Origin of the sequence: Psychrobacter sp. AOP7-B1-25 (assembly GCF_052376195.1) — a bacterium.
GTDB lineage: Bacteria > Pseudomonadota > Gammaproteobacteria > Pseudomonadales > Moraxellaceae > Psychrobacter.
In genome coordinates this window covers 115,343-230,685 of sequence record NZ_JBQSVK010000001.1, presented here as the reverse complement: position 1 = coordinate 230,685, position 115,343 = coordinate 115,343, and the positions used below count along the sequence as shown (strand labels likewise).

Genomic DNA, 115,343 nt, shown 5'->3' with positions numbered 1-115,343 from the left:
TTATTGAATGTATTAAGATGGTTGCATCGTAAATTGCCTACTTAATACCTTACTTTTCCATTAACTTTTCACACCATTTAACTCGTGGCAGCAAGAGCAACTTGCTCTTTTGTGCTACGATAATTTACTAAAATTATAAAACGATGTAGAGACTATGACCCATATTTTACTGGTAGAAGATGATCCTGCGATCGCAATGTCGCTCAAGGTCACTTGCAAGCGCGAAGGGTGGCAGATAACTTGGTTGGATAATGCCAGTAGTGTGCTACCCATGTTGCATAGTCCTGAGGCACAAGATTTATCGGCGATCATTATGGATGTCGGTCTACCAGATGGTGATGGTTTGAGCCTATGCCAACAAATACGCCACACACATGATATAGACGCCTTAAAAGATTTACCTATTGTGTTTTTGACCGCGCGTAGCGATGAGGTTGATCGTATCTTAGGGTTAGAAATGGGCGGTGACGATTATTGTGCAAAACCCTTTAGTCCACGCGAACTTGTCGCCCGTCTAAAAGCCATTTGGCGACGTGAACAGCTTATCCAACAGTCAGGAACTCATACTAACCACTCAGATGACGTTGAAAGTATTTCCTCGAATAATATGTCAGAGCAAGCATCAACGTTCGAGAACCAATCTGGCATTTGGCATTATCAGCCGCTGAACTATTCGTTAACGTGGCAAGCGCAAAAGCTTGAGCTGAGCAATACAGAACGCAAAATTTTGTTGGCATTATTGCAAGCACCTTATCAAGTCTTTAGCCGTGAGCAACTGCTTAGCGCAGTCAGTGACTATCCCGATCATCGTCTGGCTCGAACGATAGACAGTCATATCAAGTCCATTCGTAAACAACTCGCTACCGTAGATTCAACTATCGATGTTATCCATACGCATCGTGGACTGGGTTATGCATTATGTCCCGCTTGATAACGGCTGCTAGTTTATGAACAATAACGCCAACAATTCCGATCATGCTGCTCATAATACCCAAAATAATTGGTATGCCAAACTGCACCCCATTGGTACTGCTCAGCAAGCCCCTAAACGCAAACGACTACTCAATTTAAGTATATTTTTTAGGATTTGGCTGGCAGTGGCATTAGTGCTCGTCATATGTGGCGTGGTGGTATTTACTCAGTTGTTTGGCTACGTCAAACCAACAGCCCAGCAAGTCATCGAAGATACGCTTCTAGATACCAGTAAATTACTCGCGGCCAGTCTACAGGTACCTTTATCTACAGGACAGCTATATGATGAGAGTTATCAAGCGCAACTCGATGCTGCATTTATCGGCATGCCAGCGACGGATGAAACGCTCAGTCCTGTCGATCAAACCAAAAGCTACAGTAGCTTTCGCATATACGTGACAGATAGTAGCGGTATAGTCATTTACGATTCCTTACCCCCACCTGACAATAACGAAGGGCAAAACTACGGTCGCTGGAACGACGTCTATCTCACCCTAAAGGGACAGTATGGCGCAAGAAGTACACTGCGAGATTATCAGCAGCGGGATGGTTCGGTCATGTATGTGGCTCAGCCTATACAAGACACATCTGGAGATATCATCGGCGTAGTCAGTGTCGGTAAGCCTGTCGCTAGCGTATTGCCTTATTTAGATGACACACGTAACCGTATGCTCATAACCGCACTACTTATCAGCATCGCCGCCCTTATACTGGCAGGTCTAGTAGCATGGTGGCTCAAACAGAGCATTACTTTGGTCACTCAATACACCAGCGCACTGGCAGAAGACACTAAGAAGCCTTATTTTTATCTGGGTCACGAATTAAATAGTTTGACAGATACCATCGAGACCATGAAGCATCGTCTCGAAAATCGTGCTTACGTCACTGATTATGTCCATACGCTCACTCACGAGCTAAAAAGCCCTTTGACTGCCATACGTGCCAGTAGCGAGCTGTTAGAGGACGATGGAGTGGATGCTAATAAACTGGATGATGAAGATCGGCAAATGCTAATCGAGACGGTAGGTGAACAAAGCGTAAAAATGCAACAGCTCATCGACCGACTACTACTGCTTGCCAAAGTAGAACAACCTACTTTCAAGCTGAATCGACAATTGACGCCCCTATTGCCGCTTTTGCAAAGTCTGACGAAAGATAATACAGCTAAGCAGCAACAACAAAGCCTAAACCCTATCGATATATATATCGATGATAAACACGTGACCAATACTGCAAATTTACCAGTAGAAGTACTGGCATCGACTAGTGTGTATGCTGACCAGTTTTGGTTAATACAGGTACTACAGAACGTGCTGGACAATGCAATCCATTTTGCAAAGCGTACTGTTGATATTTCACTGCATAGCACTGCCCGAACCGTCACTATCGATATATTTAATGATGGTAAGCTACTGCCCGAATACGCTGTCGCGAAAGCATTTGAGCGTTACTTCAGCTTGTCTCATCAAAGCCAACCATCTTCTCAAGCAACCAATCAAGCAGACATCAATGAGCCAAATCAGACTGACCATAGTAGTAATATGCTTAAAAAAGGTACGGGTCTTGGCCTCACTTTAGTAAAGCAAGTGATTGAGCATCATGGTGGTCAGGTAGCCATCAATAATGTCCATGTCAGTGATAGTAAAGCTGACACTGGTGAAGCTAGAACTGATATTAATAAAAACCAGCGTTCTGGTGTGATGGTTAGTATCACTTTACCGCTAGCTTGATACTAAGATTTATAGCAGTTCATCAATTTTCCATCATCACTACACAGGGCTTCTACTTCTTTGTTTTACGATGACGTTATTCAGATTCGTAAAGCAAACTAGGAGTAAAAATTCCATGCCACATCAATTAACTGAAAACCCTATCATCAAGAGTCTCATCGGTCTTAGTCGTCATCACTGTGCACAAACCTTATCAAGCGAAGGCGTCGATAGTATTGAATTTGGTCATTGGCTAGCGATTCCTAGTCAGCGATTGTTATTGGTATTTCGACATCAGCAGTGTGGGGCTATTGATGAGTACCAACTGGCAGCCTAATACTTTGCTAGCTCAACGCGTTTATTGTATTTAATTAATACCTGTATTTTATTTAGATATAAAAAAGCCCTTTATCATTTCTAGTGTTAAATCACTGAAAACAATAAAGGGCTGATTACGTTAAAACAAAAATACTAAGTAATTGATTGTACTGGCGGCTGTACATCAGCGTTTTGGCCACGGTGACGTAGATAGTGATCGAGCACGACAATCGCTAGCATCGCTTCGGCAATGGGCGTGGCACGCACACCAACACAAGGATCATGACGACCCTTGGTTAGCATATCAACTGCTTCGCCTTGAGTGTTAATACTCTTGCCAGCAGTCGTGATGCTAGACGTTGGTTTTAGAGCAATACTCACACGGATATCTTGGCCTGATGAAATACCGCCCAAGACACCACCAGCGTGGTTGGCTGCAAATCCATCTGGCGTCAGCTCATCACGAGCGCTATGCCCGAATTGACCTGCCACTGCCATCCCATCGCCAATCTCGACACCTTTGACTGCATTGATACTCATCATCGCATGAGCGATATCGGCATCTAAGCGATCAAACACTGGCTCGCCCAAGCCTACTGGTACACCGCTCGCAATGATATCAAGGCGCGCGCCGCAACTAGTGCCTTCACGGCGCAAGTTATCAACTAAGGTTTCAAAACGGCCGATCGCTTCTTTGTCTGCACAAAAGAATGGATTGCTATTTACAAACTCCCAGTCAATTTTGCTAGGATCTAGAACGTTACTATGCTCGTTACCGATTTGGGTAACGTGACCACGGATTTGTACGCCCAAACGTTCTTGCAAATACTTCTTGGCGATAGCACCAGCCGCCACTCGCATAGCAGTCTCACGCGCTGACGAGCGACCGCCACCACGATAGTCACGGAAGCCGTATTTCATACTATAAGTATAGTCAGCGTGTCCAGGACGGAAGGTATCTTTGATATCGCTATAGTCTTTTGATTTTTGATTGGTATTACGAATCAGTAGACCGATAGACGTACCTGTAGTTTGGCCTTCGAATACGCCAGAGATAATCTCAACTTCGTCAGACTCACGGCGCTGGGTTGAATACTTAGACGTACCCGGTTTGCGACGATCTAAATCTACTTGTAAGTCTTCTGCAGACAACTCTAAACCTGGTGGTACGCCATCAACGATGGCCATAAGGCCTGCACCATGCGACTCACCGCATGTGGTAACCGTAAAAACCTGCCCAATACTATTGCCTGCCATAACTATCCTTAAACAAGTAAACGCTACTGATGACTATTTGACCAACCACTCATGCCACTTATGATGATTGCTTAGGTTGCTTGTGATGAGTGATTATAGTTGTTGCTTATAGTTTCGGCTCATGCAGCCGACTTCTATTTAACCTAGTATCTGTCTATTGAAGGCTATCTAATAGCTGAACATAAGAGGCAAACAATTGACGATTTGAGACTAGCTCATCATAGGTAATCGCAAAGACTCCATGCCCGCCAAGTGCAAACTTCAACCAATCAAACTGAATTTCAGGATAGGCTTGTTTTAGGGCCCACTCGCTGTCACCCACTTCACAGATCAGCAAACCATCTGGGCTAAGATAGTCTGGCGCTTCAAACAAAATACGATGTACTAAATCTAGACCATCTTGACCAGCTGCAAGTGCATGCTCAGGCTCATATAAGAACTCAGGCGGCAAATCTGCCATGATGGCAGCATCCACGTACGGCGGATTGGTGACGATAAGCTCATACTGGTTCTCAGCAGGTATCTTGGCAAACAAGTCAGACTCAATTACGTTCACTTGATGGCTAAGGTCATGATGGTCAACGTTGACCATTGCCACTTCCAATGCGCCTTTATCGATATCAACGGCATCGACCAACGCATCAACGAAACGAGTAGCAAGCGCGATGGCGATACAACCAGAGCCCGTACACAAGTCCAAGATACGCTCAGGCTGCGACAATTGCTTAACATCTAAGCCATGGTCATAAAATACCGCTGACTTTTCGTTCGGACTGACGCCCAGTGGTTTGGCCAACTCAGTAACTTCAAAGTACGGATGGAACTGCTGACGAATTAGCTCTGCGATTGGCGAACGAGGAATAAGAACACGCTCATCGATATAAAAAGGCAAATCACAGAAGTACGACAAGTTAATCAAATAACTGAGTGGTTTACGCTCGGCAATACGCTCTTCTAACAGCCCTAATACCAATTGCTTCTCAGACGTGGTCAGACGACAATCTAAAATCTGCTCATTAGCAGACCAGTCTAGAGACAAAGAGTGCAAGACAATGGCTGACGCTTCTGCAAACTCATCGGTCGTCCCTTGTGCGACAACTACATCATAGTTACGCAGCTGCGTGACTGAAAAACGAATAAAGTCGCGAATACTGACGAGCTGCTCACGTGCTTCGTTTAGCTCTGCATGTAAGTTAGCAAATTCATCGTGCTCACCAAGAAGCCCAGTTTCTAAATCATACTCCATTTCACTGCCCAAGCCCTCAGACTCATTGTTGAAGTATTGGTTTTGAAACTCTTCTGCACTCATTGTTTGGTCTTCTGACATATCGCACCTTATGGATTAACTGCTGGCGGGTTAAATTGTTTTTTACTAAAAATCGTTATATTAAATAAAATTCAGTCATACATTATAGACGTAAACCTCTAATAGCGCCAATAACTGTCATTTTTACTTGCATAAAAAATAGTGCGTATAATTAATAGTTTGCGTAGGAATCAAGCACGATGTCATACATACCTTGGTTAAATTATTACCCAACTGTAGTGAATACGTCAGCAGTTGACGTTTGGCAAGTCTTAAATGCAAAAAGATGTGTCAAAAGTTTGCGATACAATGAAATTATGCGCATAATAGCCGCATTAGTAGCAACTACAAGTGACTCAATATGATGAAAATAAAGCCTATTATTACTGCTATATCTATCGCCGCTGTAAGTGCCAGTGTGGCCGCACTTGCTGCACCTGCCGATAGTACTCGCACATTGCCAGTACGCACGGCTGACGCTATGCCAGATATTGCAAAAAAGGTCAGCCTTAATGTGCAAGAAAACCGTAGTCGCTCAGATGGCGCTGCTACTGTACAGTTAAATACAGAGAAAGCACAATCAGTCGACAGCATGAACCAGCTTATTAATAACAAGCAAGAAGCCAACCAAAACGCGCCAGCCCCAGCTGCTGACAATATGAGCGCAGTAGAGTTGACACGTAAGGATGAGCAAGCTGACCGTAATGACGACATTACTGAAGGGCAAGCCGTTGCTGCTCCTAGCGATATATCGTCTATCGACTCATCTGATCCACTCTCTTTTGAGTTGCCAGAGAACGAAAAACGTCAAGACTTTAGTGACGATCCAACCATTAAGAATATCGAAGATAAAAATGGTAAGAGACACACAACGCTGAACTTGTCGAACTATGCTAAGCAAGTAAATGGTGCCACCTGGTCACCTAACATGAAAGTCAACTCAGCAATGACGATCAAAATCCAAGCATTGCTCGACTGGAACCACGCTTCTCCTGGTCCTATCGATGGCGGTTGGGGTATGAATAGTAAAAAAGCCCTTATTAACTTCCAAAAGATGAAAGGCTTGCCAGCCACAGGTAGAATGGATCAAAAAACTTGGGATGCATTGGTTAAAAATATTCCTGCAAACAAACCTGTACTGGTCACTTATACGTTAACCAAAGACGATATCGATACCAAGTTTGCGACCACACCTTCTGGTTCAGAAGCGAAGTCAAAAATGAAAGGGCTGTATTATCAAGATATCAAAGAAATGCTGGGTGAACGTTTCCATATGGATGTACGTTACTTAGATAAGCTAAACAAAAATAAAACGTATACCGCTGGTGAAACTATCACAGTACTAAATACTCGCGAAAAGCTTAATCAACGTATCAACCGCGTCGTTGCCAATAAAGCAGATAAAACATTGTATGCGTATAATGATGATAAATTGGTAGCTACCTATCCGACGACTGTGGGCAGTGATGCCACGCCGTCTCCAAAAGGTACTTTCAAAATCATCAATAAAGTAAAAATGCCTTGGTATAGATCAACAGTCGGTAAAGGCGCTGAAAAGAAAGTTCATATGATAGCACCAGGACCAAACAACCCAGTCGGTGTCGTTTGGATGGGACTGTCTAAGCCTTCTTACGGTTTACATGGCTCACCAGTACCTGAAGGTATCAGTCGTCAAGGCTCAGCAGGTTGTGTTCGTTTGACCAACTGGGATGTACTAGAAGTATATGCCAATATCGAAAATGGCGCGGTTGTCGAACTTCAATAAACCGAACCTCAGTAAACCTATCTTCAATGCTAATTAGTAAATACTTCTAATAGTGACAAAAAAGACCTCAATATTGAGGTCTTTTTTATTTGATGATAGACAACTCCACTTTATATCGATAACACTATTCGACTTTATGTTTTATAGCCTTCCTCATTGCCAGTAATGCTACCAATTTTTTTGGTAAAGAACAGCCCTATAGGTATTGACGCTAAAATACCAAATCCAACTGCTACCTGTATATGAAATATCTCATCAAACCCTGTAATGAGAGCGCTAATCATAAAAAGCCCGATAGTGACAGTTGCTGCCATTGAGTAAACGACAGAAAATAATGGCCAATTCATAAGTTATTCCTTATCTTTACTGTGGATATAATGTATTTAACCTTAATCCCACAAAAAAAGTAAGTATTTACCGTGACCTCCTATATCAGTTATATCTAATGACTTTATATTTAAAACCATGCTAATATTAAGGTTTTATATTTAATTATAAGAAACTAAGAAACGTTGGCTTCTACTCCTATCCAATCTCAACTCTTTTCTGTCATTTTCACGAATTTCCTATATCTTTTTTTATTTATCATTACAATAATGACTTTCTTTATCTATTAAGAATGCCATCTGATATGTCCTCATCTGAAAACAACGCTGCGCATAATTCAGTGGATCAACAAGATTCATCGGTCACAACTGACGTCTCTCACAATCAAGACGCGACAATTAAACCAATAGTTGATGATGCAGCTGTAGACAATGATGAAAGCGAAGACACTCAACGCAAGCAATCGACTGATACAGATACAGATACAGATACAGATACAGATACAGATACTGATACTGATACTGATACTGATACTGATACTGATACTGATACTGATACTAAAACAGATACTGGAACAGAATCCGAAGTAGACACTGAATGTGCGCAGCCACCTGACGCTGAAATAACCATGGAAACCATCAGTGATGATGTGGTCGTTGCATCATTGGAGTCAACAGAACCTGAGTCACAATCAAACACTGAAGCGTCTGAAATTGTAGAATCAGGACCTATAGACACAGGAAAGAAGTCGGATTTTTTTCAGTCAGATACAGCAGAAAAAAGTGTTGAAGACGAGGACGCTGACGTAGCGGTAGAAGCGAAAAGTGACTCCTCTGCTAATGACCAAGATACTGCAACACATTCATCAGAAGATAAAGCAGCGAATCATACAAAAACAAAAAATGAATCTAATGGTGATGAAAACGATAACGCAGAAGATAACAATCAAAGTAAAAATACCGATATAGAAGATAGCGATGTTCAAAAAGCTCAAAATGAAAGTGAGGAAGATGAGGTACAAGAAGAAAAGGAAGCCAAACTTGAATCTTATAAACAATTTGTTGCGGAGCAGTTTAGTAATCAGAAAGTAGACTATCCAGAGGTACGGGTTAGGATTGAAGCAAACGCGTTGCCTAGCAAGATGTACTTCATCATGAACATACTCTCTGCCATTATTGCCAGTTATGGTCTGGTAACCAATTCAGCAGCCGTAGTCATCGGTGCGATGTTGGTTGCGATGATGTTGGGCCCCATCACTGGTATAGCGCTAGCAATTATCGATAACCGGATACCATTGCTACGTAAGTCACTTTTCACCGTTGTTGTCGGTGTCTCACTGGTAGTATTGGTCGGCTTTATCGTTGGTTGGCTACATAAAGACCAACCGCTAACGGCAGAAATCTTATCACGCACCCAGCCAACTTCCATGGATTTGATGATTGCCTTAGCTGGTGGTACAGCTGGTGCTTATGCAATGGTATCACCGCACCTCTCAGTTGCAGTTGTCGGCGTTGCAGTTGCCACAGCTTTAGTGCCACCGCTTGCTGCTAGTGGTATCTTGCTCGCTAATAGTGAAATGCAGCTTGGACTTGGTGCGCTTTTATTGGCGGCGACCAACATCCTTGCTATCCAGTTTACCAATGCGCTTGTATTATGGATTTTAGGATTCCGTCGTTTGGTCGATGATGATTATAAATCCAATACCTACCTGACTTTTTTGCAGCGTAACGCCGTGACCTTATTGCTACTCGGTGGCTTGGGTGCCTACTTGACCATCAACCTACAAACCAACGCCAAGCAGCAAATATTTGAGAGTAGCGTCAAAGAAACCATCAACAACTACTTTATTGATCAAGGCAATGTATTGACCAATACGCAGTTTGATACGTCGAAGACAAACCAAGTTGTGCGTGCGATCGTGCGTGGAGAGACGTTACCGAGCTCATACGATGTACGCCAGATTGAGACGCTCATTACTCAAGATATGACAGAGAACTTTCCAGAATACCTACCAATAAAACTGCAACTACGCTATTTGCCAGTACAAGTGATTGAGTCCAATCCAACGACGCAAGATAAACTGGATGAAACCGATGCGGCAATTTTGACCAATTAACGCTTAGGTGGTGTCATCAATATCTTGCCCCTAACCTTCAAAGACGTATCTAAAGTCGCCAGCCTCTAATATTCTTATGAGACCATTGGTATTCTCATTAAAAAGCCAGCTCACCACCAAGTCCTTACCCTTACTATCCATGTGATTACTTACAAATTAAATATACAAAAACAGCAAGCTTTTTAAATAAGTATATAGGCTGTACTTGATGACTGACTTCTATTGAATACCGTGTTAGTATCTAGGGTTTTTTTAAGCCTTACTGCCATGATTTTGTTATCTGACGCTCAATCGTCTATTAATAAAACATCGGAGCCTATATTTCGCGCTACAACAACAATCAAAGCAAGTTAGCCTAACAAACCGAAACTTCAGGGATAGGAGTACATAATAGTGAACAAACAATCTTGGCAAATAGCCGCAGCCTATATGTCAGTAGTCGTTGGTGGCGGTTTTGCCTCTGGTCAGGAAGTTCTTCAGTTTTTTACTGGCTATGGTGTGGCAAGTGTTATTGGCACGCTGGTTAGCGCCGCGCTTTTTGCTTTTTTAGGAATGCAAATTGCGCGAATGAGTTCGAATATGCAGGCCAATTCACATAAAAAAGTACTGTATACCTTATTTGGTACACGTGCTGGATTGGTTATGGATATGGTGTTATCGTTCTTTTTATTTGGTGTTGGCGTGGTCATGCTGGCTGGTAGTGGTTCCATTTTTACTCAGCAATACGGCTGGCCACCGCTAGTGGGCAGTATTTTCATGACGGTACTGGTAATCGCTACACTCTGTTTAAAAGTAAAAGGCATTATAAGGCTAATCAGTATCATCATGCCTGTACTGCTGCTATTGATATTGGCTATTACCACGTACTCAATTTTTAACAGTAGTGCCTCAAGTGATACGCTAAATAAGGTAGCGCAAGAAATACCCACTATCAGCTCAAACTGGCCAGTCTCAAATTGGTTTTTTGGTGCGGTGCTTTATGCCTCATTTAACATTGCGGTTGGCTTTCCTATGTTGGCAGTCATTGGCGGTATGACTCGCTCAGAAAAAACAGCAGCCAGCGGTGGCGCGATGGGTGGGCTTGGGTTAGGCTTATTAGTATTCTTACTCAATATTGGCCTTTTTTCTAACATCGATAAACTCATAGGCATTGAAATGCCTACTTTAGGATTAGCCTCAAATATTTCACCCGTGTTATCCATAATTATGTCAGCAACGCTCATTTGTATGATATACAGTACCGCAGTGGGTATGTTTTTTGCCTTTAGTACACGCTTTGCGACGCCAGGAACAAATCGCTTCAAATCGCTTAGCGCATTTTTCGCTATCGTTGGTCTAGGCTTAAGCCAGCTTGGTTTCAGCAAACTCATTGGCACCGTGTATCCAATGCTGGGCATTATTGGTCTAATAATGATGGTGGCTATTATTTTGGCGTGGGTTCGCAGCCGTAAACAGCCAGCACAAATACAAATACAAAGTTAACATTGAGCATACTGAAATTGATACCATTAGTGACTTTTTGGCAGCTCATGCCGTCATTCGCAGTGAAATCAATTAAGGATGATTACTTGCAAATTAAAGTACCACTCGCCTTCGTATAATAACCTAGTAATTATAACTCTTATACCAAGAGCTTAGGCGTTTGTGCTAAAATCGCTTGCAAAATTATTTTATCTCAGTTACTTAATTCTATCCGTCAGTAAGGAGCCGCTGTGAGCCAGCCATTTCGCTCAGCCGATATTCGCCAAGCATTTTTCGATTTTTTCATGAGCAAGCAGCATACCCAAGTTTCATCGTCTAGCTTGATTCCATACAATGATCCGACATTGCTATTTACCAATGCCGGTATGAATCAGTTTAAAGAAACTTTTTTGGGTATGGAACCACGTGACTATACACGTGCGGTAACCTCGCAAAAGTGCGTGCGTGCTGGCGGTAAACATAACGACTTGGATAATGTTGGCTATACTGCACGTCACCATACTTTCTTTGAAATGCTTGGTAACTTCTCGTTTGGTGATTACTTCAAGCAAGCTGGTATCGAGTATATCTGGGAATTTTTGACCTCAGATAAATGGTTAGCGATTGATAAAGACCGTCTCTATGTCACCATTTATGAGACTGATGATGAAGCTTTTGAGATTTGGAATAAAGACATTGGTATTCCGAGCGACCGTATCATTCGTATTGGTGATAATAAGGGCGCCCCATATGCGTCAGACAACTTCTGGACGATGGGTGACACTGGTCCTTGTGGTCCCTGTACTGAAGTCTTTTATGACCATGGTGCCGACGTTGAAGGCGGCTTGCCAGGCACACCTGAAGAAGATGGCGACCGCTATATCGAGATTTGGAACTGTGTATTTATGCAGTTCAATCGTCAAAAAGACGGCACTCTATTACCTCTCCCTGCACCAAGTGTCGACACAGGGATGGGGCTTGAGCGTATTAGTGCCATAATGCAAGGCGTTCATGGTAACTACGAGATCGACTTATTTGTTCATTTGATGGATGCAGCTGCTGATATCCTAGAAATCAATAATGAGCAACAATCTTCACTAAAAGTCATCGCCGACCATATTCGCGCCGTGGCATTTTTGATTGCTGATGGTGTCACGCCTAGCAATGAAGGTCGCGGTTACGTATTGCGCCGTGTCATTCGTCGTGCAGTACGCCATGGCAACAAACTTGGTGCTGATAGCGAGTTCTTCTACAAAATGGTCGCGCCGCTAGTCGCTGAAATGGGCAGTGCCTATCCTGAGCTAAAAGATAAGCAAAGTGTTATCGAAAACGCCATTCAAAAAGAAGAAGCACAGTTTGCCAAAACATTGGCACAAGGCTTACGTTTGCTTGCTAGCGAACTTGAAGGCCTACAAGATGGTGATACGCTATCTGGTGAAGCCGCATTCAAGCTCTATGATACCTATGGCTTCCCACTTGATTTGACTGCCGATATCACTCGCGAGCTTGGTATTGCTATCGATGAAGCAGAGTTTGATGAGCATATGCAGGCACAACGTGAGCGTGCTCGTGATGCTGGTAAGTTTGATGTTGATTACAGCAGCGTGATTCAAGTAGAAACGCCCACGACATTTATCGGCTATGAACAGCTTGAAGAGGACGGCGTAACTATTGACGCGCTTTACCAAGACGGTACTCCAGCAGACAGCTTAACGGAAGGTATGGAAGGCGTTGTGGTATTGGATCGCACCCCATTTTATGCTGAAGGCGGTGGTCAAGTTGGTGAGCTTGGCGAGATTCGTACTGAGTCAGGCGTCTTTGAAGTACAAGATACCAAAAAATCTGGTCAGGCGATTATCCATTATGGTGTCGTGACCATGGGCGATATCAGTACTAAGCAAACCGCTGAAGCGCAAGTACTGTCGAGCATCCGTGCCGCTAGTGCCAAAAACCACTCAGCCACTCATCTATTGCACGCAGCGCTAAGAGAAGTGCTGGGTGATGAAGTTACGCAAAAAGGCTCACTGGTCTCAAGCGAAGTACTACGTTTTGACTTTGCTTATGACAAGCCTGTCAGTGCTGCTGAAATCTCGCGTGTCGAACGTCTCGTCAATGAGCAGATTCAAGCCAACACTCCTGCCCGCATCGAGCACATGTCGATTGATGAAGCGATGAACCAAGGTGCGATGGCACTGTTTGGCGAAAAGTACGGCAGTGACGTTCGAGTATTAACCATGGGTACTGACCGTATCGTCGATGGTCAGCGTAAACCTTTTTCTATCGAGCTATGTGGTGGCTTGCATGTACAGCATACTGGCGATATTGGTGTGCTCAAAATCACTAGTGAATCTGGTATCGCTGCTGGTATCCGCCGAGTTGAAGCCGTTACTGGTATGAATGCAGTCAAAAACATTCAGCAAAGCGAGCAACAACTAAGCGAGTTGGCAAGTCAGCTGAAAGTAAAACGCTCTGAAGTAGCACAGCGTGTCCGTACTATGGCTGATAAGCAACGTGACCTAGAAAAACAACTAGAGCGCTTGCAACAAAAAATAGCCAGCGCACAAGCTGCTAACTTACTCGATGTCGTGCAAACAATTGCAGGTACCCCAGTTCTTGTCAGTACCTTAAGCGGTATCGATGGTAAATCCATCCGCACACTAATGGACGACATCAAATCGAAACTGCCTGATAGCGTGATTGTATTAATCGGTGATAAAGACGACCAATTAGCACTCGCAGCGAGCGTCGCAAAATCTGTCACTGCCAAAATCAAAGCTGGTGATATTATTCGTCATTTAGCAGGTGAGCTTGGTGGTAAAGGTGGCGGTAAGCCTGACTACGCACAAGGCGGCGCACCGAAGTCTGGCAATAGTACAGCGGTTATCAGCGCTCTACCTGCTTGGATTGAAGATCAACTTAGCTAAACTGGTGGATATATTAGTATAGCGCGTCACAATGTGCCTTTTCTTTATTGCATAGCTTTGCTCTACTACGCACAGAATATGTGATTGGTTATAGTAGCTATAACCAATCGCCATATATCTAAGCGGTCCTTAGGCTTAAAGTTATGCAGTAGATATGGTATAAAGGTCAACGTTTGGGCATATTGTTCATTCTATAAGGTTGAAACAGACCGTTAGAAGAATGAAAGACCTAGGGCATAACTCTTATAATCTGGCTTTATCTATACAAGCATTGACGAGTATCACATTGACTCTCATCAATGACAATAAAAAGTCATTATTGAATAAATAGGTAGATTTTTATGGCGTTAATAGTACAGAAATACGGCGGCACCTCGATGGGCAGTATCGACCGCATCAAAAACGTCGCCAAACGAGTCAAACGCTGGCATGACAATGGTCATCAAGTAGTCGTCGTGGTTTCAGCCATGAGCGGTGAAACCAACCGTTTGATTGATTTAGCACGCCAAATTAGCACGCAGCCTGATCCTCGCGAATATGATCAAATGGTCTCAACAGGTGAGCAGGTTTCTATCTCACTACTCGCCATGGCTATTAAAGAGCTTGGTATTGGTGCTCGCTCATTCACTGGTCGCCAAGTAGCGATTAAAACCGACAACGCCCACAATAAAGCTCGTATCGAAAGTATCGATGACCAAAACATACGTGAGCAACTAGATGCTGGCAATATCGTTATTGTGGCAGGTTTCCAAGGTATCGATGAAGCAGGCAACGCGACCACATTGGGACGCGGCGGTTCTGATACCACAGGTGTGGCGATTGCTGCTGCCTTGGGCGCTGATGAATGTCAAATCTATACTGATGTCGATGGCGTATATACCACCGACCCTCGTGTGACCTCAAAAGCCAAAAAGCTTGAAAAAATTACGTTTGAAGAAATGCTTGAAATGGCCAGTCTTGGCTCTAAAATTCTACAGATTCGCTCAGTAGAATTCGCTGGTAAATATGGCGTGCCGCTGCGTGTACTTTCTAGCTTTGATGAAAACACAGACGGTAGCTTTGACCAAGAATTTCAAGACAACGTTGGTACCCTAATTACGATAGACGAAGGAGACAATATGGAACAGGCAATCATCTCAGGTATCGCGTTCAACAGAGACGAAGCAAAAATCTTAGTACGCGGTGTGCCTGATCATCCTGGTATCGCCTCTGCTATTTTAAGCCCAATTGGTCGTGCCAATATCGAAATCGATATGATTGTACAAAACCTTTCGGATAACGGTACCACTGACTTTACTTTCACGGTTAACCGCACGGATTTGGATAAAACGCTAAAAGTACTTAATGAAGAAGTAAAAGATGAGATTGGCGCGAAAGAAATATTGGGCAACAGTGAAGTTGTTAAAGTCTCATTGGTTGGTGTTGGCATGCGTTCACACGCTGGTGTTGCGAGCCTCATGTTCCAAACGCTAGCTGAACACAACATCAATATCCAAATGATTTCAACCAGTGAAATTAAAGTGTCTGTCTTAATTCAAGATCAACATTTAGAAAAAGCCGTCAAGTCACTGCACACGGCATTTGGTCTAGATCGTGAAGACGGTGAAAGCAAAATCGCTGGGCTATAAGACATAAAAACTGTTAAAATATAGCACTAGTATTAACGATTATCTATTGACTGCTATTAATGATTTTATATAGTGCGTAAATAAACATCATGTAAATTAATAGTGTCTAAATAAAAACAGTACTTAAATAAAATAGGATCTTTTTAGATCCTATTTTTATTTTTTATCGTAGCTAAAATGAGCATTTATCTAATAGTTTTGTGAAAAACCGTGACAGTATCTGTTATGCCACCTATAATGGGGCTTTCATTTGGGCTAAATGAATCTACCTATCATTACCGCTATTGGCACGATATCGAGCATTATAATAATGGTTATATTGCGTGTTTAGTGCTTCGGTGATGTTCTGCAATTGAGAAGTAATCTGATGAGTAATAATTTGTTGATGCGACATAAGGAGTGTGACGCATGTTAATTTTGACACGCCGCGTGGGCGAAACGCTAATGATTGGCGACGAAGTAAGTGTGACGGTTCTAGGCGTCAAAGGCAATCAAGTACGTATCGGTGTAAATGCACCCAAAGATATTGCAGTACACCGCGAAGAGATTTATCAACGTATTCAGCATGAGCGTTCTGTACAGTCGCAAATGCAGCATCTTGAGCAAGGCAATTTTTCGCCTTCATTCGATGATGAAGACTACTTTAATCGCTAAGCTAGCTAAATTATAATGCTGAACGCTCAACGGCTATTATCATCATTGAGCACACATAAATATTATATTGTTTTTTAATCTGCTCTGAGGTCATTTATTTATGAGTATCCGCCAATCAGATGTATCGGCATTACTTAATGGTTTGAACAAAAAGGCCATTGGGTTCAATGATGTCATCAGCTTTATCGATGATTTTTATCGCTATGCACCTGCCCCTTTCGTAAATGGAATGGTACACAACGCAGCTGGTGAGAACGAAGGTAGCGCAAAGATTTTTGGTTTCGCTAAGCACCATGGCCTAAATCAATTGGACACGCTTAAGCTATTTGGCGAACATTATGCCAAGGTTCAAGCAACGCCCAATGGTACCGATCATGCCAATATCCGTAATTTTTTACATTGGGGCTGGCAAGGGTTTTTGATGCAGAAGAATCCGCTAACGGTTCGTCCTAGTGTCGATACGACTGCTATTTAATTATTTACAATGGTTCAGTTATTTCTGATAATTTAATCATTGGTAAAGTAAAAAAAGCCACGCCATATAGCGTGGCTTTTTTATGATGAGTATTTCGATAACAACTATTATAGACCTAATTACTTATGGATCTATTTACCACGAAACTTATTTGTCACGAAATTTAACAGGCTGCACAGCGCCTTTAGGATTCGGCATATTAGGATAGTGATGCTCGTGCTCAACATCACATTCAGCGCCAACGACAGAACCATCATCTTTTACGGGTTTATGAATATAACCCGTGCGCTCAGCTGGTGGTAGGTGCTCGTGCTCCCATACCATCACTGCTTGCATACAGGTTTCGCGCTGTTCAGCGGTGATTTTTTGACCGTCAGGCCATTTACCTAACTCAATCGCCATACGAAACTTATCAACCACTTCGGGCGTTAGACTTGCTAGTATTGTTTGTTTATCCATCTTACCTACTCTCCACTACCATTTTTTGCATTATATTTGTGTCTAATAGATACGCTTATTCATCGTCTATAATATCATCATCGACATCAAGACTGAATTCTTCGGCATGTACGTTCCAGTGCAGCTTTGTACGGCAGGCTTCATAGAAATCAAACCCAGGCGGGTGCAACAAGGTCAGCTTATCAGGATGCTTACGAATATATAGGCGTTGCTCTTGCTCAAGCGGTACACTCGGCTTACCATCCGCACTCACCATCGGCTGAGTACGATTGTCTTCGTGGATACGAATACAGACCTCACTATTACCGCTGACCACAATGGGTCTGCTAGATAATGTATGCGGGTGCATAGGCACTAGACAAATAGCATCCATGCTGGGATGAATGATTGGACCACCGCCTGATAAGGCATAAGCAGTAGATCCGGTCGGTGTAGCCGCTATCAAGCCATCACTATGCTGTCTATAAACGTCATGTCCATCAATTTTCATCTGAAAATCGATCATATGTACGGATTTACCAGCGTGTAGTACGATATCATTCAGCGCCATATCTTCATGGATAATCTTACGCCCCTCTCGTATCTCCATCGTTAATAAAAACCGATGATCTAGTTGATAGTCTCCCATCAATACTTGGCGTAACTTAAACGCAGCTTCATCAGGCTTTACATCTGCTAAGAATCCTAGACGCCCACGGTTCACCCCGAGTACGGGTACACGGTAGCGTGCTAATGCTTCGGCTGCATGTAGTATCGAACCATCACCGCCAACAACAATAACTAAGTCACAAATTTCACCAATCAAACCACGTTTGACGATTTTGACTCTTTCTATGTCTGTAAGGTTCAGCGTTGGCAAATTGGCAGTTTGTACATCCATTATCAACGTCAAATTCATGTCATTGACGGTTTGGGCAATCTGTACCAAGCTTTGAGTGACACTACGTTTACCAGCACGACCCATTAGCCCAATACGCCTAAAGGCAGGGTTTTTGATAGCGTGGAATAGTTCTGATTCATGTAAGTGTGGCAATCTTGCTGACTGCGCTGAGTTTTCCATAAAACGACTCGGTATAACGGTGAAGTACAGGGTAATAATAGCGATAAATGCGCGCTTAGACTAGCATGTTTATGAATTATCGTTGTTAACTGTCGTAACTGACCCCATATAAAGACTATCAAATGTTTTACTTAGTCTGATCTGTCTGTTCAGTTTCAAATTGATGTATTGAGCGATACAGTAGCTCGATGCACTAGCCAACGAGCAGCCTAAGTTCAAGCCGCAGCGGTTGTCACGCAAACACAGTTGACAATAATGGCGGTTTTGCTAAAGTAGCTAACATTACTATTTTTATATTTTATTATTAAGGACTTATGTATGGCCAATCCTATTGTCAGTCGCGCAGAACTTGCGATCGGCGGTAATCCAATGACGGTCAAAGGCGTAATTCAAAAGACCAGCTTGTTACTTGGTTTATCAGCTATTACTGGTGTGGGCTTTTTCTTTTATGCGCTTATGGCAGGTTTATCGCAAGGTTTTATTACGATGGCAGCCTTTGGTAGCATGATTGCTGCGTTTGTTCTCGCTCTTTTTATTACCTTTAAACCGCAAAAAGCCAAAACGTTGGCTGTGCCTTATGCCTTGTTAGAAGGTATCTTTTTAGGTGGTATCTCATTGTTCTTCATGAGAATGTACCCAACAGTACCAGTCACGGCAATGTGTGCAACTTTCGTCACAGCTGCGGTTATGCTTGGTCTATATCGGTCAGGTCTAGTTAAGGTTACTGAAAAATTCCGTTCTATTGTGACTTCAGCCGTTATTGCAATTATGCTTGTCTATGTAGCACAGTGGGTACTTTCCTTAGCATTTGGCTCATCATTGCCATTCCTATTTGAAGGCGGCGCTATCGCTATTGGCTTTAGCTTATTTGTCATCGTTATCGCTTCTTTCACCTTACTATTAGATTTTGATAATATCGATCGTGGCGTGGCGATGGGTGTTTCTGAAGATTACGAGTGGTTGTTCAGTATTGGTATTCTTGCAACCCTAGTTTGGATGTATATCGAATTTATGCGTCTATTAAGCTATCTACAAGACTAATTGTAAGAACTATCTAACAGTATCTCTGTATAGAAAAAACCGCCTTTCATTTGATGTAAGGCGGTTTTTTCATGAGTAAAATTTATTGGCCTGGGTAAATTAAGTGCTTTTTAAAAAGACTAAGCACGTTTTAGACGTAAGGCATTTAATACGACGAACAATGAACTGAGCGACATGCCAATCGCAGCAAGCCATGGCGGTACATAACCTAAAGCAGCTGGTATCAGAACGATACTATTATAAGCAAGTGCCCAGCGGAAGTTTTGTTTGATAATGCTTTCAGTTTTATCAGAGATACGTTTAGCCGCAGTGATGGCCTCGATTTGTCCGTTTAAGATAATACTGTCACTGGATACTTGTGCTAAGTCTGCCGCACCTGCAATCGAGGTCGACACATCGGCCGCTGCTAGCACTGGTGCATCATTAATGCCATCACCTACCATCAGTACAATGGCTCCGTTGGCTTGCAGCTTCTGAATATGATTAACCTTATCAGTCGGTGATAGGCCATTATACGCAGCTTGCATTCCTAAGTTCTCAGCCATCACTAGCGCTTGCGGACTTGGGTCACCTGTCAACATAACAGACTCGATACCTAGTCCTTTGAGCGTATTGAGCATCGACTGAGCACTATCACGTACCTTATCGTTGAAATAAAAGCATGCTAGCGCCTGCCATTTGTTGCTATCAATATTCTGACAAGACAGTACCACTGCTGAGCTGGCTCGCTGCGCCACCAAATCAATGGTTATATCGTCACTTGCAGAGACATTATTAGTACTATCGCTTGCTTTATCTAACGCAAAGTCCTTGTGACCGATTCGATATACAGTGCCATCAATCATCGCTTCCACGCCGCCCGCTGGATAATGCTGTACGGCTTGCGTCGATGGTAGATGTAACTGATAGGCCGATGTCAGTAGCGCGTGGGCAATGGGGTGACGACTGCCTACTTCTAGTGCAGCTGCCATTGCCAACAGCGTATCTTTTTTCACCGTTGATGATAAACCATCAGATTCGGTCTGGTTTTTTGGTTTTATTAACTCGATATTTAATAAATTTGGCTTACCATAAGTCAGCGTGCCTGTCTTATCAAAAGCGACATGCGTAATTTCAGCTAACGTCTGTAGTGTATGCCCGCGTGTGGTTAAAAAACCATAGCTGGCCAGACGATTGGTTGAGACGGTCAAAGCAATCGGCGTCGCCAATGATAGTGCACAAGGACAAGTAGCTACCAAGACTGCTACTGTCGCCCAAATGGCTTGGCTTGGATCAACAATATACCAGCCGACAAATACTAGGACGGACAACACCAAAATACGCGCGACAAACCAACGTGCCAGCTTATCCGCTTGCTGCGCTAGTTTGGGTTTTTCGCTCATGGCACGGTTCATTAGTCTATCAATCAAACCTATTTGGCTGTCTTTTGGTAATGCTGTGACTAGCATTTCAAACGGCTGGCTGTCGTTTTGTGAACCACCAACAATGTAATCCCCTTGAGACTTGATGATTAAATCACCCTCGCCCGTCAGTAGACTTTGTGACACTGTTGCAGTGGAACTTAGCAAGATGCCATCACTGATAATCTCTGAACCCGCTTCAACCAAAATGATGTCACCCACTTGTAGACTATGAGCAGTGACCATTTGCTTCGACTCTGTATCGCCTTCCGGTTGTGATAGCGCATTTTGTTGGTTGCGTGACTGCTGCCAATCTTGAGCGATACGCGATGTAAGCGTATGAACATTGATGTCCATACGCTGCATAAAATCAGGCATGATTTCAGCCGTCGTACCTGAGCTCTTTTGAGCCTCATCTTCAGTAGTGTCATCTTGCAGAGGTTCATTTTCTTTCAGCTGCTGCAAAATACGCTCTGCTGCTGCTTTTTCTTCAGCGTTTTTTTGTACTAATACCGGCTCAACCACCACCAAATCATTAGCCATAGTTGCAGCTTTTAGACGCGCGTTATGCTCGATATAACGCCCTGCCAGCAAAAAGAAAATAAACATACTGACTGAATCATAGTACGTTTCCCCTTGGCCCGTGATAGTAGCGTAGAGACTGGCAAAAAAAGTGATAATCAATGCAAGACTGACGGGCACATCCATATTGACTTGGCGCGCACGAACCGCTGACCATGCGGAAGTGAAGAAAGGAATGCCAGCATAGAAGAATACAGGCGTGCTCACAAACAAAGACACCCAACGCAAAAAGTCACGCTGAAATATCAACATGTCGCTATACTCGCCAAAATAAAGCGCAACGGCATACATCATTGCTTGCATCGAACCCAGTGCAGCGATACCGAGGCGCAATAGCATCTGATTGTTATGACGCGCCAGCATGGCTTCATGAGTATCTTGGCGGTAGGGCTTGGCTTCGTAGCCGATTTCGTTGATAACTGCCAAAATACGACTAATGGGTAATTTGTCTTCATTCCAAATAACCCGCATACGCTGGTTGGTCAAATTCACCTGACATTTACCAATACCTTCTAGCTCATCAAGACGCGACTCAATAAGCCAAGTACAGGCAGCGCAGCGTAGGTTATTGACCGATAGCTCTGCTACTGACATTCCATCTTGCACGTAAACAAATTGCGATTTTATCTCGTCATGATCATAGACTTCGAGGCGCGTCAGCTGAGTTGGTAAACTTGCCGTGCGATTAATTTCTGAACGGTCAAGATAATATTGCTCAAGACCAGCTTCTACAATGCTTTGGGCAGCCAATTGACAGCCCATGCAACACATTTCTCGTGACTGACCTAATATATCAGCATGAAATGGTGGCTGAGGGACTGGGTCACCGCAGTGAAAGCAGTGGTCAGCCAGCGGGAGTACCAAGCCTTCGATGATAGAAGCGTCTTCATAAGAATGGTTAGTGGAAGATGATACTGATGATGGGATACTAGACATAGTCGCGCTTGCTTCCTTTGACAGGCTTGTTCAAAATGCTTTCTTTTAAAGCAAACTTGCTCTTATTGACTGTGCTGTATGTAGCGTAGTCGCTTATGATCGTTTGAACATCGTTGCCACTGGTAGCACAATATTAATCAAAAGTGGCTATTAGCAAACAATTAGCAACAGCGAATTCATACAAAATACATCGTGAGGACAATCGTAAATTGCTATCTTATATGACGCTTATCTACCAGATTGAAAGTGGCTGATGCTTTACTATAAGTATCGGTTATTTCCAATGGAGATTATACTATAAGCTATCATTATGAGTAATCACATCACTCATGACCTATGACCAATAAATGCCTGCGTTGACGATGATAGATTGAAAAATTTGTCAATTTGCGTCATTATGAGGCAGTTTTTTATCCAAAAATGGTGCGACATCTGTGCAAAAACCTAATTACAAGTTACCAAATACCAAGTTCTCACCGTCATCTAAGTCTACCATGCATACGCTACCCTCGCAGCAGCGCGGCTTGGTCTTTAGTAGTCTGCTATTGATTGTCATCATTGCAGGCATGGTGCTGTTGGCGCTGTATTTGATCAAACTTGATCGCACTATTACTCATAAGTTTGAGGGTAAGCGCTGGGATATTCCAGCCAAAGTGTACTCGCAACCACTTGAGCTGTATCAAGGTGCTAATGTCGATAGAGATACGATGAAGACATGGCTAGAATTGCTCAACTATCAGAGCAACAAGGCTTATGACCGCACGGGTACTTATCATCGGGCAGGCAATACCTACTTTATTCACACGCGTGGCTTTACATATAGTGCCAATGATAAAGATGCCGAGCAAGTCATCAAAATGACGATTTCTGGTAACAAAGTAGAGTCCATTCAAAGTACTCTGCCTGCCAAAAGCGGGATTATTCGTTTAGAGCCTGTCAATATTGGTGGTATTTATCCAGACAGTAACGAAGATCGCATGGTCGTGTCTTTGGACGAAGTGCCTCAGCCATTGATCGATGCACTCATCGCTACCGAAGATCGCGCGTTTTATGAGCATAAAGGGGTATCGATACGCGGTATCGCCCGTGCCGTCATCAACAACTTTACAGGTGGTGCCAGACAAGGTGGCTCGACCATCACGCAGCAGCTGATTAAAAACTTTTATCTCAATTCGGATCGCACACTAAAGCGCAAAGCCAACGAAGCATTGATGGCTGTGTTACTTGAGCTGCATTACAGCAAAGATGAGATTTTACAAACCTATTTGAATGAAATTTATCTGGGTCAGAATGGCAATCGCTCTATCAATGGCTTTGGTTTGGCCTCGCAGTTTTATTTTGACAAGCCGCTCAATGAACTGCGCTTAGATCAGCAAGCCATGCTAGTCGGGATGGCAAAAGGTCCAAGTATCTATAACCCACGTCGCAATCCAAATGACTCAAAAGCACGCCGTGATGTGGTACTTAATAATATGCTGACAATGGGTACACTGAGCCAAGAAGACTACGATAAAGCTTTAGAGCAATCACTTGGCATCGTGGATAAGCCTACCGAAGGTAAAAGCCAGTTTCCCGACTTCTTAGATATTGTTAAACGTGAACTAAATACTGTTTATTATTCTGATGACCTTAAGAACGAAGGTCTAACCATTATTAGTACCTTAGACCCTATCGCTCAATTGGCAGCAGATAAAGCTGTTGATAACAAACTTGGTGAGCTTCGCCGTAATAGTAGCAAAACTAAGGATTTACAAGGTGCGTTAGTTAGTGCTAACCCTGAGACTGGCGAGCTAGTATCTGTAGTAGGTAGTGGTAGTGAGTTTACAGGGTTTAACCGTGCTGTCGATGCCAAACGCCAAGTTGGCTCACTGCTGAAGCCTATTATTTATATGACTGCGCTTGAGAGCGGTCGTTATAACTTAGCCAGTTCAGTAGATGATTCACCTATTACCGTCAATCTAAACGATGGTGCTGACTGGAACCCTAGGAACTATGACAATCGTGATCATGGTTACGTACCGTTTACCTCGGCTCTATCTCAATCCTATAACCAAGCAGCGGTACGCTTAGGTATGGAATTTGGTGTTAATACCTTTGCCAAGCAGTTACAGCGTATGGGTGTTAAAGAAGAAATTCCACCTTACCCATCAGCATTATTAGGCTCAGTTAATTTGAGTCCGATGGATATGCTTGGTATCTACCAAGTCTTTGCCACTGGTGGCTTTCGTACGCCTATTCACAGCATTCGTACCGTCATTGATGATCGTGGCCTTATTTTACAGCGTACGGGGCTTAACACTCAGCGCAGCATCCCACCTGAAACCAACTTTTTGACCAACTATGCATTACAACAAGTGGTCTCAAATGGTACAGCTAGACGCGCGCAATCGCTGGGTAGTAATTTGAACCTAGCAGGAAAAACAGGTACGACAAATGACTACCGCGATGCTTGGTTTGCAGGCTATAGTGGCAACTATGTGAGTGTTGTTTGGGTTGGTCGTGATGATAACAAGCCAATTGGTTTAAGTGGTGGTACTGGCGCCTTACCGGTTTGGGTTGACTATATGAAACGCCTAAAACTAACTCCGGTTGCTCTGCCAGAGCCAGAAGGTATTGAATGGTTATGGCTAGAGAACAACTCAGGCAAACTGTCTAATGAACGCTGCGCCAACGCTCGTTATCTACCTGTCTTATCAGCGCATTTGCCAGAAGAAGCTAGCAGTTGCGCGCTGAGCCTATATCAGCAAGAGCGAGCGCGTGAACAAACGCAGTTTCAAAACCAGCAAGGTGACACCAATCAGAATGAAGGCTTAGAGATTCCAAATGGCGAAGCTGTTGAATCTGATGGTTCTGAGGGTAGCAGCGATGAAGACAGTGCTGATACCTGGTATGACCGCGCTGTTGAATGGTTCTAACATTGTTTTTGGTTTCTAGCTTTTAATATTTAAAAAAGGTTTTAACATGATAGTGTCATCTTTGAGGACAACTACTTCAGTAAAACACACAATGATGCTATGGCGTAAAAAAATCACGTCAAGCAATATCCTGCTTTTAGGTAGCGCGATCATTGGTGTGCTCGGTCTAAGTGCTTGTCAGACGGCGCCTAGTACATCAGCTACGATGCAAACAACGCCTGTTCAAACAGTACCAACATCTCAACCGACAGGACAATCAATAACCCAAGCGCCTACCACTGAAGCAGATAGTGAAAACAACTATACAGCCGAGCCTTATGATACGGTTGAACAGTCTGAAGTACCAAATCCACTAACACAAGAAACGCCTGTATTTACGCCTACTATTCCAGAAACGACGCAGCCTGATCCTGTTATCATTACGCCCTCTCCTAATGACTATATAATCTCCGAGCCGTCCGTACCGTCACATAACGAGCTACTAGAGCACGCTAGAAGAAACTCACAACAACGTACCCAACAATCTGCCAACAACAATAGTAATCTGCCCGCATTTCGCAATTTGATGCAAGTAGGTATCAATCAGCTGAAAGCGGGCAACCTCACCAATGCAGAGAGCAGCTTTACACGTGCACAGCGTCTAGCACCAAAGTCATCGGCGGTATATTTCTATTTGGCACAAGTAGCATTGAAAAAGAACCAACCTCGTAAAGCAGAAGCGATGGCACGTCGTGGTCTTAGTGTTTCTCAAAGTGCTAGTCGTAGACGAGCATTATGGCAGGTTATATTGCAATCAGGACAAGCTCAAGGTAACTCACGCGTGGTCAATGAGGCAAGACAGGCGTTACGCTAATAACTGCATATTTATACATTTCAGACTCATTAAAACACCTATATACATTATGTATTTGACTGTATATAGATTTATCTAGGGCATCCCCCTAACATCTACATTTATTTTTTATTTCCGCTTAAGGTTAATTTTATGGCATGGCAACAACTGCATTTACAATGTGAAAAATCAAACGTCGACTTGGCTGAAGCGCTTTTACTAGAGGCAGGTGCATTGTCAATAGCTTTAGACGATGCTGGCGATCAACCTCTATTTGAGCCACTTCCAGGTGAATCACCACTTTGGGATGAGGTGATACTAACAGGATTATTTGATGCAACTACAGATGCTGGTAGTCGTCAAGCAGTTGAGCAATTAAGTCATGAAATCGCTGCACAAGTACAGGCTACTCGTATCTGGCTAACGGCTGTTGATGACAAGGACTGGGAGCGCGAATGGATGAGTAATTACCATCCTATCGAATGTGCTAATGACTTATGGATCATACCTAACTGGATAACGCCACCCAATTCTGAAGCCACTAATATCATTATGGATCCGGGCTTAGCATTTGGTACTGGTTATCATGCTACGACTCGACTATGCCTAGACTGGCTAACAGAGCAAGACCTAACGGACAAAGTGGTCATCGATTATGGTTGTGGTTCAGGCATTTTAGGTATTGCTGCTTTGCTATTAGGTGCGCGTCAGGTGTATGCGGTCGATATTGACCCACAAGCAGTACTTGCTACCAATCAAAATGCGATACGCAACAATGTAGGTGATCGTCTGCAGGCATTCTTACCAGAAGAATTCACAGATTATTGCTCGAAAAATGATGTTTTGCCTGTCGAGATCATCGTTGCTAATATTTTGGCAAAGCCACTTATTGGTTTAGCACCTTACTTTGCCACACTAATTGCGCCTAAGGGCCGTATCGTATTGGCAGGCTTGATTGAATCGCAAACTGAGCAAGTAACTGAGGCTTATCAGCCTTATTTTTCACTTGATCCAAAACATGCTTTTACTGCACAAGAAGACCAACACTGGCAGCGTTTATCAGGTACGTTTACTAGCTAGCAACATTTAATTACATCTGTTACGATAGCAGGTAGTCAAATATTATGCATTTGACACCACTCTGTCATTGCCCATAATTCATTTAAATTGAAAATTATAAAGAGTATTGTGGGCAACAATTGGTGAGTGGCTAAACGGTATTGATAGCCATACTTTTTTGGATTTACCTTTATGACCACGCCAATAAAAACCCAATGCCCCCATTGCCAAAACTGCTATAGCGTCAAACAAACTCAACTGAACCAAGTCAATGCTACCATTAGCTGCGATCGTTGCCAGCAAAGCTTTTTGGTCAATAAACATCTTGTGGTAAATTCTGATGTCATACACAAGCCTGCACTCAAGACGAGCGTCCCCAACAAAAAAGCAGCTCAAAACCAACCAATACCGAACGAACAAAAAGCGAATACTAGTAGCAATCAGTATAAACCTCAAAATGTGACGAATACCTCCACATCTTCACTTCATAAGAAAAAATCATCTGATACTTTGATTCGTGACGACTTAATCTATGATGATATGGATATAGATGAACCAGAAGAAAATATTCAAGAGTATGACTCACTAGATAGTATGAGCGCATGGTTATCCCAGCCAAATGATGCCGGTTCTAGCATAGCAATAAAAGAAAAAACCAAAGACCCTTCCTCTAAGAAAATAGATAAAAACAGTCATCTGTCAGCAAAAAGAACATCTACAAATACAACAGCAGCATCCCCAGCAACGCAGGACATACTCAGCTCGGCAGCAGCCAACGATATTCATGCAAACGTTGACACTACTGATGATAATTCATGGCTACAAAAACTGTTAGAGGAACAAAATCAGCCCGAAGAATCACCATCAGATGACACAGATTTATCACAACTTCTATCTGATATGGGAGTACCCATTAAAGAGGAAGATTCTGCTACTGAAGAACGTTTAAGAAAAACACCGCTGCCGTTTGCTCCAACTCCAACAACACGTTCAATTGCGTCATTATTGTGGATACTAGGTTGTTTGGTTTTAGCACTCCTACTCGCGGCACAGTATGTTATTTTTAACTTAGAAAACTTAGTCAAAAACCCAGCCCATGCTAAGCGTCTCCAATCAATATGCTCTGTTGCTGCTTGCAGTTTACCCAGTGCGGACTTATCAACGCTTACCATCAGCAATATCCGTCACAAAAGCAGTCAGATTAAAACTGCTGATACGTTTAGCGATATAAGCGCTACTTTAAGCAATGAAAGCATGCAATCACAACTGTATCCAAGTATAAAAATAAGCGTTTACGGTAGAGACCATATCATTGGAGAATTCGTTACAGATCCAAACGATTATTTATTAGGAAAGCAAAGTCAGTTAGCTGCCAATACAGATAGGCAGTTATTATTCACTGTCCCTGTGTCTAGTGCTCAGATTCAAGAAGTCACGATGACTGCTCTTTATTGATTTAGGGCGTCGTACATAGACGGGTGTAAGTAGGAAATATACTGTAAATACATTTTCAATTAGATCGTGATAGCCAAGATAACGATGAATCTGTCAGCGCTAAGCAATATTAATTTGATATACTATGGTTCTAATCTCTTATAATCAGACTTCTTCTTCATTTCAAGGATTTTATTTTATGGCACCTCACGCACAGCATAATGCCAATCATTTTGCTAAAAGCTCTGAGCATCTTGCCGATTATAATAAAGACGAATACCAATCTTCTACGCACGACTTTGATTTTGCTGCACAGAATCATACAAGTAGTGCACAGCAACCATTGCGAGTTCATGTAGAACGTGTGGTGCGTCAATACTTTGCGATGCTAGGAGATGAGATGCCTACTGATTTATACGAGCTGGTTTTAAAGCAAATCGAAGAACCTCTCTTATCTGTCGTGTTAGAAAAAACAAGAGGCAATCAAACCAAATGTGCTCAAATATTAGGTTTAAACCGAGGCACTTTGCGCAAAAAAATGAAAACCTATGATTTAATGTAGCATTACTATATGAGCTTACCCATCATTGACTGTCATTATTTATGGCAATCAAACGTTCGTCGCTTTATCTATCATGATACGGCATACAGTTGTCATCATCACCTTGCCAGACGTTTACGTCAGGCTTTTTTTATGGAAGATTTCTTATGAGTACAACCCCACTTGCCCTACTATCGGTTTCCGATAAGTCTAATATCGTCGAGTTTGCTCAAGGCCTTCTCAAAGCAGGTTTTGGTTTATTATCTACGGGCGGTACTTATCGCTTGCTCACAGAAAACAACGTCGACGTGACTGAAGTATCAGATTACACAGGCTTTCCTGAAATGATGGATGGCCGTGTTAAAACGCTGCATCCTAAGATCCACGGTGGTATTTTAGGACGCCGCGGTACAGATGATGCAGTAATGAGTGATCATGCGATTGAACGTATCGACTTGGTCGTCGTGAACTTATATCCGTTTGCTGAAACTATCGCGCGTGCTGACGTGACTATGAACGACGCTATCGAAAACATCGATATTGGTGGTCCTACCATGGTTCGTTCAGCAGCGAAAAACCACGCACATGTAGGTATCGTGACTGATCCAGCTGATTATGACCGTGTACTTAACGCCTTAGATGGTGGTACTGAACTGACAACTGCTTTGCGTTATGACTTGGCAGTAAAAGCTTTTGAGCATACTGCACAGTACGATGGTATGATTGCAAATTTCTTAGGTAGCCGTGTTAACGAAACTCAAGAACCAGAAAACTTCCCACGTACATTCAATGTACAGCTTGAAAAAGCACAAGACCTACGCTACGGCGAAAACCCGCATCAAAACGCAGCTTTCTATACTGAAAACCAGCCTTTGAAAAGCAAACAAGCTTCAATCGCGACAGCTAAACAATTGCAAGGCAAAGCACTGTCTTATAACAATATCGCTGATACTGATGCCGCGCTTGAATGTGTCAAAGCGTTCAGTACCCCTGCTTGTGTAATCGTTAAGCACGCCAACCCTTGCGGCGTCGCAGTTGACAATGATCAAGTAGCTGCTTATAACACTGCTTTTAGCACCGATCCTGAATCATCTTTTGGTGGTATCATCGCATTCAACCGTTCATTGACGCTTGCTGCTGCAAAAGCCATTATTGATAACCAGTTCGTAGAAGTAATCATTGCGCCTAGTATCGAAGACGGTGTACTTGAAGCGACAGCTACTAAGAAAAATGTACGCGTATTGGTATGCGGTGAGCTACCAGCCCCAGATCAGCGTGATAATCAGCTTGACTATAAGCGTGTCAACGGTGGCCTGCTGGTACAAGAGCAAGATCTTGGCTTAATCACTGCCAATGACCTAAAGATCGTCACTGACGTACAACCTACTGAAGCACAAATTGCCGACCTGCTATTTAGCTGGAACGTAGCAAAATACGTCAAATCTAATGCCATTGTCTATGCAAAAGGCCAACGCACTATCGGTGTTGGTGCAGGCCAAATGAGCCGTGTTAACTCAGCACGTATTGCGGCTATTAAGGCAGAACATGCTGGATTAGCGACTGAAGGCGCTGTTATGGCATCAGATGCGTTCTTCCCTTTCCGTGATGGCATTGATAACGCTGCTGAAGTAGGCATCTCTGCTATCATTCAGCCAGGTGGCTCTATGCGCGATGACGAAACTATTGCTGCTGCTAATGAACACGGTATCGCAATGGTATTCACTGGCATGCGTCATTTCCGCCACTAAATAATTACATGTTAATTTAAGGCTGGTATTAGTAGCAGTAACAAACATAAGTACTGCTACTGATTTTCAGTCTATATGAAGTTCGTGATAATTATTGTTAAAAAATCCCCACAAAAAAGCCACCGTATCCATTGATACAGTGGCTTTTTAAACATCTAAAATAATTTAGCAAACACTTATCGACCTTGTGCATTTGCCATGTTGCTTTCATTAATCTCAACCGTATACACCAAACGTAGATAGTCCAAATAATCTTGCAACTGATCTTGACCTAAGTTGTCACGAATGATACTGGCCGTTTGTGCTCTTTGTGCGTCAGACAACGACGATTGCTGCTCGGTCTTAATACGATTTCCAACCAATAGCGTTGCACCCGTCTCAGTTTCGCTAGCAATTGCGACGACACTATCAGCAGCAGCCTGCTGGCTAAATGCCAATCCACGCTCTTTGTCTGTTAGCTGTGTCGTTTGACGGTTGATCTCACCCAGTGCTTGGAAGCTTACCGACTGCTTACTAATATCAGCTGGCGTTTTGATACCAGCGGCTATTGCTTTGGCGTCGTTTAGTGCTAATGCCGTCGCTTTCTGCTGGCGTAGTATTTGGGTGATTCTTGGTGTTGCATTTGCTAAAGTAAGCGTCTTAGTAGGACGATAGTTACTTGGTTGCACCCATACAGTTCCATTACCCACTTCGATACCAGCAGTCACTGCTTGATCCTGAATGGTGAATTCATCAAAGGCTTGCTTGATCACTGCTGGTTGTGACAGTGCCGATTGATTATTCTCTTTGCGATAATCTTTCAAACGTTTCAATGTCACATTCTCTTGTTGAGCAATGTCTTCAATACTAAAACCATCTGCCGCCATGTCATTAATGGCCGTCACTTTATCGGCATACATCTCTTGACGCTTATAATCTGTTGCTTTTGCTGTCAGTTCATCACGCATACTATCTAGCGTCGGTGCTTTGTTGCCATTGTCTTCTGTTACAGTAAATATCTGATAGCCAAAGCTGGTCTTGATAGGCGCGGTTACATCACCAACACTCAACCCTTCTAGTGCGGCTTGTACCGTATCTGCATCACTGCCAAAAACTGATGGATTGAAGCGACCGATACCACCACCTGTCTCACCTGATGGATCATCTGACTCTGCTTTAGCTACGGCTGTAAAAGACTCTCCTTTATCTAGGCGAGCTTTAACATTTTCTGCTCTTGCTTTAGCATTATCACCTGTTAATAAGATTTGACTAATTTGACGCTCATCAACGATGGCTTGTTCTTGCTTATAAGCTTCATATTGCTGCTGCAGCTCTTCTGTTGTAACGTCAGTTACTTGAATGGTTTGAGGGCTCAGTTGTAAATAAGCCAAATCAACCATTGCCGCACTTTTTAGTGTGTCTTTGTTGGCATCGTAATAAGATTGAATGTCTGCTTTACTGAGCTTAACCTTGTCAGCATAATCCTGCCAATTAAAGCGATGCACCCAAACGTTGCGTGACTCAAGCTGTAAATCAATTAATTGACTAACCGCTTGCATAGGATAGACAGCCGTACCAACGATACTGGCATTTAATTGATCCAAGCTCAACTGGTTGCGAAATTCTGCAAACAATTGGTTTTTGGTCATGCCGCGCTGACGCAAAAAGTTCGAAAACTGATCGTTTGAGAAGTTACCGTCTGCGTCTTGGAATATTTCCTCTTGGCGCAACAAACGATTGATCGTGTCATCAGAAACTGTCATGCCAAGCTTGCCTGCTTGCTGCTCCAACAACGTACGATCGATGAGACCCTTTAATACTTGCTCATGAAGCACATCTTCATTCAATAAGCTGGCATCTTCGACCTGCTCTAACACTTCAGAACGACGGCTATTGACAGCAGTTTGATACTCGGACAGTCCTACACTTGAGTCACCTACCTGTGCAATCTGGTTAGGATCGACGTGACTGCCAAAATAGCTTTCGACACCCAAGAGAGCGAGCGGCGATAGGCATAAAATCAATAAAATGCGACCTGGCCAGCTTTTTAAGAAATCGCGCAATTTATCCATAGTTATCTCTGCTTTATTAACCTATATTGATGAAAAACCATTGTAATACTGCTAGGAGCTGTTAAGTGCAACCTGCCAATATCAGTGCTATCTAAGCTGGCAATGGTAAGAGTAAGAGCGTATGCATTTTATAGTAAAAAACAAATTTTATTAAAGAAATACGACTTAAATGACATACCTATCGCGCGCCCTATGATACGTGATTTTTCATCTATACTCAAAATATTCACGGCGCATGATACAAACTATAGCGATAAAAAAAGCACCTAAATATTAGGTGCTCTCTTCGATGGCTGTCTGCTTAACTCAGCTATAGTCCACCGACTATCATTCTACGCTAAAAAAAGCGGCTTAGTTTAAGCGCTCTTTTAAGTTTTTACCAGCTTTGAAGCTTGGTACTTTGCTTGCTGGAATGCTTAGTTCTTCGCCAGTCTTGGGGTTACGACCAGTGCGTGCTTTGCGATCTTTCACACTGAAAGTACCAAAGCCAACTAATGAGATGCTGTCGCCAGCTTCTAGCGCTTCGCCAACACTTTCCATAACAGCGTTTAATGCATCACCAGCTTGGGTTTTATTTAGACCACTTTTGTCTGCGATGCTATCAATTAATTCTGACTTATTCATAAAATTTCCTTCAAGTTTAAGGGGATAATAAATGCTCACACCAAGTATTGTAACGCTCTCATGGTGCTTACGCAATAAAAACTACCTAACTGGCGCACTAGCAGGTTCTTCTTTGTTATCGTCTTTATATCAAGGCAGCATAAGGAGCGCAAGCGATTTTACATATTTTTGTGCTCTATACTACGTATTTGACACCTAATGTTACGCAAAGCGTTAAGAATTTCTCATATAAGCTAATTTACATCACTGAGGCGATGGGGTTTACTATCGTCTATGCCATTGAGCATTTGATAGTTGGCGCCTATGCATTGTTATTCGTTATGTTTGTATACTACTGGTCATAAATAAGAGTGTCTTTATTGACTGCTAAATTGTAATGTAATAGTTTAGCCACTACAGAAACTAGCGTTACTTTTTATTATAAAGACGTTACTATAAGCGAAATATCACTGCAAATCCTAGGCGAATACAGACTTCTGTTTGCTAAAAATATAAAATTTGCTAAATAAAAAACGGATTATTTACATGAAGCGTTCTACGTTGTCTCACTCTTTTCTTAATATCATTCTAGTATTTATCGAGTCGGCGCTGACATTGCTGTTACGTTTGGATCCTGAATTGCGTAAAGCCGCTTATCCACTTGCCAAGCAAGGTACTGTGGTGGCGCTTCGCTTGTATTTACCACATGTAGAAGTGTTCGCTACTTTTAATACCAAGGGCGTACTACTGGATGCTCAACTGCCAATTGGCCGTAGTGAGCCTGACGTGGTTATTAATGCCTATAGCATACAAGTTATTAACGCTATCACTACTCATGATAGCGAAACGACTGAAAAGTTACAGATGCGCGGTGAATCGATTCAAGTACAATTGGTTAAACAGTTTATTATGCAACTTGGGCTTGCCAGCCTAATCCAAGGTCTAATCAAAAAAATAAAAGGTGATAAAACTAAAACCAAACCTACAGAAGCTGATTTGGAAGAAAAAAAGAACAACTATAAACTTCGTATCAAAGAGCAGCAGACGCAGATTAATACCCTGACCATCAAGAATCGTAAACTTGAAACAACCGTAAAAGAGCTTCAGAGCAAGCAAAAAACGTTAATGATTGTCACTATCATTGCACTCGTTGTTATGATCGGTTCAGTCGTCGCCCTATTGATGAATTAGTCTTGGCTCGTTGTATTACCTACAAATAAGCGTTCAATGTCTTCAATAGATATTGAACGCTTATTTTTTACTTTGTTAAGTGTGTCTGTAGCACAAAAATCAAGCTGCCCATGTATCCCTCACATATCTTTTCTAAACATCATTGTTTTTATCAATTATAGCAATAAGCTTGATTAACCATTGAACCACACTTTAATCTTGACTAAATTACTCGGGATTAAGTATAATTACCTTAATCGTTGCACACATCGGGTTAATCATCTGTTGTTCAATAGCGATAAAACAAAACTTAGCTGATGTATTATTGATTACTCTTTTTATTTTATGAGTGCTCATGCAAACTCTTGGCTAAAATCGTTGTTAAACATAAATGACATCAAGTTTGGAGATAACACATGCGTTTGACTACTCGGGGCAGATACGCTGTTACCGCATTATTAGATTTGGCATTGCAGACTAGCCAACAAGACAGTGCTGTATCGCTATCCGATATCGCCAAGCGGCAATCTATTTCTATCTCATATCTTGAGCAGTTATTTTCTAAACTTCGTAAACGTGGTCTTGTCACGAGTATTCGCGGTGCTGCAGGTGGTTATCATCTGGCTAAACCATTGAATGAGATAGATGTAATGAGCATCATATCTGCGGTTGATGAGTCGGTAAACGCGATGCAATGTGAAGGGCGCGGTGATTGTCAAGGTGGTACAATGTGCCTAACTCACGATCTGTGGTGTGCACTATCAAACCATATCGAACAGTACTTGAAAAATATAACATTAGCGCAATTATTAGATATGGAAAACGTGCAGTCAGTATCAGATCGTCAGCACACCTCTACACAAGATATTTCCATAAAAGACATTAATACTATTACTCTATCGAACAGCGAGGCAAACCCAGCATGAGCCAACATAACAACCTTATATACTTAGATTATGCCGCCACTACCCCAGTTGCTAAATCAGTAGCTACTAAGATGAGCGAGTATTTGACTGTAGATGGTGTCTTTGGTAACCCAGCTTCACGCTCACATGGTTACGGCTGGCAAGCAGAAGAAGCAGTAGAAACTGCTCGCGGTCAAGTTGCTGAAGTCATTAACGCTGATCCACGCGAAATCGTCTTTACTTCTGGTGCAACTGAGTCTGACAACCTAGCTATTAAAGGTGCAGCACATTTTTATCAGTCTCGTGGTAAGCATATCATTACCAGTAAAATTGAGCACAAAGCGGTACTAGATACCTGCCGCGAGCTTGAACAAGAAGGTTTTGAAATTACTTATCTTGAGCCGCAGCCAAGCACAGGTCTTATCTTGCCAGAGCAAGTAAAAGAAGCACTGCGTGATGATACGATTTTAGTATCACTTATGATGGTGAATAATGAGCTTGGTACTATTACTGATGTTGCCGCAATTGGCGAAATCACTCGCGAAGCTGGCGTGGTTTTCCATGTTGATGGCGCGCAGGCTGTTGGTAAAGTAAAAATCAATCTTGAAGAAATGAAAATTGATTTGATGAGTTTCTCGGGCCATAAAGCATACGGTCCTAAAGGTATTGGCGCATTGTTTGTTCGTCGTAAGCCGCGCATTCGCTTAAAAGCTGAGCAACATGGCGGTGGTCATGAGCGCGGTATGCGTTCAGGTACTTTGCCAACGCATCAGATCGTTGGTCTAGGAGCAGCATTTGCTTTAGCTAATGAGCGTTATGAAGAAGACCATGCACATGCAGCCAAACTACGTCAAAGACTTTGGGATGGCCTGCAAGACATCGAAGAGATTTATCTAAACGGCGATCTTGAGAATAGCGTGCCAAACATTGTAAATATCAGCTTTAACTTTGTTGAAGGCGAGTCATTGATGATGTCGCTTAAAGACTTAGCGGTATCATCAGGTTCAGCCTGTACATCAGCGACGCTTGAGCCATCATATGTACTACGTGCAATTGGTCGCCCAGACGAATTGGCACATAGCTCAATCCGCTTTAGCTTTGGCCGTTATACCACTGACGAAGATATTGACACTGTTATCAAACAGATGCATGAAGCCGTTGATAAACTACGTGCCTTATCACCACTTTGGGATATGTATCAAGAAGGTGTTGATTTAAACTCAGTTGAATGGGCTGAGCATTAATTTCTAGTATAATTTTTTAGTATAGCTAGCAACATATATTTATTACACAATTGATCAGACAGTTAAATTAAGCGTTTGACCCCAATTATCGATGAGTAGTTAAACATTTAAAGTTGATAAACGACTACTCATCATCTAACTAGGAGAAAACCCCATGGCCTATAGTGACCAAGTTATTGATCATTACGAAAACCCACGCAACGTTGGTAATCTTGACAAAAGCGCCAAAAACGTTGGTACCGGTATGGTCGGCGCCCCAGCATGTGGCGATGTAATGCGTCTACAAATCCAAGTCGATGACAACGGTATTATCGAAGATGCGCGTTTCAAGACTTATGGCTGCGGTTCAGCAATTGCTTCAAGCTCGCTTGTTACTGAGTGGCTAAAAGGCAAGAGCTTGGATCAAGCTGGCGAAATCAAGAACAATGATATTGCTCAAGAACTGGCTTTACCACCAGTAAAAGTACATTGCTCTGTACTTGCAGAAGACGCCATTAAAGCCGCTATTAGCGACTATAAAGGTAAGCATGGCGCAGCAACTCCAGCAGAAGAAGCTGCGATCTAAGTTAAGCTAAGCTAAGCCTACTAGCATATGCGCTACGTTGTATTAGCAACGCTAAAGTAGCGATATATAATCGCTACTGACGCTAAAGAGGTGACAATGACACTTATGTAATTGTCACCTTTTGTTTTCTGATAGTTGCAAGCCTATCGTTTTGGCAATCTTATAATTATGACTGCCATTTTATCTATATTTTTTTATTGATGTTTATGATTAATAGTCAATGGGAGTTGGCATGATTGAAATGACAGAACGCGCCGCTCAGCATGTTCGAGACTTTTTGGACAATCGCGGCAAAGGCGAAGGCATTCGAGTTGGTATCCGTACAGCGGGTTGCTCAGGCTTGGCTTATGTTTTAGAGTTTGTAGATACCCCTGATGAAAATGACACGCGTTATGAGAGTCGCGGCGTTAGCATCTTTATTGATCCCAAAAGCCTAGTGTATTTAGATGGCTTGTTGATGGATTACGAAAAAGAAGGTCTAAACGAAGGCTTCAAATTCACCAACCCTAACCAAAAAGGTGAATGTGGTTGCGGTGAGTCTTTTACAGTTTAATTGTTTGATAATTGAAAGCTGATCGTTTATGTTCAAATAATTTTTCATACGAACAGTGTATTATCTCTACTACAACTATGAAGAATGGTTAATTTAGTTACTTCATCAAGCGACTCAGATATTCTTAGCTAGGCAATGACTTTAAAAACAAATAAAAAAGAAAGGCATTAGATTATGACAGACATCACTTCAGAACCACAGTTTGATAACTTCTTTGCCCTATTTGAGCAGCCTGTACAATTTGAGATCAATCAAAACAGCCTAGATCAACGTTTGCGCCTACTACAGAAACGCTATCATCCTGATAATGTTGCTAAGAAACAGACTGACATGGTTCAAGCACAGTTACAGTCTGAAAAAGCATCAGCTCTAATCAATCAAGCGTATCAAACTCTAAGCGCCCCTGATAGCCGTGCCGGTTATTTGTTAGACATGGCGGATCAAGCACAAAATATAGAGCATTCAATCGCAGATTTGGACTTCTTGGAAGATGCGATGCAGATGCGTATGGACCTAGATGATGCTATCGAAGACAAAGACCTTCCGGCCTTGCAGCAACTACATCCTCAAATTACAGATCGTCTAGTAAATCAATCAGAACGCTTTAATAACGCTTATCAAAATCAAGATTGGCAAACAGCGATTGATGCGACACAGAAACTAAAATTTTTAGTTAAGCTAAATGCTGATGTGACGACTGGGCTTGATGACGTTGCAAATTCATCGCATTCAGATGACGATGACCTGTATGTCTAAACATCTGTAATTATATCTCTCACTACCAAGCCAAATTCTATATATTTGGTTAAAATAGTGACCGTGATACCATATAGTCTTTGAGTTTAAGCGCATCAGACTGTCAGAATCTTTATTCTATGGAGTGAGATTACAGACGCTAAGCTCTCGCACTGCATATGCTCCAATTTACTTATTCATTTTATCTCTGAGTTATCCTTATGTCTTTAATGCAAATTGCTGAACCCAATCAAAGCGCTCAACCTCACCAACATAAATTTGGCTTGGGCATCGACCTTGGTACTACACGCTCGTTGGTTGCGGTAGTGCGTTCAGGTAAGGCACAAGTCTTAGAGGCAGACGCAGCGACAGATACGTTATTGCCGTCTGTTGTCTATTATCCAGCTACTGGCACGCCATTAGTTGGCTATGATGCCCTAGCGCATTTAGCGGATGATCCAAAAAATACGATCGTCTCGGCTAAGCGTTTTATGGGTCGTAGCCAAGCTGATATTAAGTTCTCTCATCCTTATGAGTTGTCTGGCAGCAAAGATGATATGCCTGCCTTTGTTACGGCACAAGGCGAGGTTTCTCCTGTTGCAGTATCAGCGCATATCTTAGCCGCTCTTGAACAACGTGCAGCGAGTGCCTTACCTGCAGATAGTATTGAAGGTGCTGTGATTACAGTTCCAGCTTATTTTGATGAGGCACAGCGCCAAGCAACCAAAGATGCTGCTCAGGCAGCGGGTATCAATGTACTTCGCTTGTTGAATGAACCAACTGCTGCTGCAGTTGCTTATGGGCTCGACCAATCATCAGAAGACAGTAAAAAAGAGAGCTATTACTTAATTTATGATTTGGGCGGTGGTACGTTTGATGTCTCTATTTTAAAGCTTACTGATGGTGTCTTTGAAGTATTGGCAACGGGTGGTAATAGCGCACTAGGCGGTGATGATATTGATCGTCTTATTACCAATTGGATCATTAAACAATTAAGTATCGATCCAAAAGACGTAAGTCTGCATGACAAGTCAATATTAGCTCAGCAAGCCAAAGCCTATAAGCAAGCATTGACTGATACTGAACAAGTGGATATTAGTGTTACTATCAATGGACAGTCTTACCAAGGTGTATTAAGCCGTACAGATGTATTAGCTATCGTAGAGCCTGTTAGTCGCCGTACGCTAAGTGTATGTGAACAAGTCCTACGTGATGCCAAGCTATCTACTACAGATTTAGATGAAGTTATATTAGTGGGCGGTTCGACTCGTATGCCTGCAGTACAGGAAGTCGTGACTGAATTTTTCGCTAAACAGCCACTTTGTCGTTTGAATCCAGATGAGGTTGTTGCTCTAGGTGCTGCCCAGACTGCTCATCAATTGGTTAATGGTGATAGTGACAACAATTTACTGTTATTAGACGTGACACCGTTATCGCTAGGTCTTGAGACGATGGGTGGTTTGGTCGAAGTACTGATTCCGCGCAACACGCCTATCCCTGTGAAAAAACGTCAAGTGTTTACCACTTATCAAGATGGTCAAACAGGTATGGTGATTCACGTGGTGCAAGGTGAGCGTGAAACGGTAGAAAACTGTCGCTCTCTTGGACGTTTTGAGCTGTATGGCATCCCGCCAATGAAAGCTGGGTTTGCTCGTATCGAAGTCACCTTTAGTATTGACGCTAACGGCCAGCTTACTGTTAGTGCACAAGAAACCACGACCAAAACAGAAAGTAAAATCGAGATCGTGCCTTCTTATGGGCTATCAGATGAGCAAAAAGAACAGCTACTTATTTCAGGGTTCAAACACGCAGAAGAAGATAAAGATGCACGCTCTTTGATCGAGACGAAAGTAGAAGCGGAACGCGAAGTACTAGCACTAGAGTCGGCACTAAACGAATTTTCAGCGCTGCTCTCTTCTGATGAGCAGCAATCACTAGCAGAGCATATACAGTCGCTACGTGCATCTCTCAGTACTAATGATTTATCGTTTATTGAAGCAAAGCAGGCACAGCTCAAGCCACATAGTGATGCCTTTGCTGCACGTATCATGAATCAAAGCGTCAAGACCAGCATGGCAGGTACTAGTGCCCAAGACTGGTAACAAATACATCGATATATATAGCTTAGCTAACATATTAAGTTAACTTCTAATATTTTTTAAATTGATTAGCATCGGACAGATAATTTATGCCAAAAGTTACCGTATTACCCCACCACGAAATTTGCCCTGAAGGCGCAGAAGTTGAGCTACAGGCTGGTGAAAACTTATGTAAAGCACTTTTAGAAAAAGGTATTAAAATCGAGCATGCATGCGAGATGTCAAAAGCTTGTACTACATGTCATGTTGTAGTACGTAAAGGTTTCAACAGTTTAGATGAAATGGATGATGTCGAAGCGGATTTACTTGATCGTGCTTGGGGCTTAGAACCTGATTCACGTTTGTCTTGTCAGGTTATGCTTGATGATAAAGATTTAACCATCGAAGTACCTAAATATACGCTTAATCATGCCAAAGAAAACCATTAGATATTGGTAACACTTCCAGTTATGACTAAAAAGGCCAGCTATCTGATAGCGGGTCTTTTTTATATAAGATTTTAAGATATCGCCCCTAAGATGTTCACCTAGAGTTTGTTTAATTCAAAACAGATATAAATCGGCTGAGTACAAAGTTCAGACTCGATACTTTAACTAAAGTTTACGCAGACTCTTTTCCATAAAATTTGGCTGCACAGAGCAAAGTGCTTATTTGCGATTAGAGTCTTCACGTTTACTTTCTACAGCTGTACTCGTTACTATTTTTTCTTCTTCTTGCTCTATGCGCTCCAGCGCAAAATTTAAGCGAGCTCTAATGTCTTGATAATCATTGTCTTTCATATCTTTAAAATTCAAATGCAAATTGAAACCGGGTAATGTGTGGTCGACCCATTTAGACAGATGACCAGATGTATCGGTGCTAGGATCAAATACTTGCCACGCGTTAACTTTCTCGTCCAGACCTTTTAAGCAAAGCGCTGCAACGTGTGCGCATTCATAGTTGTGGCATATATAGTCGTAAGTGCTTTCGCTGACCAATATCTGATCTTTACCAGCACAAGCCTCAAGTCTAGAAGCTAAATTAGCTTCTTTACCAATAATTGTATAACTAAGCCGACTATTGCTACCAAAATTACCGACGTGACAATATCCAGTTGTAATTCCGATACGTATATATAAACCTTCAAAACCCATTAATCGCCATTTCTGGCGCAGAGTACGCATCTCACGACGCATATCAATTGCCATCGCAACACAATCTAGCGCATCTTGACGCGAGCCGCGGCTATTCGGTTCACCGAAGAAACATACCATGCCATCACCAATGAACTTATCCAGCACTGCGCCATGTTTATCAGCAATCGACGTCATGCAATGCATATAAGTATTGAGAATATCTGCCAAATTATCAGAACTTAGACTATCAGAAAGTTCGGTAAAGCCAACGATATCTGAAAACATGATAGTTATTTTTGCACGTTTATTAGAAACCTTAACTGGGCTATCTGATTTGACAATAGGCTCCCAGATTTGTGGTGGCACAAATCGAGTCAGTTTATTGATCACTGAGACCATTGTTCTTACACGGCCTTTAGCTTTATATGCAGAGGCTTTATAACCAGTATATTCTTGGTACATGCGTCGAAACTGGCAAAGGATAACGGTCATACTACTTAACATTACCATAGGTGGTAACCAACCATTTGCACAGTCCAGCTCATTGCTACTTAGGATAGTACTGACATAATAGAAAATAATGGCAGTCACTAGAGCTACTGCAATCAACCTCAATTGATTGTCAGGGCGACTAAAAATAATACGAATGCCAATTAGAGACACCAAGCTGAGCGATATAACAGTACAGAACTGTAACGTTCCAATGACAACCGACAATAGAATGATGACAATACTAGATGTCCAAAAACTGGTTTGGCGTCGATAGTTATAAATTAAAATCATCAAACTTGGCAGGGTAACAATGACTAGAAGCGCCATGGCTGGTGGGCGAAACTCAAAATGCAGTGCAAGCAGTATAACGGTGAGTATTAGAACAAACACTTCAGGATAATCGAATCGACAAGTTTGACCTGCCTTTAACGGCGTCAACGATTTGAACGTCTCTGAGAGAGGCATATGAAGTTCACTTAAATGATTCGAATGATACGAGAGAGACGGATAAAGTACACTAACACATGTGTATTATTTGCCTTTATGATGAGTTACCATAAGATATATTTAATAATATATTATACTTTCGAAATAAGTTAAAGCATAGGCCATTGGTTACTAAAAAGCGACCTTTTGTCCAGTTTACCTTCTCCCTTACAATTTTTTTCAAATTTAATTAAAAAAGGCCAGATACTTCTAAGTATCTGGCCTTCTCTTTTATATATACGATTAGCAATCAATCTATTTCTATTAAAGATAGAATAGATTGATTATACCATTTGCCAATCAAACGGCATTTGATGATGACCACGTAGCGCCATCATTAATGTTTGCTGCATCTGCGCCAATACTTCCTTCGTATATGGAACAGCTGGCACACCCCATACTGGGTTTGGCCATTGCATGTCATTTTGATAACGGACAATATGATGAAAATGAAGCTGTGGCACCTGGTTACCAAGAGCGGCCACATTCATTTTATCAGCCTGAAAAGTCTTAGCTAACTGACTCGATAACCAGCTCGACTCTCGTAAGAACTGCGTTTGATCAGCTTCAGATAATTCATACAGCTCTTTGATACCTGATACACGTGGCACTAATATAAGCCAAGGAAATTGGCAGTCATTGATTAAACGACAAGTGGATAATGGAAAATCCCCCACTAAAAAACTATCAGCAGCAAGTTTATGATGAAGTTGGAACATAATGACGGTTCTCTTGTTGTTTAATGCAAATAAGAATACAGAAAGTTAAAAACTTAGTTTGGCTATTTTATCAGTTATCTGGTTGATAAAATAGCGCCATGATTTATTGGCTTATAGCAACTACCTAGCCTGCTTTATATCGAGCTATGTATTAAGTAGACTCTGTCACCATATGCTCACTAAAATAGCGCAACAGTTCTTGTATGACCGTCACGCGCTGCTGCGGTGTGGCCAGTTTATCCGCATTCTGATAACGAATACCAGCTGCGCCATTCATACGATAATGCTGACCATTTGATTGGATCAACTTAATAATAGCTAACGCATCAACTGGGGTATCTGGCGCAAACTCTAACGTCATACTACTACTATTGGCATCAATTTTATTGATTTTCAGTGGCTCTGCTTGTAAACGTAATCCATGAATGGCAAATAACTGCTTGGTTTGATCTGGTAGTGTCCCGAAGCGGTCAATCATCTCCGTACGAATATCCGTTAAGGCTTCTTTATCATCGGTATTACTAATACGCTTATAGAACAATAAACGCTGATGCACATCGTGTAGATACTCCTCTGGGATGAGGGCGGAACTGTGTAGATTGATTTCACTGGTGAGCGATAACGGTGTATTTAGATCAGGCTCTTTACCAGCTTTAATGGCCTTAGTCGCACGCTCCAGCATATCCATATACAAGCTGAAGCCAATCGCTTGCATATTACCACTTTGTTGCTTACCCAATATTTCCCCTGCACCGCGAATCTCCAAATCTTCACTTGCCAGCATAAACCCTGCACCCAGAGTATTGGCCCGTTCAATCGCATGTAAACGTCGCTTGGCATCACCTTTAAGGCCTTTTAGAGAAGGCACTAATAAATAACAATATGCTTGGTGATGACTACGTCCAACTCGACCACGCAGCTGATGTAATTGCGCAAGACCAAACTTATCAGCGCGCTCAATAATGATCGTATTGGCATTGGGTACATCAATACCCGTCTCGATAATGGTAGAGCAAACCAACACATTGAATTTTTTATGATAGAACTGCTGCATGATCTGCTCAAGCTGACGCTCTTGCATTTGTCCATGAGCAACGCCTACGCGAGCTTCTGGCACTAGGTCACGAATAGTCTCTGCCATGCGCTCAATACTGGCAACATCATTATGTAGTAGATACACTTGACCACCACGTAAAAGCTCACGCAATATGGCTTCTTTCATCAATGCTTCTGTCTTTTGCATCACAAAAGTCTTGATAGCGAGGCGACGTGCAGGTGGTGTGGCGATAATCGACATATCACGCATGCCTGATAGCGCCATATTGAGCGTTCTAGGAATTGGCGTCGCTGTCATAGACATGCTATCGACATCTGTCTGGATGGCCTTGATACGCTCTTTATGGCGCACGCCAAAGCGATGTTCTTCATCGACAATCATCAGACCCAAATTAGAAAATTTCACATCTGGTTGTAGCAGTTTATGAGTACCAATGACAATGTCCACTTTACCAGCAGTCAAATCCGCCAATACTGTTTCTTGATGTTTTTTACCACCAAAGCGCGACAAGCTCTCGATACGAACTGGCCAATCGGCAAAACGGTCGCGGAAGTTGTCTTCATGCTGACCGGCAAGCAATGTTGTAGGTACTAATACAGCAACCTGATAACCAGCACTAACAGCAATAAAGGCAGCACGCATCGCTACTTCTGTTTTGCCAAAACCAACATCGCCGCAAATAAGACGATCCATCGGTTGGTTTTGTCTCATATCTTCTATCACGGCATGAATGGCATTGGCTTGGTCAGCGGTTTCTTCAAAGGCAAACTGACTGGCAAATAGCTCATACTGCGATGGATCTATTTTGAAATGAATACCAACTTTGGCCTCACGTCTTGCCTGCATATTAAGCAGTTCTGCAGCAACGTCATGAATTTGCTCTAACGCCTTTTGCTTAGCTTTATCCCATTTGCCACTACCAATCTTATGCAGTGGCGCTAAGGCTGGATCGCCGCCACTATAGCGGCTAATCATTTGCAAATTGGCGACTGGCACATAGATACTAGCATCATCGGAATACTTTAAATGAATAAACTCTTGCTCGCCATCGCCGACATCCAAAGTAATCAAGCCATTGTAACGACCAATACCATGCTCGATATGCACTACTGGACTACCATCTGTTATTTCAGTGACGCTCTTGACCAAGAACTCTTCTGACACACCGCTCTGACGACGACGGCGCGTCTGCAAGACTTGACGACCAAACAGCTGTGTTTCGCTAATCAATACTAAGCGTTCAGATACATAGACACCACGTTCGATTGGTGCCACGGTCAAACCAACATGCGGTAGATGACTGTTATTGATAACCCTAGCTTTATCTGCGGCTAAAAATGCCTCAAAGCTATCATACGCCTTGATATCAATCTTGCTCTTAAACAGTTCAATGAGAATCTCACGACGGCCTGCGGTCTCTGCAACAATCAGTACGGGTGTTGAAGTTTTTGACTGCGTATCCAAAAAGTCGAGCAATTCGGATAATGGTTCAGACTTTTGATGATTGACTGCTAATTGCGGCGGCTCTTGTGCCTTGATTGTAACTAACCCTTGTTGCTTATTCTGAGCCACCTCATCACGAGCACTTAATATTACTCGTGGATACTGGTTTAGCTGCTCGTTAAGCGCGTTAGATAATAGATACAGCAGTGTTGGATCTACAATAGGCTTGTCAATGTCATGCCGCCGCTCTTCGTAGCGACGCTGAATTTGTGACCAGTAGTCAGCTTGTCTTTCATTAATTAATTCATCGGTGATAAACAATGCATCACTTGGTAAATAAGAGAATAAACTACTCTCCGCCTCCCAATCTTTTAAATTGAAAAATAGCGGTTGATAATATTCAAGCCCACTACTGGCAATTCCTGCCATCACGTCTTTGTGTAGCTCAGATTTGCGGCTACTGGCATTAGGGAACATAGCAGCAAAGTTCGTGCGGAAGGTCTCACGCCCTTCGTCAAGCGGAAACTCTTTTGCAGGCAAGATTTGAAATTGTTCGATAGGCTTAGAGATATCTGGCATCTTATGCAGTAATGACAGCGATTCTTTCGCCATACTGGTATCATTGCCCGTTAACATCGCCTTCAAATCATCGGCAGTCAAGGTGCGCTGTGTTTGAGGATGAAAAAAGCGAATGGTTTCAATTTCATCATCAAACAAATCTAAACGTAGAGGGAACGGCTGACCCATCGCAAAGATATCAATAATACTGCCACGTACTGCAAACTCACCTGGTTCAAAGACATTTTCAACCGCGCGGTAGCCTGCCTTTGCCAATAGCCCACGTTGGGTATTGATATCAAACCGATCGCCAACACTCAAATCAAAATGCTGACCAATTAACCAGCTTGGCGGTGCAACGCGGTGCATAAGGGCTTGTATCGAAATAAGCAACACGCCCGTTTTGGGCATATCCGTCAATAGATTGATACGTTCACTGACGATGTCTTGATGTGGTGACAGCTCATCATAAGTCAGCGTCTCCCAATCAGGAAAAACATAAGCATCGACGCCACAAAATGCCAACTCAGTTTCTATCTGATTAAGTTGGTTTTGGTCGCGTGCAACCACGACCTTTAATCGCTCGGCAACATTCCATAATGGCGTTTGAACCAAGCTTGCCAGCCACAAACTACTGACCGCACCATGGACAGGGGCTAGCCAACGCCGCTCGGCATTTTGGATAGGAAACAACTGCTGGTTAATAGGATCAAACGCGTCAGTCAAAGCAGTGATAGGCATAACAGATAGGATCAGAATTAAGGAATTAGAAAGCTATTATACGAATATTTGAACAATTACCAATACGATTTGACAAAACCAAACAGTTTGTTAGTATGGCACGCTTTTGACCACTATCGTTTTAAGCTCACTTTTTATAGTTAGCATGTGATTATTTCTAGATAAACGTTTACCTATTATCTCCTATAAATACTTCTAAAAGAGTGTCAACTACTCAGTAATTTGTACTCTTTATAACATTGTAAAAGCATTTTTACATTACCTAAAAACTAAAGCTTGTAGCTGCCAAAAACTATTGATTATCAATGAATAGTCGATACTTTGACGGTGTCCAGCTCAGCTAACTCATCAGGAGATTCGTCACCTATGAACGAGCAAAAACAGATCCCAAAGCATCTTCTCGAAAAGTTTCGCCGCAGACTCTATACCACTGAGCATAAAACTGGTGAAAACAACACTGAAATATTGGGTTTAGATTTACACAGACCTGTATTCTTCTTTACCGCTATTGCCGTTATTGGCTTTGTATTGTTTGCATTATTACTACCCAATATAGCTAACTCTTGGCTCAATGGTACCCAAAATTGGGTGGTCAATAGTTTTGACTGGCTGTTTATCAGCACAGCTAATATCATGGTAATATTTAGTCTGATATTGATTGTATCCCCCTATGGCAGCATCCGAATTGGCGGTATAAACGCCAAACCTGACTTCAATCGGCGCTCATGGCTCTCAATGCTATTCGCAGCTGGTATGGGCATCGGCCTTATGTTTTGGAGTGTGGCTGAGCCGTTAGCTTATGCAAGCGGTTGGGCAGGTACACCACTTGGTGTAGCAGCAGACAGCCCTGAAGCTTACCGTGCAGCTATGGGTGCAACCATGTATCACTGGGGTTTACACCCTTGGGGTATCTATGCAGTAGTTGGTTTATCATTGGCCCTATTCGCTTATAATTTCCGCTTCCCATTGACCATGCGCTCCGTATTCTATCCTATTTTTAAAGAAAAAACGTGGGGGTTACCTGGCCATATTATCGATATATTGGCCGTACTAGCGACGATATTTGGTTTAGCGACTTCATTAGGTTTGGGTGCCCAACAAGCAGCCAGCGGGCTTAATTACCTGTTTGGTTGGGATTTTGCGGGTAATTCGCTTGAGATTGTCATTATAGTTGTCGTCACTGCTCTTGCCACCATATCAGTGGCTCGTGGTCTTGATGGCGGGGTCAAGCTGTTGAGTAACGTTAATATGTTGGTCGCCTTGGCGTTACTACTGTTTGTATTTTGCGTTGGCAACTCACTCGGACTACTGAGCAAAATCGGTAACACAGTCGTTGATTATGCCACTTATATTATTCCCTTATCTAATCCTGTAGACCGCAGTGATGGTGACTTCTTTCATGGTTGGACCGTGTTTTATTGGGCATGGTGGATCAGCTGGTCGCCATTTGTAGGTATGTTTATTGCTCGTATTTCAAAAGGTCGTACGGTACGTGAATTTATTACCTCGGTAATGTTAGCCCCTACGCTTGTGACCATCGTCTGGATGACGGTGTTTGGACAGTCAGGATTGAGCCAATATGATAACCAAGTTGGTGAGCTGGCAGGAGGGGTTAGTGATGCTTCCTTAACCTTGTTTCAGATGTTAGCAAATCTTCCTCTAGGAACCATTACCTCTTTAATTGCTATTATTCTAGTGATGGTATTTTTTGTGACTTCATCGGACTCAGGCTCTTTGGTAGTTGATACGATTACAGCAGGTGGTAAGCTTGAAGCTTCCATATACCAGCGTGTATTTTGGGCTGTTGCTCAAGGTCTTATTGCTATTGCGCTTCTTTATGGCGGCGGCGCACAAGCTCTAAAAACCATTCAAGCAGGTGCGGTAAGTACAGGCTTACCTTTTACTTCGGTATTGATCGTAATGTGTATCAGCTTATGGCTTGGCTTACGTAGGATTTATAAGGCGCGAGAGCAAATGCTCTCGGAGCTTGAAAAATACTAACGAATTGCTGATTTTTGATCTAAAAAACCCAGTTCTGTCATAGAACTGGGTTTTATGTTTATAGTCGTTTGTAATATAGACTTGATTATAGTTATATTAAATTTAAACTAATGATAATCTACGCTGTTAAAGGTTCATTACTTGCAATAATGCCATTGTTGTCTGCATAGACAAACATGCCTGAGTTCAACGTCAAATCACCAAAGCTGATTTCAATATCCGTTTGACCTTCATCACGGCGGGTTGATTTACGCGGTATACAACCAAGCGCCATCACACCAAGATTCATTTCTGCCATATCATCAACATCGCGAACACAGCCATACACAATAACTCCAGCCCAGCCATTATCGATAGCTGATTGTGCAATCATATCGCCTAGTAATGCACACCGCATAGAGCCACCACCATCAACGACCAACACTTTACCATTACCGTTTTTGTCTTTGCCATTGCTATTCAACAGTGACTTAACACGGCTATTGTCTTCGAAGCACTTGACCGTCACGATTTCACCGCAGAATTTGTCTTTCGCACCAAAATGATGGAATGACTTACCTTCGATATTTGGTAAGCATACTTGCGACTCAGGATTGGCATCCAATAAATCACAAGTGACAAAATTTTCTCTATCCATTTGTATTGATTCTGACATTACTTCTGCTCCTTGTTTTAGTGACTCAACTGACTGGTATTTCAATATTTATTAATACTTATCAATGCTTAGATAATAGTTGTTATTTTTTACTCTCGTACTTTTGTTCTGCTATAGTTAAAAACCGATATCTGTAGTTTCTTAATTGCAAAAATGAATCTGTCACCAGAAAAAACGGTCTCTTTATTTTTTAACGCGGGTCATCGATAGCATCTGCTTATTTTCGATAATATCAGTATGCTTAATTTGAGGTTCAGTACGGTATTTACTACGATGATAGATATCATGAGCACTCATGGCCATCGCACTAGCAACACGTTTAGCAGAAATAGGATGTAACGACAGCGACTCTGATACCAGAGGCGAGATGATCTTGAAAGCTTTTTGACCAATGCTCTCAAGTGGACGACCTTTGTGCTTACCAAGCAACAAGGATGGACGAAAGACGACCAATTGTCCAAAACCTAATGCCATAATATCTTGCTCTGTCTCAGCTTTGACTCGATTGTACAAAAAACGGCTATCAATATCCGCATTCATTGAAGATAGTAAAAAGAAATTTTCCACCCCTTTGTCGCGACATAACTTGGCAAAATTTACATTATAGTCTCGATCTACCTTGCGAAAAGCCTCATCACTCCCAGCCTGCTTTTTTGTCGTACCTAAACAACTAAAAGCATCTGTCGTTCGATCGGCACCAACGCTTGCAAATACTTCAGAGAGATTATCAAAATCGTTGATTTGATAAAAACGCATGCTGGCGTTGATATAGCGTGGCGGACGACGAGCAAGCACAATCAATGTGTCATAAAGCTCACTCAGTTGCTTTACCAAATGCTGCCCTACTAACCCTGTTGCGCCAATCACAATTGCTTTTCGCTGCATACTCTATCCACTTATATAACATTAGATGAACTATATTGATGAGAAAAGACCTATATCAAGGTCTGTCGTTAGAATATCATACCTAAATTCCTCAATAACTGACGCTATTATATAGGATATATTGTAAGAGATTTTATCAACTACCTAGATCTATCAGCACTTACTATTGATGTAGTTACCTGAACGACTCAAATTCGATGATATTACGTAACTTCTTTGAGCATTAATCATCAAATATATTGTCCTTAGTTCAATAATTTGCTAAGATAATCGGCTTTACACGTCAGAGCTGTTTAATTATTCCAAACAGCTCTGACGCTTACGATGATCTACTCATATTAGATACTTTAATATTAGACATCGACATCATATTTGACGAGACGGCTGCTCGTCACCGATGATTGTTAAACCCATTATTGCAATCAACATTCATATTTTTATCTATCTTTATCAAGGAGATACGCGTGGCTAATACTGCACAAGCTCGTAAACGCGCCCGTCAAAACACCAAACGTCGTCAGAACTCTGCGTCACAACGCTCTATGGTTCGTACTTACTTAAAACGTGTTGATGCGGCTATCGAAGCTAAAGATTATGACGCGGCTACCGAAGCTTACAAAAAAGCGGTACCAGTTCTTGATCGTATGGCTGACAAAGGTATTATTCATAAGAATAAAGCTGCTCGTCGTAAGAGCCGCCTAAACAAAACAATCAAAGGCCTACAAGCTTAAGATTTGTGTTGGTTAGACCACATTGCGCTTTTATAGCGTAATGACTAAAACCTTGCTACTGGTTCTAATACTGCAGCAAGGTTTTTTTATGCCTACTCGAATATATTGAATGAACAACCTCCCTATCAACTCATTTCAATATTTAGATAAGACATCACTTCCATTGTACTTCTGGTGGCAATAGTAATTTGCTCGGGTGATAGCCAGCTGCACGATAACCCTCTAATAATGAATTAATCGGCCGCGTATATACTTGACCCCGCCAGATAAAATGTGCACTCGCTTGCTCAAAGGGCTGATCATCAAACCATAAAAACACGCCTTCCATCATCTTTGGCCAATCATTCCAATCAATCTCTACCACATCGAACATAACTGCTAAGAAAGCAGATAGCAACGTGTCATGACTCACAGCGAGCATTAAATGGCCATCTTGCGGCTGATTCTGGTAAAAAAGCGACAGAATATCCAGACCGCCTTGGTAGGTGTTTTTGGTCCCTTCGAGATTACCTTGCAAAAAACGATTAATGAAATTTAGGACACCAATCTCTTTGAACACTGGGTTGGCTATTTCAGGCTCAGTAACGAGGCTACCAGGCTCTACCAACAGAGACTGATGTGTAATATCACGCTTTAGACCAGCTCCCTCTTGCATCAGCTGCGCAGTATCGATGCAACGCCCAATAGGACTAGAGATACTATCAACGTCGAGCGAATATGGTAAATGACCTGACAACCACCGCCCCCAAGACTTGGCCAATACGCGGCCTTTAGGCGTCAGCGGTAACTGATAGCTGGCAAAACCATTACCATCAGAACGCTCACGTAAAGAATGCCTAGTAAATAGAATGAGTCGCTTATTTTCAGGCAATAAGCTGACAGAGGGAATCATACTATCTGGCAGGTGCGAAGGTGCAGGCGCGCTTGGTATGTGACTCGCAAGCTTGTCAGCAGATATTTTTGACAGGGTATTATTCAGATATTTACTCATGACAACAAGCCTAGCAGATTTCTTATCAGGAATGAACAACAGACAAACCTAGTTGCAATATATCTGATAGACATTCTTTATTCTTTCAAATAAAAGATTTATTCAAAAGAGTCTATGCCTAGCATAAATGAATGTTTACCAGATACTTACATACGGTTCTAGCCGATATCAATCACTTTGTCCCAAGCGAACTCTAGTGCCGTACTACTCACCTCATTAGGATAGGCTCGTGGATTAACAATCACCCGCGTATTACCGACTTTATAATCGAATGCTTCGTGAGTATGTCCATGTACCCAAAGCACCGGTGCCCAATCTTCATGCATCCATTCTGATAAATCACTGACGAAAGCAGCATTACTTGGTAAATCAGCATACTTTTCAGACACCGATAACGCACTGACGCTATGGTGACTCATAACTACTGTTTTCTTACCTAATTTATGAGATTCAATTAACGCTTGCTGTAGCCACCGACGATGCTTGGCATGAATCTGCATAGATACTTCAGGCGAAAACAGTTCGGTGCCTGCATAGATTTGCTTATAGTCACGCATAAAATGACGAGCAGCCGCCATTGTGTCTTCATTGGCATGATACTGATAATCTGTCCAAAGCGTACAACCTAAGAGGCGTATATCACCGATGTCGATATGCTGACATTGTAATACGCGAACTCCCTTTTTGGATGCAGTATCATAGTTATCCCAAGTTGCCAGTTTATTGTCAAAGCTCAATACGTCTTCATCAAAGTATTCATGATTACCAGCGATAGTAATCAGGGGAACTTCTAAGCGCGCTGCTTGTTCTTGTAACCATGGCATACCTTTGTCGCTATTAGCAGTATCCCCTGCTACCAGTACTAAATCTGCATCGGTTTTAGGAATATGTCCAACGGGGTGCGACTGACGTGCATAACTATCAATATGTAAGTCACTCAATATCTGTAATTTCATACTATCCAACATCATTTAATGGTGTTATTATTAAAAACTTAATTAGCGATAAACGCTCATAATAGTAGTACTGCTATTTATCTAAATGAACGTTTTTAATATAGTTATTATATTTTAGAAAAGTTATAAGAATAAATTTAAGTAGTGTAGCAGTTTTTTATATACCATCAAAAAGTAAAAAGACAGCCATTTAGGCTGTCTTTTTACTTAGTATCTACTCAAAATTAAATGCTTTGAAGTATTGTCTGTAGTTTAGCAGCAGGGTCTGTAGCTTGGGTAATTGAACGTCCAATAACTAAATAATCAGAACCGTCCGTTAACGCCTGATTTGGTGTACGGATACGTTTTTGATCATCAGCACTGTCTTCAGTTAGGCGTATACCAGGCGTAACCAGTTTAAAGTCCTGACCACACAATGCTTTAAGTGTCTTTGCTTCTTGAGCCGAGCATACTACCCCATCTAGACCAGCTTGCTTAGTCAATTGTGCCAGTCGGCTCACTTGAGCATCTAAGCTATCAGTGATACCTGTTTGCATTAACGCTTCGCTATCCATAGAGGTTAATACGGTAACTGCGATGAGTAATGTATCAAGATTTCTATCTAGTAAGTGCTGTTTCGCCAACGACATAGCTTCTAGACCTGCGCTAGCATGAACATTCACCATCCATACACCAAGCTCTGCAGCAGCCAATACGGCTTGAGCAGTGGTATTAGGAATATCATGAAATTTTAAGTCTAGAAACACTTCAAAATCACGTTGATGCAGTGCCTTAATGATATCAGGGCCACAACGCGTAAACAGCTCTTTACCGACTTTCAATCGACATTGAGATGGATCTAGCTGGTCAGCCAGCGCTAAAGACGCCTCTACCGTCATATTGTCTAAAGCGACGACAACTGGAGAGTTAATTACATTATTCATGGGTTTACCATATATTTTGAAGTTATCAAAGTATCTTATTTAAGGTCAACAACAAGGTCATTGAATTATCGTTTAGCAGATCACCTAAAAGACTACCTAATGACCTAATCTCGTCTACGTTTAGTCAGAGTAGAGCCTTCAGTTAGGCTAGTCGCGTCAGTATTTTGCACATTGGTAGCAGAAGTACCATAAACAGCTTCATCTACTGTTGGCGCGCTTGCTTGACGATCTATGACTGTATTGGCTTGAGTCAATTGCTCTTGTAGGTTTGTATTTGCTTTTTGCAAACGTGAAATTTCCCACTTATTTTGCAATACACGGAACATAAGAAGTGCAAGCAATATGCCAATGATGATGCCAAGTATTAAACACAAGATCAGTAGCAACCCTAGATTCATCGTAGGTGCTTGCGAAAACAGCAGATTGACTCCGACCTCAGTATTATTTGCCAATACCAAACCAAGCGAATAGGCAAAGCTCAAAAACAGCAATACAAATAGTAAAAAGCGCATGAGACAGTTACCTCAGTTTGGAATGATAAATATTGAACAGCTCGATAATCAGTATTAGTTTAACTTACCGTATCATTTACTGCTTCGCGTAAAGCTTTGCCTGGTTTAAAGTGTGGAATCGCTTTAGCTGGTACAGGTACACTTTCGCCTGTTTTAGGATTGCGTCCCATGCGGGCACGGCGATGATGCAGACAAAAACTACCGAATCCACGAACTTCGACTCGGCCATCATTGGCTAAAGTATGGGTCATCAAATTTAAGATTTCACGCACTGCGTCATCAACCACGGTATCTGCCATGCTGTCACAGTTTGCACTCAAATTACTAATAAATTCAGATTTGTTAATCGCTTGCTGCATTATTACACTTGCCTTATTGATTGATGGATAAGCTAATGATGAGTCAATGCTCTATAGTACAAAAATGCGTATGGATAATTAAATTATAAAAACTGAATTTTTAAAACCAATCTTCAGAATTGCATCATGACTATAAAAAGCTTATAACTATCATCTCGTTACTCAATGGTGCAAATGATAGCGGATATTAGCGTAAATGGGAATAAGAGTTTGCCCATTTGGCTAAAAACCTCTATCACTAACCGTGTTGATAAAAGCTAACCATAAAAAAAAGCGACCGAAGTCGCTTTTTTTATATTACTTTTATATCAATGGTTTACAGCTTACTGCATTTGTTCTTTGATCAAATCACCAATAGTTTTTGGCTGTGCATCAGAACCAGTAGCGGCAGTAGTACTTGTGCTGCTTAGTTCTTTGATTGCTTGACGCTCTTCAGCTTCGTCTTTCGCTTTGATAGACAAGTTGATATTGCGTGTTTTACGATCAACACTGATGATTTTCGCTTCAACGTCATCACCAACAGTCAGATGCTTAGTAGCATCTTCAACGCGGTCACGTTGGATTTCAGAAGCGCGTAGATAAGCTTCAACTTCGTCAGCAAGTTCAATGGTAGCGCCTTTAGCGTCTACTTCTTTTACTTTACCATTAACGATAGCACCACGGTCATTGCTAACTAGGTATTCGTTGAATGGATCAGAGCTCAACTGCTTAACGCCTAGGCTGATACGGTTAGCTTCTGCATCTACAGACAGTACCATTGCTTCAACGGTGTCGCCTTTGTTGTAGTTACGGATAGCATCTTCGCCAGTTTCGTTCCAAGAGATATCAGATAGATGAACAAGGCCATCAATACCACCGTCTAGACCGATAAAGATACCGAAGTCAGTGATTGATTTGATCGTACCAGTGATTTTGTCACCGCGCTCATGTTTCTTATCAAACTCGTCCCATGGATTAGCTAGAGTTTGCTTGATACCTAGGCTGATACGACGACGTTCTTCATCGATATCAAGGATCATTACTTCAACTTCATCACCCACTTGAACAACTTTAGATGGGTGGATGTTTTTGTTGGTATGATCCATTTCTGATACGTGTACTAGACCTTCGATACCTTCAGAAATCTCAGCGAAACAACCATAGTCAGTCAAGTTGGTTACGCGAGCTTTTACAACACTACCTACTGGGTAAGTGCCGCCAACGTTATCCCAAGGATCAGTACCAAGTTGTTTTAGACCTAGGCTAACGCGGTTGCGTTCACGGTCAAACTTCAATACTTTAACTTTTAGGTCTTGGCCAACTTCAACAACTTCAGATGGGTGCTTGATACGGCGCCATGCCATGTCAGTGATGTGCAATAGACCATCGATACCACCTAGGTCAACGAACGCGCCGTAATCAGTAAGGTTCTTAACGATACCTTCGATCTCGATGCCTTCTTCAAGCTTGTTCAATAACTCTTCGCGCTCAGCTGAGTTTTCAGCTTCCATAACTGCACGACGGCTAACAACAACGTTGTTACGCTTTTGGTCAAGTTTGATGACTTTGAATTCTAGCTCTTTGCCTTCAAGATGCGTTGTATCACGGATAGGACGTACATCTACCAATGAACCTGGTAAGAACGCGCGTACTGAACCGATATCTACAGTGAAACCGCCTTTAACTTTGCTTGAAATGATACCTTTAACGATTTCATCGTTATCAGCGATTTTTTCAAGGAAGTTCCAAGTTTCAACACGTTTAGCTTTCTCACGTGACAGCAAGGTTTGACCCATGCCGTTATCAACCGCTTCAACTACGACATCAACGCTATCGCCAACTTCAACTTCAAGTTCGCCTTCTTCGCTTAAAAACTCTTCACGAGCGACGATACCTTCAGATTTAAGACCAGTATCTACTGTGATCCAATCGCTATCGATGGCCACAACAGCACCTGTAATAACCGAGCCACGCTCGATATCTAGGCCCTGCTCTTCAATGCTCGCTTCAAATAGTTCAGCAAATGATTCCATTATGTCTACCTTTGTATAGCCGTATCCTGTCCAGCACAGTACGGATCAAATTTATGATTGTATAGAACGAAATACTGGTTTTATATCCCATGCAATCATATAAAAAAACGTTTGTTGATAGCGAGCTCATTATAGCTAAAACTGACTAACAACAACTGTCTTATATCGAATACCATATTTCAAATAAGCTAAGTTTTCATTGCTACTTAGATAACATTCAACTCAACCGTGTTATTTTATACTAAAAACATGATTAGCAGGAAATTTTTTAGTACTTAATATGTTGTTTTTACTAGCTATTAAATTATTAACTATTAAAAAAGATACCTTTATCTTGGCAGTGCTTTTTGACTTGCTCATATACTGCATCAGCATTGAGCGCTGAACTATCCAGTAATAGTGCATCTGCCGCAGGCTTCGATGGCGCTGTACTACGATTTTCATCACGATTATCACGCGCTTTTATCGTCGCTAAAATCGCCTCAAAATCTGCTGTCTGACCAGCATTCAATAACTGTGCCACACGGCGCTCTGCCCGCGCTTCAGCACTAGCCGTCAAAAACACTTTAACATCAGCATCTGGGAAGACGACTGTCCCCATATCACGACCATCAGCCACCAAACCTGAACGAGTGGCCATATCTTGTTGTAACTTGAGCAATGCTTGGCGCACCTGTGGAAAGATTGCTATCTGTGATGCGTAGCCACCAACTGTTTCATTACGTACTTGCTCACCTACCGCTTGTCCATTAACAATGATGTCTACACGCCCTGAGTCATTGTTTGGTACAAACGCTATCTCTAAGCTTTCAGTCAAGGCCAGTACGGCCTCTTCGTCGATCGATTGGCTAGCATCTGCGTTGATTAAACCCGCTTCAAATGCTTTTAGACCAACGATTCTATAAAGCGCGCCAGAGTCTAACAATTGATAGCCCAGCATTTGTGCTAGACGCCATGTAACCGTACCTTTACCAGCGCCACTAGGACCGTCGATACAAATAATAGGATAACGCACTGATGAAGTATGGCTATCATCTCTATTGAGTAAAACATTGTCAGATGTAAAACTAGTCATAATACTTACTCAATAATATGCGTTATTAATATCACTTATCATATGTTATTAATAAGACAGTATTTATTCGAATGGCTATTCTTTAATAGCCCATTGAGATGAGTGCTATTAAATAGGGCGATATTATAGCAAAAAATCATCGTAACCACTAGCACCAAGACTGATATCTTGTTATTAATCTTTTTAGTTTACATACTGGCTTTATTCTTTTTTGCGGCCTGCCTACGCTCACGAAAAAATGTCTTTAATATTTGGCTACTATGCTCGCTGCATAACCCTTTGTAGGCTTGGATGCTATGGTTATAAAACGGTTGTAACGACAAATCCATTTGACTACCAACCATTCCAGCACGTGGTTCACTCGCTGCATATACTAACTTGTTTACACGCGCATGGATTAATGCGCCGATACACATCGTACAAGGTTCGAGAGTAACATACAAAGCAGTCTGTAGCGGCAAACGATAATTTTGCAAACGTGTACAGGCGTCTCTTAAGGCAACTATCTCAGCATGAGCAGTAGCATCATGGCTACTGATTGGTTGATTAAATCCTTTGCCGATAATTTGATTGTCATGTACCAGTATAGCGCCTACTGGCACCTCTCCTCGATCAGCACCCTGTTTAGCAAGTTCGATTGCTTGTTGCATCCATTCAACATCTTCAACTGACCAAAAGGTGCTGGTTTGAATATTTGAAGACAGATACGATATTGATTTCATGTTCTGTGTATTTTGCATTTATTGTGGTAGTTGCCAGTCAATTGGCGTTTGGCCATACTGCACTAAGTAATCATTCGTTTTAGAGAACGGTTTAGTGCCAAAGAACCCGCCGCGGTTTGCTGCCAGTGGTGATGGATGTACCGCTGTTAGAATCAAATGTTTATCCGTATCAATATACTTGCCTTTCTTTTGGGCCTTACTGCCCCACAAAATAAATACGGTATGCTTTGTCTGTTCATTAACTGCATCGATGACAGCATCCGTAAACTGCTCCCAACCTTTATTCTGATGACTGTTTGGCTCGCCTTCTCGGACAGTTAGTGAGCTATTAAGCAGTAGAACACCTTGCTGCGCCCAATATGTCAAATCACCATGCGATGAGGGGCGAATACCAATATCATCTGCCATTTCTTTAAGCAAGTTATTCAACGATGGGGGTTTTGGAATGGCTTTAGGAACAGAAAATGATAACCCCATAGCCTGACCTGGACGATGATAAGGATCTTGTCCCAAGATTACCACTTTCACTTGTGATAAAGGCGTAAGGTTAAGTGCATTGAACATCAATGGTGCAGGCGGATAGATACTATCATCCGACTGATAGGCCTCTTTTAAAAATGCGCGTAGATTGTCCATATTCTCAGACGTTAATTCACCTGCCAGTGCCGTTTTCCAATCTTCTGGTAAACGAACATTATCTAAAATTACTTGTTTTTGTTCTGGGGTCTTGGTTGTCGTTTCATCAAACAGTTCCATAGTGTGTCCTTTTTATACTTGTTATAAGTTCAATAGAAAGCTAGTTTACTGCAAATAATCATACTAACAAAAAACGGTGTGCGCTTTGTTAGTGAATTATAGCAACAAAAAAACGGCTACCGCAGTAATACGGTAGCCGTTTTTGTGACATCAACATTAAAAAACTTAGCTGGCTAGAGACTCAGAGTCAGGATGTGGCTCATGAGTTTCAACGACTGTCAGTACAATACGGCTATCAGCTGAGCCTTTGTCTGATACCTTATCAAGCTTCATCGTATCACTCTCTTGAGAGTCATCGGATTTAGGCTCTAAGGTCAGATGCACCACGCCGCCATTGACCAAATCACCAAACAAAATCATACTTGCTAGTGGTTTTTTGATTTCGTCCTGAATCAGACGCTGCATCGGACGTGCACCCATTAGACGGTCATAGCCTTTATCCGCCAAGTAACCACGTACATCATCATCAATCTCTAATGTCACCTGCTTATCATCAAGCTGTACTTGCAATTCAACCAAGAACTTATCAACAACCGATACAACAACTGACGTATCTAGAGGATTGAACTGGATAATAGCGTCTAAACGATTGCGGAATTCTGGCGTAAAGACACGTTTGAGCGACTCTGTATTATCACGGCTATGGTCTTGTTGGGTAAAGCCCATTGACGAGCGACTGATGCTATCAGCACCAACGTTCGTTGTCATAATAACGATGACTTGCTTAAAGATTGCCACACGACCATTATTATCAGTCAACGTACCATGATCCATCACTTGCAGTAACAAGTTAAATACATCTGGATGCGCCTTTTCAATCTCATCAAGCAACAACACACAATGTGGATGCTGATTGATTTTTTCAGTGAGCAAACCACCTTGATCATAGCCAACATAACCTGGAGGTGCACCAATCAAACGTGAGGCCGTATGCGCTTCCATATACTCTGACATATCAAAGCGGACCAACTCTACACCTAGTAGATTCGCTAATTGCCGTGACACTTCTGTTTTACCCACACCAGTTGGGCCTGCAAACATAAATGAACCAATTGGCTTATCAGGTGCTTTCAATCCTGCACGTGATAACTTAATAGCATCAGCTAGCGTGCCAATCGCCTCATCTTGACCAAACACCAAGTGTTTAAGATCTCGATCTAAATGCTCAAGGATACTCTTATCATCACTTGATACAGATTTGGGTGGAATACGTGCTAACTTAGCAATGATAGCTTCAATATCAGCAACATCAATTTTCATTGGTGGTTTTTGACTCTTTGATACGTTCACATTCTCTGTTGACTCATTACCATCGTTTGCTTTCGCAGCTGCGACCTCATCCTGCATTTCGTTATCTGCATCAGTATCGATATCTTCTTCATCAGTATCAATCTGTGCATCAAAATCTTGCTCTAAATCGGTAATAAAGCTTTCTTCAGCTTCGATATCATCGACATCAGGCACCACACCTAAACGCTTATACGCACCAGCTTCGTCAATCACGTCAATAGCTTTGTCAGGCAAGAAACGCTCATGAATATGTTTGGCTGATAGCTGTACTGCCGTCACTAACGCCTCATCCGTATACTCAACATTATGAAATTCTTCATAACGAGGTTTTAGACCGCGTAAGATATCGATTGTGTCATCCACACTGGGTTCTTTGACATCAATTTTCTGAAAACGACGTGACAATGCATGGTCTTTTTCAAACACTTGTCGATACTCAGTAAAGGTTGTTGAACCAATACAACGCAGTTCACCATTGGCAAGCGCTGGCTTGATAAGGTTCGATACATCCATGTTACTGCTCATAGATGAACCAGCACCAATAATCATATGAATCTCATCAATAAATAAGATTGCATTCGGTTTTTTCTTTAGCGCATCAAGCAATGACTTCATGCGTTTTTCAAAGTCACCGCGGTATTTAGTACCTGCAATCAATGAGCCGATATCAAGGCTATAAATCACGCAGCCGTTAAGTGGCTTTGGTGCTTTGTCATTAATAATTAACCATGCTAGGCCTTCTGCGATAGAGGTTTTACCTACGCCAGGCTCACCGACTAGCAATGGGTTGTTTTTACGGCGACGGCATAATACTTGGGCAGCACGCTCAATCTCAGAGGCACGTCCAATCAAAGGATCCGTTTTACCTTCAGCGGCTCGCTGATTTAAATTGGTCGCAAATTCAACTAAGGGATCTTTACTGGTCTTTTCAGAGGCACTACGGCGTTCAGTGCCTGCTGAACCGCGTGATTCAGAGGGTTCTTCTTTATCTTGACCATGTGATAAATACTGAGTTAGCTCAAGGCGACTGATGCCTTGTTTTTTGAGCAGGTAGACAGCATAAGTATCATGCTCTGAAAACATAGAAACTAAAATGTCAGACCCTTCAACCAAACGACCACCACCGATCGACTGCACGTGAAAAATAGCACGTTGCAAAATACGATCAAAGCTCTGAGTCGGCTGCGGAGACTGTTCTGTATCAACATCGATAGTTGGCGTGTGTTTATTAATATAAACCTCAAGCTCAGTACGCAACGCCGAGACATTAGCATTACAAGCAGTCAACGTATTGGCAGCATGGGTGTTTTCTAATAAGGCCAAAAGTAAGTGTTCAACAGTGAGATACTCATGCGATTTTTGGCGCGCAAGCGTCATTGCTAAACGTAGAGAAACTTCAAGATGACGACTTAACATAACAACTTCCTACGGTTATATCTATCTTTATAATTGATAGTTTTATGAATGAGTTAGTAAGTAAATCAGGGCGGTAGATGAATTGTTCAAGGGCTATGTTCGTATTATTAGAAGTCATGAATAAATGAGGTGAGCGGTAGACTGTTTATCAAATACTATAATCTCGCTATCAGCCAACAGTAATCATCACTATCCATGGCCGCTTTTCTTTATATCAACACGATACTTCGGCGGAGTCAATCTCTTAACACAGACTAAAATGTATCAAAGCGTGCAACGAGCTAATAGTGACAACTCTAACAACGAATATTAAATAGTGAAAAACTGATTGGGTAAAAAGAGATATTGATACTTGAGAATCTAGTGATGACGTGGTTTTAGCAGCTTTGACTACGGTGCTTAGTCTAAAACTATTAAATGGGAATCTTTAATAGATAGGGTTTTTTGCTATAAAAATCAACACTCTATGGATAATAAATCCATTTTTGAGAGACACTACTTGCATACAAGGAGAATGACTGAAAAGTCGAAAAAGCTCACTATAAAAGCGAGCTTTGATATGAATTACTTAGAGGTGAAAAATAGCAGGTAAAATTTTTGATAGAGCGACATACCGATATAAAAGTTAATAACTGGCTCTACTCGCCTTGATGCGGTTCAATTTGGGTCAGTAATGGATAACCTTCACGGTGTGCCAGACTATTTACTTTTTTGGCTTTGGTTTCGGCGATATCTTTGGGATAAATACCAGCAATACCTTTACTGCTATTATGAATAGTCAACATAATCTCGACTGCAGAATCCATACTATGACGAAATTCTGACTGCAGTATGTATACAACGAACTCCATCGGCGTGTAGTTATCATTGTACATAACGACCGCATACATGGGCGGTTTGGCTATTTCAGGCTCTGCAACCAATACATCTGCTTGCGGTGACGTTTCACCATCGGTATCACCGTCTTGTGCACGATGAGCAGGCATATTGGGGAAGTGCCAATCGGCAACCGTTGGCATGGTTTGTGATATCATTTTTTTCATCATAATCAAAGTATAATTATAAGGTAAGTTTAAGATAGAAGGTGTTACTAAGGCAGGCGATAAAGCATGGTATAAAGCACAACCACTAATTGGAGCGATTGGGCTTCGATTTCAACCACACTATCCACTATTGTCACTGAGTATGTTGTTAAAACATGAGGTAATTAAGGTACGATAGGACTTTCATCAATTTCCGGTAAATCTAGGAGCGATGGTAGCATGTTATCCACATTGTCACCGAGCTTCCAGTCATACAGTTGCTCTACCTTTTGACCACCAGCTTGTAAGGTCAGTTTCGCTTGCAACGCTCTAAACCCCGATGGCATTACAAAGCGACCACGTATCCGAACAATACCTTCGATCATATGATAGGTAGGGTCAAGCGGCACCTCTACAAAATCATCATTATTAAGTAGCGTCAAGACAGGCCTCAAGAGCTTCGCTTGACCATCGCGACTAAGCATCCCAATATCAAAACCATACTCAAAAGCATTTTCTGGTAGTGGCGAAATCTTGGCCCCTAACACTTGTAAAGGCATGCCACCTTTCTTTCGAATAACATCCGAATATAGCTCATTGAGCTGTGACACTTGTTTATTTTCTATCGTTAGTTCTTGTTGGCTATCACGCAAATCTTTTAAATTAGCCAAACTAATAGCCAGTTCCTGTTTAGCAGTTGCCGCTTGGTTGGTGGCTATCTTATTGCTAAGGCGTAAATCTTCTAGTGCTTGTGTCGCTTCAGTGCTATCAATAACTGCTTGCTTAGCTTCTGTTTCCATTAAATGAAGACCACGTTGATAGCCAAGCTTGTGACCGAATACCAGCCCAACCACTGCTGTCACTAATATTGCCACTACAAATAGCATCAATACCAATGTAGAAGCCCCACGTTGTGAGCTATCAACACCACTTATAGAAGCACTATGGTTTCCAAAGGAGTGCTGTTTACGCTCCAAGCTAGGTATAACCAAGTCTTTATACAATAGACGTGCGGGCTGTGAGCAAAAGCGTAGTACGAACTGAACACGCATTTAGACGGTATCTCTTAAGAGTAAGGGCAAATCATTATAGCCGAATTTATAATCAATACCTAGCACCGTAAATGTGAATGATTAAAATATGAGGTAGTTGATATTAAGGAACAATCGGTGCAAAGTTCAAGCCCATTGACTCATCAAAACCGAACATCACGTTCATGTTTTGTACAGCCTGCCCAGCAGCACCTTTGACTAAGTTATCTTGGACAACGATAACTGTTAGCTCAGCACGCTCGTTATCCTGATGTACCGCAATGCGTAAACGATTGCTGGCACGAACACTGCGCGTATCTGGGTAAACACCTTTTGGCATGACATCAACAAACAACTCTGATGCATAGTTATTTTCAAACGCTTGCTGCCAATCGATAGCTGTGCCTGCATCGGTCAGCTCCATATGGATAGAGCTTAGCATGCCACGAATCATCGGTACTAAATGCGGTAAAAAACGAACACGGTGTGTAAACTGGCTATCTAATAACTGTGCAATACCCTGCTCAATCTCAGGTAAATGACGATGACCTTCAACGCTATAAGCTTTAAAGCTGTCTGTTGACTCAGCGTAATTGAGTGCAAGCGATGCTTGACGACCAGCACCAGATACGCCAGATTTCGCATCAATAACGATACGAGACTCAATCAAACGCTCTTCTTGCTTATTCTGCGCTTCTATAATCGGTTTTAGTCCCAAAATTGCAGTCGTTGGATAACAACCAGGATTACCCACTAGTAAAGCATCAGCGAGCTTATTACGATTAACTTCTGGTAATCCATAAACTGCTGTTTTTAACAACTCTGGACAGGCATGCGATTGCTTGTACCAGTGCTCAAAGTCAGTCAATGATTGCAAACGAAAATCAGCAGCCAAATCGACAACCTTGACGCCAGCTTGAGTAAGCGCCTCAGCTTGCTTCATTGCTACGCCATGAGGAGTCGCAAAAAACACGACATCGCATTCTTGTAATGCAGCAAGTGTATTATCACCTAAGTCGCTGAAAACAATGTCAGACACACCGCGTAAGCTTGGGAAGACTTCATCAGCACGAGTGCCAGCTTCGCTACGAGAAGTTAATAAATCAATAGAAACTTCAGGATGAGAAGACAATAAGCGAATAAGCTCAATACCTGTATAGCCTGTACCACCGACGATCGCTGCTGAAATCATAAGACACCTTTTTCATGGTAAATACTAAATATGCACTGATTGATTCTATATTTGCTTATAATGCATGCAACTCTACAAATATAGAATCAATCTCTAAATATCCTAACTTTTAAATTTTATAGTCGTGTACTGCGTCCACAAACACTTTGGCATTATCAGGGTTAACCCACTGAGTGATCCCATGACCTAGGTTTGCTATGTAACCAGTCTTTTCACCGTCAGCATAAGCACGATTAAGCATAGCATTCACTTCAGAACGAATAGTTGCAGGCGAGCCATATAAAGTCGCTGGATCTAAATTGCCTTGGATAGCTTTGCTGCTTTGCAGTCTTTTATGCTTTTTGGTCAATTGACGCTGACTCTCAGTCAATACTTGACGCGCACGATCAATCGGCATCGTCCAGTCTAGACCTAATACGTCCGCTTCACTATCAGCCTGAATATCAAGCCACAACCCACCACCTTTAGTAAATAACACGACAGGTACTTGTGGATGACGTTCCTTTAGTTCGGCGACGATACGTTTATTATAATTGTGTGAAAAGTCGATAAACTGACGATGACCTAGTGCCCCACCCCAGCTATCAAATAGCTGAACGATTTGAGCGCCCGCTACGATTTGGGCATCTAAATAGTCGATGACAGATGTTGCCAGCTTATCTAGTAACTGGTGTAAAAAGTCAGGATTACTATATAAGAAGCCTTTAGTATAACGGTAATCCTTTGAGCTACCGCCTTCTATCATATAAGTAGCCAATGTCCACGGACTACCAGAAAAACCAAATAATGGGACTTGACCATTCAATGCTTTACGGATACTGGTGACGGCTCGCATCACATAGTCTAGAGAGTCGTTTGGCTCAAGTACTGGCAATCTATCAAGATCCGCCTGCTCGCGAATAGGATATTTAAACTTAGGGCCTTCTCCTGTTTCGAAGTATAGTCCCAGTCCCATCGCATCAGGGATAGTCAGAATATCACTAAATAAAATAGCAGCGTCTAAATCATAACGACGCAATGGCTGTAGAGTCACTTCAGTCGCGCGGTCTGTATCTTTGCACAGACTCATGAAGTCACCTGCTTCAGCACGAGTTGCCTTATACTCTGGCAAATAACGACCAGCTTGGCGCATCATCCATACTGGTGTGGTATCAATAGGCTCAAAACGCAATGCACGTAGCAATCTATCGTTTTTTAAAGGTGCAAACTGTTGCTGAACCGAGTTACTATCGTCTGAAGCACTCATGTGCAAATCTCCAAAACAGCACAATATCTACATCTATAGATGGATGTCGTGCTGGATAAAATGAATGGGATAAAGAGTTAAATAGAAGCGTTATACAGTCAATGCAAGATTGTCGCGGTGCACCATGACGACACGTTCTTCGTTACTACCAAAGATCTTATCGAAATGTTCGGTACGCTCACGAGCGACACGGCGCGCATCATTTGATGAGAAATTGACCTGCCCAACAGCTATGCGTTCGCCAGTATCCTGATGAATAATTTCTACAACATCGCCTTCATCAAAACCACCACGGACTTCGACAACACCGACTGGCAACAAACTACTATTTTGCTCAGTCAGTGCTTTGGCAGCACCTGCGTCAACGACCAAACTACCTGACATACGTAAATGTGCAGCCAGCCACTGTTTACGCGCGATGATCTTATCTTCATCATTAGTCGTCAGCAATGTACCTACTGCTTCACCTGATACCACACGGGTAATCACGTCATCGATGGCACCGCTGACGATAACGGTAGGACAGCCTCCCATTGCCGCAAGGCGTCCAGCACGAATTTTAGTTAGCATACCACCGCGACCTAGCTTGCCGCCGTCCCCTGCAATATCAAACAAATAATCAGCCATCGCACGTTCTTGACGAATCATTTTTGCATTGGGATTGTCACGTGGGTTATCAGTAAAGACACCGTCCTGATCGGTTAAGATAATGTACAAGTCGGCATTAACCATCGCGGCTGCCATTGCGCCTAGGGTATCGTTATCACCGAATTTAATCTCATCAATGGTGATGGTATCGTTTTCATTAATAACAGGGAGTACGCGCCATTCTAATAACTGCGTCAGCGCGCTCGTCGTATTGAGATAACGACTACGGTTAGATAAATCATCATGAGTCAGCAATAGCTGTGAGCTTTGAATACCATGCTGAATCAATGCTGACCACCACGTTTCAATCAGACCCATCTGTCCAATGGATGCACAAGCTTGTAATGCTGCTAGTTTTTTAGGGCGCTCATCAAGATCCATACGTACGACACCTTCAGCGACAGCACCTGACGATACTAGCAGTACTTCAACCCCTTGTTTGTGCAGGCGAGCAATCTGCTTTGCCCACTCATATATGGCAGTACGATCTAGCCCTCGACCATTATTAGTTAACAGCGATGAACCAATTTTGACAATAACGCGCTGAATATCAAAGTTGCGAGTTTGCTTAACAAATCTTGCTTCTTCCATCGTGTTTGCTATGTCATCTGCCATATAAACTCCTTTTTTCATATAAATTGAGTGTAGGGATTAAGTTTACAATTTAAGTATAACTGCTCAAGCATACTAGCTTAAGGAACGTACATTACCTCAACGCCATCGTCATCATCGTCATCAAAGTCAGACGTATCCAATCCTTCACGTGCCGCTTTACGAGCTGCACGATAGGCTTCACGCTGTGCTTCAGTGTTTAAACGTACTTCAGCTTCTAAACGCTCGAAACGTTCTTTTTGTGCTTCAGCGAAGATAGGATCTTCGATTTCACGCTCACGCTCAAGCTCGATATCATTCATTAGATGATATTTGACCGCATCAACGCCTTCACCAGTTAGCGTTGCAGTACGGAAGACCATACCTGTCCAGCCCAATTCTGCCACAATGTGCGTGCAAAGTGCGTTCAAATCTTCGTCATTGACCTGATCTATTTTGTTTAATACCAAAATCTGCGGTAAGTTGGCCAATTCAGGTGAAAAACGCTCAAGCTCATTTAAGATAACACGAGCATTTTCGACTGGGTCGCTGCCATCAACTGGCTTAACGTCCACTAAATGTAGTAAACGACGCGTACGCGCAACATGTTTTAAGAAGCGAATACCAAGTCCGGCACCGTCTGATGCACCTTCAATAAGACCTGGAATATCTGCCATTACAAATGAGCGATGACGACCAATATCGACCACACCCAAGTTTGGCACTAGCGTAGTGAACGGATAGTCAGCGACCTTTGGTCTAGCAGCAGATACTTGACGAATAAAGGTCGATTTACCAGCATTAGGCAAACCAATCAAACCAACATCAGCCACTACTTTTAGCTCAAACTTAAGAACTTTTAATTCACCTTCAAAACCTGATGTTGCTTTACGCGGTGCTTGGTTGGTTGAGCTTTTGAAATGGGTATTGCCCAAACCACCATCACCACCTTTGGCAATCAGTAGTGTCTGACCAATCTCAATCAAATCACCTAATACTTCGTCTGTTTCGGTATCAACTACCGTCGTACCCACTGGTACTGGCAAATAAAGATCATCAGATCCTTTACCTGAACAGTTTCTACTATGGCCGTTCTCAGCACGCATGGCGTCGTGACGACGCGTATAACGATAGTCAACTAGGGTGTTGGTGTTGTCTTCTGCAATGACGTACACATCTCCGCCCTTGCCGCCATCACCACCATCAGGTCCACCACGTGGGACATACTTCTCTCGGCGAAAACTGGCGATTCCGTTACCACCGTCACCTGCTTTTACCGTTACGACGGCTTCATCAATAAATCGCATCTTACGTTCCTTAATTCACAATCTAGTCTATGAACTGGTTACAACCAACGGTTGTATTTGGGGGTTTTGCTATATTTTATGGCACAACGAACACTATATAAATGCTACTTTTACTTAGTGCCCATTATGACAATAACACCCGATAATCAATCGGACTATCGGGTGTTTAAGTATGACAGTTAAAATCTTGCCAAGCTATTAAAAGTAGAGTCTGCTATAGCATCATTCTTATGACACTATAGCCCTACTATACTTGGTATAGCGTTATTGCTCTACTGTAGTTGGTTGGTACTCTATGCTGGAATCTGAGCGTAGCTGATTCCAGCCATTTGAGTCGCCAAACGCAATACCTGAGTACTATAGCCTACTTCGTTGTCATACCAAACATATACGATAGCTTGGTTGTCAGTCAAAATAGTGGCTTGAGCATCGACAATACCAACATGAGTCGTACCAACAAAGTCAGTTGATACCGCTTCTGTAGAATCGGTATAAGCAATCTGCGACTGCCAAGTGCTGCTGTTAGCCATTTTACGCAAGAACTCATTCAACGCGTCAGCACTTGCTGGTGCTGTTTTTAGATTCACGTTTAAGATTGCTAGGCTGACGTTTGGCGTTGGTACACGAATAGCGTTACCAGTTAGCTTACCATTTAACTCTGGTAATGCTTTACCAACAGCTTTTGCAGCACCAGTACTAGTGATAACCATATTCATCACAGCACTACGACCACGGCGGTCTGATTTGTGATAGTTGTCAACTAAGTTTTGATCATTGGTAAATGAATGAATAGTCTCTACATGACCGTTTTCAATACCGTATTCATCATTTAATACGTTTAGCGTTGGTGTGATGGCGTTGGTCGTACAGCTAGCAGCACTAACGATAGTATCGTCACCAACGGTATCATTGTTCACGCCATAAACGACGTTTTTGATATCACCGCCAGCAGGTGCTGTTAATAGCACTTTTTTCACGCCAGTAGACTGTAAGTGCTTACCAAGCCCTGCTTCATCTTTCCAGATACCCGTGTTATCGATAACGAGCGCATTGTCGATACCATAAGCAGTATAGTCGATTTCGCTTGGGTCTTTAGCATAGATAACTTGTACAAAACGACCGTTAACGATCATGCCATTGTTATCATCATCAATGCTGATGCCGCCTAAGAATCTACCATGGATTGAGTCACGCTCAAGCAATGAGATACGCTTAGCCAAATCACCAGCAGCGGCTGGACGTACCACGATAGCTTTTAGTTGTAGACCTTTTGCACTTGACGCTTGTGATAACAGCAGACGAGTCAAGATACGACCGATACGGCCAAAACCGTAAAGTACAACATCTGTCGCGCCGTTTACAGCGCCAGCATTATTAATAGACTGTAGAGCGGTTTGTACGTCAGTATCGTTTGCAATCAATTGACCAACATCGACACGAGTGGCTTGGATATCAGTGTTTTCTGAAATGACTTTTACCATCGCTAAAGTATCCGCGATATCGATAGCCTTGGCGCCATGGTCGCGTAGCGCTACTTTTTGATGCAAAGCAAGTATTTGACCAACTGAGGTAGAGTCTAGCGTTTCGCCAAACAAAGTCACTTGTACGTCTTGCTTGTTATAGAGCTTGTTTAGCAGCCCCATAAGCTCAATCGCTTGTTGCTCTTGAGTGTTGTAGTTGTTCAAGTGGTCTTGATGTAATTGGCGTAAGGTATCAGCGTTGCTCACGAGAAACATCCTTATGGTCAGTAATATATGATCAATAAAATATGAAGAAGTGTAAATTAGATAGGTCGTATATGCTCTAAATGGCGACTCTAATATGATAATCAACCACTATCAATATAGGTTATTGATGTTAGAGTATTTGAATCGCATAGATTTTAGCCTAAAACGCCTCATTTTGCCAGTAGTAACCGCTTAGCTAGTGAGTACAATGAGTTTCATTCTCATATATAGATAGTAATAAAAATAAAGGCAGCCTTATATGCTGCCTCATTGGGGCCTAGTTTAAATAAGAATTACTGTAGAATTTAATTAGTTAAAGCAGTAATTTCAGTTAAATTTATTATGGCGCTAGACTCACCGTTTGGTTGCTCTGCGATGTCAGTGTAAACTCTTTCAAGTCATAACCTTGCTGCTGAGCAATTTGGCGATATTTGGTATAAGTTTCCTGACTGACATTTGGCGAACGTGCCAATAGCCATAAGTATTTTTTGTCAGGCGTTCCTACTAGCGCAGTTTTGTAATCTGCATCGCGTGCCAATACCCAATAATCGGCACGGCCAACTGGAATCCAGCGTATCCATTTCGGTAAGAACGTCACTTTCAGCTTACTACCGCTTTCATCTACTGGCTTTGCCAAACCTTCAGCGACAATATCTGAACCGTCCTCGCTCACACATTTATTAGTAACCGTAATTCCTGAACCATCATCTTTTTGAGCATAATTGGCGGTAACGTCTCCGGCACACTTGCGCTGGAAATACATCGGCAAACGCCCAATCTCATACCAGGTACCCGCATAGGTATTCAAGTCTACGCTATCTACGGTAGTTGGCATGCTTGCAGATTTATGGATAATATCACTTGGCTCGACTGACAACATATCGGTCGTGGTCTTCTCGCTCATCGCATCATCAGACGTTCCTTGATTCGCCACGTCCATTGGTGGCGTGGCTGCATAGGCTGAAAACGCTGCTAACGGTATAATGATCGCTAAGGCAATACCTGTATGTTTGATAAGTCCATTCATAAATATGCGCTCTGGTATTTCTTTGTAGGGTGAATTATTGTTTTTCGATACAACACCAATCCGCTCAGCCTCGGTCTTTCGTTCAGAAATACCGTTTAGGTCATCTATTTCATCATCTAACTGCCCTGACATTAATGGCTCATCTTCATTTGGCTTTTGATTTTGCTTCCTTTGTAATGACTTGTAGCCAGATGACTTATAACTACTAGCCACGTCATGACTGTAATCATTAGAGCGGTCGCAATCATAACTAGCATCATTGCTAGCTTGGTTTGTCTGTTGCGCATTATCGCCATATTCATTGTCATTGAGCGACTCTTTGGGCTGCTGAAGGTGAGAACCAGCTGCCTGTGAATCATTCCACGCTGACTCAGGTAACTTATTGGTTTTCATAGGAGTACCATTTTTAAATAGTGATTGTTAAAAACGCTTTGTATACGGCACCTATTTGATCTCGTTTTCTGTAAGCCACTTGCTTTGATATAAATCATTTGTGCAGAATGTGACCATATAAAAGCTTTTTTATTATTGTGTTTTGAATATTACTTTTAGTCGGTCACCTATAAAAATAAGATCAACGTATCGTAAATATGCAATATATATTAAAGACAAATGGACTACTAAAACAGTAGCTCAATGTAGGGAAAAGCAACGGTTTGTAAATAACGATGGGTTTATGATGTAGGGCGCACACATCGTTACTTACTGGATAAATAAATTTAAAATGAGTAATCTACGTTTACTGAGTTTATAACTATCTAACTGCCGTTAATCGATTTTCATGGTTAAACCTTAGTTTACAACCTATGTTCAAATCATATTATTGATGAAATTGTCGAATCCCTGCCACGCCAATACCACCATACATTATTACTTTCTCAGCCATAGTGGGCGATAAACCACCCAAACCGATAATAGGCATATCTGCTAACTCTGCTAAATTTGCCCACGCCTTCCAGCCAAGTGGCGGTGTATCAGGATGCGTTTGCGTCGCTAATACAGGAGATAAGAATGCGCCTATAACTGGTGGCAGATTGTGTCTTAGACGGACTTTGGCTAGCTGATTGGCAGCCTTGATACTCGCAACATCATGACAGCTGACGATAAGCGGGGCATCTTTAGGCAGCGACTGTATGCGAGCTGTAGAACTGCCAACTTCGTCAAATAACTGTATTAATGTCGAGTGTGTTAAATGCTTAGCAACTACTTGCTTAGCCATCTTTTTGTCATTAGTTGTTGGAGAGTGATTGCCATCTAAAGGTCGTTCATTATCATTAGGTAAAATCACTAAAATATCTGGACGTTCTTTTATTAATTGTTCGGCAGCACTCTCTGAGTCAGAGTCCTTCAAGCGGATATACACCCACGAATCTGATACTAATTTTTCTTGGTGATATTTTAGCCAAGCACCCTCTGGGTTTGACTGCGCTTCAAAATGTGTCAAAGGATATGTAATCGCTATCGTCGATGGGAGTTTCAACCATTCAAGGATTGTCTTATTGGCAGCGGGCAGATGATACTCTCCTGCCAAAAGCTGCGACTTACTTACCCACGTCAACGCCTGCCCTTCTAACCCTTTCTCACAGTATTTGTGCTGCTCATACTGCTCTGCTGTTAGCTCAATCTTATAGACCTGCAAGCTGACTTGCTTATCGCCATAATCATGATGTAAGCGACCGAGCTTAACGATCGTATTGTCATTAAGCAGTATACCTGTCTCTTCAGCCACCTCTCTTATCAACGCCTGCTCTGCATGCTCATTTGGCTCTATCTTTCCGCCTACAAATTCATACAAGTTGCCCTGATGTTGAGCGGCATTTCGAAACCCTAGCAAATACTCATCTTTATAATGAATAACAGCTACTGCGACATTGACGATGCTTGGTTTATTGGTTTTAGTAGTCGTCTCTGACTGTTGATCTGGTTCATTCGGCATACTTGTGTCCTTTATCTCAATGTTTACTCTGATTATTTTTGATAATTCAATGGTTTTTATAAGCTGAGCATCTTGTATCAACTTATTACCCAACCTATTAATTTATATAGATAAAATATTAGTTTAAGACAGTTTGTGACATTAGATTTAGATAAGTTTACATAATAACTGCATTTTATTTTATCAATTGCCTTGCAAATTCATCAAATCTAAATGATAATTATTATCGTTAATAAACAATTACGCTATGGTTAGCCAATTTTTAAGCCACTTCTTTCCAAAAGGAATTTACTATGAGCATGGTCATCTCTCGTTATTTAAACTGCCGTGAAAACCGTCTACCTACTTTGCAATCACAACATCTATTTGCATTAACTAAAGAGGTGCGTATCGAGCATGGAGGCGAAGAGTATCGACTACGCCTAACTCGTAACAACCGCTTAATTTTGACTAAGTAGCATCTCTTTCAACAAAACCTTTCTCCGTATTCTTACAAAAAAACGCCTTCATTATGAGGCGTTTTTTTATGAGTTGCACAATCTAAAAACTATAGACGATAGCGTCGTTATCAATCAGAAAACGGCTTTCCACTACAAAAATGAGTTAGAACTGCCAACTATAGACCACATCCACTGCATTCTCCGCAGCTGAACTTGCTTCTACATAGATACGACGTGTCAACTGATAACGAACAGAAAGGCTGTTTTGTGCGTTGAAAACGCCCACACCATAGCGGATGTACAAATCAGGTGTCACATAACCTGTAACATTAACATTGGTATCTTCGCTACTGCCTGAAGCATCAACCGTCAGACCCTGCAAGCCAAAAGCTTGTCCAATTTGATTGGTTAGGCTACGGGTGCCACTAAGGCCAAAGCTCAATCCAGCAGCGGCCAAATTATTAGTTACTTGCGACTTAAACCCCTGCTCACTGATTTGCGTCGCGCTCTTATTATCGATACGGCCCGTTACCAACGCGTTCATTGCTTGTTGCTGGGTCAGTCCTGCATTGTTAAATACAGTAATATTGGGGCTTTCAGTCGTTCCTTTGACGCGTAGACCAACTGTTTTACTATTAATCGTTTTGGCTGCCTCAATACTCAAGCTAGGCTTCATCACGTCACCATCGAAACGGACTTGACCATAGTTCAGCTCTAGGCTCTGTCCAAAAGCATTGATATTGGTACGGCGTGAGACCTGTACAACACCTCTGGCACGCATGATACCTGTACCATTCTGAGTAATATTAATTGCACCTGCCAATGGAATGACTGCGCCAAAGCCACGGAAATTTATATCATCACCTAAATCAACACCGATATCAGCATTGATTGACCAAGGTTTTGAGATAGCCAGTACTTCTTCAATATTGCCAATTAGACGACGATCTAGTACGACTGCATCTTCAGTTTGAGTGATGATGTCTTCGCTGGCTTCAGGCGGACGAATGGTCGCTGACGGCACACTGATCGCCCCTTTTATATCGACATAACGGTCACCTGGGCGCACGATAATATCGATATCAGGATCAATCTCGGCTACCAGTAGTGGCGGCTGGGTAATGACTAGACCTTCACCGACGATACTCAATTTGGCCTGCAATTTTTGTTGCCAATCGACTGTACCAGTTAATGCGCCTTCACCTGTACCACTATTAAAAGTGCCATCAATCGTTGCTTGCGTGCCACGGATTTTGGCTTCAGCATTTACTTTGGACAAATTCACTGGCAAATCAAGCATGGCAATACGGCCATTAGAGAGTTTTACGTCACCATAGAACTGCGGTTTGGTTAAGGTACCGCCTAAGCCACCAGCCATTGTGACGTTACCTCTTAGAACGCGCATACCAGGGAAGAAAGGCTTAAATATCGCAAGATCAAGCTCGTTCAGCACTAGTGCCCCAGAGATTGGTTTAGGGTCCTTATAAGGATCTACAATCACTTCAGCATAACCACGGGCACCACGTCCAGTATTGATATCAGTACGTAGCTTGATGCCTTCAGGCACAGATACAGCGATGAGCGACACGCGCTTGTACGGCAGAGTCATCGATGTGCTCTCACCGTCTTGAGTTAGGCCGATCTTGCCATTGTCTGAGTATAGGGTGGTATTGATGGTTGGTGGACGACCACGTTGCCATCCAACAATAGCTTTACCATTAATCTCACCATTCCAATCAATATCTTCTGGTAACAACACTGAGAATAACGACGCATCTAAATTCTGCAACGCTACATCAACTTCACCTTGGTCTGGCGATGCTACTAATTTTTCTCGTAGACACAGTTTTCCTGTTTGATCCGCAGCCTGCCAACAATGAGCGGCAAGCTGTACTTTTAGATCCTGGTTCTTACCATTTTGATTGTAAGGTAAATTCACAATCAACTGTGCAGGTTGTAATTGATTCAAAGTCGCATATTTGGATTTGATTTGACCTTTTCCAATGACACCTGACCAACTTAGCTTGTCTCGATCAAAACCGCCTTTAACCCTAGCACCAACATCGAGTTGCTTATTGGCTATATTTAGGTCGACCACATGAGATTTTTCTGTCCCATTAAAAGATGCTTTGACATTATCAAAGCTTTGCCCAGCAGCATCTAGGCCTTCAGCAGTCACGACTAGTTGGCTTGGACTATTGGCTAAATTTACGAGCTTGCCGCGTACACTGCCTTGACGTAATATAAAGCCCGGCAGCGCAAGTCGCTCACCGACCAAATCAATATATATAGTAGGCAGTGCTTGACCCACTGGTTGAGACAGCGTGGCACCGCCAGTGACTTTACCAGCCAGTTGGTTTGATAGTTGGTCTAAACTGGTGATATTAATTTTGGTTTGTAGCTGTTTGGCATTGCCATTAGCCGTAACATAGTTGTCGCCCCAACGCAGCACAAGGTTGTTGGCGTTCAGACTATCAATTAAAGCATTTACTTGTTCATATTGTGTTTGGGCATCTTGGGTCTGTAAACGCTTGAAGTAACTTGCTAAATCTTTAGGCAAACGCATCTTCGCCGATAAGCTGCCTTTGGCACTCAGTTGCTGGCCTTTTAGCATACCATTCAGATTGACTTGTTTAATATTGATGCTTTGCTGCGTGTCACTCCAGCGGCCATCTGTATCAATAGTACCAGTGATAAGGCTTGGGGTATCTTTTAGGAAGTAGCCAATGTTAAAACGATTCATGACTGCATTGATATCCCACGCAACACCTTGACGCACATCAACGGTTCCGCTGGCATCAATGCTACCTGCCGCACCTACGTGACTGAAACGATTGATACGTATCAACTGACTGTCACCATTGGCTTGAATGTTCAGCTTGCCTGCTGGTAATTGCTCAGCATCCAATATACCGTTGAAATTTACGGCAAATCGCTGCAGGCTACTAGCGGCATTTCTGCTGTTATTTGGCGCGTTTTGCCATTCACCACTGGTCTTTAGATCACCTGTAATAATCGCTGGATTATTGGGTAAAAAATAACCCAAATTGAACTGGTCAAAACGACCATCTACATTCCAGCCGATATTTTTACGTAAATCAATAACCCCTTTTGCATCAACTGCGCCAGCTTCACCCTGATAGTTCAGCTTACGAATACTAATCAGCTTTGGTGTACCTGCAGCATCGATAGACAGCCGTCCTTGCGGTACATCTGCCGTATCAATCTGACCATCAAAACGCGCATCGAATACCGACAGCTCACCAGCCACGATATCGACACTAGCATCACCAGCACCTGTGATACCGATCTCACGACCTGCTTGCGTCGCATCAAGCTGTGCTTGCATATCCGTATTGTTTAAAGTAATCACTTGACGCTGACCACTTTCACCATTTTTAGTGATATTCAACAGTCGACCACGCGCGCTTATATTGCCTGTTAGACGTTCAATCGGTAAGTCACTACGATATTTTTTAGGGAGCAGACCTTTGGTACTGGCATCAATTTGCCATGTTAGTGGACGCTGATTGCTCGCTAACTGAATCTGTCCTGTACCCGATAAATCTCCTACTATACCGTTGTAGTTAAGGCGACTGATATCTATGACATCGCCAGCCTTACGTATACGTACATCGTAGTTACCCTTGGGAGCAGCATTGAGCTCATTGATAACGGCATTGGCATCGACTGATAGGGTCGAACCACGAACGATAACGTTCGCTTGCCCATTAGGACTATTAATATTGCCAATATTGGGTACGTTACGGCGAATTAGGTTTTTCCAGTTGGCATCAATATACCAAGGCGCAACCTGCTTAGATTTAGCAGAGGTTTTACCTTGAATCATATTGGCATTAATGTGCTCACCATCACGCTGACGTAAATCTGCATCAATCTGCGTATTACCAGTAGCATTCTGCTGCTGATAACGTAGTGAAAGTCTGCCATTAAGGGTTTGCGGGGCATAAGCTTTGAAGTCAGTGTACTCATCAGGAATAGCACGGCGAATATCAAAATTATTACCTGTCGCACGCACCGTGGCCTCAAAACTGTCTTTCCAATCTAGAATACCTTGTAATGCCAAACGTCCAGCTGGTACGTCAGCACTTAGGCGATCTATACGTAGCTGACTGTCAGCAATAACGGCGCGGCCTTGGTAATGACCTGATGGAATGTCTTTGGCCGTCAATTCAGTATTAATACGCAGCCGTATTTCAGAGATCACACCAGTAGCAGTAGCAGTACCGCTTTGTAGGCGAATATCTTGACTATCAGCGTAAGGAATAAGAACATCATCCCACTGTAATTTTGCATTAAACGGCGCACCTGAGTCTAATCCTTGTACGACAAAGTCACCTTTAACATCACTATCATTATAGCGACTGCGTACTTTGCCAACAGTACGTTTGAGCGTTCCCGTAGCAGAGATGTTTAATGGGTCGATATATGCTTTTTCAAGGGCGCTAACTTCCGCAATCGCACTCAAATCTAGTGGATAGTCGCCTTGTAAGTCGATCTCTCCTTGTAAGGCACTGACTTTCACAATATCGGCATACTGCAAGTCACCACGGCCAACTGTCACCGTACTACCTACCCACGTCAGATCACGAGCCGTAATATTCTGAATAACAATAGGATCTTTAGTCACTTGCTTATAGGTGATTTTCTTGATTTTTGCTTGGCCAAAACGCAAGTTTACTGGCAATTTTAAGGTCTTATAATCAAACGGTTCACCAGTAGGCGGTTTTTTATTGAGAATCTCTATAGTCTGAATGTTTGCTTCACTCAGATGTACTTCTTTTGCAAACACTGCGCGCCAGCCTATTTTGACATAGGCTTTATCTACTAGTACTTCAAGATCCTCAGTCGCCTCAATATCGATGTCAGTAACCCAAATACCATCGCGCAAGTTACCGCGTCCGTATTTGAAATCAATACCTGTTTCAACACTGATTTTTTCTAAAATAAACTTTGTACCAGCATCAGTCCCTGCCGCATAAAAAAAGATGGCAAACATGATGGCTAGTACGATAAGTACCAATACCAGAAGTTTGAGCAGAAATGACAACGGATACCAACGCTTAACGGCACGGGCATCACGCTGTGCTGGATCTTCATCTGGTGCATTATCGGGCGGGGTATTTTCTGTCAGCATGACACTCAACTACGTTAAAAAATGAAGACCAGCAATAGGTACGATAAGTAATAAATAGAACATTTGGAGCTACGACATTAAACGATTATAACGGTGAACCAATAAAGAAGTGTAATCGTACTGGAATGCTTTCTTCGGTCACGCCAGCAGCCACATCGACACGCACCATTCCTACAGGCGATGCCCAGCGAATACCGACACCGACACCCACTTTCGTCTCAGTGTCAAAATCTTCGTCGTAAGCATTACCGACATCAGTGAAAAATGCGCCACGGAAACCTGGTTTGAATTCATAGTTATACTCAGCGCTACCAACCGCGAGTACTTGCCCGCCCGTCAAATAGCCTTTGTCCAGTGGCGACAGGCTCTCGTAGTCATAACCGCGAATACTCTGATCACCGCCTGCAAAGAAACGCAACTTATAAGGTACGTCATAAAAATCATCTGCCCAGATGTAACCTGCATTGGCACTACCTAATACTTGATGCTTTTTGTCTTCGCCAAAGCTATAGATACCACTAACGCCTGCACGAATGATCGCCATATCAGTATCACTAAATGCGCTATCCGTTCCAGCCTCGATTGAGTAGTACTGGCGCATACCTTGCGTTGGGTTGGTAGCGTTGTCAGTATCTGTTTTATTGACACCGTAGCCAAACAATAGCGCGCGCTGTTTCGGACTTGAAGAGGTAAAACGAATAGGAAGATCATCTAGCTCTGCACCATCAACACCTGTCTCAAGCTCATCCAAACGGTAACGCACAGAGTAGCTACGATTCCAGCCAGTATCACTACGAATGTTACGTGCCAAAGCCGCTTTTAGCGTTCTAGTCGATAGATCGAAATTACCTTCACCTTGATCAATCACTTCCTCTTCATAGGTCAGACGCCCATCTAACTTATCATTAAGCGGGTGTTTCCATGGTCGACTGGCATAGACAGCCACGTTCTTGCTGATTCTCGACACTTCTGTCTCTGCACCTGCTTGGTAGCCTTGACGATTAATCAAGTTATAATCTATTTTTGCGGTTGCGCGAACGCCAGTATCTGTTCCATAACCAAGACCGACCTGAGCATCACGTGGTTTGTCCGCGTATACAAAAACGTATAGCGGTACTTTCTTGCTTTCTGCAACGTCTTGTGGCGTCTTACGTCCATCTAGGGTTGGTGGTACAAAGCTTTCATCAGCGATTAGACTCTCTTCATCAGGGAATATCTTTTGTGCGACATTACTGATTGAATCACTGATTTTGCCCAGTAGATTTTCAGCTTCTTGCTCTTTTTCGTCAAGCACACGGTCATTCGGCAAGCTGCTTAGTCGTTCTGCTTTTTGTCTAATGGCTTGTAGCTTATCAAGGGTCGCTTCATCAGCCTCAAAATCAATAGCAGCGATATCCGCTTCATTGACCGTCTCGCCACTATTAGCATTTAGAGCATTGTCACTCTCTGCATTTATATCGCTATTATCATCAACCGTATCTTCTGTGCTAGCAGTCACGTTTGAGGCGTCTGCGCCATTGTTGCTACTGAGATCTGCGATGCTATCACTGTCAATGTTGTTAATATCGTCATCCAATGCAGCGTTGTCATCGGCATCAGCATTATCAAACGCTAAGGTACCAGCTTCACTACTATCATTTGGTGGTAGTATCGACTCAACGTTGACTGTATTAAAGTAACGAGTTGCTGACAAGTCATTACTGAACTTTGTGACTGCTGGACGATAAAACGGCTCGCCCGGCGTAAAGCCATAGAGCTGTTGTAATAATGGAAGCTCTACTGGTAGCTTGTCAGGGTCTTGGGTTAACGTATTGGTTTCTTTGTCATACGTAAAAAACACCACATCGTCAAATTCGTAGCGATCACCGGTGTTATAAACCAACGAAACATCTGCTTTATTGTCCGGTAAGATGATATCCACGGATTTGTTCAACCAGTACTGGTCAAAATACCCGTAGGTATTACTTAGAGACTCTAAAGCCGCCTTGCTACCCTTATATACGCGGTGATTGAAAATATCGCCTTCTTGCGGCAGCAAATCTGTCTCAAGCATCGCAAACTCTTCTTGCTCACTGCCCTCACCGCGAATATCAATAATACGGCTATCTACCAGTACAGGCTCGCCCAGCTCTTCAATCACAACATTGACCGTATCACGATCAGGCTGGGTCAAACGCAGCTCAACCTCGTAGTAACCAACGGCTTTGGCAGCATTCTGTGCCGTCTCACGCAAACGTGGCAATGCCGCAGTAAAGTCAACGACCGACTGAACGGATGTATCATCAAGCGCCGCTTTAATATTTTTCATCGGCTGAATATCGTTGTCAGCCTCGACGAGCTTAGCCTCACCATCGGGCGCGTCTTCAGCTGATACCTGCTCTAGATAAACACTGGTTTCTACATTTGGTAAAGCCACCACGCCACCATCGTTGAACAAGCGATTATAGAGACGCGTGACGATATTGCCTCTATTTCGTGCTCGTGGCCGTGGTCTGCTGGCTTGCTCGATACTTTGGTCGACGGCCTGCGTATCATTTTGATAATCTGGTAGGTAGTCATTAGGATTAATAATATCTGTTGTCGTATCTTCTCCATTGGCAGGATCATTCGTACCAGCTATTACCTCACCGCTGCTATCATCAGTCGTCAGGCCATTTTCACTCTTAACAATAGCGTCATTGCTAACGACATCTTCATTATTGACTTCACCACTCACCTCAATAGGACGTGACACCACGCCATCTGTGGATGTCTGTTCCTCTATTATTTCATTTCTACCCAACGTATCAAGGTTACTAGGTGCTGGCAAGTTTGCCGCATCTAGCTCTACATCAAGACCGATTGGCGATGTCGTATCATCCAATGTAGCAATTGGCGCATCAAAATCACTATCGTTGTTGCTGAAATCCATACTATCAATATCTTGGGCGTTCTGCGCATCTATTGCCGCTAGCTCAAGATCGATCTGCTCAGGCGTCATCATCTGATAGCCTTGCTGCTGGATCGCAGTTGCTTGTTGCAACAGCTCGTCGTTAGTAGCGACTGCCTGAGCATTAGTTTGATTATATGGAGTGCTTGGATTTTCAGCAAAAGCATCTAAGTCTTGAGAACTATTACTTTGAGACGTCGTGTTTTGTGAACTACTGCTCTGAGAAGGCAGGTTTTGGGCATTGGTATTTTGCGTTGTCGAGTTTGTAGAATTTGTAGAACTTGACGCTGTCGAGTTAGGTTTTTTAATTCCCAAGCTTTGTTCGCTATAGTCGTCCAATACTGACTGATCAATGATACCTTGTTCTACTGCTTTTTTTAGGCGTAACGCATCTAGAGCCATATCTAACTGAGTATCATCGTCTGACAAGGTAGCTACTTGATTAATAGATACCTGATCGTTAGCAGCTTGACTGTCGCTACTTGAGTTACTAACCGTTTGATTACTGTCCACTTGGTCAACAGCAGATGAACTAGTGATAGCGTTATTATCTACACTATTGATAGTATCTGCCATCGCCGTAGATGCCATACCGACCAAACTGGTCGCAAGCGCAGTGCACAGTGCTGAGCGTCTGAAATTTGTACGCGTTTCTACTGCATACGTACCTAAGTTATTACTATCATTTTTGATTATGATCGTGTCACGCTGCATCATTAGACCCTTGCATGCTCGAGTTGAAGGCTGCTTTATCATCTTTACGTCCTATCAGCTCACGCGGCACAATCTTATCAACGATAACAATCGTCAATTCTGACCGGTGAATAAACTTATAGCAGTTATCTGGAATTAATGGTTTACTACTTGAATTTTACGACTGGTTATCTATAGTGTCGGTTTTCGCACTGTGTGTCTACTGCCTTATAAATCTACTAGCTTATAGACAGTGTTGATGGATTGCACTTTCGTTTTCACTACTGTTTAGAGCCTACAACGCCATCACATAAAATGTATAAATCATAACTTAGTTAAATATCGAATCATAGCATTGACTGCATGTATTTTCAGCGAAGCCTTGCTATTATACGGCTTAATATTGATAAAACCTATACCGTACCTTGATATAGTTGTTGATAAAATTTGTGATTATTATCACACAATATCCATCATTCAGCGCCCCTCCTTTCTTCATCAGCCGTGATTTATCTGTAGGAATACCCATGTCCAACCAGTTTCAGTTATTTAAGCGCCGTCGTTTTAGCGCTATGTTTTTTACCCAGTTTTTGGGCGCATTTAATGACAATATTTTTAAGCAGGCGCTCATACTGGTGCTGACTTATACTGCTGCCAGTAAGTTGGGTGTAGAGGTCAGCATCCTTAATAACTTGGCCGCCATGTTATTCATCCTGCCCTACTTTTTGTTTTCAGCTTTAGCAGGACAGATTGCTGATAAGTATGAAAAATCAAAGCTCACACAGTTTATCAAACTACTTGAGCTGGTCATTATGGCAGTTGCTGCGGTGGGCTTCGTCTTCGAATGGTATGCACTGCTATTTGTCGCGTTGTTTTTGATGGGTACACATTCGACATTCTTTGGACCGATTAAATACGCTTATCTGCCGCAAGCAATGAAAGAAGATGAGCTGGTCGGTGCCAATGGCCTTTTTCAGATGGGTACTTCACTAGCTATTTTAGTCGGTATGATTGTCGCTGGTGTTTTGACTCAGCTATCACAATCCCTATATTGGATTAGTGCCACGGTGTTGGTCGTCGCTGTTTTAGGATATTTAGCTGCACGTTATATTCCTAATATGCCAGCGATGCAGCCTAACCTAAAGATTAACTGGAATATCATTACAACTAGCTTAGCTACTGTACGTTACTTGTACTCTCTGCCTTTTTTATTTTGTATCATTCTTGGTAATAGCTGGTTTTGGTTTTATGGTGCGACTTTTTTGACCCAAGTACCAGAGTTCAGCAAAGTGATTTTGCTTGGTAATGAATCAGTCGTTATTTTCTTACTCACATTGTTTTCTGTCGGCGTGTCAATCGGTTCAGTAATGTGCAAAACACTAACCAAAAACAAGGTTAGTTTGCATTTATTGCCTTTCGGTATTGCTGGATTAAGTATCTTTGCTATTGATTTGTATTTTTCGCTTTCAGGTTTAGACATAAATGTGAATAATGAGACATTACTTGGCATTGGTGATTTGTTTAATATAAGTGGTAGCTGGCGTGTCTTTACGGATTTATTCTTGTTAGGGTTCAGTGGTGGCTTGTATATCGTACCGCTATATGCTTCTATGCAAGCCTACGCACCTAAGAGTCATCGAGCACGCATTGTCGGGGCGAATAATATTTTTAACGCGATATTTATGGTCACATCAGCAATTTTTGCAATTGTTATCTTAAACACATTAGGGTTTACGCTACCGCAGCTGTTCTTGGTGACAGGGCTACTAAATATCGTATTTGGCACGTTTTTGTATATTAAACTCAACAAGCATGTTAAGCATGCCATTATCCAAACCAATGATGGTATAGCTCCGTAAATACAGTCTAATCATCATTATGATAGCTATCGCAGTTCGCGACTATCTATGAGTTATTTACGAGCTATCTAGACCGCAATATTCCAGCCGATCATTTGAATCGCTTGTTATAGTAAGATGCATAATACCGTTGCTTTTGGACGGTAACACACTTTATTTTATTGACAGTTTTTAACACCATCAGGAGTGAGTTATGACCCTGCGTCCTTTATCTAAAATTGACCAGTTGTTACTTGGGGTCGATAAGGCATTACGGGCTGTCGTGCCAAATTCTAATCCAAGTACACGTCCATTGCCCGTCAGCAGCGATGAGATTCCTGAGCTAACCATCACAGAGGCGCGGCACGTTTCAGGTCTTATGCGTATCAATCATACAGGTGAAGTATGCGCGCAAGGTCTATACCATGGCCAAGCGTTTGCCGCTAAAGATAGTGGTGTCAAACAAGCCATGCAGCAATCAGCCGAAGAAGAGGTCGATCATTTGGTCTGGTGTGAGACTCGTTTAAGTGAGCTTGGTAGCCATGCCAGCGTATTTACACCGCTTTGGTACGGTATGTCCTTTGGGCTTGGTGCAGTAGCAGGCGCGATTTCGAATGAGTTTAGTCTAGGGTTTGTAGCGGAGACAGAAGCGCAGGTTAGCGAGCATCTACAGGATCATATCAAGCAGTTGCCTGAACATGATCAGCGCTCAAAAGAAATACTAGCCCAGATGGATAAGGAAGAGCTACACCATCGTGAACTTGCGCTTGCAAGTGGCGGCGCTGCCCTGTCACCTCCAGTTCGTCGAACCATGCGATGGATGGCAAATCGTATGAAAGATACCGCTTATCACTTGTAGCATCTAGGCACTGTGATTAGCTGCTGCCGTCACTAACTTTTTAACTATCGGTAGCTTCACTGATTTACGTAGGTGTACTTAATCCTAACGATTAACAATCCTACCATAGATAGCCTGAAGCTTAATTTGCTACGGTATTAAAAATTTGTACGATTTTGCAGTAATGCGCTATTTATATTACCGTCCGATCAATGAATAACAACCAAATAAATTAAATAAGGTAACGATTTTTATGAAAGCGACTCTCCCTAGTAGCCACTCTATTAAGTCACCGAAGTTTGCAACATTGACCGTCATGGCAGCAACTTGTGCCATGCTGTTATCTGCACCTGTGAATGCGGCAGAAGCTGATGCCACTGCAACAGCTGTACCTAGTGCAATGGACTCAAGCAAACGTGTGATCCGTCTTGCTCGCCCTAATGCAGCTATCAGCCCTGCTCAAGCCAACACTGCACAGACAAGCTTGCCAGCAACCTCTGCTAGTAACGGCCAGCCGACTAATGCTCAAACAACCAACATGCAGCTAGGCAATACTCAGCAAAACAACGCATCTGCCAGTACTGCTCAGCCTCAAACACCGCAAATGATGACCCCTGCCGCTGCACCTGTCATGAACGGTACCACTCGCGTTTATGAGCCTGGTCCAATGACAGCTACTGGTATTGATCTGCGTAGCGGACAGCTTTCTAATATTCCTACACCGCAAGTACAGCTATCGGACATGAGCTTTGTCAAAACCGTACTGATCCCGCAACAAAAAGGGCTAGGTACTGATAAGCTTGATGTCAGTTTATTGGATGACTTTATCGCTGATGTAACCCCTAACGCGCGTCATTATCCACCAAACTTCCCTAACCGCACACAGCGTCATTATACGCGTGAAAAAATCAAGGTATTGGCTGACTGGATTGAACCATATGCTAAGTCGCCAAATGCTTCTTATGATGTGTTGCTTCGTGCCGCCAAACTAAACGGTATGGGTCGTAACCTAGATTTGGGCTCAGACTATACGGTACGTGGTGGCCAGTATGTCGATCGCGCGATCAAGCTGCAACCTGACAGTGGTGAGGCTAATTTCTTATATGGCATGATGCTATCAGAAGGCGGCGGGTTTAAAGAAGGTCAAAAGTATCTAGATAAAGCGGTATCTTTAGGATATACCGAAGCGGAACAAAGTTTGGCACAGTCAGATTTACTTAGTGACCGCCGTGAGAATGCATTAGAGCGATTACGCCGTCTTGAAGGGCAGCATCCTAACAACACTGTCATTCCTCAACAAATCAAACTCGTTGAAGAAGGTAAGTTCTATATTTGGGATATTCCTGCTCCTGATATCAGTGTAAAACCAAGTGCATAGAAACGCTATATTCGTTGAGCCTAGTAATTGAAATTTTAAGGGTTGAGGGTTGGATTTATAAGACTTTTACTCGATAAGTCTTTAATCGACAATACCTTTAATAGATAAAGGCGCTAACCAATAGATGCCTTAATAGATAATTTAAGATTAAAATATCAAGCGCTTTTGTTTTAGATTTATAAAACAAAAGCGCTTTTTTTCGGCTATTAGAAGTGCATTCATTTTAAAACATGCCTTTGTAGATCCTTAAATGAATAGTCTAACGTCAAGAGTTGCGCTACACTCATTATTAGCTGCTACTTTCATTACTTATACTCTCATAACTACCATTCATTGGACTGACTTATGACTCTCGCGGGCTTCAGCAAACAGACAGTAATGTATATTAATAAAAAAAACCTACCCATTACTTCACTTATGCTTTTGGCAGCAGCGGTATTACTACCAGCATGTAGTACGGTGACGGTAGATAAACAGGCCACTGCCAAGACGATCTCTGCTCAGCGCGGCAATATCGTCACTGACAACACGCTAAGCAGTGATACAGCATCTGCTTTACTGTCAGCAGGACTGAATGAACAAGCCTGTATGCAGCAATTTGACTTATGTTTGACTCAGCTTTCTGACAGTATGCTCAACCGGCATTATCGCCCTGCTTTGGCTATTTTTGCAGAACTACATTATGCAAAAGCACGTCAATTATCTGACTCAGAGAGTTGCCGTAATGCGCTTGCACGTCCACCGCTTGATCCGTATTACGCCAATGCCCCTTTGAGTGATGAAGATGCCAAAACGCAACAAAAAGAGACCGATCTGTGTTTAACCGATTATCAAGCAAGACTGTTTGATGCCGTCAAATATAGCTACACTTATCTGTTCTATGACAGTTTGACCCATGACTTTGAAGGTGCTGAACAAAGTAGTAGTGCTCATGCGCAAAACCGTATTCCAAATGACAACGATATTCAAACCCAAGATATTTACAACGCTGCTAGTAACGACGTTGTTACTCAGATTTATCAATCAACTGAAAACACTAACAAGTTGATGGGTAATACAACAGTAGAATATCTGCCAATAACGTCTACCAAGCCTGATAACAGCAATGAGGTAGCAGTTGCCAATCGGCCACCGCTAAAAGGTAAAGCAACAGATCAAGTTAAAGTCATGAAAGTAACAGTAGATGATTACAACCTTGGTATTTATTTACCCAACGAAAACAACTATCTGCAAAATGCTCATAAACAAACTTCTGCTCTGGCAGATCTAACATCTACTTATCAGCTACGGCTCTCTGGCCTAAACTCAGTGAGTAAGCGCCCCGGCTTAGGCATCAGCTTAGTGGCATCATTGGATGATCGTTATACCACCACAATTCGTCAGTTATTAGCCGCCTCCTTATCTGGTAGATTGACAAATGAGAAGAAAAATACGAACGATAGTGAGCCAAGCTCACGTATTTACCCTACTGGGCATCTGTTATTGACTGGTCTGATTAAGCCGGATAGCGACAGCGTATTAGACGTTCTGAGTAGTCGTAAGCTTGATGTTCATTTGTATAATCCGTACCAAACTGAATCCGTCAACATCCTCAACGATGAATACCCACTGGCAGCCAATTTTTCAGCAGGATACGGATTATGGCTATCAGAAAACCAGTTAGATGGCGTCGGTTATTTAAACTTGATTACTCGCCAGCCAGATGCTCAGCTACCCAAACTCTTCATGCTCGAGCCCTATGACCCTGATAAGCGCGTGTTGATTATGTTGCACGGGCTAGCCTCTAGCCCAGCCACGTGGGTCAACCTAACCAACGATATTCTCAATGATGACAAGCTGCGCGATAATTACCAAGTTTGGCAAATATTCTATCCAACCAACCTCCCTATTTTAGAAAATCGCTACCAGATTCAGCAGTTGATCAACAGTACATATCAGCAAACTGATCCCAACGGGCAAAATCGTGCCAGTCAAAACAGTGTTATTATCAGTCATAGTATGGGTGCCGTCATTGCTCGTATGATGCTATCTGACGAAAATTTAGTCAATGATTTGGATAAGCTCGATGATAAAGACATGCTCTCTAACAGTGAAAAACAGAAAATCCGTAACGTGCTAAAGACCTCTTTTGGCGAAAATGAGTTAAAGGAACGCTTTGAGCTACAAGCATTACCGCAGGTAGACACTGCTGTTTTTCTATCTGCACCTTTCCGTGGTACGGATTATGCAGATCGTTGGTTTACCCGTGCATTACGCCGCATCGTTTATTTACCTGTAGGTTTGGTTAAGACAGTCACAGATAACTTAGCAACGATTGCCACACAAGGTGATTTGGCGCAAAACCCACTAGGCGCGCTGTATTTACAAAACGGGGCTAGCCAATTAAGTGACAAGTCCTCTTTTATAGAGTTAACCAAAAACCTAACTATGAATGAGCGTATTATCTATCATTCAATCATTGCTAATAATGACGCTGATATCACTAAAGGGCTTGCACAAACTCAGCCAAACGGTGCCAAAATCGATTTGTCTCAAGCGGTAGAAGACAGTTCTGGAAATGAAACGGCGAGCATGGATATCAGCGACAATACTAAGACATCAAAATTACCACCAGAGCCACTTGTTGCTGCTGTAACGGTCAATGATGATATCAGTCAAGCCCTGACTGAGCGATTATCAGATGGTATCGTTCCCTATAGCAGTGCTCATCTAGATGGCGCTGCATCAGAAACCATTATCAATGGCGGTCATAGTATTCAGACCAACCCGCAGACTATTTTGACATTGCGAAGAATTTTGCATAAGCAGCTTCAAGAATGATGTAGATTTTTGTTATTTCATAATGTTTTTGACATATGAATCGAAACCTTTAAATTGAGGTTATAGGTTTCAAATAAGTATTATGCTCACGCGTACTTCTTTGTTTTTAATAACATTAATTTTATTTTTCAATGTTTGATTTATGTTATTTTGATGACTCTTAGGTCTGCAACTAACGGGTTAGGTTGCTTGCGTGTGTATATAGGTAGGCGCATAATATATCTATAGCACACGACAGTAATATATAAATTTATAAGGACATAAATTATTCAATTCAGCTAAAAAGTGAATCGCAGACTTAGCCACAATTTACGTCTAATAGTGCTAAGCTCATAACACTGAGCTATTGCCCGTAATGCTTGCCGCTTTGATCTATGGATAGTTACGGACAGTTACTTGAGCGTTGTATGGAAGTCAGCGCTATTCAGCTAACAGATGAGAGTAACCTTTTATGTTCGCTACATTTATGATTGACCAGATGGATGCGCTGATGCTTGCGCGTATCCAATTCGCTTTTGTTATCTCGTTCCATATTGTCTTTCCTGCCTTTTCTATCGGACTTGCCAGCTGGCTTGCGGTACTCGAGTTTCGTTGGTTGAGAACTGGTAAACCTATCTATGCTGAAGTCTACAAGCACTGGGTAAAAATATTTGCTGTTGTCTTTGGTTTAGGCGTGGTATCGGGCGTGGTAATGTCCTACCAGTTTGGTACTAACTGGGCAGTATTCTCTGATAAAGCCGGTAACGTTCTAGGTCCTTTACTCGCCTATGAAGTATTAACAGCGTTCTTCTTAGAAGCGTCCTTCTTGGGTATTATGCTATTTGGTTGGGGCCGCGTGAGCAAACGCATGCATTTTGCTTCAACCGCCATCGTTGCTATCGGTACATTGATTTCCGGTTTTTGGATATTGGCTGCCAACAGCTTTATGCAGACCCCTCAAGGTTTTATGATGGGTGCAGATGGCCTGCTCTATCCAACCAACTGGCTTGAAATTATCTTCAACCCATCGTTCCCTTACCGTTATGCTCATATGATGACCGCCGCATTTTTGACAACTGCTTTTGTTGTCGGTGGTATCGGCGCATATTATATTCAATCCAAAAAACACGTTGAACATCGCGCCCACGGTCGTGTAATGCTAGGTATGGCAATGATTATGGCCATCTTTGTCGCACCTGCGCAGGTGTTGATTGGTGATGAGCATGGTCTAAATACACTTGAGCATCAACCTGCTAAAGTTGCTGCGATGGAAGGTATTTGGGAGGATGAGCGCGGTGCCGCATTACGCTTGTTTGCAATCCCCGATCAAGAAAATCAGACCAACAAATATGAAGTCGCTATTCCTTACGTATCTGGGCTAATCCTCACTCACTCATTAGATGGTGAAATTAAAGGCCTCAAAAACTGGGCGCCTGAAGACCAACCACCAGTGATTATCGTGTTTTGGGCGTTCCGTATTATGGTTGGTATTGGTACGCTAATGGTATTGGTCGGCTTATTTAGTTTGTACAAATACTTCAAAAAACAGCAGTTCAATACTGACAGTGTGTGGTTCCACCGAGCGTGGATGATGATGACACCACTTGGTTTTATCGCCTTACTAGCAGGTTGGTTCGTCACTGAAACAGGACGCCAGCCTTGGACAGTTTATGGTGTCATTCGCACTGCTGAAAGTATGTCCCCACTTGCAGCACAGCAAGTAGCTACCACGTTGATTGGCTTTATCGTACTGTACATATTTGTCTTTGGTGCAGGTAGTTTTTATATCTTGCGCTTGATTGCTCAAGGGCCTAAGCCTTACACAGATCCCGCAGAAGACAACTTCTACGAGCATTCAGTGACCGAAAGTCAAGGTCGCACGTTAAGTGGTGATAGTAACCCTGCTAAAAGTACTGAAGAAGGCTTAGATGAGCCTACAAATGATGTCGATGATGGAGGGTTACGCTAATGTTTAACTTCGGTGATGTATTAGATTTACCTCTCATTTGGGGCGGTTTGATTGCTTTATCTGTCTTTGTCTATGTACTACTTGATGGCTTTGATTTAGGCTGCGGTATCCTGTTCCCATTTGCAGGTTCAGATAAAAACCGTAGCCGTATAATGAACTCAATCGCGCCATTTTGGGACGGTAACGAGACGTGGCTAGTACTAGGTGGTGGTGGACTATTCGCAGCGTTCCCAGTTGCTTATGGCATCATCATGACAGGTCTATATCTACCAGTAACTGCCATGCTATTCGGTCTTATCATGCGTGGCGTAGCGTTTGAATTTCGCTTCAAATCGTCTGCACGCAGGCATGTATGGGATACCTTTTTCTTTGTCGGCTCAGTCATTGCTACTTTCTCTCAAGGTATTATGCTTGGGGCGTTAGTACAAGGATTAGAGGCCAGTAACCGTTTATATACTGGTGGCCCTTTTGATTGGTTCACACCTTTTTCTATAGTGTGTGGATTTGCCATGATTATCGGCTATGCCTTGCTTGGCTCTACTTGGCTCATCATAAAAACAGAGCACACGTTACAAGTATGGGCACGCCAAGTTTCTAAATGGATGCTCACTGCTTTATTGGTTGCGATGGTTGTGGTCACAGCATTTATGTACTTCTCAGACATAGATGCATTAGAAGGATGGTTTGGTTTCCCAGATTTATTATACCTCGCTCCTATGCCTATCATCGTCATGCTTTTATTCTTTATCATGCGTAAAGACTTAAAAACTGAGCGTGAGTATCGTCCGTTCTTGTTAACGGTGGCTCTATTCTTAATGGGTTATATTGGGGTTTGTTTTGCCATATTCCCTTATATCGTACCGTATCAAATGACGATTTATGAAGCGGCTGCGGCTGATACTTCATTATCATTTATGCTTATTGGCGCATGTATCATGTTACCGATTATCTTGAGCTATACAGCATTTGCTTACTATACCTTCAAAGGTAAATCTGATCACAATCCAATGTACTAGTCGCTAATCGCGGCAGGTAACGGATCAGCTAAAAGGGATGGCTGTCATCATTTATAGATGGTAGCCACACTTCATACGCTAATCAGGAGATCTCTATGAAAAAGTTCAGTAAAAAACAATCACAATGGGCATGGTTTTTGGGTCTATATGTGGCAGGGTTTTTAGTGGTATTTACCATTGCTCAGCTAATAAAAATGGCCATGGGTGTTTAGTATAATTGCTTAATCATACGTAATATCTAAAACTGCTATGACAACTATTTATATACATATAAAAAAAGCAGCGTTGAATAATCAACGCTGCTTTTTATTTATCTCAAATTCATCAGCTTGGTTTACCTTGATGCTCGATATCATTCTGTTCGATAAACTCGTTGACCTGTGCTAAGCGCTCAGATGTCCCCACGTCTATCCAATTGTCTGTCGTCACTTCAGCAGTGATCTGAAACTTTATCATTGCTTGCTTCAGTAGTGGTGCTAAAGCCGCAGGTTGTCCTGACACCAGACCTTCTACCAATTTCGGTGACATTACACTAATACCAGCGAAGGTATACTTGTCCGCATTGCCAATCGGCTGCTCACTAGCAAGACCGTTATTAATCGCGAAGTCGCCACCATTATTGTGCTTTGGGTTATCAATTAATAATAAATGCGCACGCTGATCCGCTCCTAACGTATAGTCTATTAATTGAGAAAAGTCATAGGTAGTCCAGACGTCGGAGTTGACTAGAATAAACGGCTCATCCTTTAGTTTGCCTGATTGCAATGCCTGAAAAATACCGCCCGCCGTCTCAAGTGGTTCATCGTCTTCTACTGACCAGTGCAGCTTTACGCCGTACTGTGAACCGTCGCCTAACGTGTTCATCAACTTATGTGCTAACCATGACGCGTTGACCGTAATATCAGTAATACCCGCTGCTTTTAAGGCTTTAATGTGCCAAACAATAAGCGGTTGACCAGCGACTTCAACCAAAGGCTTCGGCGTCTCAAGTGTTAATGGACGTAGGCGTGTGCCCTTACCCGCTGCCAAAATCATGGCCTGTGTAATAGTAGAGGTAGACATCTGCGTTCCTATTTTTATTATTCAAATTAATGTAGCTGTGCGTTATCTACGCTGAGGCAAACTTCTCTTTATAAGCAGGTAGCACTGCCTCTTGTAGCCATTGATTAAACGGTATAATTGATTGCTTTAGCTCATCACTACCATGCTCGGCAAGCCAGTTTAATTCAATAATTAAGTCGCGCATGACTTTAGGGATATCCGCCAAATAGCGGTCTTTGCCGTCACGCTCAGACAAACGAATAAAAATCCCTAATACCTTTAGGTGACGTTGTACGCCGATGACATTCACATCATTTTCAAACTGCACCACGCTATCAGCAGTAGTTAATGAATTTTGTTTTTGTAGCTGCCAAAAGTCACTAATCCATGTATATATTTGGCTCTCTGGCCAATCTACATAAGCATCACGTACTAACGACACTAAGTCATAAGCATACGATCCAACGACAGCATCTTGGAAATCAATCACCCCCAACTTTGATTTATCTACTTGATCTTGCATGAGGTTGCGGCTGTGATAATCACGATGGACCACCACTTGTGGCTGTCGTAAAATCTCATTCACTAATGCGGCTTTTAGATTCCCCCAAACTTGCTCATTTAGCGCTACACCAATATAAGGTATAAACCATTCGCTAAATAAATCCATCTCACGGTCTAATAATGCTATGTCATAATCTGGCAGTTGGTGTTGCGACCTTGCTGTTTCTACTGGTACCGTTTGTAGCGCGGCTAGTGTCTGCATTGCTAGCTGATAGTAGTCATTAATTTGGTCTGCAGTGGCATCGACAAGCAAATGGGCGAATTCTACTGTGCCAAAATCTTGTAATACCAAAAACCCTTTTTCTATATTTTGTGCAGTCAGAGTCGGCACGTTGACAGCGGGTGACATCAATTTAGCGACATTGATAAACTGCCGCATCGCATCCTGCTCGTCAGCGGAGTCCATGACGATATAATGTTTGTTGGCGCTCTTATCTGTCTCTGACAACTCGATTCGATGATACCGGCGCGCACTAGCGTCGCCAGGTAGGCTGTCTAGACTAAATGTTTGATCTAAAAATACTTGTTGTAACCATTGCTCTAATTGCTGTTGGCGGTTGTTGTTTTCTTCGATCATATCAGTCTCTAAAGGCGTTTTGTCAGTCATATTGGGCATCGCTGGTTAAATATAAATCATAAATAATTAAAGTAGTGATAAGTCAGACAAATACTTGCTAAAATAGCGATATGTGGCAGTGCTATACAGGCTGTCATAGACGTATTGCTATATCATTCAATACCTAATATCAGATAGAATCGCTGTCGCTACTTAAAAATTAGCATGGCTATATTATAAATTTTGGTAAATAGTGTAGCTGATTTGGTTTTTTTTGACTATGATTAGTCGTCATTATATGTAAAACATCCAAATTTTTGAGAATACATTAGTCATATTTTAGTCGCTCATTCACTACTTTAATCGTTCGGTGATACCGTTACTAAACTCAGTCATGCAATCCAATAAGCTCTGCAATCATAGGTGTGCCCTTGTTATATTCTCCGCTTTACCAAAGCATCCGCTTGATCTTATTTGGTGCCTTAGGCTTATCTAGTCTAACTGTCAGTGCTGCTATTGGTGATGCCAATACGCAAAAAACTGAACCACTTACTACGGACAGTACGGGCAGCTATATTTCTAATAGTGTAGCGACTGACGCCGATAATACTAGTCGTACCCAAAATAGTGACGGCTATCAAGAAACAGACGTTCTAACAGACGTTCTAGATGATAACTATCAAGACAATGCTAATTTTGCTAATACGAATAATGCGACTGTATCGAATGATACTACGTTAGAGAGCAAATTCTCGGAGAACAACGACCTAAACATTACAGGTATTGATGAAACTACTGACTCTGACACTTTTAGCAATGAAGTTCCCAATACTGCTAATTTAGATACAGAAACCCGTGATCAAACAAATAGTACTGAGGCAAATAGCAACGCCTTTGTTCCTAAAGCGATAACAACAGAAAATGGCAAACTAGATCTTAATGATGAGAGTATTCAAGCCAGCCTAATGCGCTTAGCAGAATTTTATGAGCTGACACCAGATACCGATGCTTCTACATTAAACAACGTCGAAGAAACTAGCAGTGCTGAAACGAATAATGCTCATAACAACGCCATGCTTGCGGCACAGACGATTCCAAAGGTAGGTAGAGACTTACGTCTGTTGCCAAATGCCGTGAACAGTGCCCAACGCTGCGAAGGCCAGTGGGTACATCCGCAAAGCAATCCCAATTACCAACGTGCTGTGAATGAAACAGGTACTGCAAACGGACAACCAGCACCAAATGTGGCTAGCGTTCCGAACAATCAAGCCCCCTTATTTACAGAGTCTGATTACGGTTATTACAACAATGTCAATTATGCTGAGCTATCTGGCAACGTGAAAATTGATCAAGGTACCCAGCATATCGAAGCAGAACAAGTCATGATTGACTTGGACAATGGCGTTGCTGCTGCTCAAGGCAAGGTGATGTTTACAGATAATGCGACTGGACAGCCTATACAACGTACGCGCAATGGGCAGGCTGGCTTTAATGATAGAGCGGCACAAGGTGGCCTCATTGGCGTGGCGGACAGCTTAAATTACAATACCGAAACTGGTCAATCAACGGCTAATAATGTGGCGTTTGCCAGTGTTGGACTGCAAGCACACGGCTATGCCAAACACTTAAACAGACCCAACGATAGTGAGTACGAGTTGGATCAGGTTATGTTTAGCACCTGCCCACCTACCAACCGTAAATGGCAGTTTGAAGCCAAAAGTATCGACCTAGATACCGATACGGGGCGCGGCGAAGCGTACAATACAACTTTCCGTGTTGCTGACATACCTGTTTTTTACCTTCCTTACTTTAACTTCCCGATAGACAGCCGTCGTAGTAGTGGGTTTTTATTGCCAAGTGCTACCGTCAGTAGTGAAAACGGCCTTGAAGTTGATATTCCATACTATTTCAACTTGGCACCTAACTATGATGCCACCCTTAATACACATATCTATACTGATCGTAACCCTATGCTATCAGGAGAGTTCCGCTATTTGACTGAAAACTATGGGGAAGGTGCTTTAAACGGTTCATACTTACCAAACGATAAAGAGTATGATAACGAAGATCGTACTAGTTTGTTTTATGACCATACTTGGTCCTCAAAAAGCATTCCACGATTGAGTGCTGATGCCGAATACAACTATGTATCGGATGCCGATTACCTTGATGATTTCGATACGTTGGGTTTGTCGGATAACACCTTAAACTTACCACGTCGTGCTCGCGTCAATTATTACAACGATTATGTCGATGGTGAGTTAAAAGTAGAAACTTTTCAGACTCTAGATGCTTTTACTGATAATGGCGAGGCGTTGGAAGATAAAGATAAGCCGTACTCACGATTGCCACAACTCAAATTAAATTATCGACTACCTTGGGCCGAGCACTTTGATATTACTGGTGTTCACGACTCTGCATACTTCAAAAAATCTATCGATGACGGCTCTGAAAATGAGAAGAGTGGCACACGCATTTATAATAAACTAAGCGCTGCCTATCCGATGGAAAATTCTTGGGGTTACATCAAACCCAAGCTTAGCTTGCAGCATCTTTATACCTCATATGATGAAGATAGCTTAGCGGATAACCAACTTAGTGAAGAAGATGGCAACCAATCTGTCTTTGTTCCGCAAGCCAGTATTGATGCTGGTCTGAATTTTTACCAAGCAGGTTCACCATTTGGCGCGTTTGACGATACGATGGGCGGCTATCGTTTACTTAGTCCGCGCGTAAAATATACGTACTCGCCGTATGAGAACCAAAATGACATCCCTAACTTTAATACGCGTATTGCCTCTATTAACTATGAACAGCTATTTTCAGATAGTTGGTTTTTAGGTCATGATCGTTTGCAGGATCTACATTCTATTACGCCTGGCGTCAATTATCGTTACATCGATGCAACGGGTGTGACACGTTTTGATGGTAGCATTGCAGAACAGTTCTATCTAGATGATGGACGTGTAACACTTGACGACGATCAGCCAGTTTTTACTTCGTCTTCTTCAGGTATGGTATGGGATACTAGCACTCAGCCTTACAATAACTTTTGGGTTGATGTAAGCGGTGCCTTAACCAGTAATTATGACTTAAACTATATTACGACTGAACTGCGTTATCAGCCGTCAGACAATAGCTTATTCAATGTGGGTTATGTCAAACGTCAGCGTGATGACAATACCGATCAGTTGCCATTGTCGGCGTTTACCGCTTCCGCTGTTTTCCCTATTAATAACAGTTGGCGTATCTTGGCTCAAGGACAATATGATCTTGACAGCGACAGAATGCTTGATTCACTCATCGGCGTTGATTACGAAGATTGCTGTTTCGGCTTTGCTGTTTATGGTCGCCGCTATTACAATGACTTGAACGTGAAAGACAAACCAACACAAGCCATTATGGCAGAAGTTAGATTAAACGGCCTTGGTAGTGGTAGCAGCCGCTTGACACGATTGCTTGCTGATAAGATTTTGGGCTTTGAACCTGTACAGACAGCTTGGAAAGACTAACCAATTTTTTGCTAGATTAGCGTTATTTACACAAGTATTTATAAGACACTGTTTCAACCCCTATTAAGGGAAACGCTGTCGAATATTTTATTATTAAGAGTATTGGATAGAGTTGACCGACTACCATCCGATGCAATGACATTGATGAGGAGCATCATGAGATTTTTTTCTTTACGTCAGACTAGCAGAGCAGTATTGCTATCTATGGCAGGCCTTACGCTTACGTTAAGTGCCAACGCTGCTACTGTCGAACCTGAAGCGGCTCAAGCTTCTGCCTCTGCTACGCAAAACTCAGTTAATCGTTTGACGCCAGCCAATAGCACAGACGGTATTATCGCCTTGGTCAATGAAAGTGCTATCTTGAAAAGCGAACTGGTCAATGCTATCGAGCAAACCCAAGCTCGTGCAAAAGCTGCTGGAGAGCCTATCGCAAACTCCGCGCAGCTACAGTCTGAAGTGTTAAACGCGCTTATTTTACGTGAGTTGCAGTTAACAATGGCGAAGCGCTCTGGGGTATCTGCTGATGAAGCAGAGATCAATCAACGTCTTGCTCAAATCGCTCAAGCTGAAGGGCTTAATAGCATCTCGGCATTGCAGCAACGCTTAGATACAGCGCAACCTGGCAGTTATGCTGCTCTACGTGCTCAACTGATCGAAGAAGCTTCTATTCAAGCGCTACAACAGCGTCAAATTACTCGCCGAGTACGTATTAGCGAGCAAGATATTGATGCGTTTCTGGCCTCACCTGAAGCTAAGCGACTGAACCAAAGTGAATATCAAACCATTCACGTACGTGTTCCTTATATAGATGATTATAGTCGTTTGTCGACCGCTCAACGTGAAGAAGCATTAAAAGTTGCCCAAGCCTTGCGTACACGTTTGCTTGAGCCAAACGTCAACGTCGCTGAAGCTGTTGCTGCTAGCCAAAGTAGCTATCCGATTCCATTGCAAGGTGGAGATATGGGCTTTCATAAGGCCGCTTCTTTACCGACAGAGCTGTCTAGCAAAATTACTAAGCTAGACGTTGGTACCGTAAGCGAGCCATTATTAACTCCTGAAGGTATTGATATCATCAAGCTGGCTGATAAAAAAGCCAGTAATACAATGCTAGTACCACAATGGCATACTCGCCACATTTTGGTAAAAGTCGATGACCTACAAACTGATGCGCTTGCTGAACAAAAAATCAATGACTTGTACGAGCAACTTCGTGGCGGTGCTGACTTTGCTAGCCTAGCCTCGACGTATTCAGACGATCCAGGTTCTGCTGGACGTGGTGGTGATCTTGATTGGGTTAGCGAAGAGGATATGGTTGGGCCATTTGAGGCCACAATGAAGAATACAGCAGTTGGTGACTACTCAGCACCTTTTAAGACACAATTTGGCTGGCATATCCTAAAAGTTGAAGGTCAGCGTGAACAAGATATTAGCGAGCAATATCGTCGTAATATGGCGCGTCAAGCACTGTATCAACGCCTAGCCCCGCAAGCTCAAGAAGACTGGCTACAGGAGCTACGTGCTGGCGCTTATATCCAGATACTTGGCTAATATATTGCAAGAAGCTAATAGCACTAAGTTAGCGAAAGTATTGAATCGATAGAAATAAAATAAGGGTATATGCCATTGCATAAGCCCTTATTTTATTTGCGCAGTTAAATATTTAACTGCAAGCTTTGAAAGCATCTCAAAGATAAATATTCTAAACTTTGCCAAACCATACCCTATACACAAAGAAAAACCCCGAACCTAGGGCGATTGGTTCAGGGTTTCAATACTTCATGTTGTTGTTATTATCTCTCTTCCATGCTGACTCATCCTAAGTCATTTAACAGTATTATTTAAGACAGCGGGCTGACCTGTGCTTTTATTCATACTGTCTCAACACCACATCCATGCATATCCTTGTGTTGATGACTGTATTATATGCCAATGAATTCGGTGCCGATAGAAGCTAAAGACTCTATTTTGCGTAAGCATATGCTTACGTCATCTCTAGATACTACAGCTGATAAATAGCCTCTTTTATCAACCAAAACTGCGTTGCTCTTTTTTATGTTCCTCTGAAACTTTTTCGCCTTCTTTTTTTCCTTCTTCGATTTTATCATCAGTCTCTTGGATATCTTCTACTTGTGCAGTAGGCGTATTGCCCTCTTGCTTGCTTGTCTCTTCTGGCTCATATTGCAAAGTAGTCATCACAGGAAAATGATCAGACCCTATAGATGGCATACGCTCGATATCAACTACTGTAAAGCAAGCACTATGAAAAATATGATCTAAAGCCCAGCGTAAGAATGGATATTTAACATGGTAAGTATTAATAAAATGTCGACCAATGCGAGGATCTAGCAGTCCAGAGATACGCTGGAAACGACGAGTAGTTTTTGACCATGCCACATCATTAAGATCACCTGCCAATATCGCGGTTTGGTTGTTTTCTTTTATATGTTTACCTACCATGAGTAGCTCAGCATCGCGCGTGGTAGATTTATCCGCTTCAGTTGGACTAGGCGGCATAGGGTGCAAACAATATAACCAAACGACACGGCCTCCTTGCAAGCATAGCTGAGTATGGATAGAAGGTATGTCATCTATCATCAGATATTTAATTTCAGGATCGATAAGCTCAAGCTTAGAATACAAATGCATGCCATACAAATTATCCAGTGGTACTTTCACTGTATAAGGATAATCAGGCTCAATTTGGTGTAAGGCTTGCTCCCATTTTTTGTCACTCTCAAGGGTAATTAAAATATCCGGCTGCTTTTGCTTGACCAAATCAACCAGTTTTTGCGTTTCATCGTTGGGCGTCAATACATTTGATACCATCAGTTTTAGTTGATGCGCTTGTCCTTCGGGCTTGTCCTTTGCCTTTTGGACTTCTTTTTTCCACAGTTTGGTATAAGGCAGCACCATTCTCAGTTGAAATGCTAACGTACCGCTTAATACAGCAAACAATACCCACTGCCATAGCTCCCACTCTGAGAAAAAAATTATCATACCGACCCAAGCGATAACCCCAAGCACCATTATTTGAATGCGTGGAAACTCAACGCCACGTACCCACCAGTTATCCAGCGGCAACCAGCCCCACATCGTGACAAATGCGATGAATACTGCTAGACCTTGTAGGGCATAATATAATAGTGATAGATCCATAAGTAGATACTAACCGTTGATTGGAGTGTTTATGATATATATTAGTTAAACTTTTATTTGATAAAAAATAGCGTGGTGGCAACTCAATCAATGTTGAAAAAGCAATGTTTGAGACTTACTTTATCATTTCAAAAGATACTCGCCTACTGATGAGTCTCAAATATGCGACAACTATCATAAAACGTTACAATACCAGCTCACTCGGTATAATGAACGCTTTGTTGAATATTATGTTTTTGAGGTCGCTAGATAGCCAAGTACTTCTTCAATAGTAATAACTTAAAGTTATAGTCAACATAGTAAATAGTGTATCGAAAACGACCAAATAATGGCCGAAACGCCTTGCTTTTTCGCGCTATTCACGGCATTGTTATCGGTTGACGATGCAACAAATAATTGTAAATAGGATTGAACTTCATGAGTGATTTAACAGTAGGTTTGGTAGGCTGGCGCGGTATGGTAGGGTCAGTATTGATACAACGTATGCAGGAAGAAAACGACTTCAACGGCATTACGCCTGTGTTTTTCTCTACCAGTAATGCTGGTGGTGATGCACCAAAATTCGATGGTATTGAAACCAGCCAACTAAAAGACGCTCATGATATTGAAGCACTCGCCGCTTGTGATGTCGTCATTACTTGTCAAGGTGGTGACTACACGTCAAAAGTTCATCAACCATTGCGTGATAGTGGTTGGAACGGCTATTGGATTGATGCAGCAAGTACATTACGTATGGAAAATGACAGTATCATCATTTTAGATCCAGTCAATCGTGCTGTCATTGATAGCGCTCTAGCCAATGGCAAAAAAGACTTTATCGGTGGTAACTGCACAGTGTCGTTGATGCTGATGGCTATCGGTGAGCTGTTTAACAAGGGCTGGGTTGAATGGGTCAGCGCGATGACTTATCAAGCCGCTAGTGGTTCTGGTGCAAACAATATGCGTGAACTCATCAATGGCATGGGTGTATTACATGATGCTGTCCAAGACGAATTGGCCGACCCTGCTAGTGCTATTCTTGAGATTGATAAAAAAATCGCTCAGACTCAACGCTCAACAGATTTCCCTAAGCAATACTTCGGTGTACCACTTGCAGGTAGCTTGATTCCTTATATCGATGCGCAGCTAGAGAACAAGCAGTCAAAAGAAGAATGGAAAGGCGGCGTTGAGACTAATAAAATTCTAGGTAACGACGAAGCCAGTACAATTCCTATTGATGGTATGTGTGTACGTGTCGGTGCTATGCGCTGTCATGCACAAGGCCTAACGATCAAACTCAAAAAAGACATTCCACTAGAAGAGATCGAAGCTGCTCTCAAAAACAGTGGCAATGAATGGTTGGACTTAGTTGAAGATGACAAAGAAGCCACTATGGATCGTCTAACTCCAGTAGCCGTCACCGGCACCCTAACCGTTGCCCTTGGCCGCTTGCGTAAGCTTAATATGGGCCCTGAGTATCTAGGCGCATTTACCGTTGGCGATCAGTTATTGTGGGGTGCTGCTGAGCCATTACGCCGTATGCTTAACATCATCCGTGAGCAAAACGTCTAACGCAGACACCCTAAATTAAGCACAAAAAAGACAGCAATTGCTGTCTTTTTTTATGGATTGCTTGCTACTCGGGTTGATACGCAATCATCACCTCATTGCGACGTAAAAATGGTAGCGTCCAAGGTGGATTATAACGCGCTAATTCAGGTTGTCCTGTCACATTTAGTTTTTGACTTTCCATCCAAGATTGTAATTCTGCCGTTTTAGTTGCGACTTTTTTACTACCTGCCAATCCTGAAAATTTAATCACACCGTACGTCTGTGCGGGTACTTCTATAATCTCAACGTTTGGATTGTTTGGCTTAGGCAATGTTTGCATCGTATATTGACTAGGCATCGTAAATTGTACGCGCCACTTACCATCTTCCTGTTGCATACTGACTGGTGCTGTCATCGCAATTTTCTGTGACTCACTGCTGTCTGTGCTATCAGCTTGCATCGTGACAGGTGCAGTCATACTAATCTTACTACTACTTCCACTTGGTGCTGTGTTGTTACCAAAAATATAGTCCGCTAACACTTTAAACCCTTCACGACTTGCTGAGTCCTGGTCACCACTCACCCATGTTTGCGCTACTAGTTGCTCATCATAGCGACGCAACTCAAAGTCATCTGTTTGTGCCAGTAACGTGTACTCTGGCTCTTCTGTCTCAGCAGCTACCACCCCTTTCGATATTAACAATAATCCACCTGCCAATAATAAATACCCTGTTTTTTTCATATTGTGTCTCCAGCGTCTAAAAGCGTAGTTTGGCAATAACTATTACCTCACTTGTATAATTTCTACTGTATCAATACAGCGTCAGCCCTGTCTGTGTCTTTTAACGTGCTCTCTGTGTTTTTTGGTTATAACAAGACGACGTTAAATAAAGTCACCGAAAAATATATTGACCATATATCGTTAGCACTAAATATCCATGTCCAAAAAAATCGCCAACAATGCTATAATTAGCGCCATTTTCATAGCTTAAATAGCGGTTATCATATGCAATTTGTCTTACATAAAACGGCCAGCGGTGCAACGCGTGCACGCCGTGGTACAGTTCACCTCAATCATGGCGACGTACAAACGCCTGCTTTTATGCCTGTTGGTACTTATGGTACGGTCAAAGGCATGCTGCCACGTGATATCGAAGCCATTGGTGCTGATATTATTTTGGGCAATACCTTTCATCTATGGTTACGTCCGGGTACCGAAGTCATTGATAAGTTTGGTGGCTTGCATAAATTCATGCATTGGGACAAACCTATCTTGACTGATTCAGGTGGTTTCCAAGTCTTTAGCCTTGGCGCGATGCGTAAAATCACCGAAGAAGGCGTGAATTTTAAATCCCCTATCGATGGCGCAAAAATATTTCTCTCACCAGAAAAATCTATGCAGATTCAGTATAGCTTGAATTCAGACATCGTCATGCAGTTCGATGAGTGTACCCCTTATCCGGCGACTCATGATGAAGCCAAAAAATCTTTGGAGCTATCACTACGTTGGGGACAGCGCTGTGTTGATGAGCACAACAGACTGGGCAGCACCAACGCCCTATTTGGTATTGTGCAAGGCAGTATGTATCCTGATTTGCGTCAGCAGTCGCTTGAAGGCCTGTTAGATATTGGCTTTGATGGTTATGCCATTGGCGGTCTTTCAGTTGGCGAGCCCAAAGAAGAGATGATGGATGTCCTAGATTACCTGCCTGATGATATGCCAGCAGACAAGCCGCGCTATCTTATGGGTGTTGGTAAGCCTGAGGATTTAGTTGAAGGCGTACGCCGCGGCGTCGATATGTTCGACTGTGTGATGCCAACGCGTAACGCCCGTAACGGCCATTACTTTGTGACAGGCGATACAGACAACGCTGGAGTGGTACGCATTCGTAATAGCCAATATCGCAACGATGAAGGCCCGTTAGATCCTGAATGCGACTGCTATACTTGCCAAAACTTTAGCCGTGCTTACCTGTATCACCTTAATAAGTGCAAAGAAATGCTGGGCGCTCAACTAGCCACTATTCACAATTTGAGCTATTACCAACGTTTGATGCAGGGTATCAGAGATGCTATCGAGCAAGATAAATTTGATGAGTTTGTCAGTGAGTTTTACACCAAACGAGGTCAAACGGTTCCTGAGTTAAACTTGCGTTAATCCTGTTTAGCATTCACTACTTGTTATCTAAATCTGTTGAAATCAAAAAGGGCTTAAGAATAATCTTAAGCCCTTTTTTCGTACTGCTTTTATAAGCCAATGATTCAGATAGAATCGACGATGATAACTACTATCCCATCAGTGAAGTTACAAATACAACTACAACAGCGATTGGCGCGATGAATTTCGCAACAATTTGCCACAGCTGCCATGCACCGTTAGACAGTCCAAGCTCTTGTTGAATATTACGCTGATTCATTTTCCAACCAGCGAATAAGATAGCGGCAAGACCTGTTAGAGGTAATAGGAATTTACTGGTAAGTTTATCTAGCGCATCAAAGATACCATTACCCATAATAGTAAAGTCTGACCATAGGTTAAATGATAACAATGCGGCAATACCTAATAACCAAATTACGGTACTTGCAGCGATAGTCGATACAGTACGACTCATTGAGGTACGCTCTTCCAATAACTCAACAGTCGGCTCAAGTAAAGAGATAGATGAAGTGATAGCGGCAAAGGTAATAAGCAAGAAGAACAATGCACCGATGATGGTACCTGCACTCATGCTACCGAAAGCAATTGGTAAGCTTACAAAGATAAGACCAGGGCCTGCTGCAGGATCTAGACCATTGCTAAAGATAATCGGGAAAATTGCTAGACCAGCGGCCAAAGCAATAACGGTATCTAAAATAACAACGGTACGTGCAGTTTTTAATAGGTTCACTTCACGACCTAGATAAGAACCATAAGCAACCATGATACCCATACCAATTGATAGCGTGAAGAATGCGTGACCTAATGCAGCCAGCATAACATCAGCAGTCAACTTGCTAAGATCTGGCGTGAATAAGTAAGCGACTGCTTCACCAAACCCGCCATTCATCACGTTATAACCAACGATAACGAAAAGAATTACACCTAGTAATGGCATCAAAATTTTAGCGGTTTTTTCAATACCACTTGTCACACCGATACCAACGATAACAGCCGTTATAATCATGAAAGCTGTGTGCCAGATTGTCAACGTACCAGCTGAGGCTAGCATAGCATCAAAAGTTGCAGCGACAGAGTCACTATCTTGACCTACAAAGCTGCCCGACGAAATTTTTGTAATGTAGTTAAGAGCCCAGCCGCCGATGACACTATAAAACGATAGAATTAAGAAACCACCTAAAACACCAGTAGCACCAACAATCCCCCAACTACGAGACCTACCTTCATCAGCTGCTACGTCTGCAAACGTATTGACTGGATTTTTTTGACCGCGGCGACCAATTAACCATTCAGCAACCAATATCGGAAAACCGACCAGCGCAATACAAAACAAATAAGCAATAACGAAAGCTGAGCCACCGCTTTCGCCAACCATGTATGGAAATTTCCATATGTTTCCTAAACCAACTGCTGAGCCTACTGCTGCCAACACGAAGCCAAAGCTTGAGCTCCATTGTGCATGTTCTTGTTTATTGATAGCCATTTTTTCCGTCCTCGTGCTTCAATTAACATTGCTGATAATCTTCCTTGATAAACATAAATAGTCAGTCTTATTATCGAACTATTTAGTAAACGCGTCGATACAAAGCGTCCAGCAACATTAAGAAAGAATTGTTTACAATATCATAAACGCTCAGTTTCTGCTAAGCGACCAAAAAAGTCAAGTATTCATAAATATAAAAAGCCATAACAAATAGTTATGGCTTTTATGTGACTCATCTTTAGTATATAAGAATTTGGTTTATTAAAAGTATAAGATTCATCATTGATCGAGAAGTATTTTTTTAACGTACAACACCTCGGCTGCTATTTTGTAGTGAGTCAATAAGCAGCTGAATCTTTGGTTCTTGAGGTAGCAGCTCATTGTTTAACGCTTCAAGTGCTTGTACCGTCGTCAAACCTGACCTAAAAATCACGCGGTACGCTTGACGCAATGCGTTGATAGTCTCTTTTGACCAGCCTTTACGGCGCATTCCCTCAACATTCATACCATGAGTTTTAGCTGGATTACCAGATACCATAGTGAAAGCAGCCACATCTTTTAAAATTAAACTAGCACCGCCAATTAAACTATAGTCATCTACTGTACAGAACTGGTGAATACCTGAGTTGCCTCCGATGATGATATGGTCGCCAATAGTCACATGCCCTGCCACACCCACATTGTTTGCTAATACGTTATGATCACCAATCACACAATCATGTGCGACATGCGTGTTTACCATCAGCAGGTTGTGGCTACCGATTTTGGTTAGCTCGCCATCCTGTGCTGTACCACGATGCAAACTACAGGCTTCGCGAATCGTATTATGATCACCGATTTCAAGCCAAGTACGCTCTCCTGCATACTTCAAATCTTGAGGGTCTTCACCAATACTTGCAAACTGATAAAACTCATTGTGCTGTCCAATACGAGTCAGTTTCGTCACAACAACATGTCTATGCAGGACCGTATGTGCACCAATTGATACTTCATCACCAACGATACAGTAAGGCCCAATTATGGCAGTCTCGTCAATCTGCGCGGACGGTGAGATGAGTGCTGTAGGATGAATCTGACTCATAAGATGGGCCCTTGTATCATTTGATGCGAGTAAATAATAAAAAAGTATCGCTATTTCAGTCTTACTAACGAAGCTAATACCATTTGCGTTGTCGAATCTATATATAGCTCATTATACAATCATAAAAAGCGATTTAGATACCGCCCTTTATATGTTATGACTTATCACCAACTTAAACATCCTTTGTTTTAATAGGTTTTTATTGCTCTTGACGTGCAATCATAATTTGGGCACTGGCAGCCAGTTCATCTTCGACATGGACAGTACAATCAAACTTATAAATACCATGTTTTTGCATCACGGTTTTCGCACGAATGATAAGTTGATCACCAGGAATCACACGACGTTTAAAACGGACTTTATCCACACCTGCAAATAGATAGAGGTAACCGTCTTCTGCAGTCAGTCCTGCACTAATAAAGCCAAGCACTCCTGACACCTGAGCCATGGACTCTACCATTAATACACCTGGCATAATCGGCTCATCAGGAAAATGACCGTTAAAAAACTCTTCATTGATAGTCACGTTTTTGATACCAGTAATACACTCACCTGGCGTACAAGCGACGATACGATCTACCAGCATAAAAGGATAACGATGTGGTAAATAATGCTTAATCGTATGATACGTTAATGGTAATGTAAGACCTTGCTCAGCTAAGCTTTTAACGTCTTCATCAGTTGGGATATCTATATTGTTACTGCTCATAATGACGCTTCCTTGCTGTGTTTTGAATATCTATTATTTGTTTGTGTTTGCATTAGTTGCTGCCTAGCTGACGAAAACGTACAGCTGCACGTCGCCAATTAGCAGTCGGCATTGCAGCAGTACCAGATGAATATGAACCGGCGGTTTTAATGGATTTGGTTACCATGGTCATCCCAGACAACGTTACATCATCCGTAATATCAATATGCCCTGTGATACCGACAGCACCGCCTATTATACAGCGCTTACCTATCGTAGTACTACCCGCAATGCCGGTTTGCGCAGCAATAGCAGTACCGTCACCGATACGGACGTTATGAGCAACTTGTACCAAATTATCAATAATAACATGATTACCAATAACGGTATCATCGATAGCGCCACGATCGATACACGTCTGGCTACCAACTCGCACATAATCGCCAATAATGACACGGCCCAACTGAGCTATGCGCTCCCAACCTGTGTTGCTAGGTTCTTTAGTAGGAGCAAAACCAAACCCTTCAGATCCAACACTTACCCCTGCATGCAACCTAACGTGATTACCGATAACACACTCAGGACCGACAACGACTTGTGACTTAATCACACAATCAGTACCGATACTGGTATTGGCTTCAACCACGACGTGAGCATCGAGTGAGCTGCGCGCTCCTATTTGCACATTGTCACCAATCACACAAAAAGGGCCGATGTTGACTTGCTCACCAATAACAGCACTCTCTGAAATCACAGCACTAGGATGAATTCCATTAGATAAAGAATGACGCGCAAACAGCTGACTAGCACTGGCATAGGCCAAATATGGATTTGAGACAACTAGTGCCATTGCTGAGGTAGGCACTTGGTCACGATATGCTTCCGTCACTAATACTGCGCCTGCATCGCTGCTAGCCAAGCTAGAGATATAATGAGGATCTGCCAAAAAGCTTAGCTGCTGTTGACTGGCCGTCGTCAGGCTACCGACGCTACTGAATGGTTGACACAATTGCTCAGTATCAATCTCAGCCTTATTAATAATAGGCTGACGCTGCTCAATTCGAGTAATGAGTTGCTCAATCGTTATCATAATGACTATTAATAAAATATGGTTATAAATGAAACGGTCGCCAAAATAACAATGCGTTTTGACGACCTACTAAGCTCTAATGATATTTCCGTCTATTTGAGACAATCTTTAAAATTATTCAAGTAGATGAGAATAATGTCACTAATCTAGAATGTATTACCAATCTGGAACTGGACTTTTTCAGTCTCATCGCCTTCTTTGTCACCAAATGGTACCGCATAGCTAAGTGAAATTGGACCGATTGGCGTATACCAAGTGATACCAGCACCGGCACTGTAGCGGAAGTCATTATCTTGGGTCAATAGTGGAACATCTGAATCATTAAAAGTGCGATCTTCTTTATCAGAGGTATCAAAGACCTGGCCACCTTCAGCAAATAATACTGGGCGTACCTGATCTGCCCAATCACCTTTAAACGGCATTGGCAAAATCAATTCAGCACCAAACGTTGCTAGCGCATTACCACCAACCTCTTCTCCGGTAAAAGTTTGATTATCTGGATCATTGACCGCATCAAGATAAACTTGTGACTTAGGTCCTAGAGTAGATGATTCATAGCCACGTACTGAGCCATAACCGCCAGCATAGAAGTTTTCATAGAACGGTAAATCGTTACCATAACCAAGCTTAGTATAACCACGCGCGATTACGTCTTTATAAACAGGATAGTATACATTGCCGGTATAAGTTAGCTTTTGATAGTTGGCATCACCAAGACCGATAGTTGCATCAACCGCATGGCTCATCCCTTTAGTAGGAAATACTGGGCGGTCTAAAGTGCTGTAGTCCCAACCAAACAATAGATTGTAAGTCTGATAGTCATTTTTGAAATTTGCAACGCCATCCGTATCAACCTCAGGTGTTTTTGTACCACCATCGTCTAGAATCTCTTGAGCATTAGATATCCCTAGATAGCGACCACCACGAACCTTTGTATTGTCCACATTCAGACCGGCACTAAGACGTTTGGTTTCATCAATAGGATAACTATAGTTCAGTGTGGCACCATATGAATCGGTCACATAATTACTAACGTTATCATCATCATATTTGGTTTTGCGATAGTAACCACTAATACCTTGGGAAACACCGTTTTCTGTAAAATACGGATCAGTATAACCTAGGCTATAAGAATCATAAGTCTCTGAGCGAGAAAGTGCAGCCTTGACGCGGTTACCTGTACCCATAAAGTTATTTTGAGTCAGATCCAACTGGAAAGTCACACCGCCACTCTGTGAGTAACCGGCGGCAATCGTTGAGCTACCAGAGGGCTGCTCTTCAACCACATAGTTTACATCGACTTGATCTGGCTGGTTAGGTACTGGTTTAACATCGACAGTGACATTTTTGAAGAATCCAGTACGCATCAAACGCGTGCGTGACAGCTGAATTTTTTCATTAGAAGATAGCGTACCTTCTAACTGACGCATTTCACGACGCAATACTTCGTCTTGCGTTTTAATATTACCGGTAAAATTGATACGGCGAACGTAGATAGGACGTGCAGGGTCAATATAGTAATCGACATCAACCATTTTAGTATCGTCATTGATACGTGGAACTGGTCTAATTTGAGCTAAATAATAGCCTTCATTGCCATAGCGTCTTTTAAGAGTATCTGTCGTAGCGTCTAGTTTTGCTTGCGAATACTTCTCATTAGATTCAAAGGTAACCAGTTCTCTTAGCTCACTATTTTCAAAGGTAGGCTTACCTAAAAAGTTCACTTCGCCAAACTGATATTGCTCGCCTTCGCTTAGACTAACTTCAATAAATACACTACTTTTATCTTCGCTGATGTTTAATACAGCATTATCAACTGAAAAACGCACATAACCGTCGTTTTGATATAGCGATTTTAAGCTCTCTAGACTGGCAGCCAGTTTTTCTTGAGCATACCGATCAGACTTAGATAGCAGTTGCGTCCATGAAGACTCTTTTACCGCGAAGACGTCTTTAATCTCTTCATCACTAAAGTGCTGATTACCAATAATATTGATATCAACAACTTTAGCAGGCTTACCTTCTATAAACTTCACGTCAAGTTTTACGCGGTTACCGTCTAGGACTGTTTGTTCTACTTCGATATTGCTATTGTAATAACCTTGGCTAACATATTGTTGTTGTAGCTCATTGGCCACGCCTTGCAAGGTAGACTGCTTAAGCACATCACCAGCTGATAGTCCAGCATTGCTAAGACCTTGTTCTAGCCCTTCTTTTGGAATGAGCTTGTTACCTTCAAAGGTTACTTCAGCGATTGTTGGACGCTCAATGACGTCAAATCTTAGCTGGCCACCTTCGACACGGCTTTGGATATCAGCAAAATTCTCAGTTGCATATAGTGCCTTGATACTGGCAGCTAAGCTACTATCATTCACTGTATCGCCTACCGTAACAGGTAAGACCGGATAGAGGCTATCAGGGGTTAGGCGTTGTAGACCATTAAAGCCGATGTCAGTTACTACAAATTCTGCAGCCTGTACTGGCATACTCATCATCGCTACAACTAACGGCAACCCAGCCGCGCTCATAATTAAAGGCGTACGCATAAACACTATCCGTCAATAAAAAAATTGCTTAAATTAAGTTAAAAGGCACGTATTGTCTAACCCATTCACATAGGGCTATAATTCTATGCAAGGGCAACTCAGAACACTTTATATAAATTGCATCACAAAATAAACTAAAAATTACGATTAGTACAGAGGCTACGACACAGAGTAGCATGCCTATCATAACAACAATCAGCCTGTAATAGGCGTAAAACCTCTAGTATATCGTGCTTTATCAGCTATGTTTCTCATTAGCTGATCAAAATAGGCGACTGATATCATTACCAATTGCTAACACCATGAAACCTGCCAGCAAGAGTAAACCAATATTTAGACCGACCATTTGCACACCTTCAGATAATGGCTTACCACGTATTAGCTCAATAACATGATAGACAATATGACCACCATCTAATACTGGAATCGGCAAGAGGTTCAAAACGGCAAGACTCAAACTAATCAGTGCTGCTGTTGATAATACCATCTGCCAACTGATATCAAAGCTTTGCTTAGCGACTTTGGCAATAGTAATTGGTCCTGATAGATTGTCTAAGCCAATCATACCTGACAACATTTTCCCCATCGAGCTTACGGTCATTACCGCTAGCTGTTCAGTTTTTTCAAACGACTTAACTAACGACTCACTAGGGCCGTAAACCACGGTGGCCTTATAGTCATCAGGGATAACAATCTCAGTCTGATCCACCATCGCACCGATCTGTCCGTAATCATTGCCCAAGTTGTCTTTTTTGCCTTGAGGCATAATCTGCAACTGTACAGGCTTTTCATCACGCAACACCGTGAATTTCAATAGCGTCTCAGGATTATCACGGATGATACGTGTGGCACTAATCCAGTCTTCAATTGCCTTATCATCAATAGCAGTAATGCGATCACCAACCTTTAGCCCTTGGCGGCTAGCTGCGCCATCAGGAGCCAAGCCGCCTACAATCGGAGCAATCTGTGGCTGCCACGGCAACATACCAAAACTAGTCAATGCGTCTTTACCTTGAGCCTCGCCTTGCATAAACTGCGTGACTGGTGCTTGATAGGTTTTGGTTGGCTGTTCGGTTTGGGCATCTGACTGTAAAGTAATACTAACCTTATCCGTTTCACCCATACGTCCTGCAAGCCGGTAGTTAATACCTTCCCATGTCTGCACGTCGTGTCCATCAATCGCAACAATCTTATCACCGACTGGTAATTGCGCCATCGCAGCAGGCGTGTCTGGTAGCACCTGCCCAATCTTAGTCGCCAACTGCTCAGATGGGGTCATAAACAACACCCAAAATAGCGCGATAGCGATGACAAAATTCATGATAGGGCCAGCTGCAACGATAGCAATTTTCTTGAGAGGATGTTGTCGATTAAACGCAAGATGCTGCTCATCTTTTGCAACATTACCTTCACGCTCATCTAGCATTTTTACATAGCCGCCGAGTGGCAATGCTGAGATACGATAATCGATACCACTCTTTTTGCTAGTCCAACCAAAAACTTTCGGACCAAAACCAATAGAGTATGTTAGCACTTTGACACCGCAAAGCCGCGCCACGATGTAGTGCCCCCACTCGTGTAAGGCAATAAGTGGGCCCAAGACAAATATAGCGGCTAGAACTGTTAGTAAAAACGTCATGATTTTTTCTCAGTATTGTCTCTCAACATTTTTATTAACATCTTTACTAATATCGTTTATCAGTGTCATGTATCAGCTAAGAGACGCTTGCTACGATTATGTCAGCTTTACTACCAACTTATCAGTCAGGTGGCGTGCAATCTTATCGATTGCCAATATATCTTCTATATCAGCGGTTTCGTTCAATGGTGGCAGCTGTATGTCATTTAAGGCTTGTTCGTTGATATTAGCAATATCAGTCAAACGAATTTTCCCATCGAGGAACGCCGCTACAGCAATTTCGTTTGCTGCATTGAGTACAATCGTGGCTTGCGTACCCGCTTGCATTGCTTGGCGAGCCAAACGCAAGCAGGCAAATTTTTGTAGATCAGGCTTAATAAACTCTAAACCACTAAGTGCAAATAAGTCTAATGGCTGTGAGCCACTATCAATTCGATCAGGATAGCTCAGCGCGTGCGCAATTGGCGTCTTCATATCTGGACTACCCAGCTGCGCTAAAAAACTACCATCGCTATATTCTACCATTGAGTGAATGATACTTTGTGGATGAATGACCACATTTATCTTATCTTCAGGCAAATCAAATAAGTGACAGGCTTCTATCAACTCAAGCCCCTTGTTCATCATCGTGGCCGAATCGACAGATATCTTTTGACCCATTGACCAATTAGGATGTTTGACTGCCTCTGCGACGCTTGCCTGCTGCATTTGCTCGAATGGCTGCTGCAAAAATGGCCCACCAGAGGCTGTTAACCATAGTTTTCGGACACCATGA

Annotated in this window: 82 protein-coding genes and 1 pseudogene (1 of these 83 cut by a window edge); 38 read left to right on the top strand and 45 right to left on the bottom strand. The window is 42.4% G+C overall.

All coding sequences use genetic code 11. The features are described 5' to 3' along the window. Window positions 1-154 precede the first annotated feature (154 nt). The 3 genes from ACT3QR_RS00875 to ACT3QR_RS00865 all read left to right on the top strand — a co-directional run bounded on the left by ACT3QR_RS00875 (window position 155) and on the right by ACT3QR_RS00865 (window position 3,018). Window positions 155-931 (top strand): response regulator, encoded by a 777-nt coding sequence (locus tag ACT3QR_RS00875; protein ID WP_444519516.1) that lies wholly within the window; start codon window positions 155-157, stop codon window positions 929-931. Window positions 932-947: 16 nt separating this feature from the next. Continuing rightward, window positions 948-2,702: a two-component system sensor histidine kinase CreC gene (gene creC, locus ACT3QR_RS00870; RefSeq protein ID WP_444519515.1), complete on the top strand. Its 1,755-nt coding sequence runs from the start codon at window positions 948-950 to the stop codon at window positions 2,700-2,702. A 115-nt stretch (window positions 2,703-2,817) separates the two neighbouring features. Further along, window positions 2,818-3,018 (top strand): hypothetical protein, encoded by a 201-nt coding sequence (locus ACT3QR_RS00865; protein WP_444519514.1) that lies wholly within the window; start codon window positions 2,818-2,820, stop codon window positions 3,016-3,018. Window positions 3,019-3,152: 134 nt separating this feature from the next. Here ACT3QR_RS00865 and aroC read toward each other — a convergent pair whose 3' ends face one another. Continuing rightward, complete coding sequence (aroC, locus tag ACT3QR_RS00860; RefSeq protein WP_444519513.1) at window positions 3,153-4,256, bottom strand: chorismate synthase; 1,104 nt, start codon at window positions 4,254-4,256, stop codon at window positions 3,153-3,155. 154 nt (window positions 4,257-4,410) lie between these two features. After that, window positions 4,411-5,583: a 50S ribosomal protein L3 N(5)-glutamine methyltransferase gene (prmB, locus tag ACT3QR_RS00855; RefSeq protein ID WP_444519512.1), complete on the bottom strand. Its 1,173-nt coding sequence runs from the start codon at window positions 5,581-5,583 to the stop codon at window positions 4,411-4,413. Between the two features lie 340 nt (window positions 5,584-5,923). On the opposite strand from prmB, the gene ACT3QR_RS00850 reads away from it, so the two are divergent. After that, the gene (locus ACT3QR_RS00850) at window positions 5,924-7,327 is read left to right on the top strand and encodes a L,D-transpeptidase family protein (RefSeq protein WP_444519511.1); all 1,404 of its coding nucleotides are present in this window, start codon (window positions 5,924-5,926) and stop codon (window positions 7,325-7,327) included. A 134-nt stretch (window positions 7,328-7,461) separates the two neighbouring features. Here the strand turns inward: ACT3QR_RS00850 and ACT3QR_RS00845 are convergent, their stop codons facing one another. Continuing rightward, window positions 7,462-7,674, bottom strand: coding sequence for a hypothetical protein (locus ACT3QR_RS00845; RefSeq protein ID WP_444519510.1), 213 nt, complete (start codon window positions 7,672-7,674; stop codon window positions 7,462-7,464). Between the two features lie 284 nt (window positions 7,675-7,958). On the opposite strand from ACT3QR_RS00845, the gene ACT3QR_RS00840 reads away from it, so the two are divergent. The 6 genes and pseudogenes from ACT3QR_RS00840 to ACT3QR_RS00815 all read left to right on the top strand — a co-directional run bounded on the left by ACT3QR_RS00840 (window position 7,959) and on the right by ACT3QR_RS00815 (window position 16,912). Beyond that, window positions 7,959-9,770: a DUF389 domain-containing protein gene (locus tag ACT3QR_RS00840; protein WP_444519509.1), complete on the top strand. Its 1,812-nt coding sequence runs from the start codon at window positions 7,959-7,961 to the stop codon at window positions 9,768-9,770. A gap of 393 nt (window positions 9,771-10,163) precedes the next feature. After that, the gene (locus ACT3QR_RS00835; protein ID WP_444519508.1) at window positions 10,164-11,252 is read left to right on the top strand and encodes a YkvI family membrane protein; all 1,089 of its coding nucleotides are present in this window, start codon (window positions 10,164-10,166) and stop codon (window positions 11,250-11,252) included. 230 nt (window positions 11,253-11,482) lie between these two features. After that, the gene (alaS, locus tag ACT3QR_RS00830; protein ID WP_444519507.1) at window positions 11,483-14,155 is read left to right on the top strand and encodes an alanine--tRNA ligase; all 2,673 of its coding nucleotides are present in this window, start codon (window positions 11,483-11,485) and stop codon (window positions 14,153-14,155) included. 341 nt (window positions 14,156-14,496) lie between these two features. Beyond that, window positions 14,497-15,783, top strand: a complete 1,287-nt coding sequence (locus ACT3QR_RS00825; RefSeq protein ID WP_444519506.1) for an aspartate kinase — start codon at window positions 14,497-14,499, stop codon at window positions 15,781-15,783. A 408-nt stretch (window positions 15,784-16,191) separates the two neighbouring features. Then, a pseudogene (csrA, locus tag ACT3QR_RS00820) lies at window positions 16,192-16,359 on the top strand (carbon storage regulator CsrA); the annotation flags it as partial. A gap of 178 nt (window positions 16,360-16,537) precedes the next feature. Continuing rightward, window positions 16,538-16,912 (top strand): HopJ type III effector protein, encoded by a 375-nt coding sequence (locus ACT3QR_RS00815; protein WP_057759243.1) that lies wholly within the window; start codon window positions 16,538-16,540, stop codon window positions 16,910-16,912. Window positions 16,913-17,059: 147 nt separating this feature from the next. On the opposite strand, the gene ACT3QR_RS00810 is transcribed toward ACT3QR_RS00815, so the two are convergent. Next, window positions 17,060-17,371, bottom strand: a complete 312-nt coding sequence (locus ACT3QR_RS00810) for a YeaC family protein (RefSeq protein WP_444519505.1) — start codon at window positions 17,369-17,371, stop codon at window positions 17,060-17,062. Window positions 17,372-17,426: 55 nt separating this feature from the next. Beyond that, window positions 17,427-18,431: an NAD(+) kinase gene (locus ACT3QR_RS00805; RefSeq protein ID WP_444519504.1), complete on the bottom strand. Its 1,005-nt coding sequence runs from the start codon at window positions 18,429-18,431 to the stop codon at window positions 17,427-17,429. A gap of 318 nt (window positions 18,432-18,749) precedes the next feature. On the opposite strand from ACT3QR_RS00805, the gene ACT3QR_RS00800 reads away from it, so the two are divergent. Continuing rightward, window positions 18,750-19,472, top strand: coding sequence for a Bax inhibitor-1/YccA family protein (locus ACT3QR_RS00800; protein WP_057759239.1), 723 nt, complete (start codon window positions 18,750-18,752; stop codon window positions 19,470-19,472). Between the two features lie 119 nt (window positions 19,473-19,591). Here the strand turns inward: ACT3QR_RS00800 and ACT3QR_RS00795 are convergent, their stop codons facing one another. Next, complete coding sequence (locus ACT3QR_RS00795) at window positions 19,592-22,390, bottom strand: heavy metal translocating P-type ATPase (RefSeq protein WP_444519503.1); 2,799 nt, start codon at window positions 22,388-22,390, stop codon at window positions 19,592-19,594. Window positions 22,391-22,884: 494 nt separating this feature from the next. Between ACT3QR_RS00795 and mrcB the strand changes: the two genes are divergently transcribed. The 6 genes from mrcB to purH all read left to right on the top strand — a co-directional run bounded on the left by mrcB (window position 22,885) and on the right by purH (window position 30,919). Beyond that, a complete protein-coding gene (gene mrcB / locus ACT3QR_RS00790; protein WP_444519837.1) occupies window positions 22,885-25,305 on the top strand; it encodes a penicillin-binding protein 1B in 2,421 nt (806 codons plus the stop codon). A 46-nt stretch (window positions 25,306-25,351) separates the two neighbouring features. Next, window positions 25,352-26,158 carry a tetratricopeptide repeat protein gene (locus tag ACT3QR_RS00785; RefSeq protein WP_444519502.1) on the top strand — a complete coding sequence of 269 codons (807 nt, stop codon included), beginning with the start codon at window positions 25,352-25,354 and terminating at the stop codon, window positions 26,156-26,158. A 132-nt stretch (window positions 26,159-26,290) separates the two neighbouring features. Beyond that, a complete protein-coding gene (gene prmA / locus ACT3QR_RS00780; RefSeq protein ID WP_444519501.1) occupies window positions 26,291-27,217 on the top strand; it encodes a 50S ribosomal protein L11 methyltransferase in 927 nt (308 codons plus the stop codon). 171 nt (window positions 27,218-27,388) lie between these two features. Next, the gene (locus ACT3QR_RS00775; RefSeq protein WP_444519500.1) at window positions 27,389-28,651 is read left to right on the top strand and encodes a DUF3426 domain-containing protein; all 1,263 of its coding nucleotides are present in this window, start codon (window positions 27,389-27,391) and stop codon (window positions 28,649-28,651) included. A gap of 178 nt (window positions 28,652-28,829) precedes the next feature. Next, window positions 28,830-29,192, top strand: coding sequence for a DNA-binding transcriptional regulator Fis (gene fis, locus ACT3QR_RS00770; protein WP_444519499.1), 363 nt, complete (start codon window positions 28,830-28,832; stop codon window positions 29,190-29,192). 146 nt (window positions 29,193-29,338) lie between these two features. Continuing rightward, window positions 29,339-30,919, top strand: a complete 1,581-nt coding sequence (gene purH / locus ACT3QR_RS00765; RefSeq protein WP_444519498.1) for a bifunctional phosphoribosylaminoimidazolecarboxamide formyltransferase/IMP cyclohydrolase — start codon at window positions 29,339-29,341, stop codon at window positions 30,917-30,919. A 176-nt stretch (window positions 30,920-31,095) separates the two neighbouring features. Here the strand turns inward: purH and ACT3QR_RS00760 are convergent, their stop codons facing one another. After that, window positions 31,096-32,970 carry a SurA N-terminal domain-containing protein gene (locus ACT3QR_RS00760; RefSeq protein WP_444519497.1) on the bottom strand — a complete coding sequence of 625 codons (1,875 nt, stop codon included), beginning with the start codon at window positions 32,968-32,970 and terminating at the stop codon, window positions 31,096-31,098. A gap of 351 nt (window positions 32,971-33,321) precedes the next feature. Next, window positions 33,322-33,594 carry an HU family DNA-binding protein gene (locus ACT3QR_RS00755; RefSeq protein WP_045445077.1) on the bottom strand — a complete coding sequence of 91 codons (273 nt, stop codon included), beginning with the start codon at window positions 33,592-33,594 and terminating at the stop codon, window positions 33,322-33,324. Between the two features lie 525 nt (window positions 33,595-34,119). Here ACT3QR_RS00755 and ACT3QR_RS00750 point away from each other — a divergent pair. From ACT3QR_RS00750 to fdx, 8 genes are all read left to right on the top strand, one after another. Next, window positions 34,120-34,764, top strand: coding sequence for a hypothetical protein (locus tag ACT3QR_RS00750; RefSeq protein WP_444519496.1), 645 nt, complete (start codon window positions 34,120-34,122; stop codon window positions 34,762-34,764). A 395-nt stretch (window positions 34,765-35,159) separates the two neighbouring features. Then, window positions 35,160-35,669, top strand: a complete 510-nt coding sequence (locus tag ACT3QR_RS00745; protein WP_444519495.1) for an Rrf2 family transcriptional regulator — start codon at window positions 35,160-35,162, stop codon at window positions 35,667-35,669. Continuing rightward, on the top strand, window positions 35,666-36,892 hold the full coding sequence (locus tag ACT3QR_RS00740; RefSeq protein ID WP_444519494.1) for an IscS subfamily cysteine desulfurase: 1,227 nt from the start codon (window positions 35,666-35,668) through the stop codon (window positions 36,890-36,892). The genes ACT3QR_RS00745 and ACT3QR_RS00740 overlap by 4 nt, the downstream gene beginning before the upstream one ends. Before the next feature lie 154 nt (window positions 36,893-37,046). Then, window positions 37,047-37,457, top strand: coding sequence for a Fe-S cluster assembly scaffold IscU (iscU, locus tag ACT3QR_RS00735; RefSeq protein ID WP_444519493.1), 411 nt, complete (start codon window positions 37,047-37,049; stop codon window positions 37,455-37,457). A 232-nt stretch (window positions 37,458-37,689) separates the two neighbouring features. Further along, on the top strand, window positions 37,690-38,010 hold the full coding sequence (iscA, locus tag ACT3QR_RS00730; protein ID WP_021814983.1) for an iron-sulfur cluster assembly protein IscA: 321 nt from the start codon (window positions 37,690-37,692) through the stop codon (window positions 38,008-38,010). A gap of 174 nt (window positions 38,011-38,184) precedes the next feature. Further along, window positions 38,185-38,766 carry a Fe-S protein assembly co-chaperone HscB gene (hscB, locus tag ACT3QR_RS00725; protein WP_444519492.1) on the top strand — a complete coding sequence of 194 codons (582 nt, stop codon included), beginning with the start codon at window positions 38,185-38,187 and terminating at the stop codon, window positions 38,764-38,766. 200 nt (window positions 38,767-38,966) lie between these two features. Beyond that, window positions 38,967-40,847 carry a Fe-S protein assembly chaperone HscA gene (gene hscA / locus ACT3QR_RS00720; RefSeq protein WP_444519491.1) on the top strand — a complete coding sequence of 627 codons (1,881 nt, stop codon included), beginning with the start codon at window positions 38,967-38,969 and terminating at the stop codon, window positions 40,845-40,847. 86 nt (window positions 40,848-40,933) lie between these two features. After that, window positions 40,934-41,272, top strand: a complete 339-nt coding sequence (fdx, locus tag ACT3QR_RS00715; protein WP_444519490.1) for an ISC system 2Fe-2S type ferredoxin — start codon at window positions 40,934-40,936, stop codon at window positions 41,270-41,272. Window positions 41,273-41,491: 219 nt separating this feature from the next. Here fdx and ACT3QR_RS00710 read toward each other — a convergent pair whose 3' ends face one another. The 3 genes from ACT3QR_RS00710 to mfd all read right to left on the bottom strand — a co-directional run bounded on the left by ACT3QR_RS00710 (window position 41,492) and on the right by mfd (window position 47,455). Beyond that, a complete protein-coding gene (locus ACT3QR_RS00710) occupies window positions 41,492-42,916 on the bottom strand; it encodes an adenylate/guanylate cyclase domain-containing protein (protein WP_444519489.1) in 1,425 nt (474 codons plus the stop codon). A gap of 305 nt (window positions 42,917-43,221) precedes the next feature. After that, on the bottom strand, window positions 43,222-43,656 hold the full coding sequence (locus ACT3QR_RS00705) for an HIT domain-containing protein (protein WP_444519488.1): 435 nt from the start codon (window positions 43,654-43,656) through the stop codon (window positions 43,222-43,224). 151 nt (window positions 43,657-43,807) lie between these two features. Then, window positions 43,808-47,455: a transcription-repair coupling factor gene (mfd, locus tag ACT3QR_RS00700; RefSeq protein ID WP_444519487.1), complete on the bottom strand. Its 3,648-nt coding sequence runs from the start codon at window positions 47,453-47,455 to the stop codon at window positions 43,808-43,810. Between the two features lie 366 nt (window positions 47,456-47,821). Between mfd and ACT3QR_RS00695 the strand changes: the two genes are divergently transcribed. Next, a complete protein-coding gene (locus tag ACT3QR_RS00695; RefSeq protein WP_444519486.1) occupies window positions 47,822-49,456 on the top strand; it encodes a BCCT family transporter in 1,635 nt (544 codons plus the stop codon). A gap of 118 nt (window positions 49,457-49,574) precedes the next feature. Here the strand turns inward: ACT3QR_RS00695 and rraA are convergent, their stop codons facing one another. Together rraA and ACT3QR_RS00685 are read right to left on the bottom strand one after the other, a co-directional pair. Next, a complete protein-coding gene (gene rraA / locus ACT3QR_RS00690) occupies window positions 49,575-50,111 on the bottom strand; it encodes a ribonuclease E activity regulator RraA (RefSeq protein WP_444519485.1) in 537 nt (178 codons plus the stop codon). 183 nt (window positions 50,112-50,294) lie between these two features. After that, window positions 50,295-50,996, bottom strand: coding sequence for an NAD-dependent epimerase/dehydratase family protein (locus ACT3QR_RS00685; RefSeq protein WP_444519484.1), 702 nt, complete (start codon window positions 50,994-50,996; stop codon window positions 50,295-50,297). Window positions 50,997-51,460: 464 nt separating this feature from the next. On the opposite strand from ACT3QR_RS00685, the gene rpsT reads away from it, so the two are divergent. Then, window positions 51,461-51,727 (top strand): 30S ribosomal protein S20, encoded by a 267-nt coding sequence (gene rpsT, locus ACT3QR_RS00680; protein ID WP_296134742.1) that lies wholly within the window; start codon window positions 51,461-51,463, stop codon window positions 51,725-51,727. A gap of 154 nt (window positions 51,728-51,881) precedes the next feature. Here the strand turns inward: rpsT and ACT3QR_RS00675 are convergent, their stop codons facing one another. From ACT3QR_RS00675 to ACT3QR_RS00585, 19 genes are all read right to left on the bottom strand, one after another. After that, window positions 51,882-52,718, bottom strand: coding sequence for a histidine phosphatase family protein (locus ACT3QR_RS00675; protein WP_444519483.1), 837 nt, complete (start codon window positions 52,716-52,718; stop codon window positions 51,882-51,884). A gap of 158 nt (window positions 52,719-52,876) precedes the next feature. Then, window positions 52,877-53,674 (bottom strand): metallophosphoesterase, encoded by a 798-nt coding sequence (locus ACT3QR_RS00670; RefSeq protein ID WP_444519482.1) that lies wholly within the window; start codon window positions 53,672-53,674, stop codon window positions 52,877-52,879. 224 nt (window positions 53,675-53,898) lie between these two features. Then, on the bottom strand, window positions 53,899-54,597 hold the full coding sequence (gene pyrF, locus ACT3QR_RS00665; RefSeq protein ID WP_444519481.1) for an orotidine-5'-phosphate decarboxylase: 699 nt from the start codon (window positions 54,595-54,597) through the stop codon (window positions 53,899-53,901). A gap of 104 nt (window positions 54,598-54,701) precedes the next feature. Then, window positions 54,702-55,109, bottom strand: a complete 408-nt coding sequence (locus tag ACT3QR_RS00660; protein WP_444519480.1) for a lipopolysaccharide assembly protein LapA domain-containing protein — start codon at window positions 55,107-55,109, stop codon at window positions 54,702-54,704. 59 nt (window positions 55,110-55,168) lie between these two features. After that, window positions 55,169-55,468: an integration host factor subunit beta gene (locus tag ACT3QR_RS00655; RefSeq protein ID WP_444519479.1), complete on the bottom strand. Its 300-nt coding sequence runs from the start codon at window positions 55,466-55,468 to the stop codon at window positions 55,169-55,171. Window positions 55,469-55,791: 323 nt separating this feature from the next. Then, window positions 55,792-57,480: a 30S ribosomal protein S1 gene (rpsA, locus tag ACT3QR_RS00650; protein ID WP_444519478.1), complete on the bottom strand. Its 1,689-nt coding sequence runs from the start codon at window positions 57,478-57,480 to the stop codon at window positions 55,792-55,794. 307 nt (window positions 57,481-57,787) lie between these two features. Further along, a complete protein-coding gene (gene cmk / locus ACT3QR_RS00645) occupies window positions 57,788-58,555 on the bottom strand; it encodes a (d)CMP kinase (RefSeq protein ID WP_444519477.1) in 768 nt (255 codons plus the stop codon). A 188-nt stretch (window positions 58,556-58,743) separates the two neighbouring features. Next, the gene (gene tadA / locus ACT3QR_RS00640) at window positions 58,744-59,277 is read right to left on the bottom strand and encodes a tRNA adenosine(34) deaminase TadA (protein ID WP_444519476.1); all 534 of its coding nucleotides are present in this window, start codon (window positions 59,275-59,277) and stop codon (window positions 58,744-58,746) included. An 18-nt stretch (window positions 59,278-59,295) separates the two neighbouring features. Beyond that, window positions 59,296-60,033: a uracil-DNA glycosylase gene (locus ACT3QR_RS00635; RefSeq protein WP_444519475.1), complete on the bottom strand. Its 738-nt coding sequence runs from the start codon at window positions 60,031-60,033 to the stop codon at window positions 59,296-59,298. A gap of 165 nt (window positions 60,034-60,198) precedes the next feature. Further along, complete coding sequence (gene clpA, locus ACT3QR_RS00630) at window positions 60,199-62,739, bottom strand: ATP-dependent Clp protease ATP-binding subunit ClpA (protein ID WP_444519474.1); 2,541 nt, start codon at window positions 62,737-62,739, stop codon at window positions 60,199-60,201. A gap of 638 nt (window positions 62,740-63,377) precedes the next feature. Beyond that, the gene (locus ACT3QR_RS00625) at window positions 63,378-63,773 is read right to left on the bottom strand and encodes an ATP-dependent Clp protease adaptor ClpS (protein ID WP_444519473.1); all 396 of its coding nucleotides are present in this window, start codon (window positions 63,771-63,773) and stop codon (window positions 63,378-63,380) included. Window positions 63,774-63,946: 173 nt separating this feature from the next. Then, complete coding sequence (locus tag ACT3QR_RS00620; protein WP_444519472.1) at window positions 63,947-64,813, bottom strand: hypothetical protein; 867 nt, start codon at window positions 64,811-64,813, stop codon at window positions 63,947-63,949. A 103-nt stretch (window positions 64,814-64,916) separates the two neighbouring features. After that, entirely contained in the window at window positions 64,917-65,984 is a 1,068-nt protein-coding gene (argC, locus tag ACT3QR_RS00615; RefSeq protein ID WP_444519471.1) for an N-acetyl-gamma-glutamyl-phosphate reductase, read from the bottom strand. A gap of 109 nt (window positions 65,985-66,093) precedes the next feature. Continuing rightward, window positions 66,094-67,230 carry a uroporphyrinogen decarboxylase gene (gene hemE / locus ACT3QR_RS00610; protein ID WP_444519470.1) on the bottom strand — a complete coding sequence of 379 codons (1,137 nt, stop codon included), beginning with the start codon at window positions 67,228-67,230 and terminating at the stop codon, window positions 66,094-66,096. Window positions 67,231-67,320: 90 nt separating this feature from the next. Next, the gene (proB, locus tag ACT3QR_RS00605) at window positions 67,321-68,493 is read right to left on the bottom strand and encodes a glutamate 5-kinase (RefSeq protein WP_444519469.1); all 1,173 of its coding nucleotides are present in this window, start codon (window positions 68,491-68,493) and stop codon (window positions 67,321-67,323) included. Window positions 68,494-68,570: 77 nt separating this feature from the next. Then, complete coding sequence (gene cgtA, locus ACT3QR_RS00600; RefSeq protein WP_444519468.1) at window positions 68,571-69,776, bottom strand: Obg family GTPase CgtA; 1,206 nt, start codon at window positions 69,774-69,776, stop codon at window positions 68,571-68,573. 293 nt (window positions 69,777-70,069) lie between these two features. Then, window positions 70,070-71,512 (bottom strand): glyceraldehyde-3-phosphate dehydrogenase, encoded by a 1,443-nt coding sequence (locus ACT3QR_RS00595; RefSeq protein ID WP_444519467.1) that lies wholly within the window; start codon window positions 71,510-71,512, stop codon window positions 70,070-70,072. Between the two features lie 331 nt (window positions 71,513-71,843). Continuing rightward, the gene (locus tag ACT3QR_RS00590) at window positions 71,844-72,923 is read right to left on the bottom strand and encodes a lipocalin family protein (RefSeq protein ID WP_444519466.1); all 1,080 of its coding nucleotides are present in this window, start codon (window positions 72,921-72,923) and stop codon (window positions 71,844-71,846) included. Window positions 72,924-73,350: 427 nt separating this feature from the next. Further along, a complete protein-coding gene (locus ACT3QR_RS00585) occupies window positions 73,351-74,466 on the bottom strand; it encodes an NUDIX domain-containing protein (RefSeq protein WP_444519465.1) in 1,116 nt (371 codons plus the stop codon). Window positions 74,467-74,765: 299 nt separating this feature from the next. On the opposite strand from ACT3QR_RS00585, the gene hemP reads away from it, so the two are divergent. Continuing rightward, complete coding sequence (gene hemP, locus ACT3QR_RS00580) at window positions 74,766-74,924, top strand: hemin uptake protein HemP (RefSeq protein WP_444519836.1); 159 nt, start codon at window positions 74,766-74,768, stop codon at window positions 74,922-74,924. Window positions 74,925-75,069: 145 nt separating this feature from the next. Here hemP and ACT3QR_RS00575 read toward each other — a convergent pair whose 3' ends face one another. Both ACT3QR_RS00575 and ACT3QR_RS00570 read right to left on the bottom strand, forming a co-directional pair. Then, on the bottom strand, window positions 75,070-80,064 hold the full coding sequence (locus ACT3QR_RS00575; RefSeq protein ID WP_444519464.1) for a translocation/assembly module TamB domain-containing protein: 4,995 nt from the start codon (window positions 80,062-80,064) through the stop codon (window positions 75,070-75,072). Between the two features lie 85 nt (window positions 80,065-80,149). Further along, the gene (locus ACT3QR_RS00570) at window positions 80,150-83,749 is read right to left on the bottom strand and encodes an autotransporter assembly complex protein TamA (protein ID WP_444519463.1); all 3,600 of its coding nucleotides are present in this window, start codon (window positions 83,747-83,749) and stop codon (window positions 80,150-80,152) included. A 464-nt stretch (window positions 83,750-84,213) separates the two neighbouring features. On the opposite strand from ACT3QR_RS00570, the gene ACT3QR_RS00565 reads away from it, so the two are divergent. From ACT3QR_RS00565 to cydB, 6 genes are all read left to right on the top strand, one after another. Continuing rightward, window positions 84,214-85,545: an MFS transporter gene (locus ACT3QR_RS00565; RefSeq protein WP_444519462.1), complete on the top strand. Its 1,332-nt coding sequence runs from the start codon at window positions 84,214-84,216 to the stop codon at window positions 85,543-85,545. A gap of 199 nt (window positions 85,546-85,744) precedes the next feature. Further along, window positions 85,745-86,383, top strand: a complete 639-nt coding sequence (gene coq7 / locus ACT3QR_RS00560; protein WP_444519835.1) for a 2-polyprenyl-3-methyl-6-methoxy-1,4-benzoquinone monooxygenase — start codon at window positions 85,745-85,747, stop codon at window positions 86,381-86,383. A 232-nt stretch (window positions 86,384-86,615) separates the two neighbouring features. Continuing rightward, on the top strand, window positions 86,616-87,740 hold the full coding sequence (locus tag ACT3QR_RS00555; RefSeq protein WP_444519461.1) for a tetratricopeptide repeat protein: 1,125 nt from the start codon (window positions 86,616-86,618) through the stop codon (window positions 87,738-87,740). 345 nt (window positions 87,741-88,085) lie between these two features. Further along, window positions 88,086-90,560, top strand: coding sequence for an esterase/lipase family protein (locus tag ACT3QR_RS00550; protein ID WP_444519460.1), 2,475 nt, complete (start codon window positions 88,086-88,088; stop codon window positions 90,558-90,560). Between the two features lie 451 nt (window positions 90,561-91,011). Then, complete coding sequence (locus tag ACT3QR_RS00545; protein WP_444519459.1) at window positions 91,012-92,508, top strand: cytochrome ubiquinol oxidase subunit I; 1,497 nt, start codon at window positions 91,012-91,014, stop codon at window positions 92,506-92,508. Next, complete coding sequence (cydB, locus tag ACT3QR_RS00540; protein ID WP_444519458.1) at window positions 92,508-93,524, top strand: cytochrome d ubiquinol oxidase subunit II; 1,017 nt, start codon at window positions 92,508-92,510, stop codon at window positions 93,522-93,524. Before ACT3QR_RS00545 ends, cydB begins: the two co-directional genes overlap by 1 nt. 324 nt (window positions 93,525-93,848) lie before the next feature. Here cydB and murU read toward each other — a convergent pair whose 3' ends face one another. Next, window positions 93,849-94,586: an N-acetylmuramate alpha-1-phosphate uridylyltransferase MurU gene (gene murU, locus ACT3QR_RS00535; RefSeq protein ID WP_444519457.1), complete on the bottom strand. Its 738-nt coding sequence runs from the start codon at window positions 94,584-94,586 to the stop codon at window positions 93,849-93,851. Window positions 94,587-94,632: 46 nt separating this feature from the next. Next, window positions 94,633-95,736 carry an aminoglycoside phosphotransferase family protein gene (locus tag ACT3QR_RS00530; protein WP_444519456.1) on the bottom strand — a complete coding sequence of 368 codons (1,104 nt, stop codon included), beginning with the start codon at window positions 95,734-95,736 and terminating at the stop codon, window positions 94,633-94,635. Between the two features lie 380 nt (window positions 95,737-96,116). Here ACT3QR_RS00530 and ACT3QR_RS00525 point away from each other — a divergent pair, with 380 nt between their 5' ends. Beyond that, window positions 96,117-99,197 (top strand): LPS-assembly protein LptD, encoded by a 3,081-nt coding sequence (locus tag ACT3QR_RS00525; RefSeq protein ID WP_444519455.1) that lies wholly within the window; start codon window positions 96,117-96,119, stop codon window positions 99,195-99,197. Window positions 99,198-99,353: 156 nt separating this feature from the next. After that, window positions 99,354-100,745, top strand: a complete 1,392-nt coding sequence (locus tag ACT3QR_RS00520; RefSeq protein ID WP_444519454.1) for a peptidylprolyl isomerase — start codon at window positions 99,354-99,356, stop codon at window positions 100,743-100,745. 477 nt (window positions 100,746-101,222) lie between these two features. Here the strand turns inward: ACT3QR_RS00520 and ACT3QR_RS00515 are convergent, their stop codons facing one another. After that, window positions 101,223-102,353 carry an endonuclease/exonuclease/phosphatase family protein gene (locus ACT3QR_RS00515; protein WP_444519453.1) on the bottom strand — a complete coding sequence of 377 codons (1,131 nt, stop codon included), beginning with the start codon at window positions 102,351-102,353 and terminating at the stop codon, window positions 101,223-101,225. Window positions 102,354-102,770: 417 nt separating this feature from the next. Here ACT3QR_RS00515 and asd point away from each other — a divergent pair, with 417 nt between their 5' ends. Beyond that, window positions 102,771-103,904, top strand: coding sequence for an aspartate-semialdehyde dehydrogenase (gene asd / locus ACT3QR_RS00510; protein ID WP_444519452.1), 1,134 nt, complete (start codon window positions 102,771-102,773; stop codon window positions 103,902-103,904). A gap of 64 nt (window positions 103,905-103,968) precedes the next feature. Here asd and ACT3QR_RS00505 read toward each other — a convergent pair whose 3' ends face one another. Then, window positions 103,969-104,625, bottom strand: coding sequence for an SOUL family heme-binding protein (locus tag ACT3QR_RS00505; protein WP_444519451.1), 657 nt, complete (start codon window positions 104,623-104,625; stop codon window positions 103,969-103,971). Between the two features lie 264 nt (window positions 104,626-104,889). On the opposite strand from ACT3QR_RS00505, the gene tgt reads away from it, so the two are divergent. Then, the gene (tgt, locus tag ACT3QR_RS00500) at window positions 104,890-106,041 is read left to right on the top strand and encodes a tRNA guanosine(34) transglycosylase Tgt (protein WP_444519450.1); all 1,152 of its coding nucleotides are present in this window, start codon (window positions 104,890-104,892) and stop codon (window positions 106,039-106,041) included. Between the two features lie 130 nt (window positions 106,042-106,171). Here the strand turns inward: tgt and ACT3QR_RS00495 are convergent, their stop codons facing one another. The 7 genes from ACT3QR_RS00495 to ispC form a co-directional block, all read right to left on the bottom strand. Further along, the gene (locus ACT3QR_RS00495) at window positions 106,172-107,524 is read right to left on the bottom strand and encodes a sodium-dependent transporter (protein WP_444519449.1); all 1,353 of its coding nucleotides are present in this window, start codon (window positions 107,522-107,524) and stop codon (window positions 106,172-106,174) included. Window positions 107,525-107,825: 301 nt separating this feature from the next. After that, window positions 107,826-108,605 carry an acyl-ACP--UDP-N-acetylglucosamine O-acyltransferase gene (gene lpxA, locus ACT3QR_RS00490; RefSeq protein WP_444519448.1) on the bottom strand — a complete coding sequence of 260 codons (780 nt, stop codon included), beginning with the start codon at window positions 108,603-108,605 and terminating at the stop codon, window positions 107,826-107,828. Between the two features lie 199 nt (window positions 108,606-108,804). Next, window positions 108,805-109,314 (bottom strand): 3-hydroxyacyl-ACP dehydratase FabZ, encoded by a 510-nt coding sequence (gene fabZ, locus ACT3QR_RS00485; protein WP_444519447.1) that lies wholly within the window; start codon window positions 109,312-109,314, stop codon window positions 108,805-108,807. A gap of 52 nt (window positions 109,315-109,366) precedes the next feature. Beyond that, a complete protein-coding gene (gene lpxD / locus ACT3QR_RS00480; protein ID WP_444519446.1) occupies window positions 109,367-110,383 on the bottom strand; it encodes a UDP-3-O-(3-hydroxymyristoyl)glucosamine N-acyltransferase in 1,017 nt (338 codons plus the stop codon). 146 nt (window positions 110,384-110,529) lie between these two features. Continuing rightward, window positions 110,530-112,929 (bottom strand): outer membrane protein assembly factor BamA, encoded by a 2,400-nt coding sequence (bamA, locus tag ACT3QR_RS00475; protein WP_444519445.1) that lies wholly within the window; start codon window positions 112,927-112,929, stop codon window positions 110,530-110,532. A gap of 262 nt (window positions 112,930-113,191) precedes the next feature. Beyond that, on the bottom strand, window positions 113,192-114,568 hold the full coding sequence (gene rseP, locus ACT3QR_RS00470) for an RIP metalloprotease RseP (protein WP_444519444.1): 1,377 nt from the start codon (window positions 114,566-114,568) through the stop codon (window positions 113,192-113,194). Between the two features lie 96 nt (window positions 114,569-114,664). Further along, window positions 114,665-115,343 carry the 3' portion of a 1-deoxy-D-xylulose-5-phosphate reductoisomerase gene (ispC, locus tag ACT3QR_RS00465; RefSeq protein ID WP_444519443.1) on the bottom strand. It continues 530 nt past the right edge of the window, so the window shows 679 of its 1,209 coding nt (coding positions 531-1,209); its start codon lies beyond the right edge, outside the window; its stop codon occupies window positions 114,665-114,667.

What these genes read in the sequence shown, in the direction of transcription:
- ACT3QR_RS00710 (WP_444519489.1), bottom strand. Translation starts at nt 42,916, where the DNA reads ATGCCTCTCTCAGAGACGTTCAAATCGTTGACGCCGTTAAAGGCAGGT.
- ACT3QR_RS00845 (WP_444519510.1), bottom strand. Translation starts at nt 7,674, where the DNA reads ATGAATTGGCCATTATTTTCTGTCGTTTACTCAATGGCAGCAACTGTC.
- ACT3QR_RS00595 (WP_444519467.1), bottom strand. Translation starts at nt 71,512, where the DNA reads ATGTTTCTCGTGAGCAACGCTGATACCTTACGCCAATTACATCAAGAC.
- ACT3QR_RS00815 (WP_057759243.1), top strand. Translation starts at nt 16,538, where the DNA reads ATGAGTATCCGCCAATCAGATGTATCGGCATTACTTAATGGTTTGAAC.
- ACT3QR_RS00495 (WP_444519449.1), bottom strand. Translation starts at nt 107,524, where the DNA reads ATGGCTATCAATAAACAAGAACATGCACAATGGAGCTCAAGCTTTGGC.
- ACT3QR_RS00825 (WP_444519506.1), top strand. Translation starts at nt 14,497, where the DNA reads ATGGCGTTAATAGTACAGAAATACGGCGGCACCTCGATGGGCAGTATC.
- ACT3QR_RS00800 (WP_057759239.1), top strand. Translation starts at nt 18,750, where the DNA reads ATGGCCAATCCTATTGTCAGTCGCGCAGAACTTGCGATCGGCGGTAAT.
- ACT3QR_RS00590 (WP_444519466.1), bottom strand. Translation starts at nt 72,923, where the DNA reads ATGAAAACCAATAAGTTACCTGAGTCAGCGTGGAATGATTCACAGGCA.
- lpxD (WP_444519446.1), bottom strand. Translation starts at nt 110,383, where the DNA reads ATGATAACGATTGAGCAACTCATTACTCGAATTGAGCAGCGTCAGCCT.
- ACT3QR_RS00785 (WP_444519502.1), top strand. Translation starts at nt 25,352, where the DNA reads ATGATAGTGTCATCTTTGAGGACAACTACTTCAGTAAAACACACAATG.
- hemP (WP_444519836.1), top strand. Translation starts at nt 74,766, where the DNA reads ATGGTCATCTCTCGTTATTTAAACTGCCGTGAAAACCGTCTACCTACT.
- cgtA (WP_444519468.1), bottom strand. Translation starts at nt 69,776, where the DNA reads ATGCGATTTATTGATGAAGCCGTCGTAACGGTAAAAGCAGGTGACGGT.
- ACT3QR_RS00660 (WP_444519480.1), bottom strand. Translation starts at nt 55,109, where the DNA reads ATGCGCTTTTTACTATTTGTATTGCTGTTTTTGAGCTTTGCCTATTCG.
- purH (WP_444519498.1), top strand. Translation starts at nt 29,339, where the DNA reads ATGAGTACAACCCCACTTGCCCTACTATCGGTTTCCGATAAGTCTAAT.
- rraA (WP_444519485.1), bottom strand. Translation starts at nt 50,111, where the DNA reads ATGTCAGAATCAATACAAATGGATAGAGAAAATTTTGTCACTTGTGAT.
- ACT3QR_RS00575 (WP_444519464.1), bottom strand. Translation starts at nt 80,064, where the DNA reads ATGCTGACAGAAAATACCCCGCCCGATAATGCACCAGATGAAGATCCA.
- ACT3QR_RS00750 (WP_444519496.1), top strand. Translation starts at nt 34,120, where the DNA reads ATGAAGCGTTCTACGTTGTCTCACTCTTTTCTTAATATCATTCTAGTA.
- ACT3QR_RS00635 (WP_444519475.1), bottom strand. Translation starts at nt 60,033, where the DNA reads ATGGAACTGTTTGATGAAACGACAACCAAGACCCCAGAACAAAAACAA.
- tadA (WP_444519476.1), bottom strand. Translation starts at nt 59,277, where the DNA reads ATGAAATCAATATCGTATCTGTCTTCAAATATTCAAACCAGCACCTTT.
- ACT3QR_RS00515 (WP_444519453.1), bottom strand. Translation starts at nt 102,353, where the DNA reads ATGGATCTATCACTATTATATTATGCCCTACAAGGTCTAGCAGTATTC.
- ACT3QR_RS00520 (WP_444519454.1), top strand. Translation starts at nt 99,354, where the DNA reads ATGAGATTTTTTTCTTTACGTCAGACTAGCAGAGCAGTATTGCTATCT.
- ACT3QR_RS00755 (WP_045445077.1), bottom strand. Translation starts at nt 33,594, where the DNA reads ATGAATAAGTCAGAATTAATTGATAGCATCGCAGACAAAAGTGGTCTA.
- ACT3QR_RS00655 (WP_444519479.1), bottom strand. Translation starts at nt 55,468, where the DNA reads ATGCAGCAAGCGATTAACAAATCTGAATTTATTAGTAATTTGAGTGCA.
- ACT3QR_RS00810 (WP_444519505.1), bottom strand. Translation starts at nt 17,371, where the DNA reads ATGGATAAACAAACAATACTAGCAAGTCTAACGCCCGAAGTGGTTGAT.
- asd (WP_444519452.1), top strand. Translation starts at nt 102,771, where the DNA reads ATGAGTGATTTAACAGTAGGTTTGGTAGGCTGGCGCGGTATGGTAGGG.
- ACT3QR_RS00570 (WP_444519463.1), bottom strand. Translation starts at nt 83,749, where the DNA reads ATGATAAAGCAGCCTTCAACTCGAGCATGCAAGGGTCTAATGATGCAG.
- iscU (WP_444519493.1), top strand. Translation starts at nt 37,047, where the DNA reads ATGGCCTATAGTGACCAAGTTATTGATCATTACGAAAACCCACGCAAC.
- clpA (WP_444519474.1), bottom strand. Translation starts at nt 62,739, where the DNA reads ATGTTAAGTCGTCATCTTGAAGTTTCTCTACGTTTAGCAATGACGCTT.
- mrcB (WP_444519837.1), top strand. Translation starts at nt 22,885, where the DNA reads ATGCATACGCTACCCTCGCAGCAGCGCGGCTTGGTCTTTAGTAGTCTG.
- ACT3QR_RS00505 (WP_444519451.1), bottom strand. Translation starts at nt 104,625, where the DNA reads ATGAAAAAAACAGGGTATTTATTATTGGCAGGTGGATTATTGTTAATA.
- bamA (WP_444519445.1), bottom strand. Translation starts at nt 112,929, where the DNA reads ATGCGTACGCCTTTAATTATGAGCGCGGCTGGGTTGCCGTTAGTTGTA.
- tgt (WP_444519450.1), top strand. Translation starts at nt 104,890, where the DNA reads ATGCAATTTGTCTTACATAAAACGGCCAGCGGTGCAACGCGTGCACGC.
- ACT3QR_RS00585 (WP_444519465.1), bottom strand. Translation starts at nt 74,466, where the DNA reads ATGCCGAATGAACCAGATCAACAGTCAGAGACGACTACTAAAACCAAT.
- ACT3QR_RS00805 (WP_444519504.1), bottom strand. Translation starts at nt 18,431, where the DNA reads ATGGAAAACTCAGCGCAGTCAGCAAGATTGCCACACTTACATGAATCA.
- cydB (WP_444519458.1), top strand. Translation starts at nt 92,508, where the DNA reads ATGTTTAACTTCGGTGATGTATTAGATTTACCTCTCATTTGGGGCGGT.
- ACT3QR_RS00530 (WP_444519456.1), bottom strand. Translation starts at nt 95,736, where the DNA reads ATGACTGACAAAACGCCTTTAGAGACTGATATGATCGAAGAAAACAAC.
- ACT3QR_RS00865 (WP_444519514.1), top strand. Translation starts at nt 2,818, where the DNA reads ATGCCACATCAATTAACTGAAAACCCTATCATCAAGAGTCTCATCGGT.
- hscA (WP_444519491.1), top strand. Translation starts at nt 38,967, where the DNA reads ATGTCTTTAATGCAAATTGCTGAACCCAATCAAAGCGCTCAACCTCAC.
- ACT3QR_RS00695 (WP_444519486.1), top strand. Translation starts at nt 47,822, where the DNA reads ATGAACGAGCAAAAACAGATCCCAAAGCATCTTCTCGAAAAGTTTCGC.
- ACT3QR_RS00620 (WP_444519472.1), bottom strand. Translation starts at nt 64,813, where the DNA reads ATGCGTGTTCAGTTCGTACTACGCTTTTGCTCACAGCCCGCACGTCTA.
- ACT3QR_RS00875 (WP_444519516.1), top strand. Translation starts at nt 155, where the DNA reads ATGACCCATATTTTACTGGTAGAAGATGATCCTGCGATCGCAATGTCG.
- hemE (WP_444519470.1), bottom strand. Translation starts at nt 67,230, where the DNA reads ATGAGTGCTTCAGACGATAGTAACTCGGTTCAGCAACAGTTTGCACCT.
- argC (WP_444519471.1), bottom strand. Translation starts at nt 65,984, where the DNA reads ATGATTTCAGCAGCGATCGTCGGTGGTACAGGCTATACAGGTATTGAG.
- fis (WP_444519499.1), top strand. Translation starts at nt 28,830, where the DNA reads ATGGCACCTCACGCACAGCATAATGCCAATCATTTTGCTAAAAGCTCT.
- rseP (WP_444519444.1), bottom strand. Translation starts at nt 114,568, where the DNA reads ATGACGTTTTTACTAACAGTTCTAGCCGCTATATTTGTCTTGGGCCCA.
- ACT3QR_RS00565 (WP_444519462.1), top strand. Translation starts at nt 84,214, where the DNA reads ATGTCCAACCAGTTTCAGTTATTTAAGCGCCGTCGTTTTAGCGCTATG.
- ACT3QR_RS00675 (WP_444519483.1), bottom strand. Translation starts at nt 52,718, where the DNA reads ATGAGTAAATATCTGAATAATACCCTGTCAAAAATATCTGCTGACAAG.
- proB (WP_444519469.1), bottom strand. Translation starts at nt 68,493, where the DNA reads ATGGCAGATGACATAGCAAACACGATGGAAGAAGCAAGATTTGTTAAG.
- ACT3QR_RS00545 (WP_444519459.1), top strand. Translation starts at nt 91,012, where the DNA reads ATGTTCGCTACATTTATGATTGACCAGATGGATGCGCTGATGCTTGCG.
- ACT3QR_RS00705 (WP_444519488.1), bottom strand. Translation starts at nt 43,656, where the DNA reads ATGTTCCAACTTCATCATAAACTTGCTGCTGATAGTTTTTTAGTGGGG.
- fdx (WP_444519490.1), top strand. Translation starts at nt 40,934, where the DNA reads ATGCCAAAAGTTACCGTATTACCCCACCACGAAATTTGCCCTGAAGGC.
- ACT3QR_RS00850 (WP_444519511.1), top strand. Translation starts at nt 5,924, where the DNA reads ATGATGAAAATAAAGCCTATTATTACTGCTATATCTATCGCCGCTGTA.
- ACT3QR_RS00625 (WP_444519473.1), bottom strand. Translation starts at nt 63,773, where the DNA reads ATGATATCACAAACCATGCCAACGGTTGCCGATTGGCACTTCCCCAAT.
- pyrF (WP_444519481.1), bottom strand. Translation starts at nt 54,597, where the DNA reads ATGAATAATGTAATTAACTCTCCAGTTGTCGTCGCTTTAGACAATATG.
- mfd (WP_444519487.1), bottom strand. Translation starts at nt 47,455, where the DNA reads ATGCCTATCACTGCTTTGACTGACGCGTTTGATCCTATTAACCAGCAG.
- lpxA (WP_444519448.1), bottom strand. Translation starts at nt 108,605, where the DNA reads ATGAGTCAGATTCATCCTACAGCACTCATCTCACCGTCCGCGCAGATT.
- ACT3QR_RS00555 (WP_444519461.1), top strand. Translation starts at nt 86,616, where the DNA reads ATGAAAGCGACTCTCCCTAGTAGCCACTCTATTAAGTCACCGAAGTTT.
- murU (WP_444519457.1), bottom strand. Translation starts at nt 94,586, where the DNA reads ATGTCTACCTCTACTATTACACAGGCCATGATTTTGGCAGCGGGTAAG.
- ACT3QR_RS00550 (WP_444519460.1), top strand. Translation starts at nt 88,086, where the DNA reads ATGACTCTCGCGGGCTTCAGCAAACAGACAGTAATGTATATTAATAAA.
- hscB (WP_444519492.1), top strand. Translation starts at nt 38,185, where the DNA reads ATGACAGACATCACTTCAGAACCACAGTTTGATAACTTCTTTGCCCTA.
- prmA (WP_444519501.1), top strand. Translation starts at nt 26,291, where the DNA reads ATGGCATGGCAACAACTGCATTTACAATGTGAAAAATCAAACGTCGAC.
- fabZ (WP_444519447.1), bottom strand. Translation starts at nt 109,314, where the DNA reads ATGAGCAGTAACAATATAGATATCCCAACTGATGAAGACGTTAAAAGC.
- iscA (WP_021814983.1), top strand. Translation starts at nt 37,690, where the DNA reads ATGATTGAAATGACAGAACGCGCCGCTCAGCATGTTCGAGACTTTTTG.
- cmk (WP_444519477.1), bottom strand. Translation starts at nt 58,555, where the DNA reads ATGACTAGTTTTACATCTGACAATGTTTTACTCAATAGAGATGATAGC.
- ACT3QR_RS00775 (WP_444519500.1), top strand. Translation starts at nt 27,389, where the DNA reads ATGACCACGCCAATAAAAACCCAATGCCCCCATTGCCAAAACTGCTAT.
- aroC (WP_444519513.1), bottom strand. Translation starts at nt 4,256, where the DNA reads ATGGCAGGCAATAGTATTGGGCAGGTTTTTACGGTTACCACATGCGGT.
- ACT3QR_RS00740 (WP_444519494.1), top strand. Translation starts at nt 35,666, where the DNA reads ATGAGCCAACATAACAACCTTATATACTTAGATTATGCCGCCACTACC.
- ACT3QR_RS00745 (WP_444519495.1), top strand. Translation starts at nt 35,160, where the DNA reads ATGCGTTTGACTACTCGGGGCAGATACGCTGTTACCGCATTATTAGAT.
- ACT3QR_RS00670 (WP_444519482.1), bottom strand. Translation starts at nt 53,674, where the DNA reads ATGAAATTACAGATATTGAGTGACTTACATATTGATAGTTATGCACGT.
- prmB (WP_444519512.1), bottom strand. Translation starts at nt 5,583, where the DNA reads ATGTCAGAAGACCAAACAATGAGTGCAGAAGAGTTTCAAAACCAATAC.
- rpsA (WP_444519478.1), bottom strand. Translation starts at nt 57,480, where the DNA reads ATGGAATCATTTGCTGAACTATTTGAAGCGAGCATTGAAGAGCAGGGC.
- ACT3QR_RS00760 (WP_444519497.1), bottom strand. Translation starts at nt 32,970, where the DNA reads ATGGATAAATTGCGCGATTTCTTAAAAAGCTGGCCAGGTCGCATTTTA.
- ACT3QR_RS00685 (WP_444519484.1), bottom strand. Translation starts at nt 50,996, where the DNA reads ATGCAGCGAAAAGCAATTGTGATTGGCGCAACAGGGTTAGTAGGGCAG.
- creC (WP_444519515.1), top strand. Translation starts at nt 948, where the DNA reads ATGAACAATAACGCCAACAATTCCGATCATGCTGCTCATAATACCCAA.
- ACT3QR_RS00795 (WP_444519503.1), bottom strand. Translation starts at nt 22,390, where the DNA reads ATGTCTAGTATCCCATCATCAGTATCATCTTCCACTAACCATTCTTAT.
- ACT3QR_RS00840 (WP_444519509.1), top strand. Translation starts at nt 7,959, where the DNA reads ATGTCCTCATCTGAAAACAACGCTGCGCATAATTCAGTGGATCAACAA.